The 113,238-nt window shown below is 72.4% G+C and carries 100 protein-coding genes and 1 pseudogene (2 of these 101 running past the window's edge); 51 read left to right on the top strand and 50 right to left on the bottom strand.

The genetic code is table 11. The annotated features are described in order from the left end of the window. Nucleotides 1-668, top strand: the 3' portion of a protein-coding gene (locus RLT58_RS07060; RefSeq protein WP_311309535.1) for a LysR family transcriptional regulator. 259 nt of this gene lie to the left of the window's left edge; only the last 668 of its 927 coding nucleotides appear in the window; its start codon lies off the left edge, out of view; it ends in the stop codon at nucleotides 666-668. A 25-nt stretch (nucleotides 669-693) separates the two neighbouring features. On the opposite strand, the gene RLT58_RS07055 is transcribed toward RLT58_RS07060, so the two are convergent. Next, complete coding sequence (locus tag RLT58_RS07055; RefSeq protein ID WP_311309534.1) at nucleotides 694-1,080, bottom strand: VOC family protein; 387 nt, start codon at nucleotides 1,078-1,080, stop codon at nucleotides 694-696. An 88-nt stretch (nucleotides 1,081-1,168) separates the two neighbouring features. Between RLT58_RS07055 and RLT58_RS07050 the strand changes: the two genes are divergently transcribed. Beyond that, on the top strand, nucleotides 1,169-1,810 hold the full coding sequence (locus tag RLT58_RS07050) for a nucleoside/nucleotide kinase family protein (protein ID WP_311309533.1): 642 nt from the start codon (nucleotides 1,169-1,171) through the stop codon (nucleotides 1,808-1,810). A gap of 67 nt (nucleotides 1,811-1,877) precedes the next feature. Next, nucleotides 1,878-3,008: a M24 family metallopeptidase gene (locus RLT58_RS07045; protein ID WP_311309532.1), complete on the top strand. Its 1,131-nt coding sequence runs from the start codon at nucleotides 1,878-1,880 to the stop codon at nucleotides 3,006-3,008. A 22-nt stretch (nucleotides 3,009-3,030) separates the two neighbouring features. Here RLT58_RS07045 and treZ read toward each other — a convergent pair whose 3' ends face one another. Further along, nucleotides 3,031-4,773, bottom strand: coding sequence for a malto-oligosyltrehalose trehalohydrolase (gene treZ / locus RLT58_RS07040; protein WP_311309531.1), 1,743 nt, complete (start codon nucleotides 4,771-4,773; stop codon nucleotides 3,031-3,033). Between the two features lie 198 nt (nucleotides 4,774-4,971). Between treZ and RLT58_RS07035 the strand changes: the two genes are divergently transcribed. Further along, the gene (locus tag RLT58_RS07035; protein WP_311309530.1) at nucleotides 4,972-6,327 is read left to right on the top strand and encodes a GH1 family beta-glucosidase; all 1,356 of its coding nucleotides are present in this window, start codon (nucleotides 4,972-4,974) and stop codon (nucleotides 6,325-6,327) included. Nucleotides 6,328-6,334: 7 nt separating this feature from the next. On the opposite strand, the gene RLT58_RS07030 is transcribed toward RLT58_RS07035, so the two are convergent. After that, complete coding sequence (locus RLT58_RS07030) at nucleotides 6,335-7,291, bottom strand: GNAT family N-acetyltransferase (protein ID WP_311309529.1); 957 nt, start codon at nucleotides 7,289-7,291, stop codon at nucleotides 6,335-6,337. Between the two features lie 189 nt (nucleotides 7,292-7,480). On the opposite strand from RLT58_RS07030, the gene RLT58_RS07025 reads away from it, so the two are divergent. After that, on the top strand, nucleotides 7,481-8,047 hold the full coding sequence (locus RLT58_RS07025) for an FHA domain-containing protein (protein ID WP_311309528.1): 567 nt from the start codon (nucleotides 7,481-7,483) through the stop codon (nucleotides 8,045-8,047). Nucleotides 8,048-8,220: 173 nt separating this feature from the next. After that, a complete protein-coding gene (locus RLT58_RS07020; protein WP_311309527.1) occupies nucleotides 8,221-9,201 on the top strand; it encodes a cytochrome P450 in 981 nt (326 codons plus the stop codon). Here RLT58_RS07020 and treY read toward each other — a convergent pair. Both treY and glgX read right to left on the bottom strand, forming a co-directional pair. Continuing rightward, nucleotides 9,161-11,554, bottom strand: a complete 2,394-nt coding sequence (gene treY, locus RLT58_RS07015; RefSeq protein ID WP_311309526.1) for a malto-oligosyltrehalose synthase — start codon at nucleotides 11,552-11,554, stop codon at nucleotides 9,161-9,163. The genes RLT58_RS07020 and treY overlap by 41 nt on opposite strands. 81 nt (nucleotides 11,555-11,635) lie before the next feature. After that, nucleotides 11,636-13,807 carry a glycogen debranching protein GlgX gene (glgX, locus tag RLT58_RS07010; protein ID WP_311309525.1) on the bottom strand — a complete coding sequence of 724 codons (2,172 nt, stop codon included), beginning with the start codon at nucleotides 13,805-13,807 and terminating at the stop codon, nucleotides 11,636-11,638. A gap of 357 nt (nucleotides 13,808-14,164) precedes the next feature. Between glgX and RLT58_RS07005 the strand changes: the two genes are divergently transcribed. Together RLT58_RS07005 and RLT58_RS07000 are read left to right on the top strand one after the other, a co-directional pair. Next, on the top strand, nucleotides 14,165-15,397 hold the full coding sequence (locus RLT58_RS07005) for a DUF5919 domain-containing protein (RefSeq protein WP_311309524.1): 1,233 nt from the start codon (nucleotides 14,165-14,167) through the stop codon (nucleotides 15,395-15,397). Nucleotides 15,398-15,474: 77 nt separating this feature from the next. Continuing rightward, entirely contained in the window at nucleotides 15,475-16,203 is a 729-nt protein-coding gene (locus tag RLT58_RS07000) for a 3'-5' exonuclease (protein WP_311309523.1), read from the top strand. Nucleotides 16,204-16,252: 49 nt separating this feature from the next. Here the strand turns inward: RLT58_RS07000 and RLT58_RS06995 are convergent, their stop codons facing one another. Next, nucleotides 16,253-17,119, bottom strand: a complete 867-nt coding sequence (locus RLT58_RS06995; protein WP_311309522.1) for a phosphotransferase enzyme family protein — start codon at nucleotides 17,117-17,119, stop codon at nucleotides 16,253-16,255. A gap of 125 nt (nucleotides 17,120-17,244) precedes the next feature. Between RLT58_RS06995 and RLT58_RS06990 the strand changes: the two genes are divergently transcribed. From RLT58_RS06990 to RLT58_RS06980, 3 genes are read left to right on the top strand one after another with little or no spacing between them, the layout of a single operon-like run. Continuing rightward, nucleotides 17,245-18,183 carry a carbohydrate ABC transporter permease gene (locus RLT58_RS06990; protein WP_311309521.1) on the top strand — a complete coding sequence of 313 codons (939 nt, stop codon included), beginning with the start codon at nucleotides 17,245-17,247 and terminating at the stop codon, nucleotides 18,181-18,183. Then, nucleotides 18,180-19,019 carry a carbohydrate ABC transporter permease gene (locus RLT58_RS06985; RefSeq protein ID WP_311309520.1) on the top strand — a complete coding sequence of 280 codons (840 nt, stop codon included), beginning with the start codon at nucleotides 18,180-18,182 and terminating at the stop codon, nucleotides 19,017-19,019. Before RLT58_RS06990 ends, RLT58_RS06985 begins: the two co-directional genes overlap by 4 nt. Then, nucleotides 19,019-20,308: an ABC transporter substrate-binding protein gene (locus RLT58_RS06980; protein ID WP_311309519.1), complete on the top strand. Its 1,290-nt coding sequence runs from the start codon at nucleotides 19,019-19,021 to the stop codon at nucleotides 20,306-20,308. Before RLT58_RS06985 ends, RLT58_RS06980 begins: the two co-directional genes overlap by 1 nt. A gap of 61 nt (nucleotides 20,309-20,369) precedes the next feature. Here the strand turns inward: RLT58_RS06980 and RLT58_RS06975 are convergent, their stop codons facing one another. Continuing rightward, nucleotides 20,370-22,688, bottom strand: coding sequence for an MMPL family transporter (locus RLT58_RS06975; RefSeq protein WP_311309518.1), 2,319 nt, complete (start codon nucleotides 22,686-22,688; stop codon nucleotides 20,370-20,372). A 367-nt stretch (nucleotides 22,689-23,055) separates the two neighbouring features. On the opposite strand from RLT58_RS06975, the gene RLT58_RS06970 reads away from it, so the two are divergent. After that, a complete protein-coding gene (locus RLT58_RS06970) occupies nucleotides 23,056-24,258 on the top strand; it encodes a S8 family peptidase (RefSeq protein ID WP_311309517.1) in 1,203 nt (400 codons plus the stop codon). Nucleotides 24,259-24,375: 117 nt separating this feature from the next. After that, a complete protein-coding gene (locus RLT58_RS06965; RefSeq protein WP_311309516.1) occupies nucleotides 24,376-24,756 on the top strand; it encodes a nuclear transport factor 2 family protein in 381 nt (126 codons plus the stop codon). 7 nt (nucleotides 24,757-24,763) lie between these two features. Here RLT58_RS06965 and RLT58_RS06960 read toward each other — a convergent pair whose 3' ends face one another. Together RLT58_RS06960 and RLT58_RS06955 are read right to left on the bottom strand one after the other, a co-directional pair. Further along, complete coding sequence (locus RLT58_RS06960; protein WP_311309515.1) at nucleotides 24,764-25,606, bottom strand: ABC transporter ATP-binding protein; 843 nt, start codon at nucleotides 25,604-25,606, stop codon at nucleotides 24,764-24,766. Nucleotides 25,607-25,619: 13 nt separating this feature from the next. Further along, nucleotides 25,620-26,507 carry an aldo/keto reductase gene (locus RLT58_RS06955; RefSeq protein WP_311309514.1) on the bottom strand — a complete coding sequence of 296 codons (888 nt, stop codon included), beginning with the start codon at nucleotides 26,505-26,507 and terminating at the stop codon, nucleotides 25,620-25,622. A gap of 160 nt (nucleotides 26,508-26,667) precedes the next feature. On the opposite strand from RLT58_RS06955, the gene RLT58_RS06950 reads away from it, so the two are divergent. From RLT58_RS06950 to RLT58_RS06940, 3 genes are read left to right on the top strand one after another with little or no spacing between them, the layout of a single operon-like run. After that, a complete protein-coding gene (locus tag RLT58_RS06950; RefSeq protein WP_311309513.1) occupies nucleotides 26,668-27,327 on the top strand; it encodes a DUF2690 domain-containing protein in 660 nt (219 codons plus the stop codon). 26 nt (nucleotides 27,328-27,353) lie between these two features. Then, entirely contained in the window at nucleotides 27,354-30,332 is a 2,979-nt protein-coding gene (locus RLT58_RS06945; RefSeq protein WP_311309512.1) for a transglycosylase SLT domain-containing protein, read from the top strand. 32 nt (nucleotides 30,333-30,364) lie between these two features. Next, nucleotides 30,365-31,021 carry a hypothetical protein gene (locus tag RLT58_RS06940; protein ID WP_311309511.1) on the top strand — a complete coding sequence of 219 codons (657 nt, stop codon included), beginning with the start codon at nucleotides 30,365-30,367 and terminating at the stop codon, nucleotides 31,019-31,021. A gap of 89 nt (nucleotides 31,022-31,110) precedes the next feature. On the opposite strand, the gene RLT58_RS06935 is transcribed toward RLT58_RS06940, so the two are convergent. From RLT58_RS06935 to RLT58_RS06855, 17 genes are all read right to left on the bottom strand, one after another. Then, entirely contained in the window at nucleotides 31,111-31,434 is a 324-nt protein-coding gene (locus tag RLT58_RS06935; protein WP_311309510.1) for a hypothetical protein, read from the bottom strand. Between the two features lie 73 nt (nucleotides 31,435-31,507). Beyond that, nucleotides 31,508-31,765, bottom strand: coding sequence for a hypothetical protein (locus RLT58_RS06930; RefSeq protein ID WP_311309509.1), 258 nt, complete (start codon nucleotides 31,763-31,765; stop codon nucleotides 31,508-31,510). 230 nt (nucleotides 31,766-31,995) lie between these two features. After that, nucleotides 31,996-32,550: a hypothetical protein gene (locus RLT58_RS06925; protein ID WP_311309508.1), complete on the bottom strand. Its 555-nt coding sequence runs from the start codon at nucleotides 32,548-32,550 to the stop codon at nucleotides 31,996-31,998. Between the two features lie 335 nt (nucleotides 32,551-32,885). Further along, nucleotides 32,886-33,644 (bottom strand): sirohydrochlorin chelatase, encoded by a 759-nt coding sequence (locus RLT58_RS06920; RefSeq protein ID WP_311309507.1) that lies wholly within the window; start codon nucleotides 33,642-33,644, stop codon nucleotides 32,886-32,888. A gap of 7 nt (nucleotides 33,645-33,651) precedes the next feature. Next, on the bottom strand, nucleotides 33,652-34,572 hold the full coding sequence (locus tag RLT58_RS06915; protein WP_311309506.1) for an ABC transporter permease: 921 nt from the start codon (nucleotides 34,570-34,572) through the stop codon (nucleotides 33,652-33,654). Next, the gene (locus RLT58_RS06910; protein ID WP_311309505.1) at nucleotides 34,559-35,350 is read right to left on the bottom strand and encodes an ABC transporter ATP-binding protein; all 792 of its coding nucleotides are present in this window, start codon (nucleotides 35,348-35,350) and stop codon (nucleotides 34,559-34,561) included. The genes RLT58_RS06915 and RLT58_RS06910 overlap by 14 nt, the downstream gene beginning before the upstream one ends. Nucleotides 35,351-35,388: 38 nt before the next feature. Further along, the gene (locus tag RLT58_RS06905) at nucleotides 35,389-36,504 is read right to left on the bottom strand and encodes an aliphatic sulfonate ABC transporter substrate-binding protein (protein WP_311309504.1); all 1,116 of its coding nucleotides are present in this window, start codon (nucleotides 36,502-36,504) and stop codon (nucleotides 35,389-35,391) included. A 243-nt stretch (nucleotides 36,505-36,747) separates the two neighbouring features. After that, the gene (locus RLT58_RS06900) at nucleotides 36,748-38,091 is read right to left on the bottom strand and encodes a sulfate adenylyltransferase subunit CysN (protein ID WP_311309503.1); all 1,344 of its coding nucleotides are present in this window, start codon (nucleotides 38,089-38,091) and stop codon (nucleotides 36,748-36,750) included. Between the two features lie 2 nt (nucleotides 38,092-38,093). After that, complete coding sequence (gene cysD / locus RLT58_RS06895) at nucleotides 38,094-39,029, bottom strand: sulfate adenylyltransferase subunit CysD (protein ID WP_311309502.1); 936 nt, start codon at nucleotides 39,027-39,029, stop codon at nucleotides 38,094-38,096. Next, entirely contained in the window at nucleotides 39,026-39,571 is a 546-nt protein-coding gene (cysC, locus tag RLT58_RS06890; protein WP_399131042.1) for an adenylyl-sulfate kinase, read from the bottom strand. Before cysC ends, cysD begins: the two co-directional genes overlap by 4 nt. 23 nt (nucleotides 39,572-39,594) lie before the next feature. Beyond that, nucleotides 39,595-40,311: a phosphoadenylyl-sulfate reductase gene (locus RLT58_RS06885; protein WP_311309500.1), complete on the bottom strand. Its 717-nt coding sequence runs from the start codon at nucleotides 40,309-40,311 to the stop codon at nucleotides 39,595-39,597. Beyond that, nucleotides 40,308-40,487, bottom strand: coding sequence for a hypothetical protein (locus RLT58_RS06880; protein ID WP_311309499.1), 180 nt, complete (start codon nucleotides 40,485-40,487; stop codon nucleotides 40,308-40,310). Before RLT58_RS06880 ends, RLT58_RS06885 begins: the two co-directional genes overlap by 4 nt. Beyond that, the gene (locus RLT58_RS06875) at nucleotides 40,484-42,181 is read right to left on the bottom strand and encodes a nitrite/sulfite reductase (protein ID WP_311309498.1); all 1,698 of its coding nucleotides are present in this window, start codon (nucleotides 42,179-42,181) and stop codon (nucleotides 40,484-40,486) included. Before RLT58_RS06875 ends, RLT58_RS06880 begins: the two co-directional genes overlap by 4 nt. A gap of 114 nt (nucleotides 42,182-42,295) precedes the next feature. Beyond that, on the bottom strand, nucleotides 42,296-42,379 hold the full coding sequence (locus RLT58_RS06870) for a putative leader peptide (RefSeq protein WP_309500612.1): 84 nt from the start codon (nucleotides 42,377-42,379) through the stop codon (nucleotides 42,296-42,298). 149 nt (nucleotides 42,380-42,528) lie between these two features. Further along, complete coding sequence (locus tag RLT58_RS06865) at nucleotides 42,529-43,134, bottom strand: GNAT family N-acetyltransferase (protein ID WP_311309497.1); 606 nt, start codon at nucleotides 43,132-43,134, stop codon at nucleotides 42,529-42,531. A gap of 82 nt (nucleotides 43,135-43,216) precedes the next feature. Then, nucleotides 43,217-44,473 (bottom strand): GAF domain-containing protein, encoded by a 1,257-nt coding sequence (locus tag RLT58_RS06860; protein ID WP_311314436.1) that lies wholly within the window; start codon nucleotides 44,471-44,473, stop codon nucleotides 43,217-43,219. Between the two features lie 281 nt (nucleotides 44,474-44,754). Next, nucleotides 44,755-46,392, bottom strand: a complete 1,638-nt coding sequence (locus RLT58_RS06855; protein ID WP_311309496.1) for an acyl-CoA dehydrogenase family protein — start codon at nucleotides 46,390-46,392, stop codon at nucleotides 44,755-44,757. A 74-nt stretch (nucleotides 46,393-46,466) separates the two neighbouring features. On the opposite strand from RLT58_RS06855, the gene RLT58_RS06850 reads away from it, so the two are divergent. Next, a complete protein-coding gene (locus RLT58_RS06850; RefSeq protein WP_311314435.1) occupies nucleotides 46,467-47,570 on the top strand; it encodes a YihY/virulence factor BrkB family protein in 1,104 nt (367 codons plus the stop codon). Between the two features lie 7 nt (nucleotides 47,571-47,577). Here the strand turns inward: RLT58_RS06850 and RLT58_RS06845 are convergent, their stop codons facing one another. Then, nucleotides 47,578-47,955, bottom strand: a complete 378-nt coding sequence (locus RLT58_RS06845; protein WP_311309495.1) for a CU044_2847 family protein — start codon at nucleotides 47,953-47,955, stop codon at nucleotides 47,578-47,580. A gap of 58 nt (nucleotides 47,956-48,013) precedes the next feature. Between RLT58_RS06845 and RLT58_RS06840 the strand changes: the two genes are divergently transcribed. Next, nucleotides 48,014-48,709, top strand: a complete 696-nt coding sequence (locus tag RLT58_RS06840) for a DUF6597 domain-containing transcriptional factor (protein WP_399131038.1) — start codon at nucleotides 48,014-48,016, stop codon at nucleotides 48,707-48,709. A 7-nt stretch (nucleotides 48,710-48,716) separates the two neighbouring features. On the opposite strand, the gene RLT58_RS06835 is transcribed toward RLT58_RS06840, so the two are convergent. The 4 genes from RLT58_RS06835 to RLT58_RS06820 form a co-directional block, all read right to left on the bottom strand. After that, nucleotides 48,717-49,160 carry a VOC family protein gene (locus RLT58_RS06835; protein WP_311309494.1) on the bottom strand — a complete coding sequence of 148 codons (444 nt, stop codon included), beginning with the start codon at nucleotides 49,158-49,160 and terminating at the stop codon, nucleotides 48,717-48,719. Nucleotides 49,161-49,277: 117 nt separating this feature from the next. Beyond that, a complete protein-coding gene (locus RLT58_RS06830) occupies nucleotides 49,278-50,843 on the bottom strand; it encodes a 3-hydroxyacyl-CoA dehydrogenase (protein WP_311309493.1) in 1,566 nt (521 codons plus the stop codon). Nucleotides 50,844-50,894: 51 nt separating this feature from the next. Then, nucleotides 50,895-51,689: a CoA-transferase subunit beta gene (locus tag RLT58_RS06825; protein WP_311309492.1), complete on the bottom strand. Its 795-nt coding sequence runs from the start codon at nucleotides 51,687-51,689 to the stop codon at nucleotides 50,895-50,897. Then, a complete protein-coding gene (locus tag RLT58_RS06820; RefSeq protein WP_311314434.1) occupies nucleotides 51,686-52,603 on the bottom strand; it encodes a CoA transferase subunit A in 918 nt (305 codons plus the stop codon). The genes RLT58_RS06825 and RLT58_RS06820 overlap by 4 nt, the downstream gene beginning before the upstream one ends. Before the next feature lie 173 nt (nucleotides 52,604-52,776). Here RLT58_RS06820 and RLT58_RS06815 point away from each other — a divergent pair, with 173 nt between their 5' ends. Together RLT58_RS06815 and RLT58_RS06810 are read left to right on the top strand one after the other, a co-directional pair. Next, entirely contained in the window at nucleotides 52,777-53,685 is a 909-nt protein-coding gene (locus tag RLT58_RS06815; RefSeq protein WP_311314433.1) for a LysR family transcriptional regulator, read from the top strand. A 112-nt stretch (nucleotides 53,686-53,797) separates the two neighbouring features. Next, complete coding sequence (locus RLT58_RS06810; RefSeq protein WP_311309491.1) at nucleotides 53,798-55,024, top strand: acetyl-CoA C-acetyltransferase; 1,227 nt, start codon at nucleotides 53,798-53,800, stop codon at nucleotides 55,022-55,024. 24 nt (nucleotides 55,025-55,048) lie between these two features. On the opposite strand, the gene RLT58_RS06805 is transcribed toward RLT58_RS06810, so the two are convergent. From RLT58_RS06805 to RLT58_RS06790, 4 genes are all read right to left on the bottom strand, one after another. After that, nucleotides 55,049-55,567: a cupin domain-containing protein gene (locus RLT58_RS06805; protein ID WP_311309490.1), complete on the bottom strand. Its 519-nt coding sequence runs from the start codon at nucleotides 55,565-55,567 to the stop codon at nucleotides 55,049-55,051. Between the two features lie 142 nt (nucleotides 55,568-55,709). Next, nucleotides 55,710-56,456: an SAM-dependent methyltransferase gene (locus RLT58_RS06800; RefSeq protein ID WP_311309489.1), complete on the bottom strand. Its 747-nt coding sequence runs from the start codon at nucleotides 56,454-56,456 to the stop codon at nucleotides 55,710-55,712. Between the two features lie 127 nt (nucleotides 56,457-56,583). After that, the gene (locus RLT58_RS06795; RefSeq protein WP_311309488.1) at nucleotides 56,584-57,120 is read right to left on the bottom strand and encodes a GNAT family N-acetyltransferase; all 537 of its coding nucleotides are present in this window, start codon (nucleotides 57,118-57,120) and stop codon (nucleotides 56,584-56,586) included. Between the two features lie 142 nt (nucleotides 57,121-57,262). Further along, nucleotides 57,263-58,186 carry a chaplin gene (locus tag RLT58_RS06790; protein ID WP_399131034.1) on the bottom strand — a complete coding sequence of 308 codons (924 nt, stop codon included), beginning with the start codon at nucleotides 58,184-58,186 and terminating at the stop codon, nucleotides 57,263-57,265. A gap of 361 nt (nucleotides 58,187-58,547) precedes the next feature. On the opposite strand from RLT58_RS06790, the gene RLT58_RS06785 reads away from it, so the two are divergent. The 6 genes from RLT58_RS06785 (at nucleotide 58,548) to RLT58_RS06760 (ending at nucleotide 61,496) form a co-directional block, all read left to right on the top strand. Next, nucleotides 58,548-58,949: a rodlin gene (locus RLT58_RS06785; protein ID WP_311309487.1), complete on the top strand. Its 402-nt coding sequence runs from the start codon at nucleotides 58,548-58,550 to the stop codon at nucleotides 58,947-58,949. 290 nt (nucleotides 58,950-59,239) lie between these two features. Beyond that, nucleotides 59,240-59,473 (top strand): chaplin, encoded by a 234-nt coding sequence (locus RLT58_RS06780; protein WP_399131031.1) that lies wholly within the window; start codon nucleotides 59,240-59,242, stop codon nucleotides 59,471-59,473. Nucleotides 59,474-59,710: 237 nt separating this feature from the next. Next, on the top strand, nucleotides 59,711-60,001 hold the full coding sequence (locus RLT58_RS06775; protein WP_311309486.1) for a hypothetical protein: 291 nt from the start codon (nucleotides 59,711-59,713) through the stop codon (nucleotides 59,999-60,001). Nucleotides 60,002-60,143: 142 nt separating this feature from the next. After that, on the top strand, nucleotides 60,144-60,554 hold the full coding sequence (locus RLT58_RS06770; RefSeq protein WP_311309485.1) for a rodlin: 411 nt from the start codon (nucleotides 60,144-60,146) through the stop codon (nucleotides 60,552-60,554). A 212-nt stretch (nucleotides 60,555-60,766) separates the two neighbouring features. After that, the gene (locus RLT58_RS06765; RefSeq protein ID WP_311309484.1) at nucleotides 60,767-60,967 is read left to right on the top strand and encodes a hypothetical protein; all 201 of its coding nucleotides are present in this window, start codon (nucleotides 60,767-60,769) and stop codon (nucleotides 60,965-60,967) included. 118 nt (nucleotides 60,968-61,085) lie between these two features. Next, complete coding sequence (locus RLT58_RS06760; protein WP_311309483.1) at nucleotides 61,086-61,496, top strand: rodlin; 411 nt, start codon at nucleotides 61,086-61,088, stop codon at nucleotides 61,494-61,496. A gap of 65 nt (nucleotides 61,497-61,561) precedes the next feature. On the opposite strand, the gene RLT58_RS06755 is transcribed toward RLT58_RS06760, so the two are convergent. Next, entirely contained in the window at nucleotides 61,562-62,062 is a 501-nt protein-coding gene (locus tag RLT58_RS06755) for a DUF5949 family protein (protein WP_311309482.1), read from the bottom strand. 357 nt (nucleotides 62,063-62,419) lie between these two features. On the opposite strand from RLT58_RS06755, the gene rsgA reads away from it, so the two are divergent. Beyond that, nucleotides 62,420-63,577, top strand: coding sequence for a ribosome small subunit-dependent GTPase A (gene rsgA, locus RLT58_RS06750; protein WP_311309481.1), 1,158 nt, complete (start codon nucleotides 62,420-62,422; stop codon nucleotides 63,575-63,577). 71 nt (nucleotides 63,578-63,648) lie between these two features. Beyond that, a complete protein-coding gene (locus RLT58_RS06745) occupies nucleotides 63,649-65,007 on the top strand; it encodes a DNA-3-methyladenine glycosylase 2 family protein (RefSeq protein ID WP_311314430.1) in 1,359 nt (452 codons plus the stop codon). Between the two features lie 9 nt (nucleotides 65,008-65,016). Here RLT58_RS06745 and RLT58_RS06740 read toward each other — a convergent pair whose 3' ends face one another. Next, complete coding sequence (locus RLT58_RS06740) at nucleotides 65,017-65,499, bottom strand: DUF456 domain-containing protein (protein ID WP_311309480.1); 483 nt, start codon at nucleotides 65,497-65,499, stop codon at nucleotides 65,017-65,019. 91 nt (nucleotides 65,500-65,590) lie between these two features. Continuing rightward, on the bottom strand, nucleotides 65,591-66,580 hold the full coding sequence (locus RLT58_RS06735) for a helix-turn-helix domain-containing protein (protein WP_311309479.1): 990 nt from the start codon (nucleotides 66,578-66,580) through the stop codon (nucleotides 65,591-65,593). Between the two features lie 210 nt (nucleotides 66,581-66,790). Between RLT58_RS06735 and RLT58_RS06730 the strand changes: the two genes are divergently transcribed. The 9 genes from RLT58_RS06730 to RLT58_RS06690 all read left to right on the top strand — a co-directional run bounded on the left by RLT58_RS06730 (nucleotide 66,791) and on the right by RLT58_RS06690 (nucleotide 79,974). Next, on the top strand, nucleotides 66,791-70,558 hold the full coding sequence (locus tag RLT58_RS06730; protein ID WP_311309478.1) for a S8 family peptidase: 3,768 nt from the start codon (nucleotides 66,791-66,793) through the stop codon (nucleotides 70,556-70,558). A 118-nt stretch (nucleotides 70,559-70,676) separates the two neighbouring features. Next, the gene (locus RLT58_RS06725; RefSeq protein WP_311309477.1) at nucleotides 70,677-72,248 is read left to right on the top strand and encodes a protein phosphatase 2C domain-containing protein; all 1,572 of its coding nucleotides are present in this window, start codon (nucleotides 70,677-70,679) and stop codon (nucleotides 72,246-72,248) included. Between the two features lie 112 nt (nucleotides 72,249-72,360). Next, nucleotides 72,361-74,103, top strand: a complete 1,743-nt coding sequence (locus RLT58_RS06720; protein WP_311309476.1) for a pyruvate dehydrogenase — start codon at nucleotides 72,361-72,363, stop codon at nucleotides 74,101-74,103. A gap of 94 nt (nucleotides 74,104-74,197) precedes the next feature. Further along, on the top strand, nucleotides 74,198-75,367 hold the full coding sequence (locus RLT58_RS06715) for an NAD(P)/FAD-dependent oxidoreductase (RefSeq protein ID WP_311309475.1): 1,170 nt from the start codon (nucleotides 74,198-74,200) through the stop codon (nucleotides 75,365-75,367). Nucleotides 75,368-75,437: 70 nt separating this feature from the next. Continuing rightward, on the top strand, nucleotides 75,438-75,767 hold the full coding sequence (locus RLT58_RS06710) for a (2Fe-2S)-binding protein (RefSeq protein ID WP_399131837.1): 330 nt from the start codon (nucleotides 75,438-75,440) through the stop codon (nucleotides 75,765-75,767). Beyond that, nucleotides 75,748-77,187 carry an FAD/NAD(P)-dependent oxidoreductase gene (locus RLT58_RS06705; protein WP_311309474.1) on the top strand — a complete coding sequence of 480 codons (1,440 nt, stop codon included), beginning with the start codon at nucleotides 75,748-75,750 and terminating at the stop codon, nucleotides 77,185-77,187. The genes RLT58_RS06710 and RLT58_RS06705 overlap by 20 nt, the downstream gene beginning before the upstream one ends. A 43-nt stretch (nucleotides 77,188-77,230) precedes the next feature. Next, nucleotides 77,231-78,139, top strand: a complete 909-nt coding sequence (locus RLT58_RS06700) for a dihydrodipicolinate synthase family protein (RefSeq protein ID WP_311309473.1) — start codon at nucleotides 77,231-77,233, stop codon at nucleotides 78,137-78,139. Nucleotides 78,140-78,179: 40 nt separating this feature from the next. Beyond that, a complete protein-coding gene (locus RLT58_RS06695) occupies nucleotides 78,180-79,181 on the top strand; it encodes a proline racemase family protein (RefSeq protein ID WP_311309472.1) in 1,002 nt (333 codons plus the stop codon). Between the two features lie 67 nt (nucleotides 79,182-79,248). Then, complete coding sequence (locus RLT58_RS06690; protein ID WP_311309471.1) at nucleotides 79,249-79,974, top strand: GntR family transcriptional regulator; 726 nt, start codon at nucleotides 79,249-79,251, stop codon at nucleotides 79,972-79,974. 92 nt (nucleotides 79,975-80,066) lie between these two features. On the opposite strand, the pseudogene RLT58_RS06685 reads toward RLT58_RS06690, so the two are convergent. Next, nucleotides 80,067-80,370: pseudogene (locus RLT58_RS06685) on the bottom strand (aminopeptidase P N-terminal domain-containing protein); the annotation flags it as partial. Between the two features lie 244 nt (nucleotides 80,371-80,614). On the opposite strand from RLT58_RS06685, the gene RLT58_RS06680 reads away from it, so the two are divergent. Next, complete coding sequence (locus RLT58_RS06680; RefSeq protein WP_311309470.1) at nucleotides 80,615-82,978, top strand: M9 family metallopeptidase; 2,364 nt, start codon at nucleotides 80,615-80,617, stop codon at nucleotides 82,976-82,978. A 45-nt stretch (nucleotides 82,979-83,023) separates the two neighbouring features. On the opposite strand, the gene RLT58_RS06675 is transcribed toward RLT58_RS06680, so the two are convergent. The 3 genes from RLT58_RS06675 to RLT58_RS06665 form a co-directional block, all read right to left on the bottom strand. Next, entirely contained in the window at nucleotides 83,024-83,413 is a 390-nt protein-coding gene (locus RLT58_RS06675) for a barstar family protein (protein WP_311309469.1), read from the bottom strand. 82 nt (nucleotides 83,414-83,495) lie between these two features. Beyond that, entirely contained in the window at nucleotides 83,496-83,888 is a 393-nt protein-coding gene (locus RLT58_RS06670) for a guanyl-specific ribonuclease (protein ID WP_311309468.1), read from the bottom strand. A 93-nt stretch (nucleotides 83,889-83,981) separates the two neighbouring features. Beyond that, nucleotides 83,982-84,572 carry a TetR/AcrR family transcriptional regulator gene (locus tag RLT58_RS06665; RefSeq protein WP_311309467.1) on the bottom strand — a complete coding sequence of 197 codons (591 nt, stop codon included), beginning with the start codon at nucleotides 84,570-84,572 and terminating at the stop codon, nucleotides 83,982-83,984. 222 nt (nucleotides 84,573-84,794) lie between these two features. Between RLT58_RS06665 and RLT58_RS06660 the strand changes: the two genes are divergently transcribed. Next, nucleotides 84,795-86,771: a serine/threonine-protein kinase gene (locus RLT58_RS06660; RefSeq protein WP_311309466.1), complete on the top strand. Its 1,977-nt coding sequence runs from the start codon at nucleotides 84,795-84,797 to the stop codon at nucleotides 86,769-86,771. A 189-nt stretch (nucleotides 86,772-86,960) separates the two neighbouring features. After that, a complete protein-coding gene (locus RLT58_RS06655) occupies nucleotides 86,961-87,326 on the top strand; it encodes an ATP-binding protein (RefSeq protein WP_311314428.1) in 366 nt (121 codons plus the stop codon). A 52-nt stretch (nucleotides 87,327-87,378) separates the two neighbouring features. Here RLT58_RS06655 and RLT58_RS06650 read toward each other — a convergent pair whose 3' ends face one another. Together RLT58_RS06650 and RLT58_RS06645 are read right to left on the bottom strand one after the other, a co-directional pair. Then, on the bottom strand, nucleotides 87,379-88,458 hold the full coding sequence (locus RLT58_RS06650; protein WP_311309465.1) for a DUF2637 domain-containing protein: 1,080 nt from the start codon (nucleotides 88,456-88,458) through the stop codon (nucleotides 87,379-87,381). A 205-nt stretch (nucleotides 88,459-88,663) separates the two neighbouring features. Next, on the bottom strand, nucleotides 88,664-89,512 hold the full coding sequence (locus RLT58_RS06645; RefSeq protein WP_311309464.1) for a (2Fe-2S)-binding protein: 849 nt from the start codon (nucleotides 89,510-89,512) through the stop codon (nucleotides 88,664-88,666). Nucleotides 89,513-89,656: 144 nt separating this feature from the next. Between RLT58_RS06645 and RLT58_RS06640 the strand changes: the two genes are divergently transcribed. Continuing rightward, nucleotides 89,657-90,403, top strand: a complete 747-nt coding sequence (locus tag RLT58_RS06640; protein ID WP_311309463.1) for a GntR family transcriptional regulator — start codon at nucleotides 89,657-89,659, stop codon at nucleotides 90,401-90,403. Nucleotides 90,404-90,446: 43 nt separating this feature from the next. Here the strand turns inward: RLT58_RS06640 and RLT58_RS06635 are convergent, their stop codons facing one another. Beyond that, nucleotides 90,447-91,232, bottom strand: coding sequence for a hypothetical protein (locus tag RLT58_RS06635; RefSeq protein WP_311309462.1), 786 nt, complete (start codon nucleotides 91,230-91,232; stop codon nucleotides 90,447-90,449). Between the two features lie 191 nt (nucleotides 91,233-91,423). Then, nucleotides 91,424-93,160 carry a PucR family transcriptional regulator ligand-binding domain-containing protein gene (locus tag RLT58_RS06630; RefSeq protein WP_311309461.1) on the bottom strand — a complete coding sequence of 579 codons (1,737 nt, stop codon included), beginning with the start codon at nucleotides 93,158-93,160 and terminating at the stop codon, nucleotides 91,424-91,426. Between the two features lie 263 nt (nucleotides 93,161-93,423). Between RLT58_RS06630 and RLT58_RS06625 the strand changes: the two genes are divergently transcribed. The 6 genes from RLT58_RS06625 to RLT58_RS06600 all read left to right on the top strand — a co-directional run bounded on the left by RLT58_RS06625 (nucleotide 93,424) and on the right by RLT58_RS06600 (nucleotide 104,047). Beyond that, complete coding sequence (locus tag RLT58_RS06625) at nucleotides 93,424-94,314, top strand: FAD binding domain-containing protein (RefSeq protein ID WP_311309460.1); 891 nt, start codon at nucleotides 93,424-93,426, stop codon at nucleotides 94,312-94,314. A gap of 2 nt (nucleotides 94,315-94,316) precedes the next feature. Continuing rightward, a complete protein-coding gene (locus RLT58_RS06620; protein WP_311309459.1) occupies nucleotides 94,317-94,910 on the top strand; it encodes a (2Fe-2S)-binding protein in 594 nt (197 codons plus the stop codon). Nucleotides 94,911-94,913: 3 nt separating this feature from the next. Continuing rightward, nucleotides 94,914-97,298: a xanthine dehydrogenase family protein molybdopterin-binding subunit gene (locus RLT58_RS06615; RefSeq protein ID WP_311309458.1), complete on the top strand. Its 2,385-nt coding sequence runs from the start codon at nucleotides 94,914-94,916 to the stop codon at nucleotides 97,296-97,298. 225 nt (nucleotides 97,299-97,523) lie between these two features. Then, on the top strand, nucleotides 97,524-98,981 hold the full coding sequence (locus RLT58_RS06610) for an NCS2 family permease (protein WP_311309457.1): 1,458 nt from the start codon (nucleotides 97,524-97,526) through the stop codon (nucleotides 98,979-98,981). A 31-nt stretch (nucleotides 98,982-99,012) separates the two neighbouring features. Beyond that, entirely contained in the window at nucleotides 99,013-100,164 is a 1,152-nt protein-coding gene (locus RLT58_RS06605) for an XdhC family protein (protein WP_311309456.1), read from the top strand. Between the two features lie 127 nt (nucleotides 100,165-100,291). Further along, on the top strand, nucleotides 100,292-104,047 hold the full coding sequence (locus RLT58_RS06600; protein WP_311309455.1) for a S8 family peptidase: 3,756 nt from the start codon (nucleotides 100,292-100,294) through the stop codon (nucleotides 104,045-104,047). A gap of 18 nt (nucleotides 104,048-104,065) precedes the next feature. On the opposite strand, the gene RLT58_RS06595 is transcribed toward RLT58_RS06600, so the two are convergent. Further along, nucleotides 104,066-105,328: an MFS transporter gene (locus tag RLT58_RS06595; protein WP_311309454.1), complete on the bottom strand. Its 1,263-nt coding sequence runs from the start codon at nucleotides 105,326-105,328 to the stop codon at nucleotides 104,066-104,068. Nucleotides 105,329-105,489: 161 nt separating this feature from the next. Next, nucleotides 105,490-106,530 (bottom strand): hypothetical protein, encoded by a 1,041-nt coding sequence (locus tag RLT58_RS06590; RefSeq protein ID WP_311309453.1) that lies wholly within the window; start codon nucleotides 106,528-106,530, stop codon nucleotides 105,490-105,492. A 114-nt stretch (nucleotides 106,531-106,644) separates the two neighbouring features. Between RLT58_RS06590 and RLT58_RS06585 the strand changes: the two genes are divergently transcribed. Then, on the top strand, nucleotides 106,645-107,205 hold the full coding sequence (locus tag RLT58_RS06585; protein ID WP_311309452.1) for a dihydrofolate reductase family protein: 561 nt from the start codon (nucleotides 106,645-106,647) through the stop codon (nucleotides 107,203-107,205). Between the two features lie 30 nt (nucleotides 107,206-107,235). Here RLT58_RS06585 and RLT58_RS06580 read toward each other — a convergent pair whose 3' ends face one another. Further along, on the bottom strand, nucleotides 107,236-108,807 hold the full coding sequence (locus RLT58_RS06580; protein WP_311309451.1) for a peptidoglycan-binding protein: 1,572 nt from the start codon (nucleotides 108,805-108,807) through the stop codon (nucleotides 107,236-107,238). Nucleotides 108,808-109,198: 391 nt separating this feature from the next. Here RLT58_RS06580 and RLT58_RS06575 point away from each other — a divergent pair, with 391 nt between their 5' ends. Genes RLT58_RS06575 through RLT58_RS06565 form a run of 3 tightly spaced genes read left to right on the top strand, consistent with a single transcriptional unit; the run spans nucleotide 109,199 to nucleotide 111,621 of the window. Continuing rightward, nucleotides 109,199-109,432: an acyl carrier protein gene (locus tag RLT58_RS06575; RefSeq protein WP_311309450.1), complete on the top strand. Its 234-nt coding sequence runs from the start codon at nucleotides 109,199-109,201 to the stop codon at nucleotides 109,430-109,432. Continuing rightward, the gene (locus RLT58_RS06570; RefSeq protein WP_311309449.1) at nucleotides 109,429-110,676 is read left to right on the top strand and encodes a beta-ketoacyl-[acyl-carrier-protein] synthase family protein; all 1,248 of its coding nucleotides are present in this window, start codon (nucleotides 109,429-109,431) and stop codon (nucleotides 110,674-110,676) included. The genes RLT58_RS06575 and RLT58_RS06570 overlap by 4 nt, the downstream gene beginning before the upstream one ends. Nucleotides 110,677-110,697: 21 nt before the next feature. Then, the gene (locus RLT58_RS06565) at nucleotides 110,698-111,621 is read left to right on the top strand and encodes an alpha/beta fold hydrolase (RefSeq protein ID WP_311309448.1); all 924 of its coding nucleotides are present in this window, start codon (nucleotides 110,698-110,700) and stop codon (nucleotides 111,619-111,621) included. A gap of 24 nt (nucleotides 111,622-111,645) precedes the next feature. Here RLT58_RS06565 and RLT58_RS06560 read toward each other — a convergent pair whose 3' ends face one another. Then, nucleotides 111,646-113,238 carry the 3' portion of a DUF8508 domain-containing protein gene (locus RLT58_RS06560; protein WP_311309447.1) on the bottom strand. 861 nt of this gene lie beyond the right edge of the window, so only the last 1,593 of its 2,454 coding nucleotides appear in the window; its start codon lies off the right edge, out of view — the gene reads right to left on this strand; the stop codon is at nucleotides 111,646-111,648.

Here is a 113,238-nt window from a genome sequence, read left to right as displayed (position 1 = left end):
GCGCGGGCGACGCCGGGACGGTCACGGTCGCCGCGTTCGCCACCGGCATCGGCCTGGTCCTCGCCCCCGCCATCGCCGCGCTGAACACCACGGCCCCCGGCATCAAGGTCCGCGTCCAGGACGCGGAGGGCGACGCGAGCGTCCCGATGGTGCTGGACCGGCAGGTCGATGTCGCGGTCGCCGTCGAGTACCGGGGCGCCCCCGGCGAGGACGACCGGCGCCTGACCCGCGTACCGCTGTACTCGGAGCCGTTCGACGCGGTGCTGCCGGTCGGACACCGGCTGGCCGGCCAGGAGCAGGTGGCGGTCGCCGACCTGGCGAAGGACGCCTGGATCGGCCCCTACCCCGGCAACCCCTGCCACGACGTGGTCGTCCTGGCCTGCGAGTACGCCGGTTTCGCACCCGACCTCGAACACTCATCGGACGACTTCCACGCCGTGGTCGCCCTCGCCGGCGCCGGCGCCGGAGTGGCCCTGGTGCCGCGCACCGCGCTGCGCGGGATGGCGCTGGCGGGCGTGGTGGTCCGCCCGGTACGGGGCAGCGCACCCACCCGCCGGGTCTTCGCCGCCGTGCGCCGGGGCGCGGAGGCGCATCCACTGATCGCACCGGTGCTGGACGCGCTGGCGGGGACGGCGGGCGGGGTCGGCCTGGGGCGCGGGACGGACTGAGCACCGGCCCGGCCCCGGCCGCCGCTCACGCGGGCTGGAGCAGGTCCCAGCGGTTGCCGTACAGGTCCTCGAAGACCGCGACCGAGCCGTAGACCTCGTGCCGGGGCTCCTCCAGGAACCGCACCCCGGCCGCCGTCATGCGGGCGTGGTCGGCCGCGAAGTCCTCCGTGTGCAGGAAGAAGCCGACCCGGCCGCCCGTCTGCGCCCCGACGCTCGCCGACTGCGCCTCGTCCTTGGCACGGGCCAGCAGCAGCCCTGTGCCCTGCGTGCCGCGCGGGCGCACCACCACCCAGCGGGAGCCGTCGCCCCGGTCGGTGTCCTCCACCAGCTCGAAGCCGAGGGCGTCGGTGTAGAAGGCCAGGGCCTCGTCGTAGTCATGGACGACAAGAGTGACCAGGGCGATGTGGGACATGCGGATCCTTGGGACGGAAGGGATGGAGAGGATGGAAGGGGAGGGGAGTGGGGTGGGGCGTGCGGGCCCGTGACGGACACTATCCGGCATGGACTCCAGTGACCTCGCCGGGCTGACCGCCCGCGCCCGGCGGCTCGCCCGGGCGGGCGAGCGCCGCATCCTCGGCATCGCCGGACCGCCCGGCGCCGGCAAGTCCACCCTGGCCGGCCGGCTCGTCGGGGCCCTCGGGCCGCGCGCCGTCCTCGTGCCCATGGACGGCTTCCACCTCGCGCGGGCCGAGCTGGCCCGGCTCGGCCGCGCGGACCGCAAGGGCGCCCCCGACACCTTCGACGCCGCCGGGTACGCCGCCCTCCTGCGGCGGCTGCGGACGCCCGAGCCGGGGACCGTCGTGTACGCCCCCGCCTTCGACCGGGCCCTGGAGGAGCCGGTCGCCGGGTCCGTCCCGGTATCTCCGGACGTCCCGCTCGTGGTCACCGAGGGGAACTACCTGCTGCACGGCGAGGGCGCCTGGGCGCCCGTGCGCGGGCTGCTCGACGAGGTGTGGTTCCTGGAGCTGGACCCGGATGTGCGGGTGCGCCGGCTCGTCGAGCGGCATGTGCGGTTCGGCAGGGCGCGGGCGGAGGCGGAGCGCTGGGTGGCCCGGTCCGACGAGGCCAACGCCCGCCTCGTCGCCCCGGGCCGAGACCGCGCCGATCTGGTCGTACGGGCCGTGGCTGATCCGTGCCCCTGACCACTCGCGCCCCCGCTGCCGGGCGGGCAGGATGAGAGAGCCGTTCCGCGCCGCCAGGAGGTTCCGCATGTCCAGCCCGAACCAGCCCGTGCCCTTCACCGCCGACGACTACCGGGCCCGGATGGAGCGGGCCGCCGAGAGCGCCGCCGCCGCCGGACTCGCCGGCGTGCTGGTCGCGCCCGGCCCCGACCTCGTCCACCTGACCGGCTATCAGCCCACGGCGATCACCGAGCGCCTCACCGTCCTCGTCCTCGCGGCGGGCCAGGACCCGGTCCTGGTCGTACCCACGCTGGAGGCCCCGGACGCGGAGAAGGCCGTCGGCGCGCCCGCCCTGACCCTGCGGGACTGGACCGACGGCAAGGACCCGTACGCCGTCACCGCCCCGCTGCTGGACGCGCAGGGCCGGTTCGGGATCAGCGACAACGCCTGGGCGATGCACCTGCTGGGTTTCCAGCAGCTGCTGCCCGGCACCTCGTACGCCTCCCTCACCGAGGTGCTGCCGATGCTCCGCGCGGTGAAGGACGCCCATGAGCTGGAGCGGATCGCCGCCGCCGGGGCCGCCGCCGACGCCACATACGAGGAGATCCTCAAGGTCCGCTTCGCCGGCCGCAAGGAGACCGACGTCGCCGCCGACCTGGCCCGGCTGCTCACCGAGTTCGGGCACTCCCAGGTCGACTTCACCGTGGTCGGCTCCGGCCCCAACGGCGCCAACCCGCACCACGAGGCGGGGACGCGGACGATCGAGCGGGGCGACATGGTCGTCCTCGACTTCGGCGGCCTCAAGCACGGCTACGGCTCCGACACCTCCCGTACGGTCCATGTCGGCGAACCCACCGCCGAGGAGCAGCGGGTCCACGACATCGTGCGCGAGGCGCAGGAGGCGGGCTGCAACGCCGTGCGTCCCGGTGTCGCCTGCCAGGAGATCGACCGCGCCGCCCGCGCGGTCATCACCGAGTTCGGCTACGGCGAGCGCTTCATCCACCGCACCGGGCACGGCATCGGCGTCACCACCCATGAACCGCCGTACATGATCGAGGGCGAGGAGCAGCCGCTGGTCCCCGGCATGTGCTTCTCCGTGGAGCCCGGCATCTATCTGCCGGGCCGCTTCGGCGTCCGCATCGAGGACATCGTCACCGTCACCGAGGACGGCGGGCGGCGCCTCAACGCCACCGCCCGCGAGCTGGCGATCGTCGAGTAGCCGGCCCCGGAAGGCGCCCGGCTCAGCCGTCGGCCAGCACCACGCAGGACTCCGCCGGCAGCCGCAGCGCCCCGTCCGGGCCCGGCGGCTCGACCGGCAGCCAGGCGGCCAGCACCCGGCCCCCGCCGCCCAGCGGGATCGTGGCCGGCTTCTCGTCGAGGTTGACCGCGACCCGCAGATCGCCCCGGCGGAAGGCCAGCCAGCGCGCCCCGTCGTCGTACGCGGGTTTCACGGTCGCCAGATCCGGGTCGCGGAGGTCGGGCATCGCGCGGCGCAGCGCGATCAGCTCGCGGTACCAGGCGTGCAGCCGGGCGTGCGGCTCCCGCGCGGGTTCGCTCCAGTCCAGGCAGGAGCGGTCGCGGGTGGCCGGGTCCTGGGGGTCCGGGATGTCCTCCTCGGCCCAGCCGTGCGCCCCGAACTCCCGCCGCCTGCCGGTGCGTACGGCCTCGGCCAGCTCCGGGTCGGTGTGGTCGGTGAAGAACTGCCAGGGCGTACGGGCGCCCCACTCCTCGCCCATGAACAGCATCGGGGTGAAGGGCCCGGTCAGCACGAGAGCCGCCGCGCAGGCCAGCAGGCCGGGGGAGAGGGAGGCGGCGAGCCGGTCGCCGAGGGCCCGGTTGCCGATCTGGTCATGGGTCTGGGCGTAGCCGACGAAGCGGTGGGCGGAGGTGCGGGTGACATCGACGGGGCGGCCGTGCGTGCGGCCCCGGAAGCTGGAGTACGTGCCGTCGTGGAAGAAGGCGTGCGTCACGGTCTTGGCGAGCCCGGCCAGCGGGGCGGCGGCGAAGTCCGCGTAGTAGCCCTGGGCCTCCCCGGTCAGCGCGGTGTGCAGACAGTGGTGGAAGTCGTCGTTCCACTGGGCGTGCAGCCCGAGCCCCCCGGACGCGCGCGGGGTCGTGGTGCGCGGGTCGCACAGGTCGGACTCCGCGATCAGTGCGAGCGGGCGCCCCAGCTCGGCCGAGAGCGCGTCGGTCGCGGCCGACAGCTCCTCCAGGAAGGTCAGCGCCCGGGTGTCGGCCAGCGCGTGGACCGCGTCCAGCCGCAGCCCGTCGAGTCGGTAGTCCCGCAGCCAGGCCAGGGCGCTGCCCAGCAGGAAGGCCCGCACCTCGTCCGAGCCCGGCGCGTCCAGATTGACCGCCGCGCCCCACGGGGTGTGGTGCGTCTCGGTGAAGTACGGACCGAAGGCGGGCAGGTAATTGCCGGACGGGCCCAGGTGGTTGTGGACCACGTCCAGGACGACGGCGAGCCCGAGCCCGTGCGCCGTGTCGACAAAGCGCTTAAGTCCCTCGGGGCCGCCGTACGGCTCGTGCACGGCCCACAGCGACACCCCCTCGTACCCCCAGCCGTTGACGCCCGGGAAGGGGCAGACCGGCATCAGCGAGACATGGGTGATGCCCAGCTCGGCCAGATGCCCCAGCCGTGCGGCCGCCGCGTCGAAGGTGCCCTCGGGGGTGTACGTGCCGATGTGCAGTTCGTACAGCACGGCACCCGGCAGCCCGCGCCCCGCCCAGTCGGTGCGCCAGACGTACGCGTCCTGGTCGACGACGGCCGACTCGCCGTCCGGCCCGTCCGGCTGGCGGCGCGAGCGCGGGTCGGGGTGCACCGGCCCGCCGTCGAGGGCGAAGCCGTAACGGTCGCCGTCCGCGGCCTCGGCCTCGGCGGTCCACCAGCCCGCCCGGACCGGGTCGCGCTCCATGGCCAGCCGCTCACCCGCCAGCCGCAGCACGGCCGACTCCGCGTCCGGTGCCCACACCTCGAACAACATGCAGCGCTCCCTCGTCTCCGTGTGCCGCCCCCGCGGCCGTACCGCCGGATGGCCGTACCGCCCCATGGTCGGCAGAAGGCGCGATCTCTCACCCACGACACTGGATCGAGCCCATTACTGGCGATTAAGGTCTGGTTCTGATCATTGCCCTGCCAGGTTCCGCCCTACGCACTCCCTCTTCAGGCTGTGGAGGCCGAGATGACCGTGCCGTTGTTCCCGCCGGGATTCCTCTGGGGAGCCTCCGCCTCCGCGTTCCAGACGGAGGGCGCCGCCGACACCGACGGCAAGGGACCGTCCGGCTGGGACGCCTTCGCCGCGCAGCCCGGACGGATCAAGGACGGCACCGACACCAGCCGGGGCACCGGCTTCCACCGGCACTACCGCGAGGACGTCGCCCTGCTGGCGGGGCTCGGCGCCGACGCCTTCCGGTTCTCGGTGAGCTGGCCGCGCGTGGTCCCGGGCGGCAGCGGACCCGTCAACCCGCAGGGGCTCGACTTCTACGACCGCCTCGTCGACGAACTCTGCGCCCACGGCATCACCCCGGCGCCCACCCTCTACCACTGGGACACCCCGCTCCCGCTGGACGAGGCAGGGGGCTGGCTCAACCGGGACACGGCCTACCGCTTCGCCGAGTACGCGGGCATCGTCGCCGAACGGCTTGCCGACCGCGTCCCCATGTGGATCACGATCAACGAGCCCGCCGAAGTGACCATGCTGGGCTACGCGCTCGGCGAGCACGCCCCCGGCCGCGCCCTCCTCTTCGACGCGCTGCCCGCCGCCCACCACCAGCTCCTGGCCCACGGCCTGGCCGTGCGGGCGCTGCGGGCCGCCGGCGCGGACAACATCGGGGCAGCCGTCTCGCACTCCCCGGTCTGGACCGCCGGGGAGTCCGACGAGGACCGCTTCGGCGCCGAGCTGTACGACACGCTCACCAACCGGCTGTTCGCGGACCCGCTGCTGACCGGCCGCTACCCCGACGACAACTTCGCCGCCCTGATGCCGGGCCCGGTCGAGGACGATCTGCGGACCATCTCGGCCCGGCTCGACTGGTACGGCGTCAACTACTACAACCCCACCCTCGTCGGCGCCCCCCGGGGCGACTCCCTCGACACCTTCGCCGGCTTCGGCATGCCCGCCGAACTCCCCTTCGGCATCAGGGAGATCGAGGGATACGAGAAGACGGACTTCGGCTGGCCCGTCGTCCCCGACGGGCTGCGCGAGACCCTCGTCCAGCTGCGCGACCGCTACGGCGACCGGCTCCCGCCGCTCTACATCACCGAGAACGGCTGCGCCGTCGACGAACCCGCCGCGGACACCCGCCGGATCGCGTTCCTCGACGGCCACCTCAAGGCACTGCGCGAGGCGATCGACGCGGGCGTGGACGTCCGCGGCTACTTCACCTGGTCCCTCACCGACAACATCGAGTGGACCGAGGGCGTCAGCAAGCGCTTCGGCCTGGTCCACATCGACTACGAGACCCTGCGCCGCACCCCCAAGGACTCCTACGCCTGGTACCGCGACGTCATCAAGGCCCAGCGCTCCCAGGGGGAGTGACGGGTGGTCAGGCGTCCCACACCATGTCGAAGGCGCGCTCGAAGTTGACGTACCCCAGGCGCGCGAAGGACTTCGCCATCGGTACGTTGCCGAGGTCGGTCGCGGCCCGGATGCGCTCCACGCCCTCCTGGGCCGCGAGCACCCGGGTGCCCTCGGCGAGGATGTCGTCGATGTAGCCGTGCCCGCGCCGCGCCGGCAGCACCCCGATGTACGCGATGATCGGGTTGTAGCTGTTGCGCGCCGGGATCACGAAGCCGACGGGCTCACCGTCCGGCAGCTCCGCGATGCGCCACCACTCCCGCGGGGTCGGGTAGCCCGCCAGCTCCTCGTCGTACTGCTGCTCCGCCGCCTCGCGCGCCGACAGGCCGGACGCCAGATCCTGCCGGCCGTGCGCGTCGAGCGTGCCCTCCATCACCGGCGTCATCAGCGCGACCAGGTCCTCGCGGTCGGCGACCTGACGGAACCGCAGCCGCCCGCTGTCCGCCGGCACCGGGGTGCCGGGACGCCACTCCAGACGCAGCCGCTCCACGAGCATCCGGGCGCCGGTGCGCTCCATGACCCGGATCCTGGCCTCCACGCTGTCGAGGACCACCGGGTCCTCCCGCCAGTCCGGCGGCACGTACCGCCCGTACTCGGGCCGGGGCGCACCCGCCGGCACGACCGCGGCCGTCGCCGCCTCCACCAGCCGCAGCCCCGCCTCCTCGCGCTCCGCCCGGGGCAGGGTGTCGTCCAGGTCGAAGAAGTCGAGGAGGAAGGGCTCCCTGCCCTCCCGGCTCCACCACGCGATCCGGGCGACGAGCCGCTCGCCGCGCAGCGCCACCCACATCCATTCCGGGCGGCGGCGCCCCGAGGCGAGGTCGCCCGCCAGTTCATGGTCCAGGACGTAGGGAAGTCCGAGGAAGAGTCCGAGCTCCTCCGGACCGGTGAGCGGACGGATGGTCAGGCCGAGTGGTGCGTCGGGCACAAATCCCCCAGGGGTGTACGGGCTCGTCACGGCGGTCGCCGGACGGCACGGCGGCCGACCCTAGCAACGCCCCGCGCGGGGCGCCCCCGGATATCGCGGGCGTCCTCGGCGGCGGGCCCGCGCAGGTCAGGAGGGCGGAAAGCAAGGTTCTTCTGGACACCCCGGGCCGGTCGGCCCGACAATTGGCGTGTGACGTCCTCCTTCGAGTCCCACACGTATCCCGCGCGGCTGTCCGACGCCCAGCGCGACCGTGTTCTCGGTGTGCTCAGGGAGGGTGCGGCGCAGGGCAGGCTCTCCCAGGACACCTTCATGCGGCGCATGGAGGTGGCCCTTTCCACCAGCCGCGCCGACGAGTTGGAGGCGCTCACCGCCGACCTGGAGAGCGAAGCCCGTTGGTCGCGGGGCCTGTTGCGGCTCGTGGGCGGGGTCTCCGGCTTCCCGGAGCGGGTCCGCAGAGCCTGGCGGGCCGAGCGGCTGCCCAAGCTGCTGCTGCCGGGGCCGAGCCCGCACCCCCTGCGCATCGGCCGCGACCCCGGCAACGGCCTGCGCCTCAGCCACGAGACGGTCTCCCGGGCGCACGCCGAACTCACCGCGCAGGGCGGCCGGTGGCTGCTGCGCGACCTCGGCTCCACCAACGGCACCTGCGTCAACGGCCGGCGCGTCACCGGCACCGTCCCGGTGCGCGAGGGCGACCAGGTGAGCTTCGGCCGGATGATGTTCCGGCTCTCCGCGCCGGCGCTCCGCCCGCCCGGGTAACGCCCGGGTCGGGCCGGCCGGCGCCGCCGCCGCAGCCACCGCCCCGCCGGCCGGGGGACGACGCCCCGCGTCACCCGGACGGCCGCCCGCCGACTGCGCCGGGACCGGCCGGGTGGTCCCCTGGAGGGGACCGCGCCGCGCACCGGCGCACCGACTCACCCCGGGGGTACGCCATGCAGGCCGACGCGCCCGGAGAGATACCGGCCCCGACCGCCTCGCCCGAACGACGGGTGACCCCGCGCCGGACCACCCGCACCGGACCCAGCCTCCTCGCCCCCGGCGCCGCCCGTGATCCGTACCGCTTCTACCGGGTGCTGCGCGAGCGCCACCCGCTCAGCTACGACGCCCCGCTGGGCGCCTGGCTGATCAGCCGGTACGACGACGTGGCCACCGCCCTCACCGACCCGAGGTTCACCGGCTTCCCGCACGACGGCGCGCCGCGCGGCGGCCCCGCGCCCCTCGGCCTCTGCCACGGCAACGCCCGCTGCCTGCCACGCGACCGCTACACGGTGGTGACCGGCACCGTCCCGCCGCACCTCGCCGAGCGCGTGCAGCGCACCGCCTATGTGCTGGCCAGGCGCATCGCCGGACGCCGGCAGGCGGACCTGGTCGAGGAGTTCTGCCGCTGGCTGCCGGCCGGGGCGCCCACCGGGCCCGGCGAAGGGCCCTGCACCCGGCGGACCGCGCTGCGCGAGACCGCACTCGCCTCCTTCCTCGCCAATCTGCTGGACGACCCCGATCTGCTGGCCGCCCTGCGCGTCGAACCCGCCCTGGCCGGCCGGGCCTGGACGGAGTCGCTGCGCCGTGACCCGCCCGTGCAGATCGTGCTGCGCCGCACCGCCACCGAGGTCACCCTGAGCGGCGGCACGCTGCCCGCGCGGGCGCCCGTCGCCTGCCTGGTCGGCGCGGCGGGCCGCGACCCGGAGCGGTTCGCCGCGCCCGACACGTTCGACCCGTTCCGCACCGACCAGGACCGGGCCACGGGCGGCCCTGCGGGCTGCCCCGCCGTCGCGCTCGGCCGGCTGGAGGCCGAACAGGGCGTGCGGGCGCTGCTCGACGCGATGCCCGGACTGCGCTGGGCGGACGGCTTCCGCCCGGCCGCGACCGGCCTGCTCACGCGCGGTCCGCGCTCCCTGCTCGTCCGTCCCGGATGAGCAGCGCCACCGGCCGCTCCGCGAACAGCTCGGCCGCCTGCACCGCGCCGCCGGAGAACTTGCGCCCCGGCGTCAGCAGGTCCCGCCACACCCCGTCGTCCGGCAGCGCCAGCTCCGTCCCGCGCCAGCCGCCCGACTCCGCGAGCCGCAGCGAGAGCCGGGTCACCGCCGTGACCACCTCGCCGGACCGGCAGAACGCCAGACAGTGGTCCGCCGCCGGCCCGGACGCACCCAGCGCCGCGTACGTACCCGACTCGCCGAACACCCCGGGCCGCTCCCGGCGCAGCCGCAGCGCCGCCTCCGTGAGCGCGGCCTTCTCGTCGGCGGGCGCGAGGGCCGACGGCCGGCGGAACGGCCGCCGGTTGTCCGGGTCGACCAGCGCCAGATAGGTGCGCTCGGTGCCCTGGTAGAGGTCCGGCACCCCCGGCATCGTCAGATGCACCAGCGCCGCGCCCAGCGCGTTGGCCCGCACATGCGGGGCGAGCGTCCCCGCGAACTCCTCCAGGAGCGCCCGGGCCGGACCGGCGCCGGCGGCCGGACCCGCCGCGACGAAGTCCGTGGCCACCCGCTCGTACATCGGATCGGGCTCGGTCCAGCTGGTGAACAGCCCCGACTCGCGCACCGCCTTCAGCAGCGCCGGCTCCAGCCGCTCCGCCCGCTCCCCGGCCGGCATCCCCACACAGCCGACCGCGGTCTGCCACGCCTGCCAGGCCAGCTCCGGATCGGGCGCGGCGGGCGCCGCCCTGGCCAGCTCCGCCACCAGCCGCGCCCACCGCTCCGGGACCTGGGACAGCACCGCGACGCCCGCGCGGACATCGGCGCTGCGCTTGGTGTCGTGCGTGGTCAGCACCGTGCCCGTGGCCGGCCAGTCCCGGGCGAGCCGGGTGCAGAACGCGTGGAAGTCCGCCGGCTCCACCCCCGGGCTGCCCGGGTCACCACCCACCTCGTTCGCCGAGATCAGCGGCATGTAGCGGTAGTACGCGGTGTCCTCGACCGCCTTGGCGCGCAGCGCGGACGCGGTCTGGGCGAACCGGGCGCTGAACGCCGCCCGGTCCTCGCCCCCGCCGAGCCGCCCGAGCGCCAGCTCCCGCACCACGTCGACGGCCGAGGCCTCCTCCCGTACCGGGAACGCCGCCTTGGCGTCGCCGACCGCCGCAGCCGTCAGCGTCGCCTCCGCGGACGCGGAGCAGGGCCGGCCGGCCGTCACGTACGGACGGTAGACCGGGACACGGACCAGGAGTTCGCGCACGGCCGTGCGCAGCGCCCAGGGGGCGTGGTCGCGCAGGGCGGGGTCCCCGGCGCAGACGCGGGAGGCCAGCCGGGTCAGCAGCTCGGTCTCGGCGGCCAGCTCATGGGTGACCACGCGGTACGCCGCCCGGCGCACGGTCGCCTGCCAGTAGCCGCCCCGGTCGCCCGCCGGGGACGCGGACTCCCGGTAGCGCTCGGCCAGCTCCGCCGCGCCCGCCGGGTCGGTGAACAGGCCGTCGATCCGGTGCAGCGCGTCGTACCCCGTCGTCCCCGCCACGGCCCAGCCGGCCGGCAGCGGCTCGGGTCCGGTGAGGATCTTCTCCACCACCGTCCAGACCCCGCCGCTCTCCCGGGAGAGCCGCTCCAGATAGCCGGCCGGGTCGGCGAGCCCGTCCGGGTGGTCGATCCGCAGGCCGTCCACGACCCCGTCCCGGATCAGTTCGAGGATCTTGGCGTGGGAGGCGTCGAAGACCTCGGGGTCCTCCACCCGCACCCCGATCAGCTCCGAGATGGTGAAGAACCGCCGGTAGTTCAGCTCGGTCCTGGCCAGCCGCCACCAGCCGAGCCGGTAGTGCTGGGCGTCCAGCAGCTCGGGCAGGTCGAGACGGGCGGTGCCCTCCCGCAGCGGGAACTCCAGCTCGCCGTAGCGCAGCACCTCCCCGTCGACCCGCAGCCGGCCCAGCTCGTCCCCGATCCGCCCGGCGAGCACGGGCAGCAGGACCTTCCCGTCGCCGGCCGCCCAGTCGATGTCGAACCAGCGGGCGTAGGGGGAGCCGGGCCCCTCGCGCAGGACCTCGCGCAGGGCGTGGTTGTGCCGGGGATCGGCCGCCATGTGGTTGGGCACGATGTCGAGGACCAGCCCGAGGCCGTGCTCCCGGGCGGTGCGGGACAGCCGGCGCAGCCCCTCCTCACCGCCCAGCTCGGCACTGACCCGGCCGTGGTCGGTGACGTCGTAGCCGTGCAGCGAGCCGGGCACGGCCTGGAGCACCGGCGACAGATGCAGATGGGAGACGCCGAGCGAGGCGATGTACGGCACGGCGTCCTCGGCGGCCGAGAACGGGAACTCCGGCTGCAGCTGGAGCCGGTACGTGGCGGAAGGCGTCATGGGAACGTTCGTACCCAGATCCGGGCCGCCTGTGTCATCCCTTCACCGACAAGGGCCCGACCGGCGGCCCGGCGCACCGCCCTACGCGGGCCGCTGGAGCACCACCATGCTGCGTCCCACCAGCGTCACCCGATCGCCCGCCGCCACCTTCGGCCCGGCCCCGGTCAGCACCCCGACCGGGCGTGCCGTGTCCACGACCGCGTGCCACTGGCGTCCGTGGTTGACGGGCACGGCGAATTCCAGCGTCTCGGCGCTCGCGTTGAACATCAGCAGGAACGAGTCGTCGGAGATCCGCTCCCCGCGCGGCCCCGGCTCCGAGATCGCGTGCCCGTTGAGGAACACGGTCAGCGCCTTGGCGTGCGCCGCCTGCCAGTCCCGCTGGGTCATCTCCTGGCCCTCGGGAGTGAACCAGGCGATGTCGGACAGCTCGTCGTGGGTGCCCTCCACCGGGCGTCCGTGGAAGAACCGCCGGCGCCGGAAGACCGGATGGTCGCGGCGCAGCCACACCATCGCCCGGGTGAACTCCAGCAGACTGCTGCCCTGCGCGTCCCCGCCCTCGCTGCCTTCGCCGCCCTCTGTGCCCTCCTCCTCCGCCGTCTCGCCCGGCACGGGCCAGTGCACCCAGGACAGCTCGCTGTCCTGGCAGTAGGCGTTGTTGTTGCCCTTCTGCGTGCGGCCGAACTCGTCGCCGTGGCTCAGCATCGGCACCCCCTGGGACAGCATCAGCGTGGCAATGAAGTTGCGCATCTGACGCTCGCGCAGCTCCAGCACCTCGGGCCGGTCCGTCTCGCCCTCCGCCCCGCAGTTCCAGGAGCGGTTGTGGCTCTCGCCGTCCCGGTTGCCCTCGCCGTTGGCCTCGTTGTGCTTGTCGTTGTACGCGACCAGGTCGTGCAGGGTGAAGCCGTCGTGGCAGGTGGTGAAGTTGATCGAGGCCAGCGGGCGCCGCCCGTCGTCCTGGTACAGGTCCGAGGACCCGGTCAGCCGACCGGCGAACTCGGCCAGCGTCCTCGGCTCACCGCGCCACAGGTCGCGGACCGTGTCCCGGTACTTCCCGTTCCACTCGGTCCACAGCGGCGGGAAGTTCCCCACCTGGTAGCCGCCCTCGCCCACGTCCCACGGCTCGGCGATCAGCTTCACCTGGCTGACCACCGGGTCCTGCTGCACCAGGTCGAAGAACGACGACAGCCGGTCCACCTCGTGGAACTGACGGGCCAGCGTGGCCGCCAGGTCGAAGCGGAAGCCGTCCACATGCATCTCGGTCACCCAGTACCGCAGCGAGTCCATGATCAGCTGGAGCACGTGCGGGGAGCGCATGAGCAGGGAGTTCCCGGTCCCCGTGGTGTCCATGTAGTAGCGCTGGTCGTCGGCGAGCCGGTAGTACGAGGCGTTGTCCAGGCCCCGGAAGGAGAGCGTGGGCCCCAGGTGATTGCCCTCGGCGGTGTGGTTGTAGACCACGTCGAGGATCACCTCGATGCCTGCCTGGTGCAGCGCGCGCACGGCCTGCTTGAACTCGAGCACCTGCTCGCCCCGGTCGCCCCAGGAGGCGTAGGCGTTGTGCGGGGCGAAGAAGCCGATGGTGTTGTAACCCCAGTAGTTGGCGAGCCCCGCGTCCGCCAGCCGGTGGTCCTGCACGAACTGGTGCACCGGCATTAATTCGATGGCCGTGACGCCCAGCTCCGTCAGATGGGCGATGACCTCCGGATGCGCCAGCCCGGCGTACGTCCCGCGCAGTTCCTTGGGCAGCCCCGGATGGAGCATCGTCAGGCCCTTCACATGGGCCTCGTAGATCACCGTGCGGTGGTAGTCCGTACGGGGGCGGCGGTCGTCGCCCCAGTCGAAGTACGGATTGACCACGACCGAGCTCATCGTGTGCGGGGCCGAGTCGAGGTCGTTGCGCGCGTCGGGCCGGCCGAACGGATAGCCGTACACCGCCTCGCCCCACTTGATCTGCCCGGACACGGCCCGTGCGTACGGGTCCAGGAGCAGCTTGGCGGAGTTGCAGCGCGCGCCCCGCTGCGGTTCGTACGGCCCGTGCACCCGGAATCCGTACCGCTGACCGGGCATCACCCCGGGCAGATAGGCATGGCGGACGAACGCGTCGGTCTCTCTCAGCTCCACCGCCGTCTCGGAACCGTCGTCGTGCAGCAGGCACAACTCGATTCGGTGGGCGGCCTCCGAGAAGACCGCGAAGTTGGTCCCGGCGCCGTCGTACGTGGCACCGAGGGGGTACGCCTGTCCCGGCCAGACCTGCATAGATTCGACTCTTCCACTTCTGATGCGGTTGCCTGAGGAATGCGGGCTCCCTGGGGCAGATCTTCCCCGAAAGTACGGCCCTTACCTAGGACCGCACTCGGTCCGGTCAACATCGGGCCCCTCCGTGTCGCCCGGAACCGGAATCCGGCACCCCCGGTCGGGCCACTGTCCGGTATGCGGCTTGGGGTGGGGTGTTTAATCACTATGAATCCGCTCACTCCGGCAGATCTCGCCGCCCGGAACGGGCTTGCACAATAGGGGAGTTGAGAAAGGAGCCTGTGCATCCGGCTGCACCGGCTCCCGCTCCCGGAGTACCCTTCCTTGATCGTTGGTGGGGGAGTGGAAGGCGGTGCGCGGGTGAGCTCGGGAGGGTTCGAGCTGCCCCCAGGTGACACGGGTCACGAGGGGGACACGGCCGATGTCCCGCCCGGGGCGGTCTCGCTGGCGCAGCCCCTGGAGATCGGTGCGGAACTGGACTGGGGCGCGGAGGCCTGGAGCGAGGTGCGCACGCGCGCACAGCGGGCCGGGCGTGCCTACATCTGGCTGAATCTCGTCGAGCAGCGGCTGCGGGCCGTCGTCGCCGCCGTGCTCCGGCCCATCTACGAGCCCGTGCACGGCGAGGACTGGGTGGTGGCCGCGGCAGGGCCCGCCGGGCAGGAGTGGGTGCAGCGCGCCGTCGCCGTGCGCGAGGTCTCCCGCCGCAAGGGCTATCTGCTGGACCCGGCCGACGACAACGTCCTGAGCTTCCTGACACTGCCCCAGCTGCGCGAGCTGATGGTCCAGCACTGGCCCTGCTTCGAGCCCTACTTCGACGACCGCCGCGATGTCGAGCTGGCTCTCGACGAGCTGGAGGTCGCCCGCAACGTGGTCTCCCGCAACCGCGCGCTCAACGAGGCGGTGCTCGCCCAGGCCGAGCGAGCCTCCGCCCGGCTGCTGAAGATGCTGGGCAGCGGGGCTGCCGTGCCCTCCTCCGACCGGCTCCCGGTCGACGCGGTGGAGGACCTCGTCGGGGACCGGTACGCGGACGTGGTCTCCGTCCACTCCGACCGGGTGCGGCTCCAGCGCCAGCTGCCCGCCGAGGACCTCTTCGGCGACGCGCGCCGGCTGGACGCCATCGGCATAGGCCTCAATCTGCTGGTGCAGAACTTCTCCGGCCGCCGGCTGATCCGGCTGGCCGAGTCGGGCTGCCGGATCCGGCTGCTGTTCATCAACCCGGCCAGCAGCGCCGTCAAGCGGCGCGAACGCGAGCTGGGCCTGAAGAAGGGCGAGCTGAGCCGGTCGGTGGAGATGAACATCCTCCATATGCGCCGGGTCCGCTCCAAGCTCCGCGACCCCGGCGCCTTCGAGATCCATGTCTTCGACGAGACCCCGCGCTTCACGGCCTATCTGGTGGACGGCGACGGCGCGGACGCCGTGGGGGTCGTCCAGACCTATCTGCGCCGGGCCCGCGGCATGGAGGCACCGGTGCTGGTGCTGCGCGGCGGCGGCCGGGCGGTGGTCCGGGCGGGGCAGGGGTACGAGCACGGTCTGTTCGAGACGTACCGCGAGGAGTTCGAGTCCGTGTGGACGGACTCCCGGCCGGTCTCCTGAGGGGCCGTCCCGGGCGTTGTCAGTGGCCCGTGCGAGGGTGGTCGTCATCTGGGGGAGCACCACGAAGGAGGTACGGGATGAGCTGGCACCGGCATGCGCTGGTCGGCTTCGACCTGGAGACGACGGGGACGGAACCGCTGGAGGCCAGGATCGTGACGGCCGCGGTCGTCGCCGTCGACGGCAGCGACGGCGAGCCGGCCGAGCGGCACACCTGGCTGGCCGATCCGGGGATCAGAATCCCCGCCCAGGCCTCCGCGATCCACGGCATCAGCAGCGAGCGGGCGGCGGCGGAGGGGCGTCCGGTGCGCGAGGTGGCCGACGAGATCGCCGACACGCTGGCCGGGTACTGGCGCCGGGGCGTCCCGGTCGTCGCGTACAACGCGGCGTTCGACCTGACGCTGCTCACGGCGGAGTTGCACCGGCACGGACTGCCCTCGCTCAGCGACCGGCTGGGCGGTGCCGCGATCGGTCCGGTCATCGACCCGTACACGATCGACCGCGCCGTCGAGCGCTACCGCAAGGGCAAGCGCAACCTGGAGGCGGTCTGCGTCGAGTACGGCGTGGTGCACGGGGGAGCGCACGACGCCGGGGCGGACGCGCTGGCCGCGGTGCGGGTGGCGTACGCGATAGCCGCCCGGCACGCGTCGGTGGCCGCGCTGTCGGCGGCGCAGCTCCACGAGCGCCAGATCACCTGGTACGCGGAGTGGGCCGCCGACTTCCAGCAGTTCCTGCGCCGCAAGGGCACGGCGGACGCGGTCATCGACGACCACTGGCCGCTCCGGGAGCCGGTGCGCACGGCCGGCTGACAGCGGGCGTCATGCCCGTCCGTGTTGTCCTCAATTGAGGACAACACGGTCAGAACGGGTACCACCGCACCGCCGTGTCACCGTCCCGCAGCGATGCCACGCGGCGGCGGAACTCCGCGAGCGCCTTCGGGCTGGACGGCGCATGCTGGGCGACCCACGCACAGCTCGCCGTCTCCCGGGCACCCCGCAGCACCCCGCACCCGTCCCACTCCCGCACGTCCCAGCCGTACGCCTCGGTGAACGCGTCGTAGGACGCGGCCGGGAGCCCGTACCGGTCCCGGGACAGGGCGAGGACCACCAGATCGTGTTCGCGCAGGTCCGCGGCGAAGGTCTCCAGGTCCACCAGGACCGGCCCGTCGGGCCCGACATGGACGTTGCGCGCCAGCGCGTCGCCGTGGATCGGGCCCGGGGCCAGATGGGGGACCAGTGCGGCGGCCGCCGTCGCGAAGCCGTCGCGGCGCTCGCGCAGATACGCCGCGTCGGCCGGGTCGATCGCCTCGCCCGCCAGGCGCAGCCAGCGCTCGACACCGCCCAGCAGCTCGCGGCGGGGCAGGGTGAAGTCCTCGGGCTCGGTCAGCGCGTGCACGGCGGTGAGCAGGGGCGCCAGATCCCTCGGCTCGGCGGGCCGCACGGCCTCGGGCAGCCGGTGCCAGAGCGTCACGGGATGCCCCTCGACCAGCCGCGCCCCGGGCTCGGCGGCCCGCACGGCGGGGACGCCGGACGCGGCGAGCCAGCGGGCCACGGCCACCTCGCGCTCGGCCCGCTCGCGCAGCTCGGGGCTGCGCACGGCGTCGCGGCCGACCTTGACCACCAGGTCTCCGGCGGCGAACACCGCGTTCTCGCCCAGCGCGAGCAGCTCCGCGTCGCCGGAGTGTCCGGCAGCGGTCAGTACCTCGCGCGCTTCCATCTCGTTCATGGATCCGATTTTCGCATCTGTGCAGGTTGCCTTGACGAACCCACGGCCCGTCAGCACGATGACGGGGGCCACCTGAGCGGCCAGATCGGGATAAAATCGGCGGATGACGCAAGGGGGTCGCATCCATGACATTGGCGAGTGCAACCGTGCAGTCGGGGAGACACGGCCCGCCGGGCGGACCGCCCCGGGGACCCGCGCGCAACGCCGGAACCTGGTTCCTGGTGCTGCCCGCCCTGATCCCGATCCTGGTACTGAGCGTCGGCCCCCTGCTCTACGGCATCGCGCTCGCCTTCACCGACTCCCAGTCGGGCCGCACCAGGTCCACCCAGTGGGTCGGCACGCTGAACTTCCAGGACCTGCTCCACGACGGGCTGTTCTGGGAGTCGTTCCGGATCGGCCTGGTCTGGGCGGTCGGCGTCACCGTCCCGCAGTTCGTGCTGGCCCTCGGCCTCGCCCTGCTGCTCAACGAGAACCTGCGGATGCGCTGGCTGGCCCGGGCGCTGGCGATCATCCCCTGGGCGATGCCCGAGGTCGTCGTCGGCATCATGTGGCGGCTCGTCTACAACCCGGACGCCGGCATCCTCAACGAGACCCTTCGCGACCTCGGCCTGGGCGACGGCCGCGACTGGCTGACCGGGCTCGCCACCGCCCTGCCCGCGGTGATCCTCGTCGGGGTCTGGGCCGGCATGCCGCAGACCACGGTCGCCCTGCTGGCCGGCCTGCAGAACACCCCGCGCGAACTCCACGAGGCCGCCGCCCTGGACGGTGCGGGCGCCTGGCGCCGCTTCCGTACCGTCACCTGGCCCGCGCTCAAGCCGGTGGCCCTCTCCATCACGGCCCTCAACTTCATCTGGAACTTCAACTCCTTCGCCCTGGTCTATGTGCTGACCAACGGCGGTCCCGGCGGCCGGACCCGGCTGCCGATGCTCTTCGCGTACGAAGAGGCCTTTAGGTACGGACAGTTCGGCTACGCCGCGGCGATGGGCTGTGTGATGGTCGCGGTGATCTCCGTGATCCTCGCCGTGTATCTCGCCGGACGGCTCGGGGGAGGCGACGACCGATGAGTCCGCGCACCAGCGGAACCACCCGCGCCGGGCAGTACGCGGCGCTGCTCTGCTATCTCGTCTTCCTGGCGTTCCCGTTCCTCTGGCTGATCTCGACCGCCTTCAAACCGGCGCCCGAGCTGGGCTCCCTGCATCCGACCTGGATCCCCGAACACCCGACGCTGGACAACTTCCGGCAGGCCTTCGACGAGCAGCCGCTGCTCCGGGCCGCCGCCAACTCGCTGATCGCCGCCCTGTCGGCCGGGGTCATCGCCGTCGTCATCGCCACCCCGATGGCCTATGTGATGGCCCGCCACCGCTCGCGGCTCTCCACGGCCGCCACCGGCTGGGTCGTGGTCAGCCAGGCGTTCCCCTTCGTCCTGCTGATCATCCCGCTCTTCCTGGTCCTCAAGCAGCTGCATCTGATCAACACCCTGTGGGGGCTGATCATGGTCTACGTCGTGTGGGCGCTGCCCTTCGCGCTCTGGATGCTCGTCGGCTACGTACGGGCCGTGCCGCGCGAACTGGAGGAGGCCGCGGCGGTCGACGGGGCGGGCAGGCTGCGGACCCTCGTCTCGGTGACCGCCCCGCTGCTGGCCCCCGGGATCGTCGCCACGGCGCTCTTCGCGTTCATCACCGCGTGGAACGAGTTCTTCTTCGCGCTCGTCCTGCTCAAGACCCCGGAGAAGCAGACCCTGCCGGTCGTCCTGACCCACTTCCTCGGCGCGGAGGGCGCGAGCGACCTCGGGCCCCTCGCCGCCGCCGCGTTCCTCGCCACCCTTCCCTCGCTCGTCCTGTTCGCCGTCATCCAGCGGCGGATCACGGGCGGCATGCTGGCCGGGGCGGTGAAGAGCTGATGCGCGCACTCGTACGCACGGCGGCCGCCGCCACCGCGCTCGCCCTGCTGCTCACCGGATGCGGCGGGGGCGGCGACGGCCGGCCCGACGGGAGGATCCACCTCCGCTTCCAGTCGCTGGCCTGGCAGAAGGAGTCGGTCGACATCAACAAGCGGCTGGTGAAGGAGTGGAACGCGAGCCATCCCGACGTCCAGGTCCAGTACGTCCAGGGCAGCTGGGACAGCGTCCACGACCAGCTCCTCACCTCCTTCGAGGGGGACGAGGCGCCCGATGTCATCCATGACGCCTCCGACGACCTCGCGGACTTCGCGTACGGCGGCTACCTCGCCGATCTGCGCACGCTCCTGCCGGACCGGCTGAGCGCGGACATCCCCCGGCAGAGCTGGCAGACCACCACCTTCGACGGCGGGGTCTACGGGGTCCCGTTCCTCCAGGAGCCGAGGGTCCTCATCGCCAACACCAGGATTCTCAAGGACTCGGGAGTCCGCATCCCGACCCCGGAGAAGCCCTGGAGCTGGCCGGAGTTCCGCCGGGTCACCAAGGAACTGACCGGCAAGGGCCGTTACGGGATCGCCTGGCCGCTCAAGGAGCCGGTCTCCGTCACCCTCAACCTCGGTCTCTCGGCGGGCGGCGAGCTGTTCCACCGGGGCGCCGACGGCAAGGTCACGCTCGCGGCGGACCGGGGCGACCAGGTGGTCCCCGGGACCATCCACGACCAGGTCAACACCGACCACAGCGCCGCCCGCACCGCCCTCGGCATGGGCGGCGGCGACACGCTCCCCGGCCTGTTCGGCGGCAAGTACGCGATGGTGCCGCTCGGGTTCTCCTACCGGCAGCAGGTGGTCGAGCAGGCACCGAAGGGCTTCGAGTGGACGGTGCTGCCCGCGCCGGCCGGCAGCGAGGGACTGGCCCAGGGGGTGAGCCCGCAGACCCTGTCCGTCGCCGAGGACAGCCCGCACAAGAAGGAGGCCGTGGAGTTCATCGACTTCCTGCTGCGGCCCGCCAACATGGTGCGGCTGGCCAAGGGGGACTGGATGCTGCCGACCGGCACCGAGGCGCTGGCCGACCCCTCGCTGCACACCCGGGACCGGGGCTGGGCGACCGGCGCCGCCCTCGCCGGGGCGCTGCGCTCCGCGCCGGCCCAGTCCGTGCGCGGCTACCCCGAGTGGAAGGACAAGGTCGCCACCCCCGCGCTCCAGGAGTACTACAGCGGCGCGATCGACGCGGCCGAGCTGAAGAAGCGTCTGGTCGTGGACGGCAACCGGGTGCTGGCCCGCTACCAGCGCTGAACACGCCCGTCCTGCCCCGGGAGCGCCTCCCGGGGCAGGACGGGCGCAGGACGGGCGCGGATCAGGCCCCGACCCGCTCCGGCTCGTCGTCCCCGTGCGGGGCGTCCACGGCGTGCGCCGGGGCCGCCGCGACCGGGAGGTCGTCGTACGACTCGTCGTGGGTCAGGTCCGGCAGCCGGCGCAGCCAGTGCGGGAAGTACCAGTTGCGCTCGTCCAGCAGGGCCATGACCGCGGGGAGCAGGATGCCCCGGATGATCGTGGCGTCGATCAGCACGGCCGCCGCCAGGCCCACCCCCATCTGCTTCATGGACTGCATCGACAGCGTGCCGAAGATCGCGAAGACGGCGACCATGATCACGGCCGCGCTGGTCACCACTCCGGCCGTCGTCACCACGCCGTGGGCGATGGCGTCCCGGGTGGTGCGGCCCTGCAGCCGCGCCTCACGGATCCGGGAGACCACGAAGACGTGGTAGTCCATCGAGAGCCCGAAGAGGATGACGAAGAGGAACAGCGGCAGCCAGGAGATGATCGCCCCGACGCCCTCCGCGCCGACCAGCGAGGCACCCCAGCCGTGCTGGAAGACGGCGGTCAGAATGCCGTAGGCCGCCCCCACCGAGAGCAGGTTGAGCACGATGGAGGTGACGGCGATCGTCAGGGAGCGGAAGCAGAGCAGCATCAGCAGGAAGGCGAAGACGACCACGAAGACGAAGACCGGCACGACCGCGCCGACGATCTGGTCGTTGAAGTCCTTCGACCCGGCGACCTGGCCGGTGATCGGTGCCTCGACGCCCGCGACCCTGCCGAGCGTCGCCGGGCGTACGGTGTCGCGCAGCAGGTCCAGGCTCCTGACGGCCCGGTCCTGGTCGGAGCCGCCGACCAGCGGTACGTCGATCACCGCGATGTTCTCCGCGTCGTGCGTGACCATGTCCACCGGGCCCTTCGAGGCGCCCGAGGCCACGGCCTGCCGGCGGAACTCGTCCAGTGCCCGGCGCACGGGCGCCGCGCCGATGTCGTCCGCCTTCACCACGACCTGGGCCGGGTCGGCGCCGCCGGGGAAGGCCTCGTTGAGCCGGTCGTAGGTCCGTACGATCGGCAGCGAGTCGCCGAACTCCTGGTCCAGCGTGAGGTTCTGGGTGTGCATGCCGAGCGCGGGAAGCGCGAGCGCGGCCAGCGCGCCCGCGGCGACCACCAGCGCGGTCCAGGGGCGGCGCAGCACCACATCGAGCACCGCACGCCACACCCGGCTCTCGCCGTCGGCGACGCCCCGCTTCGCACCCTTGAGGCGGCTCAGGAACGGCACCCGGCCCTTCTCGACCCGCTCGCCGAGCAGCGAGAGCAGCGCGGGCAGCACGGTGACCGAGCCGACCATGGCGACCGCGACCACCATGAGCGAGGCCAGTCCCATCGCCTCGAACTCCGCGAGCCCGGTGAAGAGCATGCCCGCCATCGCGACACAGACCGTCACCCCGGAGACGACGATCGCGCGGCCACTGGTCGCGGCGGCGATCATCAGCGCGGTCCGGGCGTCCCGCCCCTTGGCCCGCTCCTCGCGCTCCCGGCGCAGATAGAACAGGCAGTAGTCGACGCCGACGGCCAGACCGACCAGCAGCATCACGGAGTTCGCCGTGTCGCTCATCGGCTGGAGATGGCTCACCACGCCCATCAGGCCCATCGTCGCGATGATCGCGGTGAGCGCCAGAGCCACCGGGAGCAGCGCGGCGACCAGCGCGCCGAAGGCGATCAGCAGGATGCCGAGCGCGACCGGCACGGCGGAGAGTTCGGCCCGCTGGAAGTCGTTGCCGAAGGCGTCGTCGAAGGTCTTGCCCATGCTCGCGCCGCCGATCTCCTCGATCACCAGCCCGTCGTGCTCCCCGTCCACCTCGGCCACGGCCTTCAGCACCGGCTCGACGCGCTCGCTCGCGGTCTCGGGGTCGCCGCGCATCTCGAACTGGACCAGCGCGCTGTGCCCGTCGGCCGAGATGGTCCTCGTCGTGTACGGCGAGGTCACCGCCGTGACTTCACCGGTGGCCTGCACCGCCTCGATCACGGCGTCCACCGCCGCGCGGAACTCCGGTGCGGTCGCCTCGGCCGCACTCTTCCCGTCCGTGCCCTGCGCCTGGATGAGGACGGTCTCGCCCGCCGGGTCCTTGAGCCCCGCGTCCTCGATGATCTGCACGGCCCGGCCCACCTCGCCGGACAGCTGGTCGCTCTCCTTCACATCGACCCGGCCGGCGGCGGAGCCGAGCCCCATGGCGAGGACGACGAACAGCACCCAGATGGTCACGGCCGCCCAGCGGTGCCGTGCGCTCCAGCCGCCCGCCCGGGCGGCGATGCCCCGCACCCGCGGCCCCCCGCCGCGTGCCGAATCCACTTTCCCCATCACGGACTTGCCCCCTCGCGACCGACACCGGCCCACCGCCGCCGTCTCTGCTTCGAACGTAGGGGCGGAATCAAGCCTTCTCCTCCTGCTCCCTGCGGAGCCGGTGGGGTGCCTTCTCCGCCTTGCGGACCGGTCGCACCCCGAGACGGAGGGTGAAAGCCCCTTACACGTAAAGGTCATCGGGGCTCCGCGCCCGACTTGGGTGCTGCTGGCCGATTTCTTATTACGAAACCTTGTTGAGTAAGTCACAGCTATATGAAGGTCTTGATCTGAGCGCGTCAATCGGCGAGGGTTTCGAGCCAGCCCCCGGAGATCTTCCGGCCGAGGGCCAATCCCCCCACAAAGAATGACGAGGAGACCCCTCTTCATGGCAATTCACAAGCGCGCACGCCAGTTCAAGCTGACCGCCGCCATCACCGCGGTCGCCGCGGCAGCCGGAATCACCCTGCTGGGCAGCCCGATGGCCGGAGCGGCACCCGCCCCCGCGACGGGCAAGATCTACGGCGCCGACGCGGCCACCGCCGTCTCGGGCAGCTACATCGTGATGCTGGACCAGAAGGCCGACAAGGCCAAGCTCGCCAAGGAGTACGGCGGCAAGCTGAAGCGCAACTACAGCTCCGCCATCAACGGCTTCTCCGCCAGCGGCCTTTCGGAGACCGAGGCCAAGCGGCTCGCCGCCGACCCGGCCGTCTCCAAGGTCGTCCAGAACAAGAAGTTCCACGTCGACGCCACCCAGGAGAACCCGCCGTCCTGGGGTCTGGACCGCATCGACCAGACGGAGACCGCCGGCGACAACGCGTACACCTACCCGGACAGCGCGGGCGAGGGTGTCACCGCGTACGTCATCGACACCGGTGTCCGCATCACGCACGAGGAGTTCGAGGGCCGGGCCAGCTACGGCTACGACGCCGTGGACAACGACGACACCGCCGACGACGGCTACGGCCACGGCACGCACGTGGCCGGCACCATAGCCGGGGCCACGTACGGCGTCGCCAAGAAGGCCAAGATCGTCGCCGTCCGGGTCCTCGACGACTCGGGCTCGGGCACCACCGAGCAGGTCGTCGCCGGCATCGACTGGGTCACCGAGCACCACGAGGGCCCGTCCGTCGCCAACATGAGCCTCGGCGGCGGCGCGGACGAGGCGCTGGACGCGGCGGTCCAGAAGTCCATCGCCTCCGGGGTCACCTACGCCGTGGCCGCGGGCAACGAGTCGAGCGACGCGAGCGAGAGCTCCCCGGCACGCGTCCCGGAGGCCATCACGGTCGCCTCGTCCACGGTCGACGACGAGCAGTCGTCGTTCTCCAACTACGGCTCGCTCGTGGACCTCTACGCCCCGGGTTCGGACATCACCTCGGCGTGGAACGACAGCGACACCGGCTCCGACACCATCTCCGGTACGTCCATGGCGACCCCGCACGTCGTCGGCGCCGCCGCCGTCTACCTGGCAGGACACCCGGACGCCACCCCGGAGGAGGTCGCCACGGCTCTCACCGAAGGGGCGACCCCCGACGCCATCAGCAACGCCAGTGAAGGCACGGCGAACAAGCTGCTGAAGATCGTCGAGTAACAGCGCCACCCCGCCGGCGGCCACCGCGCCCTCCCCCACGGGGCGCGGCGGCCGCCCGGCCCGGGAAGACCGTCATAAAGTGACGCCCATGATGACGAACACGGGCGGGGGCGGCGCATGACCGGGCCGTCGCCGGGCGTGGCCGCGGCCGTCGAGGGCGAGCTCCGGCTGCTGGATCCGCTGGTCCGGGCCTCCACCGAACTCCTCGACCAGGTCCTGCACCCCGACTACCGCGAGGTCGACACCACCGGCCGCCACTGGGACCGGGCCACCATCATCAACTCGCTGATCTCGGGCCGGGCCCCGCGCCCCGGACAGCTCACCGCCTCACGGATGCACGGCACCCAGCTGGCCGAGGAACTCGTCCACCTGACCTTCGACACCGAGGCCAAGGGGAAGCGCGCCCACCGCAGTTCGCTCTGGCGGCTCACCGACGCGGGCTGGCTGCTCTACTACCACCAGGCCACCCCCTTCGCCGTCGCGCCCGCCCAGGACTGAGCGGGCGTCAGCGGCGCGCGGGCCGCTGGGCCCGCGCCGTCCAGCGCCCGTCCGTGCGCGCGATCCGCACCGGATGGCCGAAGCACTCGCTGACCCGGTCAGTGGTCAGCACCCCGTCCGCCGCGCCCGAGGCCACACACCGCCCGTCGCGCAGCAGCATCGCGTGCGTGGTCGAGGCGGGCAGCTCCTCCAGATGGTGCGTGACCAGCACCGTCGCCAGCTCGGGATGCTCCTCGCGCAGCGCGTCCAGACTGTCCAGCAACTGCTCCCGCGCGGCCAGGTCGAGACCGGTCGCCGGCTCGTCGAGGAGCAGCAGCCGGGGCTGCGGCATCAGCGCGCGGGCGATGAGCGTCCGCCCGCGCTCTCCCTGCGACAGCGACGGCCAGCGCGACTCCGTCTTGCCCGCCATCCCCAGCATCGCCAGCAGCCGCGCCGCCCGCTCCCGCTGCCCGGAACTCGGCGACCAGCGCGGCACCGGCTCGACCGAGTTGGTCAGACCCGTCAGCACCACCTCGTCCACCGTCAGCGGCGACCGCAGCGGATGGCGCGGATTGACATGCCCCAGCAGCGTCCGCAGCTCCCGCAGATCGACCCGCCCCAGCGTCCGGCCCAGCACCTCCACCGACCCCCGGGTGGGGTGATTGACCGCACCCAGCAGCCCGAGCAGGGTGGACTTGCCCGCCCCGTTGGCACCGAGCAGCGCCCAGTGCTCCCCGCCGCGCACGGTCAGCGAGACCGAGTCCAGCAGCAGATTCCCGTCCCGGACGAGACAGACCCGGTCGGCCCGGATCACCGGCACCGGCTCCGGAGCCTCGGGGACGGACGGGGGCAGGGGTGCGGTGGTCGTCACGTGCGGTGCTCCTTCATGCGGAGGCGAGCGCCTCCAGGCGGCTCATGTCCTCGGTCGTCAGCCGGATCCCGCGCGCCCCCAGGTTCTCCGCCAGATGGGCGGGCGAACCGGTGCCCGGCGTCGGGCACAGCACGGGGGAGCGGTGCAGCAGCCACGCGAGGGCGATCTGCCCCCGGGTGGCGCCGTGGCGCTCCGCGATCCCGTCGAGGGACGCGGCCTCCTCGCCCGTCAGCGCCCCGTTGGCCAGCGGGAACCAGGGGAGGAAGGCGAGGCCATGGGTTTCGCACACCTTCAGCACCGCGTCCGACGCGCGGTCGAGGAGGTTGAAGCGGTTCTGCACCGAGGCGATCCCGGTCAGGGAGAGCGCCTGCTCCAGCTGGTCGGCGGTGAGGGTGTCCAGACCGATGTACCGGATCTTACCTTCCTGCCGCAGGGCATCCAGAGCCCCCAGCTGCTCGGCCATCGGCACCTGCGGATCCAGCCGGTGCAGCTGGTACAGGTCGATCCGGTCCGTCCGCAGCCGCCGCAGACTCGCCTCGCACATCGCCCGCAGCCGCTCCGGCCGCCCCGCGATGTGCCAGGAGCTGTCGCCGGTGCGCACCACCCCGCCCTTCGTCGCGATCACCAGGTCCTCGCGGTACGGGTGCAGCGCCTCGGCGACCAGTTCCTCGGCCACCCCGGGACCGTAGTTGTCGGCGGTGTCGATCAGCGTGACGCCCTGCTCCACCGCCGCCCGCAGCACGGCCACGGCATCGCGCCGGTCCCCGCGCGGGCCCCAGTAGCCGGGACCGGTCAGCTGGGCGGTGCCGTAGCCGAGACGGCGTACGGGCAGCTCGCCGCCGAGGAGGAAGGCGCCGTCGGACGGGGCCGGGGGAGGAACGGGGGGAGGTACGGAAGACATGAGGGGAACAGTAGTCCGGCGCGGAATGTGACTCCGGGAAAGGGCCTTGGGCTGCGCGCACACCACCTATGAGGTGCACTGCGGCGACATGTCCGGCTTCGGTATCCGCGCAGGCAGGGAGCTCAATAACACCCCTTAATCGCAAGCGTGTTCGCGTAAGATGCGCCTGTCTCCCCGGCGCCCCAAGTGGCGCAGGGGCGGCAGGGACATGAATACGGCCGTCCGTGCCGCGCTCGTGCGGCACGGAGAAGAAATATCTGAGGTGATGTGTGTGCACGGCATACGAAGATGGGGGCCGGCCGCGGCAGCCCTGGCGCTGCTGACGGGGGCCCTCCAAGGCATCCAGGCGTCCCCCGCCGCGGCGGTCGACTGCTTTCGATCCACGTGTTCGGGAAAGGACCCCATTGAGATGGGGTGTGACGAAGACGCCGAGATCCTTCAGCAGGTGACCGAGCCGGACGAGTCGGTCTCGGTGCGGCTGATGTGGTCACCGCTCTGCCAGGGGGTATGGGCGAAAGTTGCACGTGATCTCGACACGTCGCCCGACTATGTGTACCTGACGCTGTGGACGACGCGTGATCCCGACGGCGGTATCCAGGCCGCCGACACGGCGGGCCTTCTCGGCGACGGCGTGGCAGGCGCCTACACCAAGATGCGGAACTGGAAGAAGACGTCGGCGAAGGCGTGCTGGAACGACGTCGACGCCCAGTTCGATCCCCAGCCGATGAGATACATCATCCAGGACCCCACCGCCAGCGGGGACAAGCCGGTCGACGTGAGCCTCCCTGCTCTGCACGGCAGTTGCACGGACTGGCTTTAAGGAAAATCATGCGAAGAAGACGTTTCATGCGATCTTTGTCCAAGAACCCGCTGGTGGTCATGAGCGTGCTGGCGGCGTCCGCCGCTCTGGTCCCGCTGGCTTCCGCGGAGAGCGCACCGGCCACACCGGCCCCTGCGGCCGCAGAGACCACATCACGCCTGTTCTCCGCCCCCAGCTCGGACCTGGGGGCGGACTACGCCTCTTCGACGGACGCGATCGTGCAGGCCACCGGCGACGCCGAGGGACTGCACATCCTTGCCGCGCGGGAGAGCGACGGGTTCTCCTTCTACGAGATCGCCCGTCTCAACCGCAAGGAACTGTCCGAGGTCGGCCCGTGGACAGGCTACGTCTGCACCACGGGTTCGGGGAACTACGCGGCAGCGGTCTACGCCCCCTCGGTCTGGTCCAACAAGGCCGGTGCGTACGCGAGCGGTGCGTTCGCCGCGGTGATCCGTCTTTCCGACGGCAAGGTCACCGAGGTTCCCGACCGGGTGCAGCTGGCGTACTTCACGCCGGGCTGCGGCGCGGGCGACGAGGTGGCGTTCACCTCCAGTTCGGCCACGGACACGTCCGTCGGCTCGACAACGGTGATCTCGGTCGACGCGACCACCGGATCGGTGTCCTCCCGCCGCGCTGTCGACGGCTACCTGACGCACGTCACGCCCACGCAGAAGGGCACCGTCGGCGTCCTCGCCGGCAACCTCGTCGACCTGAAGGACAACGGGAAGACGAAGCTGTCCGCCCGCAAGCTCTCCAAGGTGCCCGGCCCGATGTTCGCGCTGACCGCCTCGAAGAACGGCGCCGTGGACGTCGGCACGGTCGAGGGCGGGAGCAGCGTCATCTCCCGCTTCGACGGCAAGTCCTTCACCGAGCTGGGCCGGGCTCCGAAGGGCGAGGTGAAGCTCCTGCCCGTGGCCGCCGGCGACGCGGTCGTCGGTGACGTGAAGGGAATCGACACCGGCAAGGCCCCGGGACTCGCCAAGCACGCGGTGGACGGCCGTGTGGCCGGGATCTCGCGGCTCGGCCACCTGGTGACCCACTCGGTGTTCTCCGAGCAGATGAAGGGCATAACCGAGGGTGTCGGCTCGTCCCAGGCCAAGGGGGCCGGATCGCTGACCGTCAAGGCGACCGCGCTGAAGACGGGTGCGAAGGCCACCAAGCTCGTGGACGCCGACCGCAAGCGGCCGAAGCCGGACGAGTCGCTGCCGATGGGCCCGACCGCGTTCGCCATGTCCGACGACGACGATCCGCTCAACTGCGGTGAGGGCGGCCCGGAGACGAAGTGCCTGTCCGGCGCCGGTGCGGCCGTCCACGGCAAGGTCGAGCGGATGGAGACCCCCTGCATCGTCAAGCGCAACGACCCCAAGCGCCAGGCGCTCCAGGCCAGCGCCAACCAGGTCGAGTGGGCTGTCGACCAGGCTGTTCACGGCAGACTGACGGTCTCGCGTCCGGCGGACTGGCACGACACCGGCCTGGGCGCCTACACCCCGCAGGGTTTGTTCCCCAAGCCGCAGCTGACCGGCGGAGGCGAGATTCCCGCGCAGGTCATGCTGGGCATCCTCGCCCAGGAGTCCAACTTCAAGCAGGCGTCCTGGCACTCCATGAACGGTGACTCGGGCAACGTCACCAGGTCCGACTGGCTCGGGAACGGGAACGGCATCCACGGCTATCCCGACGCGAGCGTGGCCGACTGCGGCTACGGCATCGCCCAGGTCACGACCGGCATGAACGCGGCGTACGCCGAGCAGCTGGACACCCTGCACGCGGGTGCCGTCACCACGGACTACGCGGCGAACATCGCCGCGGGTCTGCAGATCCTGGGCGAGAAGTGGAACCAGCTCAAGGACCTGGGCATGAATGCCAACAGTGGCAGCCCGGCCTACATCGAGAACTGGTACATGGCGCTGTGGGGCTACAACTCCGGCGTCTACACCGTCGGCAGCACCGCCGGCCTGGGCTTCTTCAACAACCCGATCAACCCGAGCTACCCTGCCGACCGTAAGGCGTTCCTGCGCTACAGCTACGACGACGCGTCCCGCCCCGGCGAGTGGAACTACTCGGAGAAGATTCTCGGCTGGGCGGAAGTCCCGCAGCTGACCTGGAACAGCGAAGAATCGTACGCCAAGCCCGACATGCCGTTGAGCGTCCTCAAGACTCCCCCGTACGGACTGTTCTGTGACTCGTCCAACGTGTGCGACCCGGCCGCGGCCGACCCGTGCCCGAGCTGGAACAACCTGTGCTTCTGGGGCAAGGCCGTGGAATGGATAGGCGGGCAGGGTGCCGGCAACTCCAGCACCGAGAACCTCAGCTACTCGCTCGGCTCGTCGGAACCGGCACTCCAGAGCAAGTACGACCACGGCCCGTGCATCGACCATCCGAGCGTCTACACCAATGCCATCATCGTCGATGATCTCGGAGAGCACGAGGACACCTACGGCTGCGGGGATTTCGAAGGAGCCTGGGACGGGAAGTTCACCCTCCAGGTCGGTGACAACATCACCACCCAGAGGGAAGACAGCAGCTTCCGCGCCACCCCGTACATTGCCAACATCGACCTTCACCAGCTCGGCGCCGGGTACGACCACCATCTGTACTTCACGCACAGCTACGACTACCCGGAGGTCTTCCACAGGATCACCGGCCGGTGGCAGGTCAACCCGAAGTCGCTTCCTTCCGGCGACCAGCCCGGCGAGCGCTACAAGGTCTTTCTCCACCTGCCCAGCCATGGCGCGGAAGCAACCGTCCGGTACGACTTCATCCCGGGCGACAACACGGCCGGAGCGAAGGCCGACTACTGCAACGTCAACCAGGGAACGCGCAGCGCGGGCGGAGAGACCTGGTTCGAGATGGGCACCTTCAGCTTCTGGAAGGGTGGCCGGATCGAGATGGACAACATCCAGAAGGGCGGCACCGGAGACGACAACGTGGTGTTCGACGCGATCGCCTTCGTTCCGTTCCTGAACGCCGACCCCGGCGCGTGCGCCCTTGTCGACGGTGGCTTGTGATTCGCGCCGCCCTCCGTGTTCCCGTCGTGCTGATGAGTGTCGTCATCGGCGCGGCGGGAGCCGCCTCCTGCAGCCGCAGCGGCCCCGGAACGGCAGCGTCCGAGCATCCGAAGGCCGTGGCGCCTGAGCCGGAGCCTTCCAAGGCGCGGACTGCGCCGCGTGCCGCCGATCTACCGAAGCACGCGGTAGCCGACGACGAGCGGCCCAGCTTGGGCGCGGCGGACACGATGACCGCCGGATACACCGGGAAGGAATTCCTCGCCCGGCTTGCGAAGAACTGGAAGCTGAAGTTGGACGAGCCCGTCGAGCAGGAGATGCCCGACGGGAAGAAGAGGACATACGTCCATGGGCGCGGCGAAAGCGGGCTGACGGTTTCGGCCGGATACGCCGATCACAAGGACATGTCGTCTCTTGTGTGCGGCACCAGCACGAATCAGTCCGACGGCCTTGGCTTCCTTGCCGCTTGCACCGGGGTGGACGCGGTGGGAATCGACCACGGCAAGGCGTCTTCGTGGCTCGAACAGGCGAAGAAGGAGACCGATTCCCTGTACGAGAAGAAGGTGGCCGAGACGGGAATCAAGAAGGAGTACGTCGTCAGCGGCGTGTTCGTCTCGGGGCCGGTGGTGATGGTTCTGCACCGGGCGTACGAGAAGTACTCCCTGAGAATTCTCGGAGGCGCGGTGGTGTAGAGCGAGCAGCCGACCGGAGCGAAGGTCCCTGCCGACGCCGGCAGGGACCTTCGCTCCGAAAGCGATTGGTCCGATCCGCCGTACGGGGGTCAGCAGATGAGTTCTGCGGTCTTTTGCTTGTACTCCTGCATTTCGCCCGCCTCGTAGCCCGCTTCCTTGAGGCTTTGCATCAGTGCCGCCGTATCGCCGCACAGGCGGGTGCGCTGCTGATCAAGGTAGGACTTGACGCCTTTGGCAGGCAGTTGTTCCCACGTCCGTTTGACATCTTCGTTCTTCTCATGGATGTAGGAAAACTCGACCCATTCCTTCTCCCGGTCGGTCAGGCCGGATGTGTCGACAGACGTGCTGCTTCCCCCGCATGAGGCGACCAGGAGAGTGCATGCCGCCACGAAGCATATGCGTGCTTTCTTCACAATGCTCTCTTCTGAGTAGATTCCAGAGAGGCATTGTATCCGCTCGGCTCGACGCCATCTCCGCCTTCATCTCTCAGTAGTTGATGACTGAGTCGATGTAGACCTTCGGGTCGTCCTGCAAGGAGCCTTCGTAGGAGTCGCCTATGAGCGTGGTCTCCCGGCCTGCCTTGCCCGCCGCCACATGCGGGAAATCAAATGTGGTGCTCCGCACCCAGTCCGTGCCGTTCCCCACGCTGACAGTGACCCTGATGTTCAGAGCCGTGTCGTGGGTGTTGGCGGCGTTGCAGGAGACATCGAAGCCGGTCGCACGGGGAGTGACCCGGACCTCCACATCGCCAAGCGTAGTGATCTTCGTCTTCCCCAGGTGACTGATGACCGGTGACGGTTCCGGATCCGCCTCAGTTGTCGCCTCGGCACTCGGAGTACCGCTCGACATGCCGGAGGGAGACGGCGAGGGGGCGGAATATGGAGCCGGACTGTTCGAGCAGCCGGTGACCAGCGCGATGATGAGCAGTGCCGCGCCCCAAGTCGCGGGGCGCAGCACGCCGGCGGGGGACTGCACTAGTTGCAGGCACCCACGGTGAGGTAGTTGTCGACGACGACCTTGGTGCCGACCTTCATGTATGAGTACGCCTGGCCGCAGTAGCCGCGGTTCTGGTACAAGGGCCCGGCGTATGAACTGAAGGTTCCCGAGTCTTCCACGTCTGGGGTGGCCGTGTAGTTGTCAGCCAGTTTGAGACGCATGGGGTGCGCGACTCCGGTGTCATTGAAGAACACGGCGCAGATCGGCTTGTCGTAGTAACTGCTTCCCGTTGTCTTGCCGTTGGTCCAGGTGTACGTGGTTCCGTACGTGCCGTACCGGGCGGCGCTGACAGAGATGGTGTAGCCGGCTCCGCATACGTTGGCGGCCGCCGCGGCCACCTTCGCATCTGCCCCGACGATTTTCTTGGTTGCGTCACTTGCCTGCTTGTCGACCTGGACGCCCTGAATATCCACGGTCGCTATCGCCGTGGCACTCGCCGACTTGGTCCCGTCGGCGGCCGATGCGGCAGGCGCGGCCACAGTCGCAGCGAGCAGGACGGCGCAGATTCCGGCCAACCGTACAGAAGTCTTCACGTTTCCCCCTTGAAGTGCCTGTCAGGTGATCCTGACGTGTGGAGAATACCGCATGGAGTGCTCATGTCATATGGGTCGATGAGCCGTGAAAGGGGTGGAATGAGCCGGCCGGCAGAACCGCCAAGTCGAATCGGCCTCGTGCAACTCGCAGGGAGGAAAAGGCCATTGTGTATATGCCGGTAATTCCGCAAGGGCCTTGTCCGCATGGGTGGTGGACCGGGGCGGCCGATATCGGCGGGGAAGCTCGCTCGGACGAGTCGTCGCCACCGCCGGCTTGCGACGGCGGCCCGCGCTGCGGGCCATCCCGCACGGCGAGGAGGCCTGGCCGGCTCCGCCTACGCGCTGACCCGAACCGTCCGGGCGGCCGGGACGCGTGCCTCGTCGTACCGGGCCAGCAGCAGCCGCGCCAGCTCCGGCGAAGGACCCAGCACCCCCGCCAGCACATCGGCGCCCGCCTCGGCCGCCCCCGCCGCGATGCGGTCCGGGAGGCGGCCGGGCGCGATCACATAGGGGGCGACCGCCACGCGGCGCACCCCGTCGGCCCGCAGGGCCCGTACCGCGTCCTCGGTGCGGGGCTGGGATGCGGAGGCGAACGCAGGCCGCACGGAACACCAACCGGTGTGCCGCAGCTCCCGCGCGATTTCAGCGATCACTGCGATCGCCTCCGGGTCTGTGGAGCCCGCCGACGCCAGGACGAGCCCGGTCGAACTCCGGTCGCCGGGGCGCACCCCGGCCTCGTACAGCCGCCGCTCCAGAGCGGAGTTCAGCAGCGGCGAGGGGCCCAGCACCTCGGCCTGGCGCACCCGCAGCCGGGGCAGCCTGGCGCGCGCCTCGCGCAGCACCGCCGGGATGTCGGACTTGGCGTGGAACGCCCGGGTGAGCAGCAGCGGCAGCGCCACCACCTCGTGCGCCCCCTGCGCCGCCAGCCGTTCCAGGACCCGCGGCACCGAGGGCGCGTTGAAGTCCAGGAAGCCCGTCTCCACGCGCAGCCCGGGCCGCAGCGCCCGTACCCGCGCGGTGAGCGCGTGCACGGTCGCCGCGTGCCGCGGATCGCGGCTGCCGTGGGCGATGACGAGGAGGACCGGAGCAGTCATGACGGGCTCAGTTCTTGACGAGGAGGCCGCGGCTGCGCAGCACCCACCGCTCCAGCGGACTGAAGATGAGCAGGTCGATGGCGATGCCGACGATCAGGATCAGGAAGATGGCGAGGAAGACCATCGACATGCTGCTGGTCTCCCGGCCCTGCTCCAGCAACTGGCCGAGGCCCACGCCCAGATCGGGCGAGGAGGCGATGATCTCGGCGGCCATCAGCGAGCGCCAGGAGAACGCCCAGCCCTGCTTCAGCCCCGCCAGATAGCCGGGCAGCGAGGCGGGCAGCACGATGTGCCAGGTGCCGCGCAGACCGGTGGCGCCGAGCGTCTGGCCGGCCCGCAGATGCAGCGGCGGGATCTGGTCGACACCGGCGACGAGGCCGTTGGCGATCGAGGGGACGGCGCCGAGCAGGATCACCGCGTACATCATCCGGTCGTCCAGCCCGAGCCAGATGACCGCCGGCGGCACCCATGCCACCGACGGCAGCGACTGGAGGCCGGAGAGCACCGGACCGATCGCCGCGCGCACCACCTTCACCCGCGACACCAGCAGCCCCAGGGGGGTGCCGATGACCAGGGCGAGGAGGAAGCCCAGCAGACCGCGCGAGACGCTGGTCCAGATGTAGCCGAGCAGGGTGCCCTGCGCCCAGGCGTCCGCCACCTCGTCCCAGACATGGGCCGGGGACGGCAGCTTGTAGTCGTCGGTGACCTTCGCCCAGATCAGGATCTGCCAGACGACGAGCACCAGGGCGACCGCCACCACCGGGGGCAGCACCTTCTGCACCAGCACCTGGCGGACCGGTGTGCGGCTCACCCGTACCGCGTCGAGCGCGTCGAGCCCCGCCTCCAGACCGGCCAGGTCCTGGGCGTCGTCCTTCTTCGGTGCCCCGGCCCCGTCGCTGTCCTTGACGGTGGTCTCAGTGCTGGCCATGTCGGCGGATCTCCCCACGCAGTTGTTCGGTGATCTCGACGGAGAGCTCCGCCACCGCGGTGTCCTCGATGCGGCGGGGCTGCTCGATGTCGACCGTCCACTCACGGGCGATCCGGCCGGGGCGGGAGGAGAGCAGCACCACGCGCTCGGCGAGGCGGACCGCCTCGCGCACGTTGTGGGTGACGAAGAGGACCGAGACGTTCGTCTCGCGCCAGATCCGCGTCAGTTCGTCGTGCAGCACATCGCGGGTGATGGCGTCGAGCGCGGCGAACGGCTCGTCCATCAGCAGCAGCTGGCTGTCCTGGGCGAGCGCGCGGGCCATCGCCACCCGCTGGCGCATGCCGCCCGAGAGTTCGTGCACCCGCTTGCCGTACGCCCCGCCCAGGCGCACGAGTTCGAGCAGCCGCTCGGCCTCGGGGCGGCGGTCCGGCCTCGGTACGCCGCGCAGCCGCAGCGCCAGTTCGATGTTCTTGCCCGCGGTCAGCCACGGGAAGAGGGCGTGCTCCTGGAACATCAGGGCCGGCCGCCCGCCGGGGGTCTCGATGGACCCCGCGGACGGACGGTCGAGCCCGGCCACCAGATTCAGCAGCGTCGATTTTCCGCACCCGGAAGCTCCCAGGAGGGTGACGAACTCGCCCGGAGCGACATCGAGGGTGATGTCGTCCAGGACGAGCTGCTGCCCCTGCGGTCCGCCGAAGGACTTCGAGACATGGTCGATCCGGGCGGCGTGCCCGACCGCCGTACGGTCCTCGGCCTTGGTGAGCGTCGTCGTCGCCATGGTCGTCACCTCCTGGGAGATCCTGGAACGGTCGGTGGTTACTTGACGCCGAGACCGGCGTCGTCGACCTCGGGCTTGCCCGCGGCCTTGAGGACCTTGTTGAGCGGCTTCAGGTCGTAGATGCCGCTCAGGTCCGTCTCGTCCAGCAGGCCCGCCTTCACGGCGTGCTTCGCCTCGGTGTCGAGCGTGGCGGCCAGCGGGTCGTCGATGAACTCGATGGACTCCCACGCCGGGTCGATGACGTCGGCCGGAAGCTCCTTGCCGGACAGCGTCTTGAGCGCCGCGTTGGCGGACGCCTTCGCCTTGTCCGGGTTGGCGTTGATCCAGGCGTTGGTGTTGACCGAACCGCGCAGCACCGCCTCGACCACGTCCGGGTGCTCGGAGAGGAACTTCTGCGACACGATGATGTTCGTGATCACGAACTTGTCGTCCGGCCACAGCTTCCGCTCGTCCAGGAGCACCTTCGCGCCCTGCGCGACCAGCTTGGACGCGGTCGGCTCCGGCGCCCACGCACCGTCGATGGAACCGGACTTGTAGGCGTCCGGGGTCACCTTGTTGTCGGTGCGGACGACCGAGACATCGCCCTTGCCGCTCTGCGCGTCGACCTTCCAGCCCTTCTCGGACACCCAGTTGAGGAACGCGACGTCCTGGGTGTTGCCGAGCTGCGGGGTGGCGATCTTCTTGCCCTTGAGGTCGTCCAGGGTCTTGATCTTCTTCGGGTTGACGACCAGCTTCACCCCGCCGGAGGCCGAACCGCCGATGATGCGCAGGCTCTTGCCCTTGGACTTGGCGAAGCCGTTGATGGACGGCGAGGGGCCGATGAAGCCGATGTCGATCGAACCCGCGTTGAGCGCCTCGATCTCGGACGGGCCCGCGTTGAACGTCGAGGGCTTGACCGTGGTGCCGCCGAGCTCCTTGGCGATGATGCCTTCCTGGATACCGACCAGGGCGGTGGCGTGCGTGAGGTTCGGGAAGTAGCCGATCTTCACGGTGTCCGCCGAGAGCTTCTTCCCGCCGGAGGAGACGTTCGCCTTCTTGGCGTCGTCGTCCTTCGAGTCGGAGCCGTAACCGCAGGCGGTGAGCGCCACGGCGAGCAGCGGCAGAGCGGCGGCAGCGGCGAGGCTGCGGCGCAGGGTGGTACGGGTGGCAGGCACGGGAGGCTTTCCTCTCGTTGGCCCGGTGCTCACGTCCCCCGGAATACCGGGGGCGCGGCCGGGAAGTCGGCAGGTCTTCGTCTGAACGGGCGGTGCGGGCGGTGCGGTTGGTGCTGCCGGGCGCGCAGGCAGTGCGCGTACGTCATCGCGCACATCGCGCAACCCCGCCCTGGCCGCTGCCGAGGGCGCCGCTGCCGACCCGGCCGCCCTCCTTCGCGAAGGTCGAGAAGAAGTCGGTCCCCATCAGAAGTCCCACTCCGCGTCGTCGTCCGCCGGGGCCTCGGCCTGCGCGACGGCGGCGAACGAGGCGCCCGCCATGCCGGCCGACAGCGTGGTGCCGTCCGCCGGGTCGATCAGCAGGAAGGAGCCGGTGCGGCGCGAGTCGGCGTACGCGTCGAGCGCGAGCGGCTCGGCGGTACGGACCACGACGCGGCCGATGTCGTTGGCGACGAGCTGCCCCGGCGCCGGGTGCTGCGAGAGGTCGTCCAGGGTCAGCCTGGACGGGATGTCCTTGACGATCGCCTTGACCGTGCGGGTGGTGTGCTTGAGCAGCACCCGCTGGCCCACGGTGAGCGGCTGGTCGGCGACATGGCAGACGGTCGCCTCGACGTCCTGGGTGACGGCCGGGGCGTCGTCGGCCGGGGCGATGAGATCGCCGCGCGAGACGTCGATGTCGTCGGCCAGCCGGACGGTCACCGACTGGGGCGCCCAGGCGACGTCCACGCCGGCGCCGAGCAGATCGATCCCGGCGATGGTGGTGGTACGGCCGGAGGGCAGGACGGTGACGGGCTCGCCGACCCGGAAGACGCCGGCGGCGATCTGGCCCGCGTAACCCCGGTAGTCGGGGTGCTCGGCCGTCTGCGGCCGGATCACGTACTGGACGGGGAAGCGGGCGTGGCAGGCGGTGAGGTCATGGCTGACCGGGACCGTCTCCAGATGCTCCAGGACGGTCGGGCCGCCGTACCAGTCCATGTGCGCGGACGGCTCCACGACGTTGTCCCCGGCCAGTGCGGAGATCGGGATCGCGGTGATCTCCGGGACTCCGAGGGAGGCGGCGTACGCGGTGAACTCCTCGGCTATCGCGGCGAACACCGGCTCCGCGTAGTCGACGAGGTCCATCTTGTTGACGGCCAGCACCACGTGCGGGACGCGCAGCAGCGCGGCGACGGCGGCGTGCCGGCGGGTCTGCTCGACGACCCCGTTGCGGGCGTCGACCAGGACGACGGCCAGCTCGGCCGTGGAGGCGCCCGTCACCATGTTGCGGGTGTACTGCACATGGCCCGGGGTGTCGGCGAGGATGAACCGGCGCCGGGGCGTGGCGAAGTAGCGGTAGGCCACGTCGATGGTGATGCCCTGCTCGCGCTCGGCCCGCAGCCCGTCGGTCAGCAGCGCCAGGTCCGGCGCCTCCTGGCCGCGGTTGCGCGAGGCGTGCTCGACCGCCTCCAGCTGGTCGGTGAGGACCGACTTGGAGTCGTGCAGGAGCCGTCCCACGAGGGTGGACTTGCCGTCGTCGACGGAGCCCGCCGTGGCGAACCGCAGCAGCGTGGTGGTCGACAGCTGTTCGGCCAGCTGGGTCGGTGTCGTCATGGTTAGAAGTACCCCTCGCGCTTGCGGTCTTCCATCGCGGCCTCGGACATCTTGTCGTCGGCGCGGGTCGCGCCCCGCTCGGTGAGCCGGGAGGCGGCGATCTCGGTGATCACGGCGTCCAGGGTGGTGGCGTCGGAGTCCACGGCGCCGGTGCAGGACATGTCGCCGACCGTGCGGTAGCGCACCTGGCGGGTCTCGGTCCTCTCGTGCTCCTTGGGGCCGCCCCAGTCGCCCGCGGTCAGCCACATGCCGGAGCGGTTGAAGACCTCGCGCTCATGGGCGAAGTAGATCTCCGGCAGCTCGATGCCCTCGCGGGCGATGTACTGCCACACGTCCAGCTCGGTCCAGTTGGAGATCGGGAAGACCCGGACGTGCTCCCCGGCGGCGTGCCGGCCGTTGTAGAGCTGCCACAGCTCGGGGCGCTGGCGGCGCGGGTCCCACTGGGAGAACTCGTCGCGCAGCGAGAAGACCCGCTCCTTGGCGCGCGCCTTCTCCTCGTCGCGGCGGCCGCCGCCGAACACGGCGTCGAAGCGGTGCTGCTGGATCGCCTCGGTCAGCGGCACGGTCTGCAGCGGGTTGCGGGTGCCGTCGGGGCGCTCGCGGAGCTTGCCGGCGTCTATGTACTCCTGCACGGACGCGACGTGCAGCCGCAGCCCGTGCTCGGCGACCGTGCGGTCGCGGTAGGCCAGGACCTCGGGGAAGTTGTGCCCGGTGTCCACGTGCAGCAGCGAGAAGGGCACCGGCGCCGGCGCGAACGCCTTGAGCGCCAGATGCAGCATCAGGATGGAGTCCTTGCCGCCGGAGAAGAGGATCACCGGCCGCTCGAACTCCCCCGCCACCTCACGGAAGATGTGCACCGCCTCGGACTCCAGCGAGTCCAGGTGGCTCAGCGCGTACGGATTGCCGGTGCCTTCCGACACAGTCGCGACGGTCGTCACGCCGCACCCCTCTCGCTCAGCAGCGCGTACAGCTCCGCCGCGGACTCCTGCACGGTCTGCCGGTGCGACTCGATCCGCAGATCGGGCGACTCGGGCGCCTCGTAGGGGTCGTCCACCCCGGTCAGCCCGCTGATCTCGCCCGCCGCCTGCTTGGCGTAGAGCCCCTTCACATCGCGCTCGGAGCACACCTCGACCGGCGTGGCGACGTGCACCTCCAGATACGGGGTGCCCTCGGCCTGGTGCCGCTTGCGGACGGCGTCCCGGCTGTCCGCGTACGGAGCGATGACCGGGACCAGCACCTTCACGCCGTTGGCCGCCAGCAGCTCGGCGACGAAGCCGATCCGCTGGACGTTGGTGTGGCGGTCCTCGCGGGAGAAGCCGAGACCCGCGGAGAGGAACTCCCGGATCTCGTCGCCGTCGAGCACTTCCACCCGGTGGCCCTCGCCGCGCAGCCGCCCGGCGAGTTCGTACGCGATGGTGGTCTTGCCGGCGCTCGGCAGACCGGTCAGCCAGACGGTGGCTCCCGTCTCCGTCACGCTCATCGAAATCTCCTGATCAGTCGTCATCAGCCGTGCAGCCCGCACTCGGTCTTGCCGCGGCCGGCCCAGCGGCCGGCCCGTGCGTCCTCGCCCTCCAGCACCCGGCGGGTGCAGGGGGCGCAGCCCACGGAAGGGTAACCGTCCATCAGCAGCGGGTTGGTGAGCACCCCGTGCTCCGCGACATAGGCGTCCACGTCGTCCTGCGTCCAGCGGGCGATCGGCGAGACCTTCACCTTGCGCCGCTTCTCGTCCCAGCCGACCACGGGCGTGTTCGCCCTGGTGGGGGACTCGTCGCGGCGCAGTCCTGTCGCCCAGGCCGTGTACGGACGCAGGCCGTCCTCAAGGGGCTTGACCTTGCGCAGGGAGCAGCAGAGGTCCGGGTCGCGGTCGTGCAGCCTCGGCCCGTACTCGGCGTCCTGTTCGGCCACGCTCTGACGCGGGGTCAGCGTGATGACGTTGACGTCCATCACCGCCTCCACCGCGTCACGGGTGCCGATCGTCTCGGGGAAGTGGTAGCCGGTGTCCAGGAAGACCACGTCGACGCCGGGCATGGCCCGGGCGGCGAGGTGGGCGACCACCGCGTCCTCCATCGACGACGTCACACAGAACTCGCTGCCGAAGGTCCGCACGGCCCACCGCAGGATCTCCTGCGCCGGGGCGTCCTCCAGCTCCCGGCCCGCGTGCTCGGCCAGCTCCCGGAGTTCCGCCTCGGTGAGTTCCCGGGTTTGCAGAGTGTCGGTCATGTCCCGTCCCCTTCCACCTCGTCGCGCACCAGTCCCCGGGTCAGCAGGCCCAGGAACTTCAGCTGGAACGCCCGGTTGCAGGAGGCGCATTCCCAGGCCCCGTGCCCCGTCTCGTGCGGGCGCAGGTCCTCGTCCCCGCAGTAGGGGCAGTAGAACGGCGCGGCGCGCCCGCTCATGAGAGGGACTCCGCACTGGCCCGGGCGGCCCAGGTGGCGAAGCGCTCGTCCTCCTCGCGCTCCTCCTGGAACTTCCCGAGGACCCGCTCGACGTAGTCGGGCAGCTCGGCCGAAGTGACCTTCAGGCCGCGGACCTTGCGGCCGAATCCGGCCTCCAGGCCGAGGGCGCCGCCCAGGTGGACCTGGAAGCCCTCCACCTGGTTGCCGTCGCCGTCCAGCATGAGCTGGCCCTTGAGGCCGATGTCGGCGGTCTGGATGCGGGCGCAGGCGTTGGGGCAGCCGTTGATGTTGATGGTGAGCGGCTCGTCGAACTCCGGGAGCCTGCGCTCCAGTTCCTCGATGAGGGCGGCGCCGCGCGCCTTCGTCTCGACGATCGCCAGCTTGCAGTACTCGATGCCGGTGCAGGCCATCGTGCCCCGGCGGAACGGGGACGGCTTCACCTGGAAGCCGAGCGCCTCCAGACCGGCGGCCAGCGACTCCACCCGGTCCTGCTCCACGTCGAGGATGATCATCTTCTGCTCGACGGTGGTGCGCAGCCGGTCGGAGCCGTGGGCGGCGGCGAGGTCGGCGATCTTGGCCAGCGTGGAGCCGTCCACCCGGCCGACCCGGGGGGCGAAGCCGACGTAGAAGCGGCCGTCCTGCTGCTGGTGGACCCCGACGTGGTCGCGCCAGCGGCTGCTGGGCTCGTCGGGCGCGGGGCCGTCGACCAGGGGGCGCTTGAGGTACTCGTCCTCCAGCACCTGGCGGAACTTGGCCGGGCCCCAGTCCGCCATCAGGAACTTCAGCCGGGCGCGGGTGCGCAGCCGGCGGTAGCCGTAGTCGCGGAAGATGCCGACGACGCCCGCCCAGACGTCCGCGACCTCGTCCAACGGCACCCAGGCGCCCAGGCGTTCGGCCAGCCGGGGGTTGGTGGAGAGCCCGCCGCCGACCCAGACGTCGAAGCCGGGGCCGTGCTCGGGGTGGACGACGCCCACGAAGGCGATGTCGTTGATCTCGTGCACGACGTCCTGGACCGGGGAGCCGGAGATCGCCGTCTTGAACTTGCGCGGCAGGTTGGAGAACTCCTTGCTGCCGATGTAGCGGTCGTGGATCTCGTCGACCGCCGGGCTGCCGTCGATGATCTCGTCGGCCGCGATGCCCGCCACGGGCGAACCGATGATGACGCGCGGGCAGTCGCCGCAGGCCTCGGTGGTGGAGAGCCCGACGGCCTCCAGCTTCTGCCAGATCGCCGGGACGTCCTCGATGCGGATCCAGTGCAGCTGGATGTTCTGCCGGTCGGTGATGTCCGCCGTGCCGCGCGCGTACTCCTGCGAGACCTCGCCGATCGCGCGCAGCTGCGCGGTGGTCAGCCGGCCGCCGTCGATGCGGACGCGGAGCATGAAGTAGCGGTCGTCCAGCTCCTCCGGCTCCAGGACCGCGGTCTTGCCGCCGTCGATGCCGGGCTTGCGCTGGGTGTACAGCCCCCACCAGCGCATGCGTCCACGAAGGTCGTTGGGGTCGATCGAGTCGAACCCGCGCTTGGAGTAGATCGTCTCAATGCGCGTCCGCACGTTGAGACTGTCGTCGTCCTTCTTGAACTGCTCATTGCCGTTGAGCGGGGTGAAGTGCCCCATGGCCCACTGACCCTCGCCACGGTGGCGTCCCGCCTTGCGGCGGGGCGTGGCGGTCGCAGGCTGTTCCGGGGTGGCGGCCATGACAGTACGTCCTTCGGGACTGCAGGAGGGCGGCTCTGAACTGCACACTCGCGGTGAGGCGCGGCGGTGCGCAGGGGTTGCAGAGAAAAGGGGATCGCGGCGGTGCTGGAACTCTCAGCCTGCCGGACAGATGGCGCTGGACATGCGGCCGAGGTCGACGTGGCGTCGACTCACCAAGGCAATTCCAGTTCCAGACATGACGGAAGCGTGTCACGGGGATCTCGGGGCAGTCCACCACTATCCATGATGTGGACGGGACTGTCCCGGTATGCGAGACAATGTGGCACCCGTCACGCGAGGGACGGGCGCCGGGTCGGCCCGTAAAACCGGACAAGCACGGGGATTTCTCACGCAAGCGGCCGACGGTCGGCGCCCGGCCAGGGGCCGGGGTTCTCCACCGTCTCCTCCTGCTCGGTCCGGGTGTCGAAGAGCCGGAAGCCCCGGCGCAGATAGTTGTCCATGGCATGCGGCCCGTCCTTGGAGCAGGTGTGCAGCCACACCCGCTTCGTCGCGGGACGCCCGGGCCACCGCTCCGCCAGGTCCCAGGCACGGGCCGTCCCGTACGACAGCAGATGCCCGCCGATCCGGCGCCCCCGGAAGGCCGGGATCAGACCGAAGTACATGATCTCGACCACGCCGTCGTCCTGCGGGTCCAGCTCGATGTACCCGGCCGGCGTCCCGTTCGCGTACGCCACCCAGGTCTCCGCGCCCGGCCGGTCCAGCGCCTCCTGCCACTGCGCGTACGTCATCGGCAGCCGGTCCGTCCACCGGACGTCCCCGCCGACCGCCGTGTACAGGAAGCGGCTGAACTCGGGCAGCGGCACCTCGGACCGTACGATCCGGACGTCCGTCTCCGGCACGGCCGAGGGTCGCAGGTCGTCGGGGGAGGTCTGCTCCAGCGACCAGACGGTCACCTCGGTGGTCGTCCCCTCGGGACGCGCGGCGTTGCTCATGCCTGCCAGAAAACCACGCCCCGCCGGCCCCTCCCAAGCCGGTCCCCCCGACAGGGACGTCCGGGACCTGCGGGAACACCGCTCAGGGCATGCCGCGCGCCGCCACCACCACCGGAGCCTTCGACCGGGGCAGCAGATCGCCGGGGTGCTCCGGACGGATCACCTCCACCTCGACGCCCTCCCCGAAGCGGTACGGGCGGTGCGCCAGCACCTGCGCGAGATGGCGCCGCAGCCGCGAGATCTCGGCCCGCACCGTCACCGTCCTGGTCGGGTCACCGAAGATGTCCTGCGCCAGTTCGGACGCCGTACGGCCCTCGCGGTGCAGCGCCAGCACGTACAGCAGCTCGGCATGGCGCGGCGAGAGCCGCTGCGTCCAGGTCCCCACCGGGCTCACCACGTTCACCGCGAGGCCGCGCGGCCGGCTCAGATCGAGCACGACCCGGCGCGGCGGGCTGTCCATCGTCCCGTCCGCCACCTGCACCAGCCAGCCGCCCGGCAGCGGCTCCACCCGGCACGTCCCCAGCGAGGGCAGCCACACCCGGCCCGGACCCAGCGTCTTCGGCAGCGGCAGCCGGTCCACCGGAGCCATCCCGGTCACCGCCGCCAGCCAGCCGTGGCCGTCCACCGCCAGCGCCCGGCCGCCCAGCCGGCACAGCATCGGCGCCGCGACCGAGCGCAGCCGGTCGATCGACTCCAGATGCCGGGCCCTCATCTCGCTCTCGGCCAACCGGGCCACCGAACCGACCAGGGCCAGCATCGCCGGATGGAAGGTGGACGCCGGACCGCTGATGTCGACGATCCCCATCAGCCGGCCGTCCCGGGGATCGCGCACCGGGGCCGCCGCGCACGTCCATCCGTGCAGACTGCGCACGATGTGCTCGGCCGAGTGCACCTGCACCGGGGCGCGCGCGGCGAGCGCCGTACCGATCGCGTTCGTGCCCGTGCTCTCCTCCGACCAGGCAGCGCCCTCCGCCAGACAGATCTCGTCGGCCCGCCGCAGCACCCCCGTGTTGCCCTGGCGCCACAGCACCCGGCCCTCCGCGTCGGTGACCACCATGATCTGCTGCGAGGCGTCCGCGATGCTCACCAGGCCTTCGCTGAGCAGCGGCATCACCTCGCCCAGCGCGGAGCCGCGGCGCCGGTGCTCGATCTCCTCCAGCTCCAGCAGCCGGCTGTGCGTGGTCTGTTCGGGATCGACGCCGCTGCGCAGCACCCGGTCCCAGGAGGCACCGATCTCGGCCCGGGGCGCCACGGGCATCCGCTCGCCCACCATCCGCGCCTCCCGGGCCCGGTGCGCCAGGCGCGTGGCCCGTACGGACTCCCGGGCCGCCAGCCGCATCACATCGACCGGAGTCGTCTCCACGCCCGATTCCCCCTCAAGCCAGTGCCGGACCCGTGTCAAGGGTCCACGGGCCCATCCTGCCTCCCCCGGCGGGCACCGATGCCGCGACTCCACACAATGGTTGCAACCCTCTGCAACTCTGGCGACGGTCCCCGGCCCGTACCAAGGTGGTGGTACACCGCACAGCGGGGCCCCGGCCCCGAGGCGTGGTGTGTACAGCATGGGGGGTGGTGCCGTGTCGGCGCAGCACCACCCCCTGTAGCTGCCCCTGCTCCCGGTCAGTCCTCCACTGGCCGGGCCCGCGCCACCACCGCCGCCAGGTCCAGGCTGTGCGGCAGCGTCCCGAACACCGCGCCCCCGTCCCCGCCCAGGCGCGACGCGCAGAAGGCGTCGGCCACCTCCGGCGGCGCCCAGCGCACCAGCAGCGACCCCTGGAGCACCAGCGCCAGCCGCTCCACGACCCGCCGGGCCCGCGCCTCGATCCCCGCGAGATCGGCCAGCTCGGTCAGCAGGTCCTTGATCGCCCGGTCGAGCCGGTGATCGGCGCCCCGGGCGAGCCCGACCTCCTGGAGATACGCGTTGAGTGCCAGGGGCTCCCGTTGCAGCGCCCGCAGCACATCCAGCGCCTGTACGTTCCCCGAGCCCTCCCAGATCGAGTTGAGGGGCGCCTCGCGCAGCAGCCGGGGCATCCCCGACTCCTCCACATAGCCGTTGCCGCCCAGGCACTCCAGCGCCTCCACGACCAGCGGCGTGCACCGCTTGGTCACCCAGTACTTCGCCGCCGGCACCGCGATCCGCAGGAACGCCGCCTCGCTCCCGCCCCCGTCGTCGTACGCCGCCGCCAGCCGCATCGCCAGCACCGTCGCCGCCTCCGACTCCAGCGCGAGGTCCGCCAGCACATTGCGCATCAGCGGCTTGTCCACCAGCGGCCCGCCGAAGGCGCCGCGGTACGAGGTGTGGTGGACGGCCTGCGCCACCGCCTGCCGCATCAGCGCCGCCGAGCCGGTCACACAGTCCAGCCGGGTCGCCGCCACCATGTCGATGATGGTCCGCACCCCGCGCCCCTCCTCACCGATCAGCCGCGCCCAGGTCCCGTCGAACTCGACCTCCGCCGAGGCGTTGGAGCGGTTGCCCAGCTTGTCCTTGAGGCGCTGGATCGCGAACGGGTTGCGGCTGCCGTCCGGCAGCACCCGGGGCAGCAGGAAGCAGCTCAGCCCGCCGGGCGCCTGCGCCAGCACCAGGAACCCGTCGGACATGGGCGCCGAGCAGAACCACTTGTGCCCGGTGAGCAGATAGGCGCCCTCCTCCGCGAGCGGCTCGGCGCGGGTGGTGTTGGACCGCACGTCCGTGCCGCCCTGCTTCTCCGTCATGCCCATCCCGAGCAGCGCCCCGGCCTTCTCCCCGGGCGCCCGCAGCTCCTCCTCGTACACATGCGAGGTCAGCAGCGGCTCCCACACGGCGGCCACCGCCGGATCGGTGCGCAGGGCCGGCACCGCCGCGTGCGTCATCGACAGCGGACAGCCGTGGCCCGCCTCGGCCTGCGTCCACACCAGGAAACCTGCGGCCCGGCGCACATGCCCGCCCGGACGGTCCCAGGCGTCGGTCAGCCCGGCGGTGACGGCGTGGCCGAGCAGCCGGTGCCAGGCCGGATGGAACTCCACCTCGTCGACGCGGTTCCCGTAGCGGTCATGGGTGCGCAGCCGCGGCGGGTTCTCGTTCGCCTGCGTCCCCCACTCCGCGGCCTGGGCGGACCCGGCGGACCGGCCGAGCGTGGCCAGCGCGTCCCGGGCCTCGTCGAGCACCTGCGCCGGCAGGTGCCGCTCCACTGCTTCGGTGAGCACCCGGTCCGCGCCGAAGACGTCGTAGCCGAGCAGGGGAGGGGCCTGGTTGGACACTGTGTGGGTGGTGGCTGCCATGCCGATACGGTAAGGACGTGCAGGCAGCAAATGAAACACCCGAGCGGCCACCGGGCCGGCTCCACCGGGCCCGAGTGCTCTACCGCAACGTCTCCAAGAGGCAGCTGGCCTGGCAGTTGCTCAAGGACACGGTCAACTCGTGCATGGAGTACCGCATCCTGGGACTCGCCGCCGAGGCGGCGTTCTTCACCCTGCTGTCCCTGCCCCCGCTGCTCCTCGGCCTGATCGGCCTGCTCGGTTACGTCGACGAGTGGACCAGCACCGCGACCGTCGCCTCCATCGAGCGCAACATCCTCAGCGCGGCCCAGACGGTGCTCTCCGACCGCGGCGTCAATGACTTCGCCAAACCGCTGCTCGCGGACGTCACCACCGGGGCCCGGCCCGACGTCATCTCCATCGGCTTCGCCATCGCGCTCTGGTCGGGCTCCCGCGCGGTGAACGTCTTCATCGACACGATCACCGTGATGTACGGCCTCGACGGCCACCGCGGCATCGTGAAGACCCGGATGCTCGCCTTCCTGCTGTACGTCGTGGCGCTGCTCCTCGGCGCGGTGGTGCTGCCGCTGCTGGTGGTCGGCCCCGACCGGGTCGTGGAGTTCATCCCGTGGGGCACCGAGGTCATCAGCGTCCTGTACTGGCCGCTGGTGATACTGCTCTCGATCTCCTTCCTCACCACGCTCTACCACGTGTCCGTGCCCGTCCGCTCACCCTGGATCGAGGACATGCCGGGCGCCCTGATGGCCCTGGCGATGTGGGTGCTGGGCAGTTTCCTGCTCCGGATCTACCTCACCAGTACGGTCGAGGGCCCGACGATCTACGGGTCACTGGCCGCACCGATCGCCGTGCTGCTGTGGATCGGCATCTCCGCGTTCGCGGTACTGGTGGGCGCCGCGGTCAACGCCGCCATCGACCGGGTCTGGCCCTCGGTGGCGACGGCCGCGGCCCGCGCGGCCAACGACCGGGCGCGCGCGGTCCAGGCGGCCGAGTTCGTGGCCCGCACCCAGGCGGAGAGCTGGGACGGCGGACCGGACGAAGACGGGGACGACGGCGACAGTCCCTACATGCCGTCCGAGTTCCCGGAGCGCTGGTCGCGCTTCCTGCCGCCGGACGACGTGAAGTCGCGGCTCCAGCCGAGCCGCGAGAAGGAGAGCGACAAGCCCCACCCGCCCGGCGAGTGAGGCGCGCCTAGGGCCGTGCGGCCTGAGGAGCAGGGGGAGCTGCGGGAGCCGGAGGGGCCGGGGCATCCGAACCCGGCGACCACGACAGCTTGACCACGAGATGGCCCTCCAGCGCGCTCTTCGCGATCACCGCCCCGGCCTCGGAGGTGATCTTCACCCCGAATTCGAGCTCCACCCCGTCCGGCTTCCGCGTGCCGTCGCGGAACACCGCGAGCGCCGACTCGGCCGCGGACCGGATCCCCTCCAGCGCGCTGTCGAAGGTGCGCCCCGCCCGGGCCATCGCATGGCCGTCGCGTGCGACCAGCCGGGCACCGGGGACATGACGGTCCACCTCCACCGTCACCGTCGCACCGTTGTCCGTGGTGAACTCCATCAGTGCCGCCATGACCGCCCCCGGGATGCCGATGACTTGCCTCGAACCGTCCGTGGACGAGACTAGTGGCATGGGCGGCAGCTACGAAGAGCGCGCGTCGCGGCTGGACGGTGCGAAGGTCTGGACCCTGACCCTGCCCGAGGGGGCGGTCCACCCGGTGCTGCCCGACGGATGCATGGACCTGATCTGGATCGGCGGCCGGCTCCTCGTCGCCGGCCCCGACACCCGTACGGAACCCCCGACCGCCACCGGTGGCGAAGTCGCGGGCATCCGCTTCGCCCCCGGCACGGCGCCCGCCCTGCTCGGCGTACCCGCTCACGAACTGCGCGACCGCCGGGTCCCCCTGGCCGGACTGTGGCCCGGGGACCGGGTGCGCGAGCTGACCGAACGGGTCGCCGAGGCCGCCGACCCGGCGACCGCCCTCGAGGACATCGCCCTGAGCCGGGCGGCCGGCACCGCGCCGCCGGACCCGGCGATGCGGGCCGTGGCCGCCCGGCTCGACGACGGCCGCACCGTCGCGGAGACCGCCCGGTCGGTGGGGCTCGGCGCGCGCCAGCTGCACCGCCGCTCCCTGGACGCCTTCGGCTACGGGCCCAAGACGCTCGCCCGGGTGCTGCGCCTGCAACGGGCGCTGGCCCTGGTGCGGGCCGGGACGCCGTACGCCGAGGCGGCTGTCGCGGCGGGCTGCGCGGACCAGGCACACCTGGCCCGCGAGATGCGCGACCTGGCCGGCATCACCCTGACCGCGTACCTCGCCGCGCCCTGAGCGGTTCCTACCCGGCGGGGGCGAACAGCGAGACCGCCAGGCCGTCCGGGTCGAGGACGACGGCGTACCGCTGCCCCCACACCGCGTCCCACGGCTTCAGACGGCCGCGGTATCCGGCACCGGTCAGGTCCTCGTAGACGGCGTCGACCTCCGCCGGGCCGTCGCAGAGGAAGGCAAGACCGATCCGGTCCCCGCCGCCCGCGCCGGACCACGCGGGATCGAAGGAGCGGACGACGTCCTCGGTGTCCCACAGCAGGCGCTGTCCGCCGGGGAGGGTCGTTTCGACATGGGGTGCGGATTCCGCGTCGGCGGGGATGTCGAGGCCGAGCCGGCGGTAGAAGGCGAGCGATGCGGCCAGATCCGCGGTGGTGATGCCGATCGCGTCGAGTCGTGGAGTCATGCCACGACCGTAGGCAGCGGGCCTGCCTCCGGTCTTGTACGAATCGGTCATCCCCCGGCGTCGGTCATCGCCCCCGGCGTCGGTGTTCGCCCCGGCGTCGGTGTTCGCCCCCGCGCGTCGGTCTTCGCCCCGCGCGTCGGTCTTCGCCCCGCGCCGGAGCGGACCGCGTCAGGCCGCGTCGGGCGCACCGTCCACGCAGTCGGCCGGTGATGTGCCCGGGTCCGTGAGCGCCAGGCCGAGCGCGGCGCGTTCGGTGACCCAGCGGGTCGGGCGGTGGCGCGGGTCCCCGGTCGTCGCGTACAGCGCCCGGTGCAGTTCCAGCATCCGTGCCGCGCCGACCCGGTCGCCCCAGGCCAGCGGCCCGGCCGGATAGCCGAGCCCGGCCGTGACCGCGAGATCGATGTCGGCCGGGGCCGCGAGCGCGCGCTCCGCGATGGACGCCGCGACCGACACGATCGAGGCCAGCAGCCGCTGCGCGACCGAGCCGGCCGTGTCCCGTACCACCGACACCGCGGACGGCTCGGCGCCGTCCGCCGCCCGGGCCAGCACCGCGCGGGCGTCCCGCGCCGCCGCCGGATCCGCCGCCGGGGTCACCGCCAGTACCCGCCGGCGCCCGGCCGCCGGCAGCGGGTCCACGCCGAAGGTGCGCCCGGCCGGGAGTCCGTGCGCGGCCACCGCCGATGCGACCGAGGTGCCCCACACCGGGACCAGGACCAGCGCCCCGGCGGACGGCCGCCCACCGGACTCGACCGCGGCGCCCGCCGCGCCCAGCGCCTCGCGGAGCGCGGTCGCGTCGCCCTCCAGCTCCGGGGACCCGGCGAAGACGTGCACCGGCCGGTCCGCGTCCCCGGTGACCGGCGGTTCCGGGACCGCGGCCGGTGCCTCGGGGCCGTACGGATACCAGCCGCGTCCCGTCTTGCGGCCGTGCAGCCCGGCCGCCACCCGGTTCGGGGTCAGATACGAAGGCCGCAGCCGGTCCTCGTAACGGAAGCCCGTCCAGATCGAGTCGATGACCGCGGCGGTCACATCCAGCCCGGTGAGGTCCATCAGTTCGAAGGGGCCCATGCGCAGCCCCAGCACGTCCCGCGCGATCCGGTCGATGTCCGACGGCTCGCCGACCGTCTCCTCCAGCAGCGCGAGCGCCTCCGTCACCAGGCCGCGCCCGGCGTGGTTGACGAGGAAGCCGGGGGTGTCGGCGACCGTGACCGCGCGGTGTCCGCACCCCTCCACGAGCGCGGTCAGCAGCGGCGGGATCTCCGGCCGGGTGGCGGCGCCGGGCACCACCTCGACGATCCGCATCAGCGGGACGGGGTTGAAGAAGTGCAGCCCGGCCAGCCGGCCTGGGTCCTTCAGCTCTGCGGCGATCCGGGTCACGGACAGCGAGGAGGTGTTGGTCGCGAAGACGGCGGAGGCGGGCAGTGCCCGCTCCAGCCGGCCGAACACCTCGGTCTTGGTCGCCAGGTCCTCGCGCACGGCCTCGATGACCAGCTCCACGTCCGGGCCGGCCGCCCACGGATCGTCCAGCGGGACCAGCCGGTCCACGGCCGCCGCCGCGTCCCCCTCGGACATCCGGCCCTTCTGCGCGGCCCGTTCGAGCATGGACCGGACGAAGGCGACCGCGTCCGTCACCGCCTCCGTCCGTACGTCGCCCAGCTCGACGGTGTGTCCGGCGGCGGCCGCCCACTGGGCGATGCCGCGGCCCATGGCTCCGGCGCCGACGATCCTGATACGCATACGGGTCCTGGTCCTCTCGGTGGGGCGGGTCAGCGGGGCGGGCGGTGCGGTTCAGCGCAGGTACACACGGTCCGGGTCGACATCCTCGCGCAGCAGGCGCAGTTCCTCCCGGGTCGGGGGCGCCACCTCCTCGACCGTGTCGTCGACCAGCAGGTCCCAGCCGGTGGCTTCCCGGACCCGCTCGACGCTGACGCCCGGCTGGACGGCGACCAGCCGCAGCTCCTCGCCGACGCCCGCGCGGGCCAGGATGCCCAGCTCCGTGACGACCCGGGTGACCCCGGCGCCCAGCGGGCGGATGCCCTCGGCGAGCGCGCGGTCCGGGCCCGGGGTGGTGCAGAAGTCGAGCTCCGCCGGGAAGGAGCGCGGGTGGTGACGGCGCATCACCACGAAGACCTCCCGGGAGTTGGCCATCACCTCGACCCCGCCGCCCGACCCGGGCAGCCGGACGTCCGGGCTGTCCCACTCACCGATCACCGACGTGTTCAGGTTGCCCCGGCGGTCGATCTGCGCGGCCCCCAGGAAACCGACGTCGATGTGACCGCCCTGGAGCACACAGCCGAACAGCATCGGCATCGGGACCACCGCCTCCGCCCCCGTGATCAGGACCGCGTCGGCGATGGTCTCCGGCAGATGGGAGGGGTGGGCGCCGCACACCCCGGACTCGTACACCACCTCGATGTCCGGGGCGACCGTCAGATGCGCCAGCTCGGTGGCGAGCGTGGGCAGACCGATCCCGGCGAACACCGTGCGGCGCGCGGCAAGTTCGCGGGAGGCGACGACGGAGAGCAGTTCGGAGGAGGTGAGGGCCGCCGCCTGTTCGCTCCGGTGGCCGGCGGGCGCGCTCACAGCCGCCGCCCGTAGTTCACTGGCTCGCTCAGCGCCTCGCCGACCGCGAGCCCGGCCCAGAAATCGGCGCCGAGCTTCTCGACGTACTCCGCGTGGTCCGCCGTCCCGCGCACCCATTCGTCCAGCCACGCCCGGAGCCGCCCGGGGTCCTTGCTGATGTGCGACCAGGCCCGGTAGAAGGCGTTGTCCCGGTCGTAGTAGCCCTGCGCGAACGAGGGGTGCGCCCCGCGCGGGCAGTGGACGACGGCGTCGACCGCGTGGGCGGGGACGAGCGTGCGGTTGGGGTCCTTGCGGATCACCTCGTCGCCGACGATCTCCTCCACGACGACGACCGCCTTGTCGGCCGCGTACACCGCCTCGGCCTGGACACCGGTCAGCCCCCACATCTGGGTGTTGCCGGCGCGGTCGGCACGCTGGGCGTGGATGATCGTCACCTCCGGGTGGACGGGCGGTACGACATAGATCTGCTCGGGTCTTCCGTCCGGTCCGGGATACGGCGACGTCACCTTGCGCAGATCGCTGTTGACGGACGGCAGATCGCTGCCGCCGTACGAGCGCAGCGGATAGAACGGCAGCCGCTGCGCGCCGGCGAGATAGCGGCAGATCATCCCGTAGTGGCTGTACTCCTCGAACGCCAGCGGGGCCGGGTCCGCGCGCTCCACCCGGCGGCGCAGCTCACCGAGCGAACCGGCCGACGAGTTGCCCACGAAGGAGGAGACCAGCCGTGTCACACAGCCCGCGGCGAGCATCTGGTCCACCACGATGTCCGCGGTCATCCGCACGACCGTGAGGTCCCGGCGGCCCTGCCGGATGATCTCGTGCCCGGCGGCGGTCGGGACGAGATGGGTGAAGCCCTCGATGCAGACGGTGGCGCCGTCGTGGACGAACGCGGCGATCGCCGCCCTCATCGACATGGTCTTGTCTTTCCGGTCCGTCGTGCGCTTCCGGTCCGTCGTGGCCACGGGGCTCCTCTGCGTGGACGTGCGTCGCTCCACCCACCCTGTCAGCGGCCATTGATTGCCGTCCAATATCAAATTAAGGTCGGACAGAGACGCCAGGGATATCAATGGAGAGGCGGCGGCCGGGCATGGAGCTGCGCCATCTGTCCGCGTTCGTCGCCGTGGCGGAGGAACTGCACTTCGGCCGGGCCGCCAAGCGGCTGCAGATGGCCCAGCCGCCGCTGAGCCAGCAGATCCGCCGGCTGGAGAAGGAGCTCGGGGTCCAGCTCTTCGAGCGCAACACCCGCTCGGTGCGGCTCACCGGCGCGGGGGAGTCCTTCCTCCAGCCGGTGCGGACCGTGCTCGACGACCTGGACACCGCCGTACGGGCCGCGAGGGCGGCCGGCCGGGGCGAGTTCGGGCGGGTCGGCATCGGCTTCGCGGGCGCCTCCAGCCACGACACGCTGCCGAGGCTGACGAGGGCGGTGCGCGCCGCCCACCCCGCGATCGAACTCGTGATGACGGGCCAGACGTACGCCAACGTGGCGCTCGCCCGCGTCGCGGACGGCTCGCTCGACCTCGGGTTCGTACGTCTGCCGGTCACCCAGCCGGGTGTGGCCCACCGGGTGATCGACGAGGAGGAGCTGGTGTGCGCGCTGCCCTTCGACCATCCGCTCGCCGGCCTGGAGAGCGTCCCCCTCGCAGAGCTGGCCGGGGAGCCGTTCGTCTCGTTCCCCGCCAACACCGGCTCCACCGTGCGCGACGCGATGGTCGGGGCCTGCGAGGCCGCCGGGTTCAACCCGAGGGTGGTGCAGGAGGCGCCCGACTCGTACACCATCATGGCGCTGGTCGCGGCCGGTGTCGGGGTGACGCTGACCGTCACCTCCGTCCAGCACATCCAGCAGAACGGCCTGGTCTACCGGCGCCTCGCCGGCCCGCCGATCAGGCGCCAGGCGGCGCTGGCCTGGCGGGCGGACAACCCGTCGGCCGCCCTGCGCGCGGTGCTCGCCGTCGCGGAGACCGCCCTGCCCACCCCATTGAGACGTGACGCGTCTTGAATCAGGGGGAACTGGATATTGGACCGGCTCAGTCGCCGGGTGCGAGGGTCGCCCCACACCCTTGTCCTCCTCCTCTCATCCCCTCCCTTTCACTCCCCGGAAAGGTCCCGCCGTGCCCGACCGCTTCGATGTCGTGATCTGCGAACCCCTGCGCACCCCCATCGGCCGCTTCGGCGGAGTGTTCGCGGGACAGACGCCGGCCGCCCTCGCCGCCCTTGTCGTCGCGGAGGTCGTCGCCCGTACCGGTGTCGACCCCGACCGGGTCGACGAAGTGATCCTCGGGCACTCCTACCCGTCCGCCGAGGCCCCCGCCATCGGCCGGGTCGCCGCCCTGGACGCGGGACTCCCGCAGACCGTCACCGGCTCCCAGATCGACCGCCGCTGCGGCTCCGGACTCCAGGCGGTGCTGGACGCGGCCATGCAGGTCCAGGCCGGATTCAGTGAGGTGGTCATCGCGGGCGGCGTCGACGTGATGAGCGCCGCCCCCTATTACACGCACGACGGACGCTGGGGGATCAAGGGCCCCGGCCTCCAGCTCCACGACGCGCTCGCCCGGGGCCGGGTCACCGCCGGCGGCGTCAGCCACCCGGTCCCCGGCGGCATGATCGAGACCGCCGAGAACCTGCGCCGGGAGTACGGGATCAGCCGCGCCGACCAGGACGCCCTGGCCCTGCGCTCGCAGCAGCGCGCCGGCCGGGCGGCGGCGGAGGGCCGGTACGACGCCGAGACCGTCCCCGTCACCGTGAAGAGCCGCAAGGGCGACACGGTGGTCACCGCAGACGAACACCCCCGCCCCGACACCACCGCCGAGCAACTGGCCGCGCTCCGCCCCGTCCTGGGCAAGTCCGACCCGGAGGCCACCGTCACCGCGGGCAACGCCAGCGGCCAGAACGACGCGGCTGCCGCCTGCCTGGTGACCAGCTCCGCCACCGCGGAACGCCTCGGGCTCACCCCGCTCGTCCGGCTGGTCTCCTTCGCCCGTGCCGGGGTGCCCGCCGCCACCATGGGCCTGGGGCCCGTCCCCGCCACCCGCACCGCGCTCGGCCGCGCGGGGCTCACCCTCGCCGACCTCGACCTGATCGAGCTCAACGAGGCCTTCGCCGCCCAGGTGCTGGCCTGCACCCGTGAACTGGGCCTCGGCGAGAAGGACCACGAGGAGCGGATCAACGTGAACGGCTCCGGCGTCTCGCTGGGCCACCCCGTCGGCGCCACCGGCGCCCGTATCCTCGCCACCCTCACCCGGGAGCTGCACCGCCGCGAGGGGCGCTACGGCCTGGAGACCATGTGCATCGGCGGCGGCCAGGGCCTCGCGGCGGTCTTCGAACGCCTCGCGGTCTGAGAGGCGGCCGCCGGCCCGGCCGGTCTACTCCGCGCCGGGCCCGAAGTCCTCCGTGAAGTAGCTGTCGTGGCGGATACGGAACTCCTTCAGCTCCTCGCCGCCGCGCTGCGACACCTCCGCGACCCGCTCGAAGTACTCCTCGCGCGGGGCACCGGGGGAGAACAGCATGAGCATGGACATCGGCTCGTCGGTCACGTTCCTGAAGGCGTGCAGCCCGCCCACGGGCACGTACAGGAAGTCGCCCTCGCGGCCGGTGACCCACTTCTCGCCGTTGTACAGCTCCAGCGTGCCGGACAGGACGTAGAACGACTCCGACATCGCCTTGTGGAAGTGGGTCTTGGCCCCGGCGGACCGTGCGCCCAGATCCACCTTGTACAGGCCGAACTCGCCGCCGGTCGACTCATGGGTGGCGAGGTAGTGCGTGGAGGCGCCGGGCGAGGCGATGTCCGGCGGGGTGTCGGCCGACCGGAAGACGGCGTTCACCTCACCCGTGTTGCCGAGGTAGCGGGGCTCCGGGTACTCAAGGTGTTCCGGGTACGACATGATGCGCTCCTTCGGAAGACTGCCCCCACAGCGTGGCTCCCGCCCCGGGAGAGCGGCATCGGGCTTGCGGACGATCGTGCGCCGGACGGGGCCGAGGACCGGGGACCTAGGGCGGCGGCCCTCCTCCCGCCCTCCCGCAGGATCAGCGCTTCATCAGGGCGAACACGCCCCACCCCAGGTACTCGCGCTGATAGCGGACGTGGCGCGCCGGGCCGGTGGCCAGCTCCGCGCGCATCTGCCCGGCCAGTTCGTCGTCGGGGTGGGCGTCCAGCCAGCGCCGGATGTTCAGCCACTGCGCCGCCGCGTAACGGTCCCAGCCCTCCTGGCTGGCGAGGACCATCTCCACCACGTCCCAGCCCAGCTCACCGAAGTGCTCCAGCAGTTCGGGCAGCGCGCGGAAGTCGTCCCGCGCCGTCGCGTGACAGGCCTCGACGGTCGCGGTGTCCGGCGGCTCCCGGCGCCAGTACGGCTCACCGATCAGCAGCATGCCGCCCGGCCGCAGGGACCGCTCCAGCAGCGCGACCGTGCCGGTCACCCCGCCGCCGATCCAGGTGGCGCCGAGACAGGCGGCGAGGTCGACGGGCTCCGGTGCCACATGACCGGACGCGTCGCCGTGCACGAACGCGACCCGGCCGGCCACGCCCAGCTCCGCCGCCCGCTCGCGGGCCCCGTCCAGGAAGACGGTGCTGATGTCGACACCGGTGCCCGTCACCCCGTGATCGCGCGCCCAGGTGCAGAGGAGTTCGCCGCTGCCGCAGGCGAGGTCGAGGATCCGGGCCCCGGGCGCCAGTCGCAGGGCCCGGCCCAGGGTGGCGAGATGCTCCTCGGTGAAGGGGTTGTGCACACGGTGGGTGCTCTCGCGGATGGTGAATTCACGGGGTAGGTCCACGCGGGGGAAGGTAGGCGGCCGGGGAGCAGCCGTCCACCGGTTTACCGCCCGGCGGGAACCGGTGCCGCCGCCATGCCTCCGCGAGAGACAGCTCCGAGAAAGACAGCACCTCGGAGCACCGGCTTCGTCAGGGGGTGGGCTGGATCCGCCGGGTCAGTATCTGCCCCGGCCAGGTGCCCGAGGCGAAGCGGTCGGTGGCGGTGAAGCCGTTTCGCTCGTAGTACGCGACCAGTTCGCCTCCGCCGCCCGCCCAGCAGTCGACGCGCAGGAGCGCCACCCCGGCCCGCCGGGTCTCCTCGGCGGCATGGGCCAGCAGGGCCGCCCCGATCTCCTTCCCGGCGTGCCGGCGGTCGGAGATCAGCAGCCGGACGTACCGCTCGGGTTCCCCGGCCGGCGCGATCGGCATCTGGGGGTTGGGCCCGCTGTCCAGCACCAGGGCTCCGACGGAAGTGCCGTCCAGCTCCGCGATGTACGCCGCGTTGTCGGTCGTGTACCGCTCCACCCGCTCCACCCCGCCGGGGTTCTGCGAATACGGTCTGGTGCCCCACTGCTCGGTGTTGCCGCGAGCGTTCATCCAGGCCACAGCGGCGTCGAGCATGTCCAGAATGGCCGGTGCGTCGGCCGGGCCGCCCGGCCTGATCCGTATCTCATGGCTGTCGTTCACGGCAGGAGTTTACGACCCGCCCTGCGGGCCACCGGCGGATCCACGGCCTGACGGTACGACAGGGAGCGCACGCCGGAGACGCCAAGAGGTCCGGCCGAACGGCGTGTGCCGTTCGGCCGGACCTCTTCGCGCGTGGGGTGCGTCAGCCCTGTCGTGCGGCGCGGCTGCGGCGCATCAGCAGGCTGCCACCGAGGACCAGCGCGGCGCTCGCGCCACCGGCGATGCCCAGGTTGTCATTGGCACCGGTGTGCGCCATCTGCGGCGGCTTGTGGTGCTTGGTGGGCGTGTGGTGCCACGTGTGGGTCGGGGGGTTGTGCGGGTGCCACGTGTGCGTGGGCGGGTTGTGCGTCGGGGGGTTGTGCGGCTTCGGGGGCTTCGGGTGGTGCGGGGGGTGCGTCGGCGGGTGGTGCGGGGGGTGGGTCGGCGGGTTGTGGTGTCCCGGAGGGCAGTCCCCGTTGTGGTGGTGCTTCGGGGGCTTGTGCGGCTTCGGGGGCTTCGGGTGGTGCGGCGGCTTGTGGTGTTCCGGAGGGCAGTCGCCGTCGTGGTGGTGCTTCGGGGGCTTGTGCGGCTTCGGGGGCTTCGGGTGGTGCGGCGGCTTCGGGGGCTCGTTGCCGCCCTCGTCGTTCTCGCACTTGTTGCCGGCGGCCGGGTTCAGCGCGCCGACCACGTTGACCGTGTTGCCGCAGACGTTGACCGGGACGTCGACCGGCACCTGGATCAGGTTGCCCGACAGCACACCGGGGGAGTTGGCGGCCACGCCCTGGGCGCTCGCACCGCTGCTGCTGTTGCCGTGCCCGTGGCTCTGGCCCGCGCCCGAGTCGCCGCTCTCGTTCTCGCACTCGTTGCCGAAGGCGGGGTTGAGCGCGCCGATCACGTTGACCGTGTTGCCGCAAACGTTGACGGGCACGTGCACCGGCGCCTGGACGGCGTTGCCCGAGCCGACGCCGGGGGAACCGATCGCGGCGCCCTCGGCCGAGGCATCGGCGAAGGCATAGCCGCCGGAGGCCGTCAGGATGCCTGACGCCGCCGCCATGACGAGGATGCTTTTACTCAAGGCTTTTCGCATTGGTGCCCTTCCTTTGGACAATTCGCGCGGGCGCAGGCCCGCAGTTCATTCGTCAGGCGGTGCAGCAACCTCCGGGCCTGCCAGTTCTGCTGGGAGAGCGTCCCGGCGGGGCGGGTGAGCTTGACGACACCCATAACGACGCCTGCGTGTCAGAGAAACGTGGAACCGGTGAAAATCCTGTGACCACCCGGACGGGTTACGCATAAGCGTTCGGCGGGTGATGCGTTCAGTATTTACCGGCTTCTTACGGACGGGTGTCCGTGTCGCCGTGTCATTCGGGTGAAAGGCGATAACCAAACGTCAGGACGGCAGTTGATCAGGGCGCTCCGGTACGGGGTATCCAGTACGAGAAGGGTTCATCGTGATCAAGAAGGTCCTGGCTACGGGTGCCGTTGCCGCCTCCATCCTCGGGCTCGGCGCGACGCAGGCGATGGCCATCGGCGACGACGGCGGCACCACGTCGATCAACGGCAACGGCGCCTCGCAGTCGTTCGGCAACGCCGTGACGCAGGGCGACGGCAGCCCGCAGTTCGGCCTGGTCCAGGGCTCGCTGAACAAGCCCTGCATCGGTCTGCCGCTCAAGGCCAACGTCGGCTCGCTGGTCGGCCTCGTGCCCGTCGCGGTCCAGGACGTCAACGTCCTGTCCTCGCCGCAGAACCAGCAGTGCACCGAGAACTCCACCCAGGCCAAGGGCGACGAGCCGCTGTCGCACATCCTGGACGGCATCCCGGTCCTCTCCGGCAACGGCGCCGGCAACAGCTGAGCCGGCCGTCAGCGGGCCCGGGCCTTCGGTGTTCCTCCTCCGACCGGCCCGGGCCCGCTGCTGCCCGCAGGGGCAACGCCCGTATGGCAGGCGGTCCGTCCCGACGGTGACGTCGAGTGATCGGAACTGCGTCATTCGGGCGGATTATGAAGAATCTTCTCTTTGAAGAGTTTCGCTTACCGTCTGAAATCGTTACGAATCACAGTGGCGGAGTTACGAGCGATCAGGACCGCGCTCGTGCGGCACGAAAGTCGTGGCCGCTCCGGACTCCGTCGAAGAAAGGGATGAAAGTGAAGTACACCAAGATCGCCGCCGTTGCCGCCGGAACCCTCATGGCCATGGGTGCCGCTGCCCCGGCCTTCGCCGACTCCGGCGCCGAGGGTGCGGCCGTGGGCTCCCCGGGCGTCCTGTCCGGCAACCTCGTCCAGGTCCCGGTCCACATCCCGGTCAACCTCTGCGGCAACACGGTGGATGTCATCGGCCTGCTGAACCCGGCCTTCGGCAACACCTGCGCCAACGTCTGATTCACACGCGCCGAATCTGCTTTCGGTGCCGGAAGGCCCCGGATCGCTGCCCTGCGGTCCGGGGCTTTTCTGTGCCGTAATTCAGACGCCATCCGAGAAAAAGGCCGGAAGTTCCAGTTGCCCGGCCGCAATCGGATCGTTGTCCAAGGAGAAAGCGGCAGAAGTCACGGCTAAAGAAGGGTCGTGCGGCGCGGGCACGCGACCGAAACAGATGCCGCTGCAGAAGGGAACCCGAAAGTGAAGTACGCGAAGACAGCCGCACTCGTCGCCGGTTCCGTGGCCGCACTCGGAACGGCTGCTCCCGCCTTCGCCGTCACGAACGCCACGGCCCCGAGCTTCAGCCTCGACGGAGGCATCAACCAGGTCGTGGCGGCGGCCCCGCAGGCGGTCGAGCCGGTTGTCGGCACCGTCTCCGACGCCGCCGACTCGCTGCAGAAGGACGGCACCGTCACCAAGCTGGCCGGCCAGGCCACCGGTGCCGCGAAGAGCGCGGCCCCCCTCATCGGCGGGCTTCCCCTCGGCGGCTGACCCGCCCGCTTCGCGTCGTTCGAGTGCGCGTCGTTCGAGTACGCATCGTTCGGGTGAAGAGCCACAACCATTCCCGCCGCCGCGAGTTGATCACAGCGCTCGGGTACAGGCGGGCGACAGAGAACACCAGAAGGGCAGTTTCATGATCAAGAAGTTCATGGCGTCGGCGGCTGTCGCCGCGTCGGTCGTCGGCGTCTCCGCCGGCATCGCGCCGCAGGCGATGGCGATCGGCAACGACGGGGGCACCACCTCGGTCAACGGCAACGGCGCCGCGCAGTCGTACGGCAACTCCGCCACGCACGGCGACTGGAGCCCGCAGTTCGCGCTCATCCAGGGCTCGCTCAACAAGCCCTGCATCGCCCTGCCGGCCAAGGTCAACGCCGGTTCGCTGCTCGGCGTGGTCCCGGTCGCGGTCCAGGACATCAACGTCCTGTCCTCGCCGCAGAACCAGCAGTGCACCGAGAACTCCACCCAGGCCAAGGGCGACGAGGCCCTCTCGCACATCCTGGACGACATCCCGATCCTGTCGGGCAACGGTGCGGGCAACAACTAAGAGGTGCTGAACCACCTGTAGTTCCCGATCCACCCCGCTGTTCCCGCAGTACCTGTGGGGCCGGTGCGTCCGGCGGCCGAATACCCGCCGCCGGACGCACCGGCCCCGCGCCATGTGCCGAACAGGCGGTTTCTCCCCCGAAAGGACGGCCCGTTGGGCCGCTTGCCGCACGGGTGGAGGCCGGGGCCCGCCACATCGGGTAGGGCCACCCCATGGACCAGCGCGACAGCCATCGCCCGCCGGAGCGGCACCGGCCCCCGGAAGGCGTCACCCCGATCTACGACCGCCTCCTCGCCGAGTGGCAGGCCGCCCGGGCCGAACCGGCCCCTGCGGAGCGCACGGAGGACGCGCCACCGTGCGCGAGCGGCCTCGTCCCCGCGGCGCGGGCCTCCGGCGAGGCCACCCGGGGTTGACGGCCGACGTCGAACTTATGCGGGATCGAACCCATTTGGGTGGAACTGCGGAACCGAAGGCTCCGTGAGGGGTTGATCAGTACGTTCCAGAACGGAACGCTCCGAAAGGTGAAGCGTGATGAAGAAGATGATGGCCGGCGCGGCAGTGGCCGTGTCCCTGGTCGGCCTGTCGGCCGCCGCGGCCCCCTCGGCCATGGCGATCGGCAACGACGGGGGCACCACGACGGTCAACGGCAACGGTGCCGAGTCCTCGTTCGGCAACAGCGTGACCAAGGGTGACGGCAGCCCGCAGTTCCAGCTCGTCCAGGGCTCCCTGAACAAGCTCTGCGCCGGCGTCCCGGTCAAGGCCAACGTGGGCTCGCTCGTCGGCCTGCTCGTGCCGGTCGCGGTCCAGGACATCAACGTCCTGTCCTCGCCGCAGAACCAGCAGTGCACCGACAACTCCACCCAGGCCAAGGGCGACGAGCCCCTCTCGCACCTGGTGGACGACATCCCGGTCCTCTCCGGGAACGGCGTCGGCAACAACTGAGTACGGACACACACCAAGGGCGGCCCGGGAATCCCGGGCCGCCCGCGGTGCGTTCGGGGGAGGGGTCAGCCGAGGCTGCGGACCGGCAGGACGCAGTGGGCCGAGGTCACGATGACCTCCGGGTCCCCGGCGAACGACCGCAGCGCCTCCTCGGTGAGCGGGAGCCCGGGCGCCCCCTGCGGCCACGGGCGCGTGGCGAACATCGCGTGCACCTCGCCCTGTTCACGGGCGGCCGCCAGCCACTCGGGCCGCACCGGGTACTGCGCGGTGAAGTGAGGCAGGGTCAGCACGGCCTGGCCGGCCTGGACGAGGAGCTTCACCTGGAGCCCCGGGGTCTCGTCGGCGCGCACCGGCTCGGGGCCGACCGTGAGCCCGCTGCGCCGCAGCGCGAGGTGCATCGCGGTCTCGCCGGCCTGCGGCCCGTCCGATCCGTCACCCAGCGAGTAGGCCAGCAGGAAGGCGACATCGCGTCCGTTGTGCGGGTGCTCGCCGCTCCAGCCGATCAGGGTGAGGGTGCCCAACTGGGCCTGGGTGAAGGTGCCGGTGGCAGTCTGGGGGGAGGTCATGTCCGGCACCCTAACCGTCCACGACCGGTCGAACTCCATGCGTATCACCCGATCGGGTAAGGCCCGGCATATCCCGGGCGCTACGGCCGCCCGTCGCCATTAAATCCGTTGACGCCGCCGCAGTGCCCGGCGCTATCGTGTGCGACGAGACGGACGGCGGGGCAACCGCCGGAGCCGGACCGTGTGTGAACCCGCTCAGCCGGGACCGGAGGTGAGGACATTGATGACTGTCGTTGCGATGGGCGCTGCCCACAAGCCGAAGTACATCGTTCCCACCCCCGTGGCCGCCGGCTGACCTCTCTCACCACTTCCGCGCCGCAGTGCGCATCGCCGGGGCCACCCTGTGAAGGGTTTCCCTTGTCTTTCCCGTCTTTCCCCGTTTCCTTCTCTTCCGCCTCCCCGCTCGCCCCGTACGGCTGGGACGAGGACTGGGCGGCCGCGTTCGCCCCGTACGCCGCACAGGGACTGCTGCCCGGACGGGTGGTGCGGGTCGACCGCGGGCAGTGCGACATCGTCACCCCGCAGGGCATGTTCCGCGCGGACACCGCGTTCGTCGTGCCCCGCGACCCGATGCGGATCGTCTGCACCGGCGACTGGGCGGCCGTCGACCCCGACGGCGACCCGCGGTTCGTCCGAGCGCTGCTGCCGCGCCGCACGGCGTTCGTCCGCTCCACCTCGTCCAAGCGGTCAGAGGGCCAGGTGCTCGCCACCAACGTCGACCACATCGCCATCTGTGTCTCGCTGGCGGTCGAACTCGATCTGGGGCGCGTGGAGCGCTTCCTCGCCCTCGCCCTGTCCAGCGCCAACGGTGACGCGCTGCTCCGCGACCGCGCGTCGGCCGGGGACGGGGCGGCCGAGGCCCTCGTCGTCCTGACCAAGGCCGACCTCGTCCCGGACGCCGCCACTCTGTCCCACCTCGTCCAGGACGTCGAGCGCCTGGCCCCCGGGGTGCAGGTGCTGCCCGTCAGCTCCGCCACCGGCGAGGGCGTCGACGTGTTCAACGCGATCGTCTCCGGCGGTACGAGCGTGCTCCTCGGCGCCTCCGGCGCGGGCAAGTCCACCCTGGCCAACACCCTCCTCGGCCACGACGTGATGGAGGTGCAGGCCACCCGTGACATGGACGGCAAGGGCCGGCACACCACCACGACCCGCAATCTGCTCGTCCTGCCCTCGGGCGGGGTCCTGATCGACACCCCCGGGCTGCGCGGGGTCGGGCTGTGGGACGCCGGGACCGGGGTCGGGGAGGTCTTCTCCGAGATCGAGGAGCTGGCCGAGGGGTGCAGGTTCCACGACTGCGCCCACGAGACCGAGCCGGGCTGCGCGGTGCTCGCGGCGATCGAGGACGGATCGCTGCCCGAGCGGCGCATGGACAGCTACCGCAAGCTGCTGCGCGAGAACCAGCGCATCGTCGCCAAGACCGACGCCCGGGTCCGCTCGGAGATCCTCCGCGACTGGAAGCGCAAGGGCGCCGAGGGCCGGGCCGGAATGGAGGCCAAGCGCGGCCGGATCCGGTAGCCGCAGGCCCCTGGTCGACGTCCGAAAACCGCGAGTCACCCGGTGCGCGAGGGCGCACACTGGACGGTGTGATGGACGAAGAGACCAGGTACGAGGCGGTGAGCAGCCGCGACGCACGGTTCGACGGGGAGTTCTTCTTCGCCGTCGAGACGACCGGCATCTACTGCCGGCCGAGCTGCCCCGCCGTCACCCCCAAGCGGAAGAACGTCCGCTTCTACCCGACCGCGGCCGCCGCCCAGGGCAACGGCTTCCGGGCGTGCAGGCGCTGCCGCCCGGACGCCGTCCCGGGCTCCGCCGACTGGAACGTACGGGCGGACGTGGTCGGCCGCGCCATGCGGATGATCGGCGACGGCGTGGTGGACCGGGAGGGCGTCCCCGGTCTCGCCCACCGCCTCGGCTACAGCGCCCGGCAGGTGCAGCGGCAGCTCAACGCCGAGCTGGGCGCCGGTCCGGTCGCCCTGGCCCGCGCCCAGCGCGCGCACACCGCCCGGGTCCTGCTCCAGACCACCGGGCTGTCCGTCACGGAGGTCGTCTTCGCGTCCGGTTTCGCCAGCGTCCGCCAGTTCAACGACACGATCCGGCAGATCTACGCCAGGACCCCCAGCGAGCTGCGCGCCGAGGCCGGCACCGGTCTCGGCGCGGCCGTCCGGGAGGCGCGCACCACCGGAATCCCGCTCCGGCTCGCGCACCGGGGCCCGTACGCGGCCCGCGAGGCCTTCGACCTGCTCGCCGCCGGCACCGTGGCCCGGATCGAGGAGGTCAGCGGCGAGCCCGGCACCCGCACCTACCGGCGCACGCTGCGTCTTCCGTACGGCACCGCCGTCGCCGCCGTGGACGAGCGCTCCGCCGGCGGCTGGCTGGAGGCCCGGATCCACCTCACCGACCTGCGCGACCTGACCACGGCCGTGCAGCGGCTGCGCCGGCTGTTCGACCTGGACGCCGATCCGTACGCCGTCGACGAACTGCTCGGCGCCGATCCGGCGCTCGCCCCGGACGTCGCCGCCCGGCCGGGGGTGCGCTCGCCGGGCGCGGCGGACCCCGAGGAGTCCGCCGTACGGGCCCTGGTGGGCGATCCGGCCGCCGAGCGGCTCGTGGAGGCGTACGGAAAGCGGCTGGACGTGCCCTGCGGCGGGCTGACCCATGTCTTCCCCGAACCGGGGGTGCTCGCCGGCGCGGCGGACGATCCGGCGCTGCGGGCCCTGGCCGCGGCGCTCGCCGACGGCGGCGTACGGCTGGACGCGGGCGCCGACCGGGACGAGGCCGAGCAGGCCCTGCTGCGGCTGCCCGGGATGACTCCGGCGACCGCAGCCCTGATCCGGATGCGGTCGCTGGGCGACCCCGATGTCGATCCGTACGGCACACCCGGCTCGGACCGGTGGCGGCCGTGGCGCTCCTACGGCGTACGGCGCGGGGAACGGGCGGCCGGGTAACGGCGGCGCTCAGCCCCAGACGACCGCGCCCAGCCACGCCCCCGTCACCAGGAGGCACGCGAAGAGCTCGACGAGCACGGAGTAGCCGGTCGCCCGCATCACCGAGCGGACCGAGGTCCAGGCCGCGCCCCGGCTGCCCAGCCGCAGCCGCTCCGCACCGAAGATGACCCCCAGATAGCCGAGGACCGCGCCGAGCACGGGGACGACGAAGAACCCGGCGATCGCGCCGACCCCGCCGAGCATCAGCGTCCGGCGCGGCGCCCCCGACTCGCGGGGCCTGCGTGGCGGCAGCAGCGGTTTCAGCGCCTGGTTGAGCAGCAGGAGCGCCGTGGCCCCGATCAGGACGCCCCAGGCGGCCGGGGTCATGTCCGTCAGCGCCCACCACAGCACGGCGGCCCAGACGATCGCCTGCCCCGGTACACCGGGCACCAGCACGCCGAGCAGACCGAGCAGCATCACAAGGCCGACGGCGACGAGCTGCCACACACTCATCTGACCAGCCTGCCGGAGTCCGGCCGGTCCCGCCCGTCGTCACCCCCGCACCCGCAGGCATCACCGCAGCTCACCGGGGCCGCGGCAGGGATCAGAAGCGGGGTTCGCGGGACACCCAGCCCCGCTCGTACGCATGCCAGCCGAGCTGGAGCCGGGTCGACACCCCGGTCAGCTCCATCAGGCCCTTGACCCGGCGCTGCACGGTCCGCAGCCCCAGCTCCAGCTGCTTGGCCACGCTCGCGTCGGTCAGCCCGGCCAGCAGCAGCGACAGGATCTCCAGATCCGTCGGATCGGGCCCGGCCGGGTCCTCCTTGACCCAGCCGCCCTCGGCGAGCCGCAGCGGCATCGCCTCGCGCCACACCGCCTCGAAGAGCCCCGTCAGCGACTCCAGCAGCCCCGACGCGTGCACGACCAGGGCGGCGGGCTCCGCGCCCCGGCCCGTCAGCGGGACCATCGCCAGCGCGCCGTCCGCGATGACCAGCTTCGTCGGCACCCGGTCCACGACGCGGCACTGCTCGTCGCGGCTGAGTGCCGCCGACAGCTCCAGGATCCCCGACGGCATCCCCAGCACCTCGCGCTCGACCACCACCCGGAACGACACCCCGCGCCCGGCTGCCTGCTCCTCCGACTCGTTGTCGAGACCGCTGACCGCGATCGGCTTCCCGGTGACCAGCGCGCACACCTCGCTCGTCGCGCCCAGCTGGAGCTGATGGAAGCGGTGGGCCACCGCGCTCGCCCCGGTGACCACCTCGACCAGGTCGTGGACGGCGGGCTCGTCGGCATCCGCCCGGTACTCCTCCGCCAGCAGCACCGCCGCCAGCTCCGCCTGCTCCAGCTCATGGCGCTGCTGCGTCAGCAGCGCACCCAGCGCGACCCCCGGCGGCGCCGCCACCCAGCGCCCCGTACGGGCCGACGACTGGGCCGCCAGACCGTGCTGCTCCAGCCGCCGCAGCGCCCGTTCCGTCTCCCGCTCGGGAAGCGAGAGCCGATGGGCGAGATCGGAGAGCTCCGCAGCTCCCAGCGCCACGAGCGCCCGATAGGCCGACTCCTGCCACTCGTCGAGACCTATGACTCCCAGCATCCCCGACCCCTCCCGGACACAGTGCTTCCCCGTCCTGCCACGTGACGCGGACGACCGGCCGTGGCGGAAAGCGGCCACGGCGTAAACCCGCCGCGGCTCATCATCCCTGTACCGCCCGTCACTCTGCCAATGTGGCGCCACCGCAGCACCAACAACCTCCGGAATGCGGGGCTTTGTGTCGGCCCGCTCCGGTTTCACTTGGGGAGAGCGATGCGTCCGATATCGCGTACGGCACTGGGGGCGGCCACCGCCGCCGTCCTGGCCGTCACGGTGATCGCGCCGTCCGTGGCAGCGCCACAGGGCGACGCGGCCACGAAGAGACCGCTGACCGGCAGCGCGGCCGCGGCGGCGGCCGGGAGCAGGCCGGTCACCGTCACGCTGGTCACCGGCGACAAGGTGCTGGTCAGCACCGACCGTTCGGGGACCGCCTCGGCCACCGCACTGGCCCGCGAGGACGGCACCGTCCCCCTCGTACAGACCCGCCGCTCGGGCAAGGACCTCTACGTCTACCCGGACAGCGCCGTGAAGGCGCTCGCCGACGGCACCGTCGACGAGGAACTGTTCAACGTCACCGGCCTGATCCGCCAGGGATTCGACGACGCGCACACGGACACCGTGCCGCTGATCGCCACCTACACCGGGGACACCGCCCGCAGCGCCCCCGCCACCCCGCGCGGCGCCGCCCGCGGCCTCGCCCTCCCGGTCATCGGCGGAGTGGCGCTGAAGGCCGACAAGGAGAAGGCCGCCGGATTCTGGTCCGACGTCACCGGAGCCCGGTCCCGCTCCGCCGCCGGGCTGAAGAAGCTCTGGCTGGACCGCAAGGTCGAGGCCAGCCTCGACCGGTCCACCAAGCAGATCCGCGCCGACCTCGCCTGGGCCGCCGGCTACGACGGCAAGGGCACCAAGGTCGCCGTCCTGGACACCGGCGCCGACGCCGGACACCCGGACCTCGAAGGCCGGATCTCCGAGGCGAAGAACTTCACCGACTCCGACACCACCGACGACCGCCAGGGCCACGGCACGCACACGCTCTCCACCGTGGGCGGCACCGGCGCGGCCAGCGGCGGCAAGAAGAAGGGCGTCGCCCCCGGCGCCGACCTCCTCGTCGGCAAGGTCCTCAACGACAGCGGCTCCGGCGACTCCTCCTGGATCATCGCGGGCATGCAGTGGGCCGTCGACCGGAAGGCCGACGTCGTCTCCATGAGCCTGGGCAGCCAGACGCCCACCGACTGCACCGACCCGATGAGCGTGGCCGCCGAGGAGCTGGCCAAGAGCAAGGACACCCTGTTCGTCATCGCGGCCGGCAACTCGGGTCCCACCCTGAACACGGTCTCCTCGCCCGGCTGCGCCCCCGGCGTGCTCACCGTCGGGGCCGTCGACCGCGACGACTCCACCGCCCAGTTCTCCAGCCGGGGCCCCGCGATCGGCGCGCACACCCTCAAGCCCGAGATCGCCGCCCCCGGTGTCGACATCTCGGCCGCGGCCGCCGGCGGGCGCGGGGTCTACGCGTACCAGTCGATGTCCGGTACGTCGATGGCCACCCCGCATGTCGCGGGCGCCGCCGCCATCGTCAAGGAGCGGCACCCCGACTGGAGCGCCCAGCAGGTCAAGGCGGCCCTCGTGTCGTCCGCGAAGAGCGACATCCCCGGCGACGTACGCGAGACCGGTGGTGGCCGGCTCGACGTCAAGGCCGCGATCGACACCACCGTCACCGGTGAGCCCGCCGTCCAGGGCGGCACGTACAACTGGCCGCAGGACAAGAGCGACCGCACCACCGTGCGGATCCCGTACACCAACACGGGCGGCAAGCCGGTCACGCTGTCGCTGAAGCTGGGGAGCGTCACCGGCAACGACGGTTCGGCCGTCGGGTCCCCGGTCGCCGCACTCGGCAAGAAGAAGGTCACCGTGCCCGCAGGGGCGACGGTCGAGGTCCCGCTGGATCTCGACCCGACCGCCAAGCTCCACAAGAGCCAGTACGGCGATGTCACAGGACGCGTCCTGGCCACCGCGCCGGGCGGCGTCAAGGTCTCCACACCGTTCTCGCTGTACGTGGGCGCCGAGACCGTCAGCCTGCGCGTCAAGCTGATCGACGCCAACGGCAGGCCCGCAGCGGGCTCTTCGTCGCTCGACGTCATCGGCACCGACACGGCGAGCGGTGAGCGCCGGTTCAACGACGGCTCGACCGACCAGGTGTTCCAGGTCCGCCCGGGCGCCTACTTCGTCTCCAGCTTCATCGTCTCGGCCGACCCCGGGGACGCCACGGGCACCCTGGCGAACTCGGTCGGCTACCTCGCCCGGCCGCAGCTGAACGTCACCAAGGACACCACCCTGGTGCTGGACGCCCGCAAGGCCCACCGCGTCCAGGTCAGGACCCAGGACCGCACGAGCGAGACCCGCAGCGGGACCCTCGCCTTCGGCCGCAGCTGGGACGACGTCTGGCTGCACGCCGGGTCCATCTCCGGCGGCACCGTCGTCAAGGACTACCGCGTCGACATCCGGGGCAAGGCCGACGACGGCGACTTCGAGTTCGACAGCTTCTGGCGCGCGTACGCCCCGCAGATCGACAAGCTCGCGGTCGTCGGAGGCGCCACCCTGCACCCCACCCCCGCGTCCGCGGGCTCCGTCAACCTCGACGGCACCGGCCGGGCCGCGCTCGTGGACGCCGGCACCGGTACCCCCGAGGAGCTGAAGGCCGCCGGGGTCTCCGGCAAGATCGCGCTGGTCGCCGTCCCGGACAGCGGCGCCGTCGTCACCCAGGCGCGGAACGCCCAGGCCGCCGGAGCCGTGGCCGTCCTCGTCCACCGGCCCTCCGCAGGCCCCTGGCAGCCGTCCGTCGGCTACGGCTCGGCGCCCCTGCCCACCCTCGGCATCGAGGCCGGCGAGGCGAAGACCCTGGCCGGCGCACTGGCCGCCGGACCGGTGAAGCTGAGCTGGAAGGCCACCGCCGTCAGCCCGTTCGTCTACAACCTGGCCTTCTCGGAGAAGGGCGACGTCACCTCGGACCGGACCTACCGGGTCAAGGACAAGTCGCTCGGCACGGTCGACTCCACCTATGAATCGATGGGCGTCAGGACCGACTTCGTCGACACGCTGCTCGTCTCCCGCCCGTACGGCGCGACCTTCGGCGTCGGCGGCTTCGACACCGTCGCCGCCCCCGGCAAGCGCACCGAGTACTACTCGGCGGGCGACACCAGCTGGCAGCAGGCACTCTCCTCCAGCTTCCCCTGGGGCGAGTTCATGATGGACAAGTACCGCACCTACAAGGCCGGTTCGAAGCGCGCCTCGGAGTGGTACCGGGGCCTGATCGTCCCGTCGGCGCCCCGCGACGACCAGGGCGCGGAGCAGCTCGCCGCCGAACGCCAGGACAATCTGATCGGCGTCGCCCCCGGCTTCTGGAGCGACACCGAGCACAGCGGACTCCAGGGCTCCTTCGGTGACATGGGCAGCATGCGGCTCACCAGCGGCGGCAAGGTGCTCGGTGAATCCGGCTGGCCGTCCGGGGTGTTCACGGTCCCGGCCGAGGACGCCGCGTACGAACTCACCATGACCACCGCGAAGGCGGGCAGTCCGGCGCAGGTCTGGAAGCGGTCCACCCGGACCGAGACCACCTGGAAGTTCCGTTCGCACCGCGACGAGAACGCCTACTCGCAGGGCATCCCGCTCCTCTTCCCGGGCTACGCCCTCCCGTCGGACGGCATGAAGACCCTTGCGGCGAAGGACGGTCAGAAGATCGGACTGAGCGTCACGGGCCACGCCGGCTACACGCCCGGCAAGGTGACGAAGGCAGAGGTCTCCTACTCCTACGACGGCGGTGAGACCTGGACCGGGGCCACCACGGCTCTCAAGGGCGGCTGTTGGACCGCGACCGTGAACCACGCGGGCGCGGCCGGCAGGCCGGTGACCCTGCGCACCGAACTGACGGACTCCCACGGCAACTCCGTCGTCCAGACCGTGACCGACGCCTACGCCGTGCGCTGACGCCGGATCACCCGACCGGTCCGCCGGGCGGCCTTCCCGTGGGGGGTGGGGCCGCCCGGCGGACCTCTTTTTACGGATGTCCCGTTTTCGCACGCCCCTCGCGGTGGACAATAAGGGCATGAGTCAGCAGGGGGAGAGGCCCGCCGCCCACGAGGACGACTGGTGGCGCAGGCTGTACGACGAATCCGCCCCGGACACCGGGGCGAGCCAGGCGGCCGACAGTCTCGACGACCGCTTCGACTCGGTCTCGGGCGCGATGGGGCCCGGCGACGGCGAGGCGTACGAGGCGGCCCCGGCGGTGCCCGAGCCGAGAGCGGCGGCGCCGTCCGTCACCCGGATGGCGGACACCCTGCCCGGTCCGCCGCCCGACGTACTCGTACGGGCTCCGTGGGAGCCGCCGACCGGGGCCGGGGGACCGCGCACCTTCGCGGGACCGCCGGCCGCCCCGGAGCCCGAGCCGGCACCGGTGCCCGAGCCCGCGCCGGCCCGGGCGGCCGAGCCCGCACCGCCCGCGCCTTCCCTTCGGGCGGAGCCCCCGGCCGACCCCCGGATCACCCCGAGCGCACCGGCAGCCCCCGCCGCCGCGACCCCGCCGCTGCCCAGGCGGCCCGTCGGCGAGCGGCCCCGGACCGAACCGGCCGCCACCGCGCGGCCCGAGGCCGGGCCTCCCGCCGAGCCGGACCCTGCGGCCGAGGCGGTGGTCTCCCGCCCCGAGGCCGCGTACGTCGGCGCGCGCCCGCCCACCTACGACGCCGAGCCCACCGCGCTCCCCGCCACCGACCCGCGCGATCTGCACAGCCTCGTCGCCGACACCGTGCTCGACGGCGCCCGGTACGGGACGTACACCCTGCGCGCCGCGTCCGTGCGCGGCGACTCCGCGCGGTTCCGGGGCGAGCCCCGGCGCGACGCGCTGCTCACCGCGCGCTTCGGCGCGGGGGAGAGCGCCCTCGTGCTGGTCGCCGTCGCGGGCGGCGCCCGGGGCGCCGAGGGGGCGCACTCCGCCGCGGCGGACGCCTGCCGCTGGATCGCGGAGGCGGTGGGGCGCAGCCATGCCCGGCTCTCCGACGACATAAGGACGGGCCGTCGCGGCGATCTGAAGTCCGGGCTGCACCGGCTCACCGACCGGAGCTACGGCAAGCTGCGCGCCCGCGCCGCCGAACTCGGACTCGAACCCGACGCGTACACCGCGAGCCTGCGCTGCCTCCTGCTGTCGGCCGATCCCGACTGCCGGACCCGGGTCTTCTTCGGGATCGGCGGCGGCGGGCTCTTCCGGCTGCGGGACGGCAGCTGGCAGGACCTCGAACCGGACCTTCCGCCGCCGGCCGCGCTCAGCGGCGAACCCGTGGTGGGCTACGGCTCCTCGGTGCCCGAGAGCGGCCCCGACGGCGAGCGGCTGACCATGGATCTGGGCATCACCACGGGCCCGGCCCCGTACATAGAGGATCCGCTGCCGCCGCCCGCCGAACCGTTCCGCTTCCGTGCCTCCGTCGCCCGGCCGGGCGACACGCTGCTGCTGTGCAGCACGGGTCTCGCCGAGCCGCTGCGCGGCGAACCGGCGCTGGCCGACGCGCTCGGCGAGCGCTGGGCACCCGCCGAGGCGCCCGGCCTCGGGGCCTTCCTCGCGGACGTCGGGCTCCGGGTGACGGGGTACGCCGACGACCGGACGGCGGTCGGCGTCTGGGAGGCGTAACCGCGCGCGCCATGGGTTGATGGACTCCGGAGACCCGTCCGGCCGGGGTGTGGCACCCCGCAGCCCGGGCAGCCGATCGTGCACGGAGCACAGGCAGAGGGAGTGCGCACCCATGGCCAAGCAGAACGTGTCGGAGCAGTTCGTCGACATCCTCGCCCGTGCGGGCGTCAAACGCCTGTACGGGGTGGTCGGCGACAGTCTCAACCCGGTCGTGGACGCCATCCGGCGCCACCCGGACATGGACTGGATCCAGGTCCGGCACGAGGAGACGGCCGCGTTCGCCGCCGGTGCCGAGGCGCAGATCACCGGCTCCCTGACGGCGTGCGCCGGTTCGTGCGGCCCGGGCAACCTGCACCTCATCAACGGCCTCTACGACGCCCACCGCTCCATGGCCCCGGTGCTCGCGCTCGCCTCGCACATCCCGTCGAGCGAGATCGGCCTCGGATACTTCCAGGAGACCCATCCGGAGCTGCTCTTCCAGGAGTGCAGCCACTACAACGAGATGATCTCCAACCCGCAGCAGATGCCCCGGCTGCTCCAGACGGCCATCCAGCACGCCATCGGCCAGGGCGGCGTCAGCGTCGTCACGATGCCCGGCGACATCGCCTCGCAGCCGGCGCCGGAGAAGTCCGTCGAACACGCGCTGGTCACCTCGCGGCCCACCGTGCGTCCCGGCGACGGCGAGATCGAGAAGCTCTGCCGGATGGTCGACGAGGCCAAACGGGTGACGCTGTTCTGCGGCAGCGGTACGGCGGGCGCGCACGCCGAGGTCATGGAGTTCGCCGAGCGGGTGAAGGCCCCCGTCGGCCATGCCCTGCGCGGCAAGGAGTGGATCCAGTACGACAACCCGTACGACGTCGGGATGAGCGGGCTGCTCGGCTACGGGGCCGCGTACGAGGCCACCCATGAGTGCGATCTGCTGATCCTGCTCGGCACGGACTTCCCGTACAACGCCTTCCTGCCCGACGACGTGAAGATCGTCCAGGTCGATGTGCGCCCCGAACACCTCGGCCGGCGCTCCAAGCTCGATCTGGCCGTCTGGGGCGATGTCCGCGAGACGCTGCGCTGTCTGACCCCCCGGGTGAAGGCCAAGACCGACCGCAAGTTCCTCGACCGGATGCTCAAGAAGCACGCCGACGCGCTGGAGGGCGTGGTCAAGGCGTACACCCGCAAGGTCGAGAAGCACGTCCCGATCCACCCCGAGTACGTGGCCTCGGTGCTGGACGAGATCGCGGACGACGACGCCGTGTTCACCGTGGACACCGGGATGTGCAACGTGTGGGCGGCACGCTATCTGACGCCCAACGGCAAGCGCCGGGTGATCGGTTCGTTCAGCCACGGCTCGATGGCCAACGCCCTGCCGCAGGCCATCGGCGCGCAGTTCACCGACCGCAACCGGCAGGTCGTCTCGATGTCGGGCGACGGCGGGTTCACCATGCTGATGGGCGACTTCCTGACCCTGGTCCAGTACAACCTGCCGGTCAAGGTCGTCCTGTTCAACAACTCCTCCCTCGGCATGGTCGAGCTGGAGATGCTGGTCGCGGGGCTGCCCTCCTTCGGCACGACCAACAAGAACCCGGACTTCGCCGCCGTGGCGCGCGCGTCGGGGGCGTACGGGGTACGGGTCGAGAAGCCCAAGGAGCTGGAGGGCGCGCTCAAGGACGCCTTCAAGCACAAGGGCCCGGCCCTCGTGGACGTGGTCACCGACCCCAATGCCCTGTCCATCCCGCCGAAGATCAGCGCGGACATGGTGACCGGCTTCGCGCTCTCCGCCAGCAAGATCGTGCTGGACGGCGGGGTCGGCCGGATGGTCCAGATGGCCCGCTCGAACCTGCGCAACATGCCCCGTCCGTAACGCCGTTCGGGGCGGGCAGCCTGGCTGACGGGGTGTCGGAAGGGGTGCCTCCCGGCCCCTTGGCACCCCGAAAGCAATGTGACATATTACTGCCGTGCTCACGAGACAGCCTTGGGACGTGGTCGTCGTCGGGGCCGGAGTGGTCGGCGCCGCCTGCGCCTACTACGCGGCCCGGTCCGGGCTCGCTGTCGCGGTGGTGGACCGGGGACCGGTCGCCGGCGGCACCACCGGGGCGGGGGAGGGGAACCTCCTGGTCTCCGACAAGCTCCCGGGCCCGGAGCTGGACCTCGCCCTGCTCTCCGCCGCGCTCTGGCGCGATCTTGCCCAAGTGCTGCCCTCCGAGGTGGAGTTCGAGCAGAAGGGCGGGCTGGTCGTCGCGGCCGACCCGGCCTCGCTGGCCACCCTGAGCGCCACCGCCGCCGGACAGGCCGAGGCAGGGGTGAAGGCGTGGGCGGTGGCGCCGGACGAGCTGTCCGCACTCGAACCGCATCTGGCGCCCGGCCTCGCGGGAGGATTCCTCTACCCCGAGGACGCCCAGGTCCAACCGGCCCTGGCCGCAGCCCATCTGCTCCGCGCGGCCCGTGACGCCGGGGCGCGGGTGCGGCTGGGGGAGGACGTCACCGCCGTGCTGACCGGCCCGGCGGGCGCGGTGCGCGGGGTACGGACCGGGGCGGGGGACCTGCTCGCCCCCGCCGTGGTCAACGCGACCGGCGTACGGGGCGGGGAACTGGCCGCCCTGGCCGGGGTGGAGCTGCCGGTCCTGCCCCGGCGCGGCTTCGTCCTGGTCACCGAGCCGCTGCCGCCGCTGATCCGCCACAAGGTGTACGCGGCCGAGTACGTGGCCGACGTGTCGAGCGCGTCCGCCGCCCTGCAGACCTCCCCCGTGGTGGAGGGCACCCGGGCCGGGCCCGTCCTGATCGGTGCCAGCCGTGAACGGGTGGGCTTCGACTCCACGCTGTCCGTACCGGTGATCGGCCGGCTCGCCGCGGCGGCCGCCGCGCTCTTCCCGGTCCTGGCCGACACCCGGGTGCTGCGCGCCTACCACGGCTTCCGCCCGTATCTCCCCGACCACCTCCCGGCGATCGGCCCCGACCGCCGCGTCCCCGGCCTCTTCCACGCCTGCGGCCACGAGGGCGCGGGCATCGGACTCGCGCCCGCGACGGCGGCCCTGGTCACCGCCGCCGTCCGGGGCGAGGAACCTCCCCTGGACCCCGGGCCGTTCAGCCCCGACCGGTTCGACGCGCCGCCCCGGACCTGGGGATGAGCCGCATCCGTACGCCACGGAGAGCCCCGCACCCCACCCGCCCTGTGCAGAAGGAGCCCCGGTGAGACGCCTGCCTGAGAACACCGGCGCCGCCGCTCGTCCCGGCGCCCGCCCGGACACTGCCGCACCCGGGTTCGAGATCACCTTCGACGGGCGGCCGATTCCCGCGCTGCCCGGCCAGAGCATCGCGGCCGCCCTCTGGGCGGCCTCCGTCCTCAGCTGGCGCACCACCCGGGTGAACGGACGGCCGAGGGGCGCCTTCTGCGGCATCGGCTCCTGCTTCGACTGCCTGGCCACCGTGAACGGGCGCCCCGGCCTGCGCGCCTGCCTGGTACCCGCCCGCCCCGGGGACGCCGTCACCACCCAGGAAGGGGACGGGCATGCCGCACTCCGCCCCTGAGCCACCGGTCGCCGGACTCGCCGTCGTGGGCGCCGGACCCGCCGGTCTGGCGGCGGCGGTCACCGCGGCCGACGGCGGACTCGACGTGGTCCTGCTCGACGCGGCCGACGCTCCCGGCGGTCAGTACTACCGGGCGCCCGCCCCCGGGCTCGCCGCCGGCCGGTCCGCGCCACCGCTCCACGGCCGGGCGGCCTTCGCCGCCCTCACCGCCCGGCTCGACCGGCACCGCGCGGCCGGCCGCATCCGCCATCTGACCCGCCACCAGGTGTGGGCGGGCGAGCGGACCGGCGCCGACTGGACCCTGCACGCCGTCACCGGGACCGAAGGACGGGGCGGCGCCGCCGTCCGCGCCCGCCGTCTGCTCGTCGCGACCGGCTCCTACGAGCGGCAGCTCCCCTTCCCCGGCTGGACCCTGCCCGGAGTGGTGGGAGCGGCCGGGGCGCAGGCCATGCTCAAGTCGGGCCTGGTGCTGCCGGGCCGGCGCATCGTCGTCGCCGGCAGCGGGCCGCTGCTCCAGGCCGTCGCGGTCTCCCTCGCCCGGGCCGGGGCCCGGGTGCCCGCACTGGTGGAGGCCGCGGGCTACGGACCGTACGGGCGGGCGCCGCTGGTCCTGGCCGGCGACCCCGGCCGGCTCGCGGAGGGCGTACGGCACGGCACGGCCCTGGCCCGCCACCGGGTGCGGATGCTCACGCACCGGGCGGTCACCGCCGTGCACGGCACCGAGCGGGTGGAGGGCGTGACCGTCAGCCGGCTGGACCGCGACTGGCGCCCGGTCCCGGGCAGCGGGCGGCGCATCGACTGCGACGCGCTGGCCGTCGGGCACGGTCTGGTGCCACAGCTCGACCTCGCCGTCGGTCTCGGCTGCGCCACCCGGTGCGGTGCGGACGGGTCGGCCGCCCTGGTGCTCGACGCCGGACTGTGCACCACCGTGCCCGGGATCTGGGCCGCCGGTGAGACCGGCGGCATCGGCGGGGTGCGTCTCGCCCTGGCCGAGGGGGAACTGGCCGCCCGCTCGGTGATCGCCGACGCCCGGGGGAGTCTGCCGGGCCGGGACCGCACGGACGCGCTGCGCCGCACCCGCCGCCGGATGCGCCGGTTCGCCGAACTGATGGGCGCCGTGCACCGGCCCGGGCCCGGGTGGACCTCCTGGCTCGCCGCCGGCACGGAGGTCTGCCGCTGCGAGGAGGTCACCACCGGCGCCGTCCGCGCGGCGGTCGACGACCTCGGCGCCGGCGACGCCCGCACGGTCAAGCTGCTCACCCGCGCCGGCATGGGCTGGTGCCAGGGCCGTACCTGCGGCTTCGCGGTACGGGAACTCGCCGGCCGCGACGCGGACACCGGCGGCCCCGACCGGCGGCCGCTCGCCTGCCCCGTCCCGCTGTCCGTCCTCGCCCGGGCCGCCCGCACCGACGAAGCCTGAACAACACCCGCACCCCGCACACCCCATCTCCCGAGGAGTCCGTATGACGGCCAACGCCCCCGCACGCACCAGCCCCTGGCGGGGCGTCATGGTGGCCACCCCGCTCACCCTGCGCGAGGACCGGTCCATCGACTACGACGCGTACGCCGCTCACGTCCGCGACCTCGTCGACGCGGGCTGCGACGGAGTGGTGCCCAACGGCTCGCTCGGGGAGTACCAGACCCTCAGCGACCGGGAGCGCGTCGAGATCGTGCGGGTCGCCGTCGAGGCGGCGGGCGACGGGGCCCGCGTGATGCCCGGGGTCTCCTCGTACGACAGCGCCCAGTCGCGGCGCCGGGCCGAGGAGGCAGCCGAGGCGGGCGCCGGCTCCGTCCTGCTGCTGCCGCCCAACGGGTACCGCTGCGAGGACGCGGCGGTCCGGGCCCACTACGCGGAGGTCGCCGCCGCGGGCCTGCCCGTCGTCGCGTACAACAACCCCTACGACACCAAGGTGGACCTGACGCCGAGGCTGCTCGCCCAGCTCCACGCCGAGGGTTCCGTGGTGGCCGTCAAGGAGTTCAGCGGGGATGTGCGCAGGGCGTACGAGATCGCCGAGGAGGCGCCCGGGCTCGACCTCCTCGTCGGGGCCGACGACGTCCTGCTCGAACTCGCCCTGGCCGGGGCGGTCGGCTGGATCGCCGGCTGCCCCAACATGCTGCCGGCCGGCTGTGTCGCGCTCTACCGGGCCGCCGCGGCAGGGGACCTGGCGACGGCCGTGCCGCTGTACCGGCGGCTGCACCCGCTGCTGCGCTGGGACTCCAAGCCGGAGTTCGTCCAGGCGATCAAGGCGTCGATGGACATCGTCGGCCGGCACGGCGGCCCCGCCCGGCCGCCCCGGCTGCCGCTGGACGCCGAGGCCCTTGCCGCCGTGCGCGCCGCCACCGAGAAGGCCCGGGCCGAGGGCCTCGACTGAACCGACCGCAGCGCCCGCGAACCGAATCCGAGGGGGACACTTGCGCAGCCGCCACATCTTCCACGCCGTCGACTCGCACACCGAGGGCATGCCGACCCGGGTGATCACCGGCGGGATCGGCACTCTGCCCGGTGCCACCATGGCCGAGCGACGCACCCACTTCATGGCGCACCGGGACGCCGTACGCACCCTGCTGATGTACGAGCCGCGCGGCCACGCCGCCATGAGCGGGGCCGTGCTCCAGCCGCCGACGCGCCCCGACGCGGACTTCGGCGTCCTGTTCATGGAGGTCTCCGGCTGTCTGCCGATGTGCGGGCACGGCACCATCGGGGTGGCCACCGTCCTGGTCGAGACGGGCATGGTGACGGTCACCGAACCGGTCACCACCGTGCGGCTGGACACCCCGGCGGGTCTTGTCACCGCCGAGGTCCGGGTCGAGGACGGCGCCGCCGCCTCCGTCACCCTGACCAATGTCCCCGCCTTCAGCGCGGGCCTGGGCCTGACCGTGAAGGTCCCCGGCCTCGGCACCGTGCCGTACGACCTGGCCTACGGCGGGAACTTCTACGCCATGGTCCGACTGGACGACATCGGGCTGCCGTTCGACCGCTCCCGCAAGGACGAGCTGCTGGCGGCGGGGCTCGCGCTGATGGACGCGGTCAACGCGGCCGACCGGCCGGTGCATCCGCTCGACCCGGACATCCACGGCCTCAAGCACGTCCAGCTGATCGCCGCCGGCTCCGACGCGGCCCACTCCCGGCACGCGATGGCCATCCACCCCGGCTGGTTCGACCGTTCGCCCTGCGGCACGGGCACCTCCGCGCGCATGGCCCAGCTGCACGCGCGGGGCGAACTGCCCCTGGAATCCGACTTCGTCAACGAGTCCTTCATCGGGACGCGGTTCACCGGCCGGCTCGTCGCCGAGACCACCGTGGGTACGCTGCCCGCCGTCGTGCCCACCGTCACCGGACGCGCCTGGATCACCGGCACCGCGCAGTACTTCCTCGACCCGGCCGACCCCTTTCCGGAGGGGTTCCTGCTCTGAATCTCCCGGGTCCGCGCGCAACGTCACATTGTATTCTGGGGCCCCGTACGGTGCTGGAGGAACAGACATGGCCCGCCTGACGTCGCTCAATGTGATCTCGGCGCAGGAGCATCTGCGCGACCAGGTGGCGCACGCGCTGCGGGCGGCCCTGATCTCCGGTGAGCTGAGGCCCGGCACCGTCTACTCGGCGCCCGCCCTGGCCTCGGAGTTCGGGGTCTCCGCGACTCCCGTCCGTGAGGCGATGCTCGATCTGGCCCGGGAGGGACTGGTCGAGGCCGTCCGCAACAAGGGCTTCCGCATCACCGAGCTCACCGAGCAGGACCTCGACGACTTCACCGAACTCCGCGCCATGATCGAGGTCCCCACGGTCGGCCGGATCGCGCGGATGAGTCTCACCGTAGAGCTGGAGGCGCTGCGGCCCGTCGCGCTGGAGATCGTCGAGGCCGCGCGGCGGCTCGACATCCTGGGCTATCTGGAGGCGGACCGGCGCTTCCACCTCGCCCTGCTGGCGCTGGCGGGCAACCGCCGACTGGTCGAGGAGGTCGGCGAGCTGCGCAAGCGGTCCCGGCTCTTCGGCCTCAACCGGCTTGCGGAGTCGGGTCAGTTGACTGCCTCGGCCGAGGAGCACGTGCAGTTGCTGGACCTGGTGGTGGCGGGTGACGCCGAGGGGGCCGAGGCCTGCATGCTGGCCCATATGTCGCACGTCAGGTCGCTGTGGGCCGACGGCAGGCAGGGCGGCGTGCCCGATCAGCGCGGCCCGGAGGCGCAGGCGGCCCCGGCCGAGCCGGTCTGACCGGCGCCGCCCCCGTCCCCGCCCGCTCAGCGCTCCAGCGGGCCCGCCATCCAGTCCTCGACGCCGTCCGGGGTGCGGGGTGCGGGGTGCGGGGAGCGCGGACGCGGATACAGGACCGCTTCGTGGCGTGCGTCCCCGTCCGGCCCCAGGACCGGCACATGGCCGGCCTGGTCCTCACCGGTGAGGCCGGTCAGCCAGGCGTACCCGGTGTGCGGGCGGAAGCGGTGGTCGGTGTCGTCGGACCGGACGGCCGGAACGCCCGCCGGGATGACGAGCCGTTCGACTGCCCTCCGGCAGCGGGGAGTGCGCCCATGCGGCGCGGATGAAGGCTTCCAGGGCCGGGGACACCGGCAGGTCATGGCTGCTGGTGCACAGGGGGACAGAGGGCTCGGTCACGGGGCGGAACTCCTCGGGCTGAAGCGGCAACGCCCGTAAGCAGGTTGCCGGGAACGGGAGTTGGCGCGCGGACGAATGTGCGCACAGCGCCTTCCGAAGAACATGTGACATGTGCCATTGTACAGACGGTCGCGAGTGAGGTCGTGCTCATGTCATAAATGACTCCGCGTCATCCCCCGTCCCCGCCCGCGCCATCCCCCACGCCGCGCCGGTCGCGCGGCCCCACACCGCTGGGAGGCGGCACGTGAAGAACCGAACGGTTCGACAGAGATTCACCGGGATATCCACCGCGGTCCTGGCGGCCTGTCTGGGTGTCGGCATGCTCGCCGCACCGAGCCGGGCCGCCGAGCCCCGGCCCGCCACCCCCGCGAGCGCGGACGCCGCAGCGCACGCGTCCGCCGGCCCGGCCGCACCCGAGGAGCCGGGCGGCCCCGCCGCGCAGTCCCCCACCGCCCCCGTCCAGGACGCCGGACACGTGGCCGACGCCTCGCTGACGCCTGCCGAACGGGCCCCGCAGTCCGCCTCCAAGGACGCGCTGAAGCGCGACTACGACGACCCGCGCGCCGCCGCCCCGAGCCACCCGGCCCCCTCGATGAGGAAGGTCCGCGCCGGTGCGCGGACGGACGCGTGCTCCGTGGCCGACTTCACCAGCCGCACCGGCGGCGCCCTCGTCCAGCAGATCACGTCGTCGACGACCGACTGCGTCAACACCCTGTTCGGCGTCAAGGGCAACGACGGCTACCTCGCCTTCCGCGAGGCCCAGATGGTCACCGTCGCCAACGCCCTGCGCGACGGCTCCGCCGCCTACCCGGGCGACAGCAGCACCGGCATGCCGCAGCTCGTGCTCTTCCTGCGGGCCGGCTACTACGTTCAGTACTACGACCCCGGCACGGTCGGCGCGTACGGAGCGCCGCTGCGCACCGCCGTCCAGGGCGCGCTGGACGCCTTCTTCGCCTCCGCGCACTCCCGCGACGTCACCGACGCCAACGGCGAGACCCTGGCCGAGGCCGTCGTCCTCATCGACAGCGCCGAGCAGAACGCCCGCTATCTGTACGTCGTGAAGCGGCTGCTGGCCGGCTACGACTCCTCGTACAACAGCTCCTGGTACATGCTCAACGCCGTCAACAACGTCTACACCGTGACCTTCCGGGGCCACCAGGTGCCCGAGTTCGTCCAGGCCGTCGAGGCCGATCCCAGCCTCCTCGACGCGCTCGCCGGCTTCGCCCGCGACCACCTCGACCTGCTGGGGACGGACCGGTCGTACCTGGCCTCCAACGCGGGCCGCGAGCTCGGGCGCTTCCTCCAGGAGGAGTCGCTGCGGCCCAAGGCCCGCCCACTGGTCATCGATCTGCTCGGCCGCAGCTCCCTGACCGGCCCGACCGCCCCGCTCTGGGTCGGGCTCGCCGAGATGACCGACTCCTACGACCGGGCCGGCTGCTCCTCGTACGGCACCTGCGACCTCGCCGAGCGGATCAAGAGCGCCGTGCTCCCCGTCGCGTACACCTGCAGCGACAGCATCCGCATCCTCGCCCAGCAGATGACCTCCGCCGACCTCACCAAGGCCTGCACCAGCCTCAAGGGCCAGGACGCCTACTTCCACGAGGTGGCCCGCGACAGCGGACCGGTCGCCGACGACCACAACACCACCATCGAGGTCGTCGTCTTCGACTCCAGCACCGACTACCAGACCTACGCCGGCGCCATCTACGGAATCGACACGGACAACGGCGGGATGTACCTGGAGGGCGACCCGTCGGCGGCCGGCAACCAGCCGAGGTTCATCGCCTACGAGGCCGAATGGCTCCGGCCCGACTTCCAGATCTGGAACCTCAACCACGAGTACACGCACTACCTCGACGGCCGGTTCGACATGGCCGGCGACTTCGAGGCCGGGGTCACCACCCCGACCATCTGGTGGGTCGAGGGCTTCGCGGAGTTCGTCTCCTACTCCTACCGCGACGTCACCTACGACGACGCCGTCACCCAGGCCGCCGCGCACACCTACACCCTGCGCACCCTGTTCGACACCACCTACGAGAACGCCGACCAGACCCGCGTATACAACTGGGGCTACCTGGCCGTCCGTTACATGCTCCAGTCGCACCGCGCCGACGTGGACACGCTCCTGGGCCGCTACCGCGCAGGCGACTGGAACGGCGCCCGCACGCTGCTCACCTCCACCATCGGCAGCCGCTACGACGCCGACTGGAACACCTGGCTGACGGCCTGCGCGGCCGGCGACTGCGGGACCACCACCGGCCCGCCGGACGACTCGTCCCCCGAGTGCACCGCGGCCGACGCCCGTGAGCTCGGCCAGGACTGCACCCGCGCCGGACAGCACGCCGCCCGGGGCGACCACTCCTACCTCTACCTCTATGTGCCCGCCGGCACCGCCCAGTTGACGATCACCACCAGCGGCGGCACCGGTGACGCCGACCTGTACTACGACGCGCGGGGCTGGGCCACCACCGGTTCGTACACAACCCGGGCGACCGGCCCCGGGAACAGCCACACGCTGACCGTCGACCGGCCGGCCGCGGGCGCCCACTACATCAGCCTCTACGCCGTGCAGGGCTTCGACGGGGTGAAGGTCTCCACGCGGTACTGACCGCCAAGGGGCGGCACGGGTGCGGGACCGCCGCGCCCGTGCCGCTCAGCTCAGCAGCAGCCGGCCGGGTCCCAGCCGCTCCTGGATGATGTCCACCAGTTCGTCGAAGAGCGTCGGACCCCGTCCCTGCTCCGCCCGCGCGATCCGCTCGCGGAGCGGGGGCAGGTTGTCCGGATGGGCCCGGGCGGTGAGCCGGCGCAGATGGCGGGCGGTCTCCTCGTGGCCCAGGGCGCGCGCCGAGCGGGCGTGGTCGCGCCACTCGATCACGAAGTCGTTGTCGTCCGGCGTGCCCATCCCGCCGCTCAGACAGTCCGCGAAGGCGTCGAGATTGCGGCCGAAGCTGCCGCCCGGCCCGTTCACCGCCTCGCCGATCAGGTCCCAGAACCGCTCCAGGCCGGTGACCTCGGAGCCGTTGATCACATAGGTCACGGTCATGGGGGCAGCGTACAAGCCGCTCCCGTCCGTGGATCCGCGCCGCAGGTGGGGGACTACGGCGCGGACCGGACCGGAGGAGTGATCAGCAGCCGTAGTCGACGAGGTCGAACGTCTCGTAGTGGTCGGCGGTGTAGTAGTCCTCCTGGCTGCGCTCGCCCGTGACGATCCGCCGCGCGCCGCGCGTCGGGGAGCCTGGGGTGATCACGGTGTACTCGTGGTAGTAGCCGGTGCTCTGGCCGGGCAGCACGCCTTCGCGGTTCTGGAAGACGACGCCGTCCTGGTCGTACGGGAAGGGGCCGCCCGCCTCGATGAGATCGAGGGTGTCGTGCGCCTGGGAGGGAAGGGCCGAGTAGCAGATGCTGCCGACCGAGGTGGTGGCGGCGGTCGCGGTCGCCGCGACGGGGCCGCCGACGAAGAGGACGGACAGGAGGGCGGCGACGCCGCCGAGCGTGGTGATCCGTGGGGGGATTCGCATGTCCACCATGATGACGCGCGTAGATGTGGTCCCGTCAACGCCAACCCGGGTGAATTTTTCGGGAGTTAACCGGGGAGACGGTAAACACGCCGTTCACGGACTGACGGAGCGCCAGATCCGTTCCGGCACCGTACGCGCCGCCTCCTCGATGTCGATGTCGCCGACGGACAGCCAGCGGCGCGCGACCGCCGTCACCGGACCCAGGATCAGTGACTCCAGGACGGGCAGCGGCAGGGGGGCGAGCCGGCCCGACTCCTGATGGGCGTGCAGCCAGGCGGCCAGCGGTGCCAGCCGGGCCTCCTGCGCGCCCCGGATCCGGTGGGCGTGCACGGTGGTCTCGCGGTTCATGGTCACGGAGTGCATGAGCCGGGCCCCGTCCGGATGGTCCCGCACGAAGTGGAGATGGGCCCGGGCCACGGCGAGCACGCCGGTGCGGGCGTCGTCCGCCCGCCGCAGCTCCCCGGCCAGTTCGTCCAGGAGGCGGCCCAGCCAGGACTGCGCGAGCGCGACCAGCACGCCGTGCAGGCTGCCGAAGTGGTGGTAGATGCTCCCGGTACTGACCCCGCTGGCCGAGGTGAGCGCTCCCAGGGTGAGCCCCGCCTCGCCGTGGGCGGCGTAGATGTCCAGCGCGCAGTCGAGGACCTGTGCGGCGGTGGCCTCGCCGCGCTGCTGCTTCGGACTCATCGGTGCCGTCCTCGCTCCCGGATGCGGCGGCCCCTCGTGGCGCCGCCGGGAACAGCGTAAAAGATGTTTCCGGAATTGTTTCCAAAACTAGTTCCAATACGTGCGCGTCGTGCTCCAGACTGAACATCCGTTGCGCCAAGTCGCGCTAGACCAAGCAGATTTCGAACGGCGGATGCGGCCCCGGGCGGCCGCGGTGCGGAACACACGGGGGAGCGCTCGATCATGACCAGCGTGCACGACGGGGACCACGAGGGCAGTGAGGACAACCTTGACGGCGGCATCACACCCCTGACCGCGAACGACCCGGCCCGGGTGGGCCCTTATCTGCTGCTCGGCCGGCTCGGCGCGGGCGGCATGGGCCGCGTCTACCTCGCCCGCTCCGAGGGCGGGCGCACGGTCGCGGTCAAGGTGGTGCACACGGAGCATGTCGCCGATCCCCAGTTCCGTGCCCGCTTCCGCCGCGAGGTCGAGGCGGCGCGGCGGGTCGACGAGCGCTACACCGCGCCCGTGCTGGACGCGGCGCCCGACGAGGAGTACCCGTGGGTGGCCACCGGCTATGTCCCGGGCCTCTCCCTGGAGCAGATCGTGCGCGGCCACGGCGCGCTCACCGCCGACGCGGTGCTCGCCCTCGCGGACGGGCTGCTGCGCGCGCTCAAGGACATCCACGCGGCCGGCATCGTCCACCGCGACCTCAAGCCGTCGAACGTGATGGTCACGGTCGAGGGCCCCAAGGTCATCGACTTCGGCATCGCCCGGGGCGTCGAGACCTCCGTCGAGTCCCTGCTCACCAGCACGGGGATGGTGATCGGCTCACCCGGCTTCATGGCCCCGGAGCAGATCCGGGGCGAGAGCGCGGGCCCCAAGAGCGATGTGTTCACCCTCGGCTGTGTGCTGACGTACGCGGCGACCGGCACGCTCCCCTTCGGCAACGGGGTGAGCAACCAGCACGCGGTGATGTACCACATCGTCGAGGCCGAGCCCGATCTCTCGGCGGTCCGTGACGAGCGCCTGCACGCCCTGATCGGCCGGCTGCTGACCAAGTCTGCCGCCGAACGCCCGGGTGTGGACGAGCTGTTGGCCGAGTCCGGCCGGAAGGGGCCCGAGGCGGCGGCGTCCTGGCTGCCGGCGGGGGTGGTGGCCCACCTCGCACGGCAGTCGGCGCGGCTCCTGGACGCGGAGGCCGCGCCCGTACGGCAGGAGGGCCCCGACCGGGCCACGCTCGGGCTCCGGCCTGCGGCGGATGCTTCCTCGGCCCTGCCCGCCGGCGCGGTGACCTCGGCGAAGCCGACGCCGGAACCGGAACCGGAGCCGAGGCCGGAACCGGAGCCGAAGCCGAAGGCCGAGCGGGAGGCGCGCCGCCGGCGCTTGGTCGTCTCCGTCCCGTTGGTCCTGGTCCTGGCCGGGGGCGGCGGCACCCTGGCGGTGCTCCAGCCGTTCAGCGGTGACAGCGGCAGCCACGCGGCCCCGCCGTCGAGCAGCGGACCTGGCACGCCCGGCCCGGCGTCACCGGACGGCACCCCCGCCCAGGGCGACAAGACCCCCCAGGCGTCCGAGAGCGAGGCCAAGGGAAAGGGCAAGGGCAAGGACAAGACCAAGGACAAGGGCGGCGAGAGGGGCGAGGACGGGAAGGACGGCAGGGACGGGCAGAAGGGCGAGGACGGCAGGAAATCTCCGGCCGGGGGCGGCGGTTCGGGCTCCGCGAGCGGCGGGGGCGGCGGCTCCACGTCCACCGGCGGGGGCTCCGGCTCCGGCGGTTCGTCCAGCGGCGGCGGCAGCAGCACGTCGGGCGGCTCCACGGGCGGTTCGGGCAACGGGGGTTCGAGCAGTACATCGGGCGGCTCCACCGGTGGCTCCACCGGCGGTTCGTCCGACGGCGGCACGGTCCCCGCGTCGTTCGTGGGCACCTGGAAGTACGGCAAGTCGTACAACGTGGGCCGGCCCGGCACCATCGTCATATCCAAGTCCGGCGTGGTCAGGCTCTCCGAATCGCCGATCGCGCCCTGTTCGTACGAGGCCAAGGTCATCTCCACGGCCTACAGCGGCAGCCGCATCAACATCAGCGTCGCCAAGCAGGTCGGAGCCTCCAACCCCATGTGCTACAGCACCCTCGACGAGTCCTTCTTCACCCGCAACGGCAGCGGCCTCCAGCACAACGTCGGGCCCTCCGCCGGCGACGGCTACTACTACAAGCGGGCTTGAGCGGCGCACCACGGGCGCCCGGAGGCTCACCCGAATCACCCTCCTGGTGAGGGTCCGAAAGCGTGACTGCCCGTAGGCGGGGCATGCATTGCGTGAGGACCTTCGAGGACCTTCGAGGACAGGGGGCGATTCACTGTGGCGGCGGGGGAGACGATGGAGCGTCAGGAAGTGGCCCGGATGCATCGCAGAGTGGGCCGTGCCGATCTGGCGGCCGTCGGCGAAGTGCGCGGGGCAGTGCGGGAGTTACTGCGGTACCGCTGGAAGGAGGAGCCCGCCCGGGTGGCGGAGCTGCTGCTCAGCGAGCTGGTGACCAACGCCCTGGTGCACACGGACGAGGGCGCGGTCGTCGCGGTGAGCGTGGCCCCGCGCCGGCTGCGGGTGGAGGTGCGGGACTTCGTCCAGGGCATGCCCCCCGTGTCGCACGTACCGGACGCCGACGACGGTACGCACGGCCGGGGGCTGGTCCTGGTGGAGAGCCTCGCCGACTCCTGGGGGGTCAGCGCGCACGCGCTGGGCAAGATGGTCTGGTTCGAGCTGGACGGCGAACGGCCCTGACGGTCCGGTCGGACCGCCAGGGCCGTGCTGTGCGCGACCACCGGCCGGCACATCAGCCGAACTGCTGCTCGAGGTCCTTCAGCTTCTGCTCCAGCGAGTCGAGCCGGGGCAGGGCCTGGGTGTCGTCCTCGGCCGTGAGGTCGGCCGCCCTCGTGTCGGTCGTGCCCAGTTCAGGGACGCTCGTGGAGGCCGGGCCGTTCACGGCTTGCAGGGATGGCCGGGGTCTGAGGGGCAGTTGACCCGGCTCGGATATGGCGGGCTCCGCGACGGACTGCGCGGAGCCCGTCGCGGGGGCCAGGGCCTGGACGTCCATCTGGGCGGCCCCCCGGCCGACCCGGGTCCAGGCCCGGTTCTGCCGGTTCAGGGCCTTGATGTGCGCCCGGTCCAGCTTCTCCTGGTCCTTTCTGCGGAGACGGTTCTGCTCCTTCTCCCTGCGGTCCTCGCGTACCTCGTCGACCGCCTCGTCCAGCGTGCGTACGCCTTCGAGGAGCATCAGCGACCAGGCGCCGAAGGTCTCCCGGGGCGCCCGCAGCCAGCGGACGATCCGGATCTGCGGCAGCGGGCGGGGCACGAGGCCCTGCTCGCGCAGCGCGGCCCTGCGGGTCTGCTTCAGGGCCCGGTCGAAGAGCACGGCGGCCGAGAGGGACATCCCCGCGAAGAAGTGCGGGGCGCCCGCGTGGTCGATGCCGCGCGGAGCGTGCACCCAGTTGAACCAGGCGGCGGCACCGGCGAACGTCCACACCAGCAGGCGTGAGCCGAGCGCCGCGTCGCCGTGGCTGGCCTCCCGCACCGCCAGGACGGAGCAGAACATCGCCGCCCCGTCGAGGCCGAACGGCACCAGGTACTCCCAGCCGTTGGCGAGGCCCAGATTCTGCTGGCCGAAGCCGACCAGCCCGTGGAAGGAGAGTGCGGCGGCGACCGCGGCACAGCAGAACAGCAGCACGTACGAAGCGGTGGCGTAGAGCGCCTCCTTGCGCCTGCGCCGCTCCTCGCTGCGTTCCCAGGTGTCGTCGGCCGCGGATGTGTCAGAGGCGCGCTTGCCGCGCGCGACCACCGCCACCGCCGCCATGACCCCCACGAGCAGCACGGCGCCCGGAAGCAGCCAGTCAAGCGATATGTCGGTCAGTCTCATGCGCGGTCCCTTGCGTCGCGTAGGGCGTTTCGGGCGCCATCGTGGCGGAGATTCCCTCACGTCCAGGCGGTTTCGGGGCAAGAGAACGCCAATGGGGTGGCTGAGCGCGCCGATATCGACGTTCTGGTCGAACTCCCATCAGCCTGACCGGAGTTGCGTTCGATTCCCGCCACCCGTGCGGGCGGTGTGGAGTGGGCGGCGCGGATCAGGGGGCGGGCGTCAGTTTGCGGACCCGGTCCGCGTCGCAGGTGCGCGGACACGTGACGCAGGTGTCCTCGGGCCGCAGCGTGTAGAACAGGCAGCAGCTCGCGCGGTCCCGGGTCGGCAGCGACTCGCCGTCCGGCCCGGTCAGCTCCCGGAAGCCCGCGTTGCCGACGTACGGCTTGGTGGTGCCCGGCAGGAGTTCCTCCAGCTCGGTCATCGCGCGCCGCTCCTCGCCCAGCAGATGCGCGATGTACCAGAGGCCCTCGACGACCTCGTCCGTCGCCATGCCCCACAGCGCCCGCTTGCCGCGCCGCATGCGCGGTCCGAAGCCGTCGAGCACCGGGCCCAGGTGCCCGGCCACGGAGTCCAGCACCTCGGCGCGCAGCGCCGCCTCGTCCGCCACCACCCGCGCGCCCGGCAGCCCGGCCGCCGGATCCCCCGGAAGGCAGGCGAACTCCCGTACCCGGACGGTCAGATGGCCCAGCGCGCGCTGGAACGCCACGTCCTCGACGGGGATCCTCGGCACCCGGCGGTGCAGGAACCAGGGCACCGTCACCAGCAGGCAGGCCGGCCACGCGTAGCGGTGCAGGCCGAAGCTGGCGATCACATCGGGCCGGGCCTCCTGCCCGTAGTCCCGCAGGACCTGGTCGCGGTCGTAGGCGAGGAAGGTGTCCAGGGCGGCGCCGCCGGCCGCCAGCTCGTGCGCGCCCACCCAGCCGACGCCGCGAGGGGCGCGCTCACCCGCGCCGAGGACCTCGGCACGCAGCCCGGGAAAGACCTCGGTCAGGCGCGCGTACGCGTCGGCCACGGGGGAGGCCGTCACACCGGGAAGCGGGGCGGTGAGGGTCATGCAGGGACCACCGAATCACGATCGATAGCAGGTTAGCCTTACCTTACCCGACCGGATCGATGTTTGAACTGCAGGCTTCTGCGCCTATCGTGCACGCAGGGCGCGCGTCGCGCGAGCCGCGCCCCGCCGGTCGAGGAGGTATCCGTGGAGCAGGGCAGAGCGCGTGCGGAGGCACGGGCGCCGTACGCGTCCGCCGGTCCGTCCGTGCGGGTGCCCGAGCAGGCCCGCGGCGAACACACCCACAGCGAGCCCCTGGCCCCCCGCGCCCCGGTGCAGCGGCACTCCGTGCGCGGCCAGATCCTGGACGCCCTGCGCGCCGCCCTGGTCGACGGCGAGCTGGTCCCGGGCGAGGTCTACTCCGCCCCCGCGCTCGGCGCCCGCTTCGGGGTCTCCGCCACCCCGGTGCGCGAGGCGATGCAGCAGCTGGCGGTCGAGGGAGCCGTCGAGGTCGTGCCGAACCGGGGCTTCCGGGTCGCCGAGCGCGGCCCCGGCGAGCTGGCGGAGCTGGCCGAGGTACGCGCCCTGATCGAGGTCCCCGTCATGCTGCGGCTCGCCCGCACCGTCCCGCCGGCCCACTGGTGCGCCCTGCGCCCGCTGGCCGACGCCACCGTGGCGGCGGCCGCCGTCGGCGACCGGGCCAGCTACGCGGAGGCCGACCGCGCCTTCCACCGGGCGGTGCTGGCCCTCGCGGGCAACAGCCAGCTGGTCATGGTGGCCGACGATCTGCACCGCCGCTCCCAGTGGCCGCTGGTGAGCAACCCCGTCACCCGGCGCGCCGACCTGCTGGCGGACGCCTCCGAGCACACCGCGCTGCTGGACGCGCTGATCGCCCAGGACGTGGCGGTCGTGCAGTCGCTCGTACGGGAACACTTCACCGGCGCCGCGGGCTGACGCCGGGCCGGGGTCGCCTCGGACCCGGCCCGGCGGTCCGCCCTCAGTTCGCCTCGGCCGTCTCCGGCGCCGGCGGGTCCAGATGCGGACCCAGCCAGGTCGGCACCCCGCCGAGCAGCCGGAAGAGCCGGCCCGCCTCGGCGCGCAGCCGGGTCGCGACATCGGGCTCCGGCTCGGCGTCCGCCAGCGCGATGAGGGCCGGGGCCGTACCGACCAGATAGCCCAGCTCCTCCCTTATCCGCAAGGACTCCGCGAAGCCGTGCCGGGCCTCGGCCAGCTCGCCCTCGCGCAGCGCGATCAGGGCCAGATGGCGCCAGGTGGAGGAGAGCAGCAGCGCGTCGCCCTGGGTGGTGGCCCCGGCGTGCGCCCTGCGGTACGCGGCGCGGGCGGCCTGTGGCGAGTCGGCGATGTTCTGCGCGATCAGACCCCGCCGGAAGTCGAGCAGGGGCCGGCCCGGTGCGGCGGGGGAGAGCAGGGCCGCGGCGCGGCTCAGCGCCACCCTGGCCTCGTCGGCCCGGTCGCGTACCCCGAGCAGGGTGGAGGCGTACGCCAGATAGCCCCGCTCGCACGCCGCCGCCCCGCGTTCGGCGTCGTCGTGGGCCATCGCCTCCGCGATGCGCAGCGCGTCCTCGGCGTCGGTCCAGCCCTGTCCGGTGTAGAGACAGCGCTCGGTCAGCAGGGCCGTGCGCTGGAGTGCCGCCGCCGGATCGGTGGCGGCGTCGTGTTCGAGCAGCGCCGCGGCGTCCGTCCAGCAGGCGCGTGACCGCAGCCGCCATACCGCTGTCTGGAGCGGCGGATCGTCATCTGCTGTCGTTCCGGAACCAGACATGGCGGTATGCGCCACATTGCCCTCCCCGAGCGCGCCATCGAGCTGTGGAGAGTGTCCGGCCCGGCCGGACGCTCTGAGTCTGGCCGCATCACAGCACGGAATGGCACGCCGGGCCAAGAGGTCGAGGCAATGTCAGGTGAAACTTTTCACAATCGGCCGGAGCGCGCGCCGGCCGCGCGGAGCCCCGGAGATCAGCTCATACGCAGGGCGAGGAAGAAATCGAGCTTGTCCTCCAGGCGCGAAAGGTCACGCCCCGTCAACTGCTCGATTCGCCCGACCCGGTAGCGCAGCGTGTTGACGTGCAGATGCAGCCGGGAGGCACAGCGGGTCCAGGAACCGTCGCAGTCCAGGAACGCCTCCAGGGTCGGGATGAGCTCCGCGCGGTGGCGCCGGTCGTAGTCGCGCAGCGGGTCGAGCAGCCGTGCGGTGAACGCGCGGCGCACGTCGTCCGGGACGAAGGGGAGCAGCAGCACGTGCGAGGCCAGCTCGTGGTGGCCGGCCGCGCAGACCCGGCCCGGCCGGGCCGCCGCCACCCGGCGGGCGTGCCGGGCCTCCTCCAGCGCGCCGCGCAGGCCCTCGGGCGAATGCACGGAGGCGCTGACACCCAGTGTCAGCCGGCCGTCGTCGGCCAGGCCCGCGGAGAGCGGGGCGCGGACGGCGGCGAGCAGCGCGTCGGCGTGCAGCGCGGGGTCCTCCCCGGGGACGGCCTGCTCCGCGGGGGCCTCGCCGTCCGCCCGGTCCGGGTCGGCCGGTGCCGGGGCGGCGGGCAGCGGCACCAGGGCGATGGCCTCGTCACCCGTATGGGCGACGGCGATCCGGTCCGCCGAGTCGGGTCTCGTCACCGCCGGGTCCACGAGGATCTCCTCCAGCAGCGCCTGGGCGACCGGGCCGCCCGCGATGCCGGAGCCGGCGCCGCCGGGCGCGTCCTGCTCGGCCCACTCGACCCGGGCCACCACCACCTGCCAGTGCGGCGCGGTGCCGAGCCCCGGCAGCAGGACCGGGGCGGCGACCCGCAGCCGGGCCGCGATCTCGGCCGGCGCGGCGCCCGCCTGGACCAGCTCCAGGACCTCCTGGGCGAGCCTGCGGCGCACCGTACGGGCGGCGTCGCGCCGCTCCCGTTCGACCGCGATCAGCTGGGTGACGCCCTGGAGCAGGTCCAGCCGGGCGGCCGGCCAGTCGCCCGCGTCGGCCTCCACGGCCAGCAGCCAGTCGGAGAGCACGGACTCCCGGACGTCCCGGGACGCCGGCAGCGCACCCCGGCTGTTGTTCCGGATCGGGAAGAGCGAATACGCCGTCCCGCCGACCGCGACCCGGTGCGGGGCGCGGCGGCCCGAGCGGACGGCGGCCAGATGGTGCCCGGCCAGCTCGGCGCCCACCGGCCCCGGCAGCGGGGCACCGGCGCCCGCGATCTGCCGACCGGTCGGCGAGAGCACCCAGGCATGAAGGTCCAGGTCGGAGCCGAGCAGATCGAGGACGACGTCCGGGCCGCCGCCGGCCGGGCCCGAGGTCATCAGCCGCCGGTGCCGGTCGACCACCGCCGCCAGATCGCCCGCCCGCTCGCCGGACACCTGGCGGACCACGTACTCGGTGATCGTCGCGAACGCGACGGTTTCATGGACGGCGAAGAGCGGCAGCCGGTGCTGCGCGCACGCCTCGACCAGATCGTCCGGGATGTCACCGAGCTCGGCCTCGCCCGCCGCCAGGCCGGCCACCCCCGCAGCCGCCAGGATCCGTACGAACGGCTCCGCGTCCCCGGCGTCCCGGCGCCAGGCCAGACCGGTCAGGACCAGCTCACCGCCCGTGAGGTAGCGGCTGGGGTCCCGCAGGTCGGTCGTCATCACGCCGCGGACCGTGCGGTCCAGCTCCTCGTCGCCGCCGAGCAGCCGCAGGCCCAGCGCGTCGGTCTCCAGCAGTGCGCGCAGCCGCATCTCGTCGCCGCCGATCTCTTTCGTTGGTGCGGGGGAAAACTGGGTATTGCGGCGAGGTAACCGATCACCGCCATTCGTTCGAATCTACAAGACGGGGACGGGGACCAGCCAACTCCTTCATGGTTTCGGTGACTGCACCAGGTGGAGCAGGGCTTGTGTACTGGGCCACACACCGCGTGAACAAGACATGAACAAGTTTCGAGGGCCGGCCGGCCGTCCCCTGGCCCCAGCGAACGACCCGATTGAGAAGAAGAGAGCCACTCATGGACTTCCTTCGCCCCGCCAGCTGGGAGGAGGCGCTCGCCGCCAAGGCCGAGCACCCGACGGCTGTGCCCATCGCGGGTGGCACCGATGTGATGGTCGAGATCAACTTCGACCACCGGCGGCCCGAGTACCTCCTGGACCTGAACCGCATCGGTGAGCTGTCCGAGTGGGAGGTGGGCCAGGAGAGCGTACGGCTCGGCGCCTCCGTCCCGTACAGCAGCATCATGGAGCACCTGCGCGCAGAGCTGCCCGGACTGGCGCTCGCCTCGCACACCGTCGCCTCGCCGCAGATCCGCAACCGGGGCGGCGTCGGCGGCAACCTGGGCACCGCCTCGCCCGCCGGGGACGCCCACCCGGCACTGCTCGCCGCGGGCGCCGAGGTGGAGGCCGAGTCCGTGCGCGGCACCCGGCTGATCCCCATCGACGCCTTCTACACCGGCGTCAAGCGCAACGCCCTGGAGCCGGACGAGCTGATCCGGGCCGTGCACATCAAGAAGGCCGACGGGCCCCAGCAGTACTCCAAGGTCGGCACCCGCAACGCGATGGTCATCGCGGTCTGCGCCTTCGGCCTGGCCCTGCACCCCGAGACCCGCACGGTCCGCACCGGAATCGGATCCGCCGCCCCCACACCCGTACGGGCGAAGGAGGCCGAGGACTTCCTGAACGCCGCGCTCGAGGAGGGCGGGTTCTGGGACAGCCGCGCGATCATCACGCCGTCCGTCGCCAAGCAGTTCGCCACGCTCGCCGCGGGCGCCTGCAACCCGATCGACGACGTGCGCGGCACCGCGAGCTACCGCCGGCACGCGGTCGGGATCATGGCCCGCCGGACCCTCGGCTGGACCTGGGAGTCGTACCGCGGCAACGGCCGCAGCACCGAAGGAGCTGCCTGATCATGCGCGTCAATTTCACGGTCAACGGCCGCCGGCACGAGGCCGACGACGTCTGGGAGGGCGAGTCCCTCCTCTACGTCCTGCGCGAGCGGATGGGCCTGCCCGGCTCGAAGAACGCCTGCGAGCAGGGCGAGTGCGGCTCCTGCACGGTCCGCCTGGACGGGGTGCCCGTCTGTTCCTGTCTGGTCGCCGCCGGCCAGGTCGAGGGCCGCGACGTCGTCACCGTCGAGGGCCTCGCCGACTTCGCCGCCCACCGCACCGAGGCCCACCCGGGCACGGGCTGCGCCTCCGGCGCCTGCGGCACCCCGCTGGACAGGGCCCGGCAGTGGGAGGCCAAGCCGTCCGGCGAGGAGACCCGCGACACCGGCGAGCTCTCCCCGATCCAGCAGGCGTTCATCGACGCCGGAGCCGTCCAGTGCGGCTTCTGCACCCCCGGCCTGCTGGTCGCGGCCGACGAACTCCTGGAGCGCACCCCGGAGCCCTCCGACGCGGACATCCGCGAGGCGCTCTCCGGCAACCTCTGCCGCTGCACCGGCTACGAGAAGATCCTCGACGCGGTCCGCCTGGCGGCCGCCCGCGCGGAAGAGACGGTCTAGACGATGGGCGTTACCGGTTCCCCCACCAACATCAACCAGGGCACCCGCACCAAGGGCGGCATCGGCGAGTCCACGCTGCGCCCCGACGGGATCCTGAAGGTCACCGGCGAGTTCGCGTACTCCTCGGACATGTGGCACGAGGACATGCTCTGGGGCCACACCCTGCGCTCCACCGTCGCGCACGCCGAGATCGTCTCGATCGACACCTCCGAGGCGCTCGCCACCTCCGGTGTCTACGCCGTGCTCACCTACGACGACCTGCCGACCGAGGTCAAGAACTACGGCCTGGAGATCCAGGACACCCCCGTCCTCGCCCACGGCCGGGTCCGCCACCACGGCGAGCCGGTGGCCCTCGTCGCCGCCGACCACCCCGAGACGGCCCGCCGCGCCGCCGCGAAGATCCGGATCGACTACCGCGAACTGCCGGTCGTCACCGACGAGGCCTCCGCCACCGCCGAGGGCGCGCCCCTGATCCACGAGGGCCGCGACGACCACCACATCGGGCACGTACCGCACCCCAACATCGTCCACCGCCAGCCGATCGTCCGCGGCGACGCGGAGGCGGCGAAGGCCCGCGCCGATGTCGTGGTCAGCGGCGAGTACGTCTTCGGCATGCAGGACCAGGCCTTCCTCGGCCCCGAGTCCGGCATGGCCGTACCCGCCGAGGACGGCGGTGTCGACCTGTACGTGGCCACCCAGTGGCTGCACTCCGACCTCCGCCAGATCGCCCCCGTCCTCGGCCTGCCCGAGGACAAGGTCCGCATGACGCTCTCCGGCGTCGGCGGCGCCTTCGGCGGCCGTGAGGACCTGTCGATGCAGATCCACGCCTGCCTGCTGGCGCTGCGCACCGGCAAGCCCGTGAAGATCGTCTACAACCGCTTCGAGTCCTTCTTCGGACACGTCCACCGCCACCCCGCCAAGCTCTGGTACGAGCACGGCGCCACCCGTGACGGCAAGCTCACCCACATGAAGTGCCGCATCGTGCTGGACGGCGGCGCCTACGCCTCCGCCTCCCCGGCCGTCGTCGGCAACGCCTCCTCGCTGGCCGTCGGCCCGTACGTCATCGACGACGTCGACATCGAGGCGCTCGCGCTCTACACCAACAACCCGCCCTGCGGCGCGATGCGCGGCTTCGGCGCGGTCCAGGCCTGCTTCGCCTACGAGGCGCAGATGGACAAGGTCGCCGCCGAACTCGGCATGGACCCGGTCGAGTTCCGGCAGCTCAACGCCATGGAGCAGGGCACCCTGCTGCCGACCGGCCAGGCCGTCGACTCGCCCGCCCCGGTCGCCGAACTGCTGCGCCGGGTCAAGGCCAGGCCGCTGCCGCCCGAGCGCCAGTGGGAGGTCGCCGGCGAGCAGGCCGACGTACGGGCGCTGCCCGGCGGGCTGTCCAACACCACCCACGGCGAAGGCGTCGTGCGCGGCGTCGGCTACGCGGTCGGCCTGAAGAACGTCGGCTTCTCCGAGGGCTTCGACGACTACTCCACCGCCCGGGTGCGCATGGAGGTCATCGGCGGCGAACCCGTCGCGACCGTGCACACCGCCATGGCGGAGGTCGGCCAGGGCGGCGTCACCGTGCACGCCCAGATCGCCCGCACCGAACTCGGCGTCGCCCAGGTCACCATCCACCCGGCCGACACCCAGGTCGGCTCGGCCGGCTCCACCTCCGCGTCCCGCCAGACCTATGTCACCGGCGGCGCCGTGAAGAACTCCTGCGAGGCCGTGCGCGAACAGGTCCTGGAGCTGGGCCGGCGCAAGTTCGGTACGTACCACCCCGCCTGGGCCACCGCCGAACTCCTCCTGGAGGGCGGCAAGGTCGTCACCGACGGCGGCGAGGTCCTGGCCGACATCGCCGATGTGCTGGAGGACGAGGCGGTCGACATCGAGCTGGAGTGGCGCCACCGCCCCACCGAGGCCTTCGACCTGCGCACCGGACAGGGCAACGGCCATGTCCAGTACTCCTTCGCCGCCCACCGCGCGGTCGTCGAGGTCGACACCGAACTCGGCCTGGTCAAGGTCGTGGAACTGGCCTGCGCCCAGGACGTCGGCAAGGCGCTCAACCCGCTGTCGGTCGTCGGCCAGATCCAGGGCGGCACCACCCAGGGCCTGGGCGTCGCCGTCATGGAGGAGATCATCGTCGACCCGAAGACCGCGAAGGTGCGCAACCCGTCCTTCACGGACTATCTGATCCCCACCATCCTCGACACCCCGACCATCCCGGTCGATGTGCTCGAACTCGCCGACGACCACGCCCCGTACGGGCTGCGCGGCATCGGCGAGGCCCCCACCCTGTCGTCCACCCCGGCCGTCCTCGCGGCGATCCGGAACGCGACGGGCCTGGAGCTCAACCGGACGCCGGTACGCCCCGAGCACCTCACCGGCGCCTGACCGAAGCTCCGTCTCCGGACCCTCCGGGCGGTGCGCGCCAGGGAACGTCACACTTTCCGCGCCCGCGCCGCCCGGAGCACCAGCAGCACCCGTGCGTACCCACACCCTGCATGAACAGTTCGTCTCGGGCCGTCCCCCGGGTCGTGCCGCCACGGCAGTCATCCCAAATCCCGCATCTTGATTCTTCATCGCGGGTGCCCCTGTGAACCTTGGGAGTCAGGCATCATGACCCAGCAGTCAGTGGAACCGAGGACCGGCGCAAAGGACGCGGGCTCAGGCTCGCGCATCCCCGCCGGCAGATCTTGGCTCGACCGGTACTTCCACATATCCGAGCGCGGGTCCACCGTCGCGCGCGAAGTGCGCGGCGGCGTCACGACCTTCATGGCCATGGCGTACATCCTGCTGCTCAACCCGCTGATCCTGGGCGGCAAGGACGTCCACGACAACCTGCTCAGCCAGCCGGGCCTGATCACCGCCACCGCGCTCGCGGCGGCCGCGACCACCCTGCTGATGGGCTTCATCGGCAAGGTCCCCCTCGCGCTCGCCGCGGGACTCAGCGTCTCCGGCGTCCTGTCCTCGCAGGTCGCCCCCCACATGACCTGGCCGCAGGCCATGGGCATGTGCGTGATGTACGGCCTGGTGATCTGCCTGCTGGTGGTCACCGGTCTGCGTGAGCTGATCATGAACGCGATCCCGCTCCCGCTGAAGCACGGCATCACCATGGGCATCGGGCTCTTCATCGCCCTCATCGGCCTGTACAAGGCCGGCTTCGTCGGCAAGGGCGCCGCCACCCCGGTGACCCTCGGCCCGACCGGCGAACTGGCCGGCTGGCCCGTCCTCGTCTTCGCGGTCACCCTGCTGCTGATCTTCATGCTGCAGGCCCGCAACATCCCCGGCGCGATCCTCATCGGCATCGTCGTCGGCACGGTGGTCGCCATCGTGATCAACAAGGTCGCCGACGTCGACCCGAAGATCTGGAGCAGCGGCCCGCCCGAGCTCAAGGGCTCCGCGGTCTCCTCGCCCGACTTCTCGCTCTTCGGGGACGTCGAGTTCGGCGGCTGGGGCGACGTCGGCGCGATGACCGTCGGCTTCATCATCTTCACCCTGGTGCTGGCCGGCTTCTTCGACGCGATGGCCACCATCATCGGCGTCGGCACCGAGGCCGGACTCGCCGACGACAAGGGCCGGATGCCGGGCCTGTCCAAGGCGCTGTTCATCGACGGCGCGGGCGGCGCGATCGGCGGCGTGGCCGGCGGCTCCGGCCAGACGGTCTTCGTCGAGTCGGCGACCGGGGTCGGGGAGGGCGCCCGCACCGGGCTGGCCTCCGTCGTCACCGGGCTCTTCTTCGCCGCCTGTCTCTTCTTCACCCCGCTCACGGCGATCGTGCCGGCCGAGGTGGCCTCCGCCGCCCTGGTCGTCATCGGCGCCATGATGATGCAGAACGCCCGCCACGTGGACTGGAGCGACCGCGCCGTCGCCATCCCGGTCTTCCTGACCGTGGTCCTGATGCCGTTCACGTACACCATCACCACCGGTGTCGCGGCGGGTGTCATCTCCTGGGTCGCGATCAAGACCGCCCAGGGCCGGGCCCGCGAGGTCGGCGCCTTCATGTGGGGACTGACGGTGATCTTCGTCGTCTACTTCGCCCTGCACCCGATCGAGAGCTGGCTCGGCGTCAGCTGAGCCCCTCCCCACACCCGTCAAGGAGACCGAGATGCTGGACATCGCCGAGGAACTCGACCGGTGGGCCGGGCAGGGACGCGACTTCGCCGTGGCCACCGTCGTCGCCGTCGGCGGCAGCGCGCCCCGGCAGCCGGGTGCCGCGCTGGCCGTCGACCGTGACGGCACCGCGATCGGCTCGGTCTCCGGCGGGTGTGTGGAGGGCGCGGTGTACGAACTGTGCCAACAGGCGCTCGACGACGGCATCACCGTCCGCGAGCGGTTCGGCTACAGCGACGAGGACGCCTTCGCGGTCGGTCTGACCTGCGGCGGCGTCATCGACATCCTGGTGACACCGGTGCGGGCGGACGACCCCGCCCGCCCGGTCTTCGCCGCCGCGCTCGCCGCCGCCTCACGGGGGGAGGCGGCGGCGGTCGCCCGTATCACCGAAGGCCCCGCCGAACTCCTCGGCCGGCCCCTGCTGGTGAGCCCCGACGGCGGCTACGAGGGCGGGCTCGGCGGCCACCCGGAGCTGGACCGCACCGCGGCCGCCGAGACCCGGGCCATGCTGGACGCGGGCCGCACCGGCACCCTGACCATCGGGGCGGACGGATCGCGGTGCGGGCAGCCGCTCACGCTGCTCGTCGAGTCCAGCGTGCCGCCGCCCCGGATGATCGTGTTCGGGGCCATCGACTTCGCCGCCGCCCTGGTGCGGGCCGGGAAGTTCCTCGGCTACCACGTCACGGTGTGCGACGCCCGCCCGGTCTTCGCGACCAGGGCCCGCTTCCCGGAGGCCGACGAGCTGGTCGTCGAGTGGCCGCACCGCTATCTGGCCCGGACCGCAACCGACGCCCGCACCGTGCTCTGCGTCCTCACGCACGACGCCAAGTTCGACGTACCGCTCCTGGAGGCGGCGCTGAAGCTGCCCGTCGCCTACGTCGGCGCGATGGGCTCGCGCCGCACCCATCTGGAGCGCAACGACCGGCTGCGCGAGGCCGGGGTCACCGAACTCGAACTGGCCAGGCTGCACTCGCCGATCGGCCTCGACCTCGGCGCCCGTACGCCCGAGGAGACGGCCCTGTCGATCGCCGCCGAGATCGTCGCCGACCGGCGCGGCGGCAGCGGCGTCCCGCTGACCGGGGCGCACACCCCGATCCACCACAGCGGCGCACTGCCGCCGGCCGGTCGGATCGGCTCCGTGGCCTGAACGAGCCGCCCCGGACACGCCGCGCGCGCCACCCGGTTGCCCGTGCCGACAGGCGGGTTGCCGCCACGGCGCATTCACGCCAGGGGTGGACCCACCGCAGCCGCCGGTTTACCGGTAGATCAGCTGCATGACATTCACACCCTCCGCCGCCCCGGGCGGGGCGAGACCCGCTCGCGCGGGACGCCGGGCCCTCCTCGTGGCCACCTCCGTCGCCCTGCTGAGCGGGTCCCTGCTCCCCGGTACGGGCACCGCGTCCGCCGCGCAGGGACCCGCTGCCGCCACCGGCCGCCCCACAGGCCCGGTGCAGCGCCACGACATCACCCTGGTCACCGGCGACGTCGTCCACTACAACGACGGCGCCGGCCGGCAGGACACCGTGACGGTGGACCGCCCGGACGGCGCGACGGGCGGCGTCCACGTCCAGCAGGCCGGCGACGACATCTACGTCCTGCCCGACGAGGCGAGCGGGCTGATCGCCGCCGGGAAGCTCGACCGCAGGCTCTTCAACGTCTCCGCGCTCGCGGCCATGGGCTACGACGACAAGAAGACCGGCGGCATCCCGCTGATCGCCACCTACCCGGCGGGCAGGGCCCGTTCGCTGCCCGCCGCCCCGCGCGGGGCCGGGGCCGTGCGCGCGCTGGAGTCCATACACGGGGCGGCCCTGACGGCCGCCAAGGACACCGCGCGCACGTTCTGGAACGACATCGCCCGTACGGCGAGCGCCCGTTCGCTGGACAACGGCATCGCCAAGCTGTGGCTCGACGGCCGGGTGGAGGCCGCGCTCAAGGACTCCGTCCCCCAGGTCAACGCCCCGCAGGCGTGGGCCGAGGGCTACGACGGCAAGGGCGTCAAGGTCGCCGTCCTGGACACCGGCATCGACGCCACCCACCCGGACGTCAAGGACCGCGTCCTGGAGTCCCGCAGCTTCGTGCCGGGCGAGGAGGTCGACGACAAGAACGGCCACGGCACCCACGTGGCCTCCACGATCGCCGGCTCCGGCGCCGCGTCCGACGGCGTCAACAAGGGAGTCGCCCCCCAGGCCGGGCTGATCGTCGGCAAGGTGCTCAGCAACGAGGGCTCCGGCGCCGACTCCGGCATCATCGAGGCGATGGAGTGGGCCAGGGCCGAGGGCGCCGACGTCGTCTCCATGAGCCTGGGCTCCAGCATCCCGGACGACGGCTCGGACCCGATGTCCCAGGCCGTCGACGCCCTCTCCGCCGACGGCGGCCCGCTGTTCGTCATCGCCGCAGGCAACTCCTACGGCGCCGGCACGATCGGCTCGCCCGGCTCCGCCGGGAAGGCGCTCACCGTCGCCGCCGTCGACAAGCAGGACCACCGCGCTGACTTCTCCTCGATGGGCCCGCTGACGCGCTCGTACGGCCTCAAGCCGGACCTCTCCGCGCCGGGCGTCGACATCAACGCGGCCGCCTCCCAGTCGGTCCCCGGCATCGAGGGCATGTACCAGTCGATGTCCGGTACGTCGATGGCCACCCCGCACGTCGCCGGCGCCGCCGCCATCCTGAAGCAGCGTCACCCCGACTGGTCCGGGCAGCGCGTCAAGGACGCGCTGATGACCTCGTCGAAGGAGCTGCCCGACTACACCCCGTACGAGCAGGGCACCGGCCGGCTCGATGTGAAGGCGGCCGTCGACACCACGATCGAGGCCACCGGCTCCGTCCCGGTCGCGGCCTACGACTGGCCGCACTCCGCCTCCGACCCGGTCACCGAACGCACCCTCACCTACCGCAACACCGGTGACCGGGACGTCACGCTGGACCTGGCGACCGACACGGACGCCGACGCCTACACGCTCTCGGTGAACCGGCTGACCGTCCCGGCCGGTTCGACGGCCGAGTCCGTCCTCACGCTCGACCCGTCCAAGGCCGAGGCCGGCACCACCTTCTCCGGCCAGGTGATCGCGAAGGACGCCACCGGCGCCACCGTCGCGCACACCGGATTCGCCCTCAGCAAGGAGCAGGAGCTCTACGACCTGACGCTCCGGCTGCGCGACCGCGCCGGAAAGCCGATGGACGGCGTCGTCGTCCTCGGCGCGCTCGGCGACCCCAACCTGAGCCCCGTCCAGGTGTCCGGCTCCACCACCCTGCGGCTGCCGCCGGGCAACTACACCGCCTGGGCCGCCGCCGACGTCAAGGGCGACACCGCCGACTCGCAGGCGCTCGCCTTCCTCGCGGCCCCCGAGATCATCCTCGACAAGCCGGTCACCGTCGCCCTCGACGCCTCCAAGGCGCACAAGGTCGCCGTCCGGACGCCGAAGGAGACCGAGACCCGCCAGCTGCGCTACGACATGGCACGCACCGCCCCGGACGGCACCGTCCAGCGCGACGCGTACCAGATCCCGCTGACCTACGACCAGCTGTGGGCGAGCCCCACCAAGAAGGTCACCCAGGGCAGCTTCACCTTCCTGACGCGGTGGCGCCAGGGCGAGAAGCTCATCGACCTGACGGCCGACGGCCGCGATGTGCCCGTGGCCGCCCAGGGCGGCTCCAAGATCGCCGAGGACAGCCGGCAGAAGCTCGCCACCGTCTACGCGGGCCGGGGCGCTGCCGCCGACTACCGGGGCCTGGACGCCAAGGGCAAGGCCGTCGTGATCCGCAGCAGCGACACGGTGGCCCCCGCCGACCGCGCCGCGGCCGCGATCGCCGCCGGGGCGAAGGCCCTGTTCGTCGTCAACGAGGGCGACGGCGTCCTGATGGAGTCCTACGCCGACTACGGCACCACCCTGCCCCTCCCGGTCGCCTCCGTGCGGCGCCTCGCGGGCGAGGGCCTCGTCGAGGCCGCCCGGCGCGGCAGGAAGGTCACCGTCGACCAGCGCAAGTACGCGCGCTACGTCTACGACCTGGTGGACCGGCACGACGGCACGGTCCCGGACCGCTCGCTGGCCTTCGCCCCCGCCACCCGTCAGCTCGCCGAGGTGAGGAACACCTTCTACGGCCACCGCGACGTCGTCGGCGGCGGCTACCGCTACGACATCCCCGACTACGGCTTCGGCATCGGTTTCGCGGAGTACGAGAAGTACCCCTCGACCCGCACCGAGTGGGTCAACCCGCTGCCCGGCGCCTCGTTCTGGTACGAGGACCACGCCGTCTACAACGACGAGGGCTCGGACACCTCGCTGGAGGAGCGCAGCGCCGAGCTGGACTACAGGGCGGGCCGCACCTACCCCGCCGCATGGTTCGCCCCGGTCGCCCGCCCCCGGCTCGGCACCGGCTACTGGGGGCCGTTCCGCACGCAGTACGGCGACATGCAGTACAACATCACGCCGTGGACGGACGGCGGCGCCGGCCACTCCGGCGCGATGCCGGACCGGGAGTACGAGACCGGGTCGGCCGCGCTGTACCAGGGCGACAAGCTGCTCGACGAGAGCCCCGGCCGCGCCGGATACGCCGGGGACCTCGCGCCCGAGGAGCTGCCCTACCGCCTGGTGCTCGACGCCTCGCGCGACGCGGACACCTGGAAGACCTCCGTGCGCACCCACTCGGAGTGGGCGTTCCGCTCCGGCGCGCTCGACCCCGAGGGGCCCTACCAGGCCGACATCCCGATGCTCCAGCTGGACTACGCCGTGGCCACCGACCTCGCCGGTGACGTCAGGGCCGGGAAGCCGACGGAGATCGGTCTGTCGTCCACCACGCAGGAGTGGCTCGACGGTGCGGTGAAGGCGACGAAGGCATCCCTGTCGGTCAGTTACGACGACGGGAAGTCCTGGCGCCCGGTGACGCTGAGGAAGGACGGGGCCGGTTCCTGGACCGCCCGCTTCACGCCCCCGAAGAAGGGCGCAGCCGCGGTCTCGCTCAAGGCGCACGCCGAGGCCGGGCACGGCCTCGGCGTGGACCAGGAGATCATTCGGGCGTTCGGCCTGAAGTGACCTGCTGAGCCCGTCTCCCTAGGCGGTCGCGCCTCCCCGGTCCGGGGGCGCGGCCGCCTCCCGCCGTTCGCGGGGAAACCGGAGCCCCGTCGCGCACAGCAGCGCGGGACCCGCCGCCAGCGCGAAGCAGAGCGCGAGCGGCATCCGGCCGACGAGCAGGCCGGCCCCCGCGGTCCCGAGTGAGGACCCGGCGTTGAACGCGGTGTTGACCCAGGCCCCGGCCCGGGTGCGCTGCCCGGCGGCCACGGACTCGTCCGCGAGCAGATACGCGGTGGTGAGCGCCGGTGCGACGAACAACCCGGCGACGGCGACCACCGCGACCAGCACATACAGCCGCGGGGACAGCCCGGCCGACAGCACCGCCGCACCGAGCCCCGCGGCCGTCAGCGGCAGCCGCACCCGGCCCGGCGCCTTCCACCGGACCGCCCCGTGCGCCAGGCCGCCCACGGCGCTGCCCGCCGAGAGCGCGGCCAGCACCCAGGACACCGCCGCCCCCTGGTGGCGCGCCTCGGTGAAGGCCACGACCAGGAGATCGAGCGCCCCGAGGCAGAGCCCCACGGCCGCCGTCACCAGCACGGCGAGGCGCAGCCCGGGCAGGACCGTCCACCGCAGCCGCGTCGCGGCCGGTTCTCCGTCCGCGGCCGGTCCGGCGCCGAGCGGCCCGCGCGGCACGGCGGGCGACGCCACCAGGGCCGACGCCCCGATGAACACGAGCGCGGCACCGGCCAGCACCGCGGCCGCCGGCCGGGCCGCCGCCACCATGAGGCCGACCAGCAACGGCCCGGTGACGTACAGCAGTTCCTCGGCGACACCGTCCAGGCTGTACGCGCGCTGCAACAGCTCCCGGTCGGGGACCATGCCGCGCCACACGGTCCGCATGACCGGGCCCAGGGGCGGTGTGCAGGCCCCCGCCGCCACGGCGAGCGCGGCCGGCGCGAGCGGCGGGGCGCCGGGCCGCCAGGTGGCCAGGGCCAGGACGGCGAGCAGCGCCGCGTACAGCCCCGCCATCGGCGGCAGCGCTCGGCGAGGCCCGTGCCGGTCGATCAGCGCGGCCCGGGCGGGGGAGAGGGAGACACTGGCGGCCCCGAACAGGGCGGTGGCCCCGCCGGCGACGGAGTACGAGCCGGTGGCGTCCTTGAGCGCCAGCAGCAGGGCCAGGGGGACGATTCCGTACGAGAGCCGTCCCAGCAGCGCGGCCCCGAAGGTGCGCGCGGCATGAGGGGTCCGCAGGACGGTGGCGTACGAAGGCGCGCGCGAGGGCGCGGAAGAGGGCGTGGGCATGATGCGTTCCTCGTGAGGGCGGCGCACGGACGGGCGCCGGAGCAGGCGGGGACACCGAAGTGCCGCACCCGGTACGACGGGTGCGGTCAGGACGGGGTCCTACGCACGAGGAAGAGACACGCGGTCAAATTAACAGACCCGGCGGCACGCGGGCAGGGGCCCTAGCCGGTGATGTCCGGGTTGGCGGCGAGGATGCTCTCCGTGGCCTCCCAGAGCCGGGGCAGGAAACGCAGGACGTCCTCGCGCCGGCGCAGGATGTCCGGGGTGCCGCTGATCCCGGTGAGGTCCGCGACCGCCGCCCGGAAGTCCGGCAGGAGCGCGGTGTGCAGGGAGGGGGCGTCGGCCGCCAGCACCGTGTGGCAGCGCGCGAGCGTGGCGACGATCCAGAAGACCGCCTCGCGGTGGTCGCCGCGGTCGATCAGCTCCCGGCTGCCGTCGACGGCGACGGGACGCGCCCGCTCGGTGAGGTCGCCGCTGAAGAAGAACGGGGTGCGCGCGACCGGGACCGAGGCGTCGAACGTCCGCGCCAGCGCGTCCGCATGGTGGCGTACGCACGCGGCGGAGACCTCGGCACAGCCCAGCAGTTCCAGCAGCTCCGGGTAGAGGTCCCGGTGGCCGTAGGTGTCGAGGACCTCGCGCGCGGCGGGGTAGCGCAGCCGGACGGTGGGGTTGCGCAGCGCGGCGACCAGCACGACATGGGTGGTGACCGCCGTGGGGAACATCCACGCCGTGACCTGGTCGTGGAAGGGCGCGGACGCGTCGAACGCGGCGAGACGGCTCTCCACGCGGTGCCGCGCGTCCAGACAGCGGCGGCGCACCCGGGTCCGGTCGGCGAAGAGGGGCGAGACCGCCGCGTACAGCGCGCGCAGCCGCCCGGTCGGGTCGTCGATGACGGTGTCGGTGCGGAAACTGCCCGCCGCGTGGTACGAGCCGAGCACCGCTTCGGGGTCGCGCAGTTCCGCCCACGGGATGTACGAGATCTCCAGCAGGGCGCCCTCGTGCAGGAGCTTGCCGGGCTTGGCGGGCGGCTCGTCGTGTGCGGTGACCACGACCACGTCGACGTCCGACGAGACCGGCAGCATGTCGCCGTCCGGCCGCCCGACCGTCGACCCGCTGAAGTACGCCCCCCGGTAGCCGGGTTCGCTCCGGGCGTGGGCCGCCACCCAGTGCGCTGCGGCGGCGCGCGCCCGTCCGATTCTCATGCCCCGTTCCTAGGGGGCGCGCCGCCGGGCCGTCAAGCGGCGGGCCCGGCGGTGCGCGCCGGTATCGTCGCATCCGTTCCGCCGACCCGTCCCCGAGCCCCGGTGAGGTGCGCGATGCGCAAGGTCGTCTACTGGATGTCGATGTCCCTCGACGGGTACATCGAGGGACCGCTGCGGGAGCTCGACTGGCATCGGGTCGACGACGAGCTCCACCGGTACTTCAACGAGGAGCTGGCCCGGATGGGCGCGTTCCTGGACGGGCGCGTCACCCATGAGCTGATGGCGGAGTTCTGGCCCACCGCCGACCGGGACCCGGCCGCCGACGGGACGATGGCCGAGTTCGCCGCCATCTGGCGGAACATGCCGAAGTACGTCTACTCCCGGACACTGGACGGGGCGGACTGGAACACCACGATTGTCCACGACGTCGTCCCCGACGAGGTCAGGGCCCTCAAGGAGCAGCCGGGCGGCGACCTGGCGCTAGGCGGTGCCGACCTCGCCGCGTCCTTCGCCGAGCTCGGCCTGATCGACGAGTACCGCGTCTACGTCCACCCGGTGCTCATCGGCCGGGGCAAGCCGATGTTCCCCCTGCGGGACGCCCTGACCCCGCTCGAACTGCTGGGGACCCGGACCTTCGGCAACGGAGTCGTGGAACTGCGGTACGCACGCGCCTGAGAACCCCGCCGGGGCGGGTCCCGGGGCCCGTCAGCGGCCGGCCTGGAGCGCCGCCCAGGTGGCCGGGCCCGCCGTTCCGTCGGCCGTCAGCCCCCGGCTCGTCTGGTAACCGCGCACCGCGGTCGCCGTCGCCGGGCCGAAGCTCCCGTCGACCCCGACGGTCGAGCCGAGCGCCGCGGTCAGCGCGCGCTGGAGCCGCTTCACCCCGTCGCCCGACGCCCCCTGCGCCAGCGTCTCCGTGGTGCCCGCGGCGAGCAGCGCGGTCCAGGTCCTCGGTCCCACGACTCCGTCGGCGTCCAGCCCGTGGGCGGCCTGGAACGCCGTCACCGCGCCCTCGGTCGCCGGACCGAAGCCGCCGTCGGCAGCGCCCGCCGGGTAGCCCTGTTCGTTCAGCAGCTGCTGGAGAGCCCTGACCTGCGCGCCCGTGGAGCCGCTGTGCTGGGTCGCGTACGCCGTGAAGCTCAGCCCGTCGCTGCTCTCGCCGCCGCCCGCACCGCCGTTGCCGCCGCCCACCAGCTCCATGTAGCGGGTCCAGTCCCAGTACGGTCCCGGGTCGGTGTGGTCGTTGCCCGGGGCCTCGCTGTGCCCGATGATGTGCGCCCGGTCCTTGGGGATGCCGTACCGGTCGCACAGATAGGCGGTCAGGGCGGCCGACGAGCGGTACATCGAGTCGGTGAACCACGACGGGTCGTCGATGAAGCCTTCGTGCTCGATGCCGAGCGCCGAGGCGTTGGCGCTGCGCGCGTGGTACGCGGTGTCGGCGTCGCGCACCATCTGGGTGATCTGGCCGTCCGACGAGCGCACCACGTAATGCGCGCTCACCTCGGAGACCGGGTCCTGGAACCAGCTGATCGAGCCCGCGTACGAGCCCTGCGTGACATGGATGACCACCTTGTCGATGGCCGCCGAGCGTCCCGTCGCGTAATTGTTGGGGTCGGCGGGCACCCAGAGGGCCGAGGGGTAGTCGGCGCTGCGGAGGTCCGCGTCCGCGTCCGGGGCGGTGAGCCCGTCCTTGTGCGGGGAGACCGGACGGCCCGTCACCGAGATCCGCTCGCCGTCCGGGGCGAGGACGTCGAGCCCGTCGGCCAGGAAGGTGTAGACGGTGTCGGCGTAGAGCGCGGCGGCCGGTCCGTCGCTCCCGCCGTACCGGGCGACGGCCGGGTACCAGGCGTCGAGGTCGTCGCGGTCCCGGGCGTCGAGCCCGAGCCGGTCGGCGTACTCGCGCAGCACGGCGGCGCCGCCCAGGATGTTGGCCCCGGTGTCGGAGCGCAGGGCGGCGACGGGTTCGCCGGTGAGCGCGGCGGCGCGCTCCAGCGAGTGGCGGGCCGGGTTGCTGACCAGGTGCATCACGCCGTAGCCGTTGGCCTGGCTGGGCAGCCCCGCGTGGCCGTCGAGGCGGGTCTCGCCGTAGCCGACGGCGGCGAGCAGGTCGCGCGGTACGTCGAAGCGCTCGGCGGCCCGCTCGAACGCCTGGTTCATGGGGTGTCCGGTGCCGTCCGACGAGGCGAGGGCCGGGGTGCCCGTCGCGGCGAGGACGGTGGCGGTGAGGGCCGCCAGCACGGATGCGCGGGCCTTGGTGTGGGCGGCGGCGCGTGTGGGCATACCTGCTCCTGCTCTGTGGGGGGAGGAAGACGGCGCCGGGGGCCCGAGTGGGGTGGGCCGGGGGCCGCGAAGCCCGCTCAGGGTATCCACGTGTCCCAGGCATGACAATCACTGCCGCGCGCGCCGACTGCGTGTCGAACTCCCCTTCACTCCAACGGAGTTGAGGCACGGTCGAGGAGGGCCCGCAACCGCTGGGGCCGGTCCTGCGGCCATCCGGGCGCACCGCCGGATTCGCACACCTGGACAACCCCCCACCGCAAGGGGGAACGCGGACCGGGCCCGCCGCCGACAGGGCGTATAAAAGATTGCTCCGGACCAGCCGGCGTCCCCCGATGGCACGCACACCCCACGCGGCAAGGCGTCACCGCGTACGACAGCGGAGGAGTGCCCGATGAGCACGGCAGAGCAGATCAGCACCTTGCTGACGGCGAACTTCGGAACCGACCCCGTGGCGATCCGCCCCGATGTGCCGCTGCGTCAGCTCCGGCTGGACTCCCTGGCCCTGGAGGAACTGCGGCTCCTCATCGAGGACCGGCTCGGCGTCGATCTCGACGACGTCCAGCTCACCTCGCGCGACACCGTCGGCCAGCTGGTCGACGCCGTGCACCGCAGGGTCGCCGCATGACGGCCCCGTACCGCCCCGCGCCGTTCGCCGCGGCCGTCACCGGCATCGGCCTCGTCACGGCGGCGGGCGTGGGCACCGCCGCCACCTGGCGCGGGGTCTCCGGCGCCGCGACCGCGCCATCGGTGCCGCACCGGCCCGAGCTGCACGGCCTGCCCTGCGACTTCATGTACACCGTCGCGGACCTGGACCCGAGGGCCGTGCTCGGGGTCGCCGCCCAGCGGCTCATGGACCGCTTCTCGCAGCTCGCCGTCATCGCCGCCCGCGAGGCCGTCGCCGACGCCGGCCTCGACACCTCGGTCTGGGACAGCGCCCGGGTCGCCGTCGTCATCGGCTCCGCCCACGGCGGACTGCCCTTCTACGACGAGCAGCACACCCTGCTCACCGAGCGCGGCGCCCGCCGGGTCTCGCCCAAGCTCGCCCCGCTCAGCGTCGTCAACGGCGCGGCCAGCAGCGTCGCCACCGACCTCGGCGCCCGAGGCCCCAGCCAGGCCGTCTCCACCGCCTGCTCGTCCGGCACCGTCGCCCTCGGCACCGCCCACCAGATGCTGCGCACCGGCGCCTGCGACATCGTCGTGGCGGGCGGCGCCGAATCCGTCTGCTCCCGGCTCCTGATCGCCAGCGCCTGCCAGCTGAAGGCCGTCTCCACCCGACGCGACGACCCCGAGTCCGCCTGCCGCCCGTTCGACACCCACCGCGACGGCTTCGTCGTCGGCGAGGGCGCCGGACTCCTCGTCCTGGAACGCCCGGAGCACGCCCGCGCCCGGGGCGCCGCCGTCCGCGCGCACATCGCCGGGTACGGGGCCTCCAGCGACGCCTACTCCGCTGTCGCCCCCGACCCCGACGGGCGCGGCATCGAACGGGCGCTGCGCACCGCGCTCGCCGACGCCGGGGTGGCCGCGTCCGACATCGGCCATGTCAACGCCCACGGGACCTCGACCGTGTCCAACGACCTGATCGAGGCCACGATGCTGCGCCGCGTCCTGGGCGAGCACCCCCTCGTCACCTCGACGAAGGCCATGACCGGGCACACCCTCGGAGCGGCGGGCGGCATCGAGACCGCGCTGACCGTGCTCGCCCTCCAGCACCAGCTGGTGCCGCCCACCGTCAACCTCGACGCCCCCGACCCGGAGATCCCGATCGACGTGGTGAGCAAGGAGGCCAGGCCCGCGGTGTTCGACGCCGCCGTGAAGACCTCGCTCGGCTTCGGGGGTCACAACGCCGCCCTCGTCCTGACCAGGGCCTGACGCAGAAACGGAAGATCCCGCATGGAGCCCGAGGAATCCGTCCGGACCCTGTCGGTGGACGGACTGCGCTACGGCTACCGCGTCCTGTCCCGGCCCGGCCCGCGCACCGAACCCGTCGTCGTGATCGGCGGCGCGCTCCAGGGGATGTTCGGCTGGCCGCAGATGGACACCCATGTCGGCGCGGTGGCCGATGTGGTCACCGCCGACCTGCCCGGGATGGGCACCGCCGACCCGCTTCCGGCGGGCCCCGCCGCCGGGGTGCTGCGCGCCGCGCTCAGCGGGATCATCGACGACCTCGGCGTCCCGAAGGTCAACCTCTTCGGCTACTCCTACGGCACCTCGATCGCCCTGGACTGCGCCCGCCACGACCCCGGCCGCATCGCCCGGCTGGTCCTCGGCGGGGTGCCCTGCCACATCGACGACCGGCAGCGGGCCCACTGGCGGCGTGCCGAACAGCGAGTGAGCGCGGGGGACTTCGACGGGGCCGCGACCCTCGCCGCCGAGGGGCTGATGTGCCTCGACCCGGACCGCACGGTCCACCGCAGGGAGCTGGCCCTGCGCTACGTACGCCGCTCGTTCCTGCACTCCCTGACCGGGTCCCGGCATGCCGCGGACTCGGTCCGCCGGGTGCTGGGGGACCCGCCGGACTTCTCCGGCGGGCTGGCCGGGGTCCCCGCGCTGGTCTTCGCGGGGGAGCACGACACGGTCAGCTCGCCCGCCCGGCAGCGGGAGTTCGCCGCCACCGTCGAGGGCAGCAGGTTCCTGGTCGTCGGGGAGTCCGACCACTGGGTCGTGCTGGAGCGACCGGACGACGTGGCCGACCTGGCGGCCCGCTTCTTCACCGGCCGGGCGCTGGAGGCGGCACCGGCCCTGCGGCCGCCCGCGCCCCTGCCGCGCCCGCGTACGCGCGCGGCAGGGGTGGCACTGCCGAGGGCGGGCGGCTGAGCCGTCCGCCCGACGGGGCCGGCGTCAGCGGTGACCGTGCCCGCCGCGGTGGCCGTGACCGCCGTGGCCGTGGCCCCGGTCCGTCACGTCCAGCCGCACGATCTGCGGGTCGTGGTCGCTCGCCTGGTCGGCGAACTCCGCGTTGATGTGCACCACGTCGTAGTCGAAGCGGCGCACACCGGGGCTGGTCAGGATGTGGTCCAGCGTCTGCGAGTTGCCCTCGTAGACATAGCTGTACTGCTCGTTCTTGGGCAGCGTGGTGATCAGCGGCTTGAGCACCTTGCCGGCGGTCAGCGTGCTCACCGTCGGCGAGAACGCGAAGTCGTTGAGGTCGCCCAGGGTCACGACCTGCGCCGACTTGTCCGCCGCGAGCAGCGACTTGACGAAGGTGTTGACCTCCGCCGCCTGCCGCACCCGCTTGGTCTCCGAGCTGCGCACCGGCTCCTGGTAGCGGCCGTGCAGGGGCTGGTCGCCGCCCTTGGACGCGAAGTGGTTGCCGATGACGAAGACCGGCTTCCCGCGGAAGCGGAACTCACCGACCAGCGGCTTGCGGCTGTCGTCCCAGGCGTCACTGGCGGGCGCGATCCGGCCGGGCGAGACCGACAGAGTGACACCCTTCCTGGTCTTCACCGCCGCCACGGGGGTCGTCGCGTCGCCGCCCGGCCGGTCCACGAAGTCGACCCGCTTGGCGTTGAAGAGGAAGACGTTGCGGATGTTCCCGCCGGGCTCACCGCCGTCCTTGCCGTCCTGCGGGGCGACATAGCGCCAGGAGTAGCGAGGGCCGCCCGCCGCGACGATCGCGTCCGTGAACCGCTTCAGCGTCGCCTCGGAGCCGACCGTGCCGTCGTTCACCGCGCCGTTGTCGTCCTGGATCTCCTCCAGCGACACGATGTCGGGGGAGGAGAGGTTGACCGCGACGCCCTCGGCCAGGGTGTCGAACTTCGCCTGCTCGTCGAGCGCGTCGAGGTTCTCCACGTTGTACGTGGCGACCGCGAGCTCCTTGCTCTTCTGCTTGCGGGTGACCTCGCGCCGCAGATGGCGGTCGGTGAGCCGGCCGAGCTGGGTGGCCTGGAGGTTGTAGCCGCCGAACGAGTCGTAGTCCAGGACGCCGGACGTCGTACCGGACAGCAGGTCGCCCACGTTCGCGGTGGGCACCGGCGCGGCCGGGTCCAGCGACATCACCTTGAGCCGGCCGGAGTTCTGGTCGGTGTACGAGGCGTAGAGCGTGCCGCCGCGCCGGGTCGGGTTCTGCTTCGGCGCGACCGTCACCCACACCTCGTGGTACGCGGTCGTCGCCCCCGTCACCCGGGTGTCGGCGATCTCGACCCGGGTGCCCTCCAGGGACTCGTAGAGGTCCAGGGCGTACGTCGACGGCTCCAGGGGCAGCGCGTCGATGGAGCCGCCGCCGGCCGAGGGGACGTACCGCGAGGGCACCGCCGCCGCGTCGAGCACCACCGGCGCGGGCAGCGCGTTGCCCGAGGACAGCACGGTGACCTTGGGCGCGGTGATCTCGGTGACCGACTGGGTGGTGGCCGACGGGTAGTACTCGTCCACCGTCCCGCTCACCAGCACCGAGTCGCCCACGGCGACCGTCGGAGCGGCCGAGCCGGTGTACAC

This window comes from Streptomyces sp. ITFR-16, assembly GCF_031844705.1.
Classification (GTDB): Bacteria; Actinomycetota; Actinomycetes; order Streptomycetales; family Streptomycetaceae; genus Streptomyces.
This window is presented reverse-complemented; position numbering and strand designations above follow the sequence as displayed.

What these genes read in the sequence shown, in the direction of transcription:
- RLT58_RS06585 (WP_311309452.1), top strand. Translation starts at nt 106,645, where the DNA reads ATGCGCAAGGTCGTCTACTGGATGTCGATGTCCCTCGACGGGTACATC.
- RLT58_RS06625 (WP_311309460.1), top strand. Translation starts at nt 93,424, where the DNA reads ATGGACTTCCTTCGCCCCGCCAGCTGGGAGGAGGCGCTCGCCGCCAAG.
- RLT58_RS06865 (WP_311309497.1), bottom strand. Translation starts at nt 43,134, where the DNA reads ATGAGCAACGCCGCGCGTCCCGAGGGGACGACCACCGAGGTGACCGTC.
- treZ (WP_311309531.1), bottom strand. Translation starts at nt 4,773, where the DNA reads ATGTTGTTCGAGGTGTGGGCACCGGACGCGGAGTCGGCCGTGCTGCGG.
- RLT58_RS06980 (WP_311309519.1), top strand. Translation starts at nt 19,019, where the DNA reads ATGCGCGCACTCGTACGCACGGCGGCCGCCGCCACCGCGCTCGCCCTG.
- RLT58_RS06870 (WP_309500612.1), bottom strand. Translation starts at nt 42,379, where the DNA reads ATGTCTGGAACTGGAATTGCCTTGGTGAGTCGACGCCACGTCGACCTC.
- RLT58_RS06835 (WP_311309494.1), bottom strand. Translation starts at nt 49,160, where the DNA reads ATGACCGATTCGTACAAGACCGGAGGCAGGCCCGCTGCCTACGGTCGT.
- RLT58_RS06575 (WP_311309450.1), top strand. Translation starts at nt 109,199, where the DNA reads ATGAGCACGGCAGAGCAGATCAGCACCTTGCTGACGGCGAACTTCGGA.
- RLT58_RS06720 (WP_311309476.1), top strand. Translation starts at nt 72,361, where the DNA reads ATGGCCAAGCAGAACGTGTCGGAGCAGTTCGTCGACATCCTCGCCCGT.
- RLT58_RS06990 (WP_311309521.1), top strand. Translation starts at nt 17,245, where the DNA reads ATGACATTGGCGAGTGCAACCGTGCAGTCGGGGAGACACGGCCCGCCG.
- RLT58_RS06770 (WP_311309485.1), top strand. Translation starts at nt 60,144, where the DNA reads ATGATCAAGAAGTTCATGGCGTCGGCGGCTGTCGCCGCGTCGGTCGTC.
- RLT58_RS06845 (WP_311309495.1), bottom strand. Translation starts at nt 47,955, where the DNA reads ATGGCGGCACTGATGGAGTTCACCACGGACAACGGTGCGACGGTGACG.
- RLT58_RS06955 (WP_311309514.1), bottom strand. Translation starts at nt 26,507, where the DNA reads ATGTCTTCCGTACCTCCCCCCGTTCCTCCCCCGGCCCCGTCCGACGGC.
- RLT58_RS06690 (WP_311309471.1), top strand. Translation starts at nt 79,249, where the DNA reads ATGGCCCGCCTGACGTCGCTCAATGTGATCTCGGCGCAGGAGCATCTG.
- RLT58_RS06740 (WP_311309480.1), bottom strand. Translation starts at nt 65,499, where the DNA reads ATGAGTGTGTGGCAGCTCGTCGCCGTCGGCCTTGTGATGCTGCTCGGT.
- RLT58_RS06945 (WP_311309512.1), top strand. Translation starts at nt 27,354, where the DNA reads ATGCGATCTTTGTCCAAGAACCCGCTGGTGGTCATGAGCGTGCTGGCG.
- RLT58_RS06620 (WP_311309459.1), top strand. Translation starts at nt 94,317, where the DNA reads ATGCGCGTCAATTTCACGGTCAACGGCCGCCGGCACGAGGCCGACGAC.
- RLT58_RS06950 (WP_311309513.1), top strand. Translation starts at nt 26,668, where the DNA reads ATGCGCCTGTCTCCCCGGCGCCCCAAGTGGCGCAGGGGCGGCAGGGAC.
- RLT58_RS07035 (WP_311309530.1), top strand. Translation starts at nt 4,972, where the DNA reads ATGACCGTGCCGTTGTTCCCGCCGGGATTCCTCTGGGGAGCCTCCGCC.
- RLT58_RS06600 (WP_311309455.1), top strand. Translation starts at nt 100,292, where the DNA reads ATGACATTCACACCCTCCGCCGCCCCGGGCGGGGCGAGACCCGCTCGC.
- RLT58_RS06910 (WP_311309505.1), bottom strand. Translation starts at nt 35,350, where the DNA reads ATGGCGACGACGACGCTCACCAAGGCCGAGGACCGTACGGCGGTCGGG.
- RLT58_RS06745 (WP_311314430.1), top strand. Translation starts at nt 63,649, where the DNA reads ATGGACGAAGAGACCAGGTACGAGGCGGTGAGCAGCCGCGACGCACGG.
- RLT58_RS06730 (WP_311309478.1), top strand. Translation starts at nt 66,791, where the DNA reads ATGCGTCCGATATCGCGTACGGCACTGGGGGCGGCCACCGCCGCCGTC.
- RLT58_RS06615 (WP_311309458.1), top strand. Translation starts at nt 94,914, where the DNA reads ATGGGCGTTACCGGTTCCCCCACCAACATCAACCAGGGCACCCGCACC.
- RLT58_RS06595 (WP_311309454.1), bottom strand. Translation starts at nt 105,328, where the DNA reads ATGCCCACGCCCTCTTCCGCGCCCTCGCGCGCGCCTTCGTACGCCACC.
- treY (WP_311309526.1), bottom strand. Translation starts at nt 11,554, where the DNA reads ATGACGCCTTCCGCCACGTACCGGCTCCAGCTGCAGCCGGAGTTCCCG.
- RLT58_RS06900 (WP_311309503.1), bottom strand. Translation starts at nt 38,091, where the DNA reads ATGACGACACCGACCCAGCTGGCCGAACAGCTGTCGACCACCACGCTG.
- RLT58_RS06630 (WP_311309461.1), bottom strand. Translation starts at nt 93,160, where the DNA reads ATGCGGCTGCGCGCACTGCTGGAGACCGACGCGCTGGGCCTGCGGCTG.
- RLT58_RS06605 (WP_311309456.1), top strand. Translation starts at nt 99,013, where the DNA reads ATGCTGGACATCGCCGAGGAACTCGACCGGTGGGCCGGGCAGGGACGC.
- RLT58_RS06635 (WP_311309462.1), bottom strand. Translation starts at nt 91,232, where the DNA reads ATGTCTGGTTCCGGAACGACAGCAGATGACGATCCGCCGCTCCAGACA.
- RLT58_RS06885 (WP_311309500.1), bottom strand. Translation starts at nt 40,311, where the DNA reads ATGACCGACACTCTGCAAACCCGGGAACTCACCGAGGCGGAACTCCGG.
- RLT58_RS06790 (WP_399131034.1), bottom strand. Translation starts at nt 58,186, where the DNA reads ATGCGAAAAGCCTTGAGTAAAAGCATCCTCGTCATGGCGGCGGCGTCA.
- RLT58_RS06670 (WP_311309468.1), bottom strand. Translation starts at nt 83,888, where the DNA reads ATGCGAATCCCCCCACGGATCACCACGCTCGGCGGCGTCGCCGCCCTC.
- RLT58_RS07045 (WP_311309532.1), top strand. Translation starts at nt 1,878, where the DNA reads ATGTCCAGCCCGAACCAGCCCGTGCCCTTCACCGCCGACGACTACCGG.
- RLT58_RS06860 (WP_311314436.1), bottom strand. Translation starts at nt 44,473, where the DNA reads ATGCGGCTGGCGGCCCGGGAGTCCGTACGGGCCACGCGCCTGGCGCAC.
- RLT58_RS06760 (WP_311309483.1), top strand. Translation starts at nt 61,086, where the DNA reads ATGAAGAAGATGATGGCCGGCGCGGCAGTGGCCGTGTCCCTGGTCGGC.
- RLT58_RS07000 (WP_311309523.1), top strand. Translation starts at nt 15,475, where the DNA reads ATGAGCTGGCACCGGCATGCGCTGGTCGGCTTCGACCTGGAGACGACG.
- RLT58_RS06815 (WP_311314433.1), top strand. Translation starts at nt 52,777, where the DNA reads ATGGAGCTGCGCCATCTGTCCGCGTTCGTCGCCGTGGCGGAGGAACTG.
- RLT58_RS07055 (WP_311309534.1), bottom strand. Translation starts at nt 1,080, where the DNA reads ATGTCCCACATCGCCCTGGTCACTCTTGTCGTCCATGACTACGACGAG.
- RLT58_RS06880 (WP_311309499.1), bottom strand. Translation starts at nt 40,487, where the DNA reads ATGAGCGGGCGCGCCGCGCCGTTCTACTGCCCCTACTGCGGGGACGAG.
- RLT58_RS06855 (WP_311309496.1), bottom strand. Translation starts at nt 46,392, where the DNA reads ATGGCAGCCACCACCCACACAGTGTCCAACCAGGCCCCTCCCCTGCTC.
- RLT58_RS06805 (WP_311309490.1), bottom strand. Translation starts at nt 55,567, where the DNA reads ATGTCGTACCCGGAACACCTTGAGTACCCGGAGCCCCGCTACCTCGGC.
- RLT58_RS07050 (WP_311309533.1), top strand. Translation starts at nt 1,169, where the DNA reads ATGGACTCCAGTGACCTCGCCGGGCTGACCGCCCGCGCCCGGCGGCTC.
- RLT58_RS06705 (WP_311309474.1), top strand. Translation starts at nt 75,748, where the DNA reads ATGCCGCACTCCGCCCCTGAGCCACCGGTCGCCGGACTCGCCGTCGTG.
- RLT58_RS06915 (WP_311309506.1), bottom strand. Translation starts at nt 34,572, where the DNA reads ATGGCCAGCACTGAGACCACCGTCAAGGACAGCGACGGGGCCGGGGCA.
- RLT58_RS06830 (WP_311309493.1), bottom strand. Translation starts at nt 50,843, where the DNA reads ATGCGTATCAGGATCGTCGGCGCCGGAGCCATGGGCCGCGGCATCGCC.
- RLT58_RS06875 (WP_311309498.1), bottom strand. Translation starts at nt 42,181, where the DNA reads ATGGCCGCCACCCCGGAACAGCCTGCGACCGCCACGCCCCGCCGCAAG.
- RLT58_RS06565 (WP_311309448.1), top strand. Translation starts at nt 110,698, where the DNA reads ATGGAGCCCGAGGAATCCGTCCGGACCCTGTCGGTGGACGGACTGCGC.
- RLT58_RS06580 (WP_311309451.1), bottom strand. Translation starts at nt 108,807, where the DNA reads ATGCCCACACGCGCCGCCGCCCACACCAAGGCCCGCGCATCCGTGCTG.
- RLT58_RS07020 (WP_311309527.1), top strand. Translation starts at nt 8,221, where the DNA reads ATGCAGGCCGACGCGCCCGGAGAGATACCGGCCCCGACCGCCTCGCCC.
- RLT58_RS06735 (WP_311309479.1), bottom strand. Translation starts at nt 66,580, where the DNA reads ATGCTGGGAGTCATAGGTCTCGACGAGTGGCAGGAGTCGGCCTATCGG.
- RLT58_RS06700 (WP_311309473.1), top strand. Translation starts at nt 77,231, where the DNA reads ATGACGGCCAACGCCCCCGCACGCACCAGCCCCTGGCGGGGCGTCATG.
- RLT58_RS06570 (WP_311309449.1), top strand. Translation starts at nt 109,429, where the DNA reads ATGACGGCCCCGTACCGCCCCGCGCCGTTCGCCGCGGCCGTCACCGGC.
- RLT58_RS06985 (WP_311309520.1), top strand. Translation starts at nt 18,180, where the DNA reads ATGAGTCCGCGCACCAGCGGAACCACCCGCGCCGGGCAGTACGCGGCG.
- RLT58_RS06665 (WP_311309467.1), bottom strand. Translation starts at nt 84,572, where the DNA reads ATGAGTCCGAAGCAGCAGCGCGGCGAGGCCACCGCCGCACAGGTCCTC.
- RLT58_RS06975 (WP_311309518.1), bottom strand. Translation starts at nt 22,688, where the DNA reads ATGGGGAAAGTGGATTCGGCACGCGGCGGGGGGCCGCGGGTGCGGGGC.
- RLT58_RS06650 (WP_311309465.1), bottom strand. Translation starts at nt 88,458, where the DNA reads ATGAGACTGACCGACATATCGCTTGACTGGCTGCTTCCGGGCGCCGTG.
- RLT58_RS06645 (WP_311309464.1), bottom strand. Translation starts at nt 89,512, where the DNA reads ATGACCCTCACCGCCCCGCTTCCCGGTGTGACGGCCTCCCCCGTGGCC.
- RLT58_RS06840 (WP_399131038.1), top strand. Translation starts at nt 48,014, where the DNA reads ATGGGCGGCAGCTACGAAGAGCGCGCGTCGCGGCTGGACGGTGCGAAG.
- RLT58_RS06610 (WP_311309457.1), top strand. Translation starts at nt 97,524, where the DNA reads ATGACCCAGCAGTCAGTGGAACCGAGGACCGGCGCAAAGGACGCGGGC.
- RLT58_RS06940 (WP_311309511.1), top strand. Translation starts at nt 30,365, where the DNA reads ATGAGTGTCGTCATCGGCGCGGCGGGAGCCGCCTCCTGCAGCCGCAGC.
- RLT58_RS06765 (WP_311309484.1), top strand. Translation starts at nt 60,767, where the DNA reads ATGGACCAGCGCGACAGCCATCGCCCGCCGGAGCGGCACCGGCCCCCG.
- RLT58_RS06995 (WP_311309522.1), bottom strand. Translation starts at nt 17,119, where the DNA reads ATGAACGAGATGGAAGCGCGCGAGGTACTGACCGCTGCCGGACACTCC.
- cysC (WP_399131042.1), bottom strand. Translation starts at nt 39,571, where the DNA reads ATGAGCGTGACGGAGACGGGAGCCACCGTCTGGCTGACCGGTCTGCCG.
- RLT58_RS06675 (WP_311309469.1), bottom strand. Translation starts at nt 83,413, where the DNA reads ATGACCGTGACCTATGTGATCAACGGCTCCGAGGTCACCGGCCTGGAG.
- RLT58_RS06965 (WP_311309516.1), top strand. Translation starts at nt 24,376, where the DNA reads ATGACCGGGCCGTCGCCGGGCGTGGCCGCGGCCGTCGAGGGCGAGCTC.
- RLT58_RS06590 (WP_311309453.1), bottom strand. Translation starts at nt 106,530, where the DNA reads ATGAGAATCGGACGGGCGCGCGCCGCCGCAGCGCACTGGGTGGCGGCC.
- RLT58_RS06660 (WP_311309466.1), top strand. Translation starts at nt 84,795, where the DNA reads ATGACCAGCGTGCACGACGGGGACCACGAGGGCAGTGAGGACAACCTT.
- glgX (WP_311309525.1), bottom strand. Translation starts at nt 13,807, where the DNA reads ATGCAGGTCTGGCCGGGACAGGCGTACCCCCTCGGTGCCACGTACGAC.
- RLT58_RS06970 (WP_311309517.1), top strand. Translation starts at nt 23,056, where the DNA reads ATGGCAATTCACAAGCGCGCACGCCAGTTCAAGCTGACCGCCGCCATC.
- RLT58_RS06755 (WP_311309482.1), bottom strand. Translation starts at nt 62,062, where the DNA reads ATGACCTCCCCCCAGACTGCCACCGGCACCTTCACCCAGGCCCAGTTG.
- RLT58_RS06920 (WP_311309507.1), bottom strand. Translation starts at nt 33,644, where the DNA reads ATGACTGCTCCGGTCCTCCTCGTCATCGCCCACGGCAGCCGCGATCCG.
- RLT58_RS06725 (WP_311309477.1), top strand. Translation starts at nt 70,677, where the DNA reads ATGAGTCAGCAGGGGGAGAGGCCCGCCGCCCACGAGGACGACTGGTGG.
- RLT58_RS06820 (WP_311314434.1), bottom strand. Translation starts at nt 52,603, where the DNA reads ATGTCGATGAGGGCGGCGATCGCCGCGTTCGTCCACGACGGCGCCACC.